The organism is Syntrophus buswellii (assembly GCF_046097065.1).
Taxonomy (GTDB): Bacteria; Desulfobacterota; Syntrophia; order Syntrophales; family Syntrophaceae; genus Syntrophus; species Syntrophus buswellii.
The window spans coordinates 2567260-2682602 of sequence record NZ_CP175563.1 but is presented as its reverse complement, the minus strand read 5'-3'; the positions used below and the strand labels follow the sequence as shown (position 1 = coordinate 2682602).

88 protein-coding genes (2 of these 88 only partly in view) are annotated in these 115343 nt (G+C 56.2%); 35 read left to right on the top strand and 53 right to left on the bottom strand.

The annotated features are described in order from the left end of the window. From ACJ77P_RS12190 to ACJ77P_RS12115, 16 genes are all read right to left on the bottom strand, one after another. Nucleotides 1-1643, bottom strand: partial view of a hypothetical protein gene (locus ACJ77P_RS12190; RefSeq protein ID WP_408998382.1) — the start only. The gene continues 1645 nt to the left of window position 1, outside the view; 1643 of the gene's 3288 nt are visible here — the first part of the coding sequence; it begins with the start codon at nt 1641-1643; its stop codon lies off the left edge, out of view. Beyond that, complete coding sequence (locus ACJ77P_RS12185; RefSeq protein ID WP_408998381.1) at nt 1640-3214, bottom strand: hypothetical protein; 1575 nt, start codon at nt 3212-3214, stop codon at nt 1640-1642. The genes ACJ77P_RS12190 and ACJ77P_RS12185 overlap by 4 nt, the downstream gene beginning before the upstream one ends. After that, nucleotides 3214-4122: a hypothetical protein gene (locus tag ACJ77P_RS12180; RefSeq protein ID WP_367359912.1), complete on the bottom strand. Its 909-nt coding sequence runs from the start codon at nt 4120-4122 to the stop codon at nt 3214-3216. The genes ACJ77P_RS12185 and ACJ77P_RS12180 overlap by 1 nt, the downstream gene beginning before the upstream one ends. A gap of 6 nt (nt 4123-4128) precedes the next feature. Next, a complete protein-coding gene (locus ACJ77P_RS12175; RefSeq protein ID WP_408998380.1) occupies nt 4129-5418 on the bottom strand; it encodes a hypothetical protein in 1290 nt (429 codons plus the stop codon). Beyond that, nucleotides 5418-6386 carry a hypothetical protein gene (locus ACJ77P_RS12170; RefSeq protein WP_367359910.1) on the bottom strand — a complete coding sequence of 323 codons (969 nt, stop codon included), beginning with the start codon at nt 6384-6386 and terminating at the stop codon, nt 5418-5420. Before ACJ77P_RS12170 ends, ACJ77P_RS12175 begins: the two co-directional genes overlap by 1 nt. A gap of 56 nt (nt 6387-6442) precedes the next feature. Beyond that, on the bottom strand, nt 6443-6943 hold the full coding sequence (locus ACJ77P_RS12165; protein ID WP_367359909.1) for a hypothetical protein: 501 nt from the start codon (nt 6941-6943) through the stop codon (nt 6443-6445). Between the two features lie 9 nt (nt 6944-6952). Then, on the bottom strand, nt 6953-8227 hold the full coding sequence (locus ACJ77P_RS12160; RefSeq protein WP_408998379.1) for a hypothetical protein: 1275 nt from the start codon (nt 8225-8227) through the stop codon (nt 6953-6955). Between the two features lie 2 nt (nt 8228-8229). Next, nucleotides 8230-9951, bottom strand: a complete 1722-nt coding sequence (locus ACJ77P_RS12155) for a baseplate J/gp47 family protein (RefSeq protein WP_408998378.1) — start codon at nt 9949-9951, stop codon at nt 8230-8232. Next, on the bottom strand, nt 9948-10412 hold the full coding sequence (locus tag ACJ77P_RS12150; protein ID WP_367359906.1) for a hypothetical protein: 465 nt from the start codon (nt 10410-10412) through the stop codon (nt 9948-9950). The genes ACJ77P_RS12155 and ACJ77P_RS12150 overlap by 4 nt, the downstream gene beginning before the upstream one ends. Nucleotides 10413-10449: 37 nt before the next feature. Next, nucleotides 10450-10848 (bottom strand): PAAR domain-containing protein, encoded by a 399-nt coding sequence (locus tag ACJ77P_RS12145; RefSeq protein WP_408998377.1) that lies wholly within the window; start codon nt 10846-10848, stop codon nt 10450-10452. Further along, nucleotides 10848-11507 (bottom strand): phage baseplate assembly protein V, encoded by a 660-nt coding sequence (locus tag ACJ77P_RS12140; RefSeq protein WP_408998376.1) that lies wholly within the window; start codon nt 11505-11507, stop codon nt 10848-10850. Before ACJ77P_RS12140 ends, ACJ77P_RS12145 begins: the two co-directional genes overlap by 1 nt. Continuing rightward, nucleotides 11504-12511 carry a hypothetical protein gene (locus ACJ77P_RS12135; RefSeq protein WP_408998375.1) on the bottom strand — a complete coding sequence of 336 codons (1008 nt, stop codon included), beginning with the start codon at nt 12509-12511 and terminating at the stop codon, nt 11504-11506. The genes ACJ77P_RS12140 and ACJ77P_RS12135 overlap by 4 nt, the downstream gene beginning before the upstream one ends. 120 nt (nt 12512-12631) lie before the next feature. After that, nucleotides 12632-13303, bottom strand: coding sequence for a hypothetical protein (locus ACJ77P_RS12130; RefSeq protein ID WP_408998374.1), 672 nt, complete (start codon nt 13301-13303; stop codon nt 12632-12634). Next, the gene (locus ACJ77P_RS12125; RefSeq protein ID WP_408998373.1) at nt 13303-14856 is read right to left on the bottom strand and encodes a hypothetical protein; all 1554 of its coding nucleotides are present in this window, start codon (nt 14854-14856) and stop codon (nt 13303-13305) included. The genes ACJ77P_RS12130 and ACJ77P_RS12125 overlap by 1 nt, the downstream gene beginning before the upstream one ends. A gap of 32 nt (nt 14857-14888) precedes the next feature. After that, nucleotides 14889-15278 (bottom strand): hypothetical protein, encoded by a 390-nt coding sequence (locus ACJ77P_RS12120; protein ID WP_367359900.1) that lies wholly within the window; start codon nt 15276-15278, stop codon nt 14889-14891. A gap of 18 nt (nt 15279-15296) precedes the next feature. Next, complete coding sequence (locus tag ACJ77P_RS12115; protein WP_408998372.1) at nt 15297-17000, bottom strand: hypothetical protein; 1704 nt, start codon at nt 16998-17000, stop codon at nt 15297-15299. A gap of 922 nt (nt 17001-17922) precedes the next feature. Here ACJ77P_RS12115 and ACJ77P_RS12110 point away from each other — a divergent pair. Then, on the top strand, nt 17923-18687 hold the full coding sequence (locus tag ACJ77P_RS12110) for a VPLPA-CTERM sorting domain-containing protein (protein ID WP_408998371.1): 765 nt from the start codon (nt 17923-17925) through the stop codon (nt 18685-18687). A gap of 483 nt (nt 18688-19170) precedes the next feature. Continuing rightward, a complete protein-coding gene (locus tag ACJ77P_RS12105) occupies nt 19171-20733 on the top strand; it encodes a benzoate-CoA ligase family protein (RefSeq protein WP_408998370.1) in 1563 nt (520 codons plus the stop codon). Nucleotides 20734-21024: 291 nt separating this feature from the next. On the opposite strand, the gene ACJ77P_RS12100 is transcribed toward ACJ77P_RS12105, so the two are convergent. Together ACJ77P_RS12100 and ACJ77P_RS12095 are read right to left on the bottom strand one after the other, a co-directional pair. Beyond that, a complete protein-coding gene (locus ACJ77P_RS12100) occupies nt 21025-22599 on the bottom strand; it encodes a benzoate-CoA ligase family protein (protein WP_408998369.1) in 1575 nt (524 codons plus the stop codon). A 450-nt stretch (nt 22600-23049) separates the two neighbouring features. Next, nucleotides 23050-24834 (bottom strand): sigma 54-interacting transcriptional regulator, encoded by a 1785-nt coding sequence (locus ACJ77P_RS12095; protein WP_408998368.1) that lies wholly within the window; start codon nt 24832-24834, stop codon nt 23050-23052. A gap of 659 nt (nt 24835-25493) precedes the next feature. Here ACJ77P_RS12095 and ACJ77P_RS12090 point away from each other — a divergent pair. Then, nucleotides 25494-27572, top strand: coding sequence for an acetate--CoA ligase family protein (locus ACJ77P_RS12090; protein WP_408998367.1), 2079 nt, complete (start codon nt 25494-25496; stop codon nt 27570-27572). Nucleotides 27573-27788: 216 nt separating this feature from the next. Then, on the top strand, nt 27789-28337 hold the full coding sequence (locus ACJ77P_RS12085) for an LEA type 2 family protein (RefSeq protein WP_408998366.1): 549 nt from the start codon (nt 27789-27791) through the stop codon (nt 28335-28337). Nucleotides 28338-28435: 98 nt separating this feature from the next. Here ACJ77P_RS12085 and ACJ77P_RS12080 read toward each other — a convergent pair whose 3' ends face one another. The 10 genes from ACJ77P_RS12080 to ACJ77P_RS12035 all read right to left on the bottom strand — a co-directional run bounded on the left by ACJ77P_RS12080 (nt 28436) and on the right by ACJ77P_RS12035 (nt 39573). After that, complete coding sequence (locus ACJ77P_RS12080; protein WP_408998365.1) at nt 28436-29179, bottom strand: flavodoxin family protein; 744 nt, start codon at nt 29177-29179, stop codon at nt 28436-28438. 20 nt (nt 29180-29199) lie between these two features. Then, entirely contained in the window at nt 29200-29946 is a 747-nt protein-coding gene (locus ACJ77P_RS12075; protein WP_408998364.1) for a hypothetical protein, read from the bottom strand. Between the two features lie 14 nt (nt 29947-29960). Then, nucleotides 29961-30857 (bottom strand): epoxyqueuosine reductase, encoded by an 897-nt coding sequence (locus ACJ77P_RS12070; RefSeq protein WP_367359890.1) that lies wholly within the window; start codon nt 30855-30857, stop codon nt 29961-29963. 142 nt (nt 30858-30999) lie between these two features. Further along, on the bottom strand, nt 31000-32061 hold the full coding sequence (locus ACJ77P_RS12065) for an aminoglycoside phosphotransferase family protein (protein ID WP_408998363.1): 1062 nt from the start codon (nt 32059-32061) through the stop codon (nt 31000-31002). A 99-nt stretch (nt 32062-32160) separates the two neighbouring features. Next, complete coding sequence (locus tag ACJ77P_RS12060; protein WP_408998362.1) at nt 32161-32889, bottom strand: nucleotidyltransferase family protein; 729 nt, start codon at nt 32887-32889, stop codon at nt 32161-32163. Nucleotides 32890-32946: 57 nt separating this feature from the next. Beyond that, complete coding sequence (locus ACJ77P_RS12055) at nt 32947-34239, bottom strand: AmpG family muropeptide MFS transporter (RefSeq protein WP_367359887.1); 1293 nt, start codon at nt 34237-34239, stop codon at nt 32947-32949. 22 nt (nt 34240-34261) lie between these two features. Beyond that, on the bottom strand, nt 34262-35590 hold the full coding sequence (locus ACJ77P_RS12050; RefSeq protein WP_408998361.1) for a SpoIID/LytB domain-containing protein: 1329 nt from the start codon (nt 35588-35590) through the stop codon (nt 34262-34264). Nucleotides 35591-36457: 867 nt separating this feature from the next. After that, nucleotides 36458-37129 carry a potassium channel family protein gene (locus tag ACJ77P_RS12045; protein WP_408998360.1) on the bottom strand — a complete coding sequence of 224 codons (672 nt, stop codon included), beginning with the start codon at nt 37127-37129 and terminating at the stop codon, nt 36458-36460. Further along, nucleotides 37126-38586: a TrkH family potassium uptake protein gene (locus ACJ77P_RS12040; RefSeq protein WP_367359884.1), complete on the bottom strand. Its 1461-nt coding sequence runs from the start codon at nt 38584-38586 to the stop codon at nt 37126-37128. The genes ACJ77P_RS12045 and ACJ77P_RS12040 overlap by 4 nt, the downstream gene beginning before the upstream one ends. An 864-nt stretch (nt 38587-39450) precedes the next feature. After that, complete coding sequence (locus tag ACJ77P_RS12035) at nt 39451-39573, bottom strand: hypothetical protein (RefSeq protein WP_367359883.1); 123 nt, start codon at nt 39571-39573, stop codon at nt 39451-39453. Nucleotides 39574-39758: 185 nt separating this feature from the next. On the opposite strand from ACJ77P_RS12035, the gene ACJ77P_RS12030 reads away from it, so the two are divergent. Continuing rightward, a complete protein-coding gene (locus tag ACJ77P_RS12030) occupies nt 39759-40961 on the top strand; it encodes a methionine adenosyltransferase (RefSeq protein WP_408998359.1) in 1203 nt (400 codons plus the stop codon). 26 nt (nt 40962-40987) lie between these two features. Here ACJ77P_RS12030 and ACJ77P_RS12025 read toward each other — a convergent pair whose 3' ends face one another. The 5 genes from ACJ77P_RS12025 to fdhF form a co-directional block, all read right to left on the bottom strand. Then, nucleotides 40988-41131 (bottom strand): hypothetical protein, encoded by a 144-nt coding sequence (locus ACJ77P_RS12025; RefSeq protein WP_367359881.1) that lies wholly within the window; start codon nt 41129-41131, stop codon nt 40988-40990. A 40-nt stretch (nt 41132-41171) separates the two neighbouring features. Beyond that, nucleotides 41172-41702, bottom strand: a complete 531-nt coding sequence (locus ACJ77P_RS12020; RefSeq protein ID WP_367359880.1) for an HPF/RaiA family ribosome-associated protein — start codon at nt 41700-41702, stop codon at nt 41172-41174. 57 nt (nt 41703-41759) lie between these two features. Then, nucleotides 41760-42770: an AmmeMemoRadiSam system radical SAM enzyme gene (gene amrS, locus ACJ77P_RS12015; RefSeq protein WP_367359970.1), complete on the bottom strand. Its 1011-nt coding sequence runs from the start codon at nt 42768-42770 to the stop codon at nt 41760-41762. A gap of 63 nt (nt 42771-42833) precedes the next feature. Then, on the bottom strand, nt 42834-44189 hold the full coding sequence (locus ACJ77P_RS12010; RefSeq protein WP_367359879.1) for an NAD(P)/FAD-dependent oxidoreductase: 1356 nt from the start codon (nt 44187-44189) through the stop codon (nt 42834-42836). A 351-nt stretch (nt 44190-44540) separates the two neighbouring features. Further along, nucleotides 44541-47237: a formate dehydrogenase subunit alpha gene (gene fdhF / locus ACJ77P_RS12005; RefSeq protein WP_408998358.1), complete on the bottom strand. Its 2697-nt coding sequence runs from the start codon at nt 47235-47237 to the stop codon at nt 44541-44543. A 296-nt stretch (nt 47238-47533) separates the two neighbouring features. On the opposite strand from fdhF, the gene ACJ77P_RS12000 reads away from it, so the two are divergent. From ACJ77P_RS12000 to ACJ77P_RS11960, 9 genes are all read left to right on the top strand, one after another. Then, nucleotides 47534-49261, top strand: a complete 1728-nt coding sequence (locus tag ACJ77P_RS12000; protein WP_408998357.1) for a PAS domain S-box protein — start codon at nt 47534-47536, stop codon at nt 49259-49261. A 410-nt stretch (nt 49262-49671) separates the two neighbouring features. After that, on the top strand, nt 49672-50502 hold the full coding sequence (locus ACJ77P_RS11995) for a nitroreductase family protein (RefSeq protein WP_408998356.1): 831 nt from the start codon (nt 49672-49674) through the stop codon (nt 50500-50502). Between the two features lie 252 nt (nt 50503-50754). Next, nucleotides 50755-51345, top strand: a complete 591-nt coding sequence (locus tag ACJ77P_RS11990) for a methylated-DNA--[protein]-cysteine S-methyltransferase (protein ID WP_408998355.1) — start codon at nt 50755-50757, stop codon at nt 51343-51345. After that, nucleotides 51342-52031, top strand: a complete 690-nt coding sequence (locus ACJ77P_RS11985) for a class I SAM-dependent methyltransferase (protein ID WP_367359873.1) — start codon at nt 51342-51344, stop codon at nt 52029-52031. Before ACJ77P_RS11990 ends, ACJ77P_RS11985 begins: the two co-directional genes overlap by 4 nt. Nucleotides 52032-52293: 262 nt before the next feature. Further along, on the top strand, nt 52294-53772 hold the full coding sequence (locus ACJ77P_RS11980) for a phospholipase D family protein (protein ID WP_408998354.1): 1479 nt from the start codon (nt 52294-52296) through the stop codon (nt 53770-53772). 327 nt (nt 53773-54099) lie between these two features. Beyond that, on the top strand, nt 54100-55680 hold the full coding sequence (locus ACJ77P_RS11975; RefSeq protein ID WP_367359871.1) for a class I adenylate-forming enzyme family protein: 1581 nt from the start codon (nt 54100-54102) through the stop codon (nt 55678-55680). Nucleotides 55681-55734: 54 nt separating this feature from the next. Continuing rightward, on the top strand, nt 55735-56337 hold the full coding sequence (locus ACJ77P_RS11970) for an acetate uptake transporter family protein (RefSeq protein WP_367359870.1): 603 nt from the start codon (nt 55735-55737) through the stop codon (nt 56335-56337). Nucleotides 56338-56603: 266 nt separating this feature from the next. Next, on the top strand, nt 56604-57857 hold the full coding sequence (locus ACJ77P_RS11965) for a M24 family metallopeptidase (protein WP_408998353.1): 1254 nt from the start codon (nt 56604-56606) through the stop codon (nt 57855-57857). Between the two features lie 293 nt (nt 57858-58150). After that, nucleotides 58151-59293, top strand: a complete 1143-nt coding sequence (locus ACJ77P_RS11960) for an acyl-CoA dehydrogenase family protein (protein WP_367359868.1) — start codon at nt 58151-58153, stop codon at nt 59291-59293. A 406-nt stretch (nt 59294-59699) separates the two neighbouring features. Here ACJ77P_RS11960 and ACJ77P_RS11955 read toward each other — a convergent pair whose 3' ends face one another. Further along, the gene (locus ACJ77P_RS11955) at nt 59700-59858 is read right to left on the bottom strand and encodes a hypothetical protein (RefSeq protein ID WP_408998352.1); all 159 of its coding nucleotides are present in this window, start codon (nt 59856-59858) and stop codon (nt 59700-59702) included. Between the two features lie 59 nt (nt 59859-59917). Here ACJ77P_RS11955 and ACJ77P_RS11950 point away from each other — a divergent pair, with 59 nt between their 5' ends. The 6 genes from ACJ77P_RS11950 to ACJ77P_RS11925 all read left to right on the top strand — a co-directional run bounded on the left by ACJ77P_RS11950 (nt 59918) and on the right by ACJ77P_RS11925 (nt 67021). Further along, nucleotides 59918-61486, top strand: a complete 1569-nt coding sequence (locus ACJ77P_RS11950; RefSeq protein ID WP_367359867.1) for a sigma-54-dependent Fis family transcriptional regulator — start codon at nt 59918-59920, stop codon at nt 61484-61486. A 593-nt stretch (nt 61487-62079) separates the two neighbouring features. Beyond that, nucleotides 62080-62850, top strand: a complete 771-nt coding sequence (locus ACJ77P_RS11945) for an enoyl-CoA hydratase/isomerase family protein (RefSeq protein ID WP_367359866.1) — start codon at nt 62080-62082, stop codon at nt 62848-62850. Nucleotides 62851-62960: 110 nt separating this feature from the next. Then, the gene (locus tag ACJ77P_RS11940; RefSeq protein ID WP_408998351.1) at nt 62961-64139 is read left to right on the top strand and encodes a thiolase family protein; all 1179 of its coding nucleotides are present in this window, start codon (nt 62961-62963) and stop codon (nt 64137-64139) included. Then, on the top strand, nt 64139-64612 hold the full coding sequence (locus ACJ77P_RS11935) for a Zn-ribbon domain-containing OB-fold protein (protein WP_408998350.1): 474 nt from the start codon (nt 64139-64141) through the stop codon (nt 64610-64612). The genes ACJ77P_RS11940 and ACJ77P_RS11935 overlap by 1 nt, the downstream gene beginning before the upstream one ends. A 102-nt stretch (nt 64613-64714) precedes the next feature. Next, nucleotides 64715-65863 carry an acyl-CoA dehydrogenase family protein gene (locus tag ACJ77P_RS11930; protein ID WP_408998349.1) on the top strand — a complete coding sequence of 383 codons (1149 nt, stop codon included), beginning with the start codon at nt 64715-64717 and terminating at the stop codon, nt 65861-65863. 66 nt (nt 65864-65929) lie between these two features. Continuing rightward, complete coding sequence (locus ACJ77P_RS11925; RefSeq protein WP_408998348.1) at nt 65930-67021, top strand: 3-hydroxyacyl-CoA dehydrogenase family protein; 1092 nt, start codon at nt 65930-65932, stop codon at nt 67019-67021. A 95-nt stretch (nt 67022-67116) separates the two neighbouring features. Here the strand turns inward: ACJ77P_RS11925 and ACJ77P_RS11920 are convergent, their stop codons facing one another. Continuing rightward, the gene (locus ACJ77P_RS11920) at nt 67117-69318 is read right to left on the bottom strand and encodes a gluconeogenesis factor YvcK family protein (RefSeq protein WP_367359861.1); all 2202 of its coding nucleotides are present in this window, start codon (nt 69316-69318) and stop codon (nt 67117-67119) included. 348 nt (nt 69319-69666) lie between these two features. Between ACJ77P_RS11920 and ACJ77P_RS11915 the strand changes: the two genes are divergently transcribed. The 3 genes from ACJ77P_RS11915 to ACJ77P_RS11905 are packed head-to-tail and all read left to right on the top strand — an operon-like array spanning nt 69667 to nt 73311. Further along, entirely contained in the window at nt 69667-70920 is a 1254-nt protein-coding gene (locus ACJ77P_RS11915; protein WP_367359860.1) for a UDP-N-acetylglucosamine pyrophosphorylase, read from the top strand. 31 nt (nt 70921-70951) lie between these two features. Continuing rightward, the gene (gene glmM, locus ACJ77P_RS11910) at nt 70952-72301 is read left to right on the top strand and encodes a phosphoglucosamine mutase (RefSeq protein WP_367359859.1); all 1350 of its coding nucleotides are present in this window, start codon (nt 70952-70954) and stop codon (nt 72299-72301) included. Nucleotides 72302-72351: 50 nt separating this feature from the next. Next, nucleotides 72352-73311, top strand: coding sequence for a glucosamine-6-phosphate deaminase (locus ACJ77P_RS11905; protein ID WP_367359858.1), 960 nt, complete (start codon nt 72352-72354; stop codon nt 73309-73311). A gap of 45 nt (nt 73312-73356) precedes the next feature. Here the strand turns inward: ACJ77P_RS11905 and ACJ77P_RS11900 are convergent, their stop codons facing one another. The 5 genes from ACJ77P_RS11900 to moaC form a co-directional block, all read right to left on the bottom strand. Then, nucleotides 73357-74967 carry a CTP synthase gene (locus tag ACJ77P_RS11900; protein WP_367359857.1) on the bottom strand — a complete coding sequence of 537 codons (1611 nt, stop codon included), beginning with the start codon at nt 74965-74967 and terminating at the stop codon, nt 73357-73359. After that, the gene (locus ACJ77P_RS11895) at nt 74964-78755 is read right to left on the bottom strand and encodes an SIS domain-containing protein (RefSeq protein ID WP_408998347.1); all 3792 of its coding nucleotides are present in this window, start codon (nt 78753-78755) and stop codon (nt 74964-74966) included. Before ACJ77P_RS11895 ends, ACJ77P_RS11900 begins: the two co-directional genes overlap by 4 nt. Nucleotides 78756-78974: 219 nt before the next feature. Beyond that, nucleotides 78975-79283, bottom strand: coding sequence for a helix-turn-helix domain-containing protein (locus ACJ77P_RS11890; RefSeq protein WP_367359855.1), 309 nt, complete (start codon nt 79281-79283; stop codon nt 78975-78977). Nucleotides 79284-79326: 43 nt separating this feature from the next. Beyond that, complete coding sequence (locus ACJ77P_RS11885) at nt 79327-79842, bottom strand: hypothetical protein (RefSeq protein WP_408998346.1); 516 nt, start codon at nt 79840-79842, stop codon at nt 79327-79329. 76 nt (nt 79843-79918) lie between these two features. Next, nucleotides 79919-80443, bottom strand: coding sequence for a cyclic pyranopterin monophosphate synthase MoaC (gene moaC / locus ACJ77P_RS11880; protein ID WP_367359853.1), 525 nt, complete (start codon nt 80441-80443; stop codon nt 79919-79921). Between the two features lie 301 nt (nt 80444-80744). Here moaC and ACJ77P_RS11875 point away from each other — a divergent pair, with 301 nt between their 5' ends. From ACJ77P_RS11875 to glgP, 6 genes are all read left to right on the top strand, one after another. Continuing rightward, on the top strand, nt 80745-82274 hold the full coding sequence (locus ACJ77P_RS11875) for a YifB family Mg chelatase-like AAA ATPase (RefSeq protein ID WP_408998345.1): 1530 nt from the start codon (nt 80745-80747) through the stop codon (nt 82272-82274). Nucleotides 82275-82383: 109 nt separating this feature from the next. After that, the gene (locus ACJ77P_RS11870; RefSeq protein ID WP_367359851.1) at nt 82384-83460 is read left to right on the top strand and encodes a branched-chain amino acid aminotransferase; all 1077 of its coding nucleotides are present in this window, start codon (nt 82384-82386) and stop codon (nt 83458-83460) included. 227 nt (nt 83461-83687) lie between these two features. After that, the gene (locus ACJ77P_RS11865) at nt 83688-84401 is read left to right on the top strand and encodes a LolA family protein (RefSeq protein WP_408998344.1); all 714 of its coding nucleotides are present in this window, start codon (nt 83688-83690) and stop codon (nt 84399-84401) included. Nucleotides 84402-84444: 43 nt separating this feature from the next. After that, a complete protein-coding gene (locus tag ACJ77P_RS11860) occupies nt 84445-86436 on the top strand; it encodes an amylo-alpha-1,6-glucosidase (protein WP_408998343.1) in 1992 nt (663 codons plus the stop codon). 264 nt (nt 86437-86700) lie between these two features. Beyond that, the gene (locus tag ACJ77P_RS11855; RefSeq protein WP_408998342.1) at nt 86701-88614 is read left to right on the top strand and encodes a PAS domain S-box protein; all 1914 of its coding nucleotides are present in this window, start codon (nt 86701-86703) and stop codon (nt 88612-88614) included. 358 nt (nt 88615-88972) lie between these two features. Next, nucleotides 88973-93229 (top strand): alpha-glucan family phosphorylase, encoded by a 4257-nt coding sequence (gene glgP / locus ACJ77P_RS11850; RefSeq protein WP_408998341.1) that lies wholly within the window; start codon nt 88973-88975, stop codon nt 93227-93229. Between the two features lie 174 nt (nt 93230-93403). On the opposite strand, the gene ACJ77P_RS11845 is transcribed toward glgP, so the two are convergent. The 4 genes from ACJ77P_RS11845 to ACJ77P_RS11830 all read right to left on the bottom strand — a co-directional run bounded on the left by ACJ77P_RS11845 (nt 93404) and on the right by ACJ77P_RS11830 (nt 96639). After that, nucleotides 93404-93598 carry a DUF2905 domain-containing protein gene (locus ACJ77P_RS11845; protein WP_367359846.1) on the bottom strand — a complete coding sequence of 65 codons (195 nt, stop codon included), beginning with the start codon at nt 93596-93598 and terminating at the stop codon, nt 93404-93406. A 95-nt stretch (nt 93599-93693) separates the two neighbouring features. Continuing rightward, nucleotides 93694-93990: a hypothetical protein gene (locus ACJ77P_RS11840; RefSeq protein WP_408998340.1), complete on the bottom strand. Its 297-nt coding sequence runs from the start codon at nt 93988-93990 to the stop codon at nt 93694-93696. A gap of 158 nt (nt 93991-94148) precedes the next feature. Beyond that, a complete protein-coding gene (locus tag ACJ77P_RS11835) occupies nt 94149-95330 on the bottom strand; it encodes a response regulator (RefSeq protein WP_408998339.1) in 1182 nt (393 codons plus the stop codon). A 106-nt stretch (nt 95331-95436) separates the two neighbouring features. Continuing rightward, the gene (locus tag ACJ77P_RS11830; RefSeq protein ID WP_367359843.1) at nt 95437-96639 is read right to left on the bottom strand and encodes a Xaa-Pro peptidase family protein; all 1203 of its coding nucleotides are present in this window, start codon (nt 96637-96639) and stop codon (nt 95437-95439) included. 271 nt (nt 96640-96910) lie between these two features. On the opposite strand from ACJ77P_RS11830, the gene ACJ77P_RS11825 reads away from it, so the two are divergent. Together ACJ77P_RS11825 and ACJ77P_RS11820 are read left to right on the top strand one after the other, a co-directional pair. After that, the gene (locus ACJ77P_RS11825) at nt 96911-97504 is read left to right on the top strand and encodes an aspartyl protease family protein (protein WP_408998338.1); all 594 of its coding nucleotides are present in this window, start codon (nt 96911-96913) and stop codon (nt 97502-97504) included. Between the two features lie 130 nt (nt 97505-97634). Then, nucleotides 97635-98303, top strand: coding sequence for a response regulator (locus ACJ77P_RS11820; protein WP_367359969.1), 669 nt, complete (start codon nt 97635-97637; stop codon nt 98301-98303). A gap of 41 nt (nt 98304-98344) precedes the next feature. On the opposite strand, the gene ACJ77P_RS11815 is transcribed toward ACJ77P_RS11820, so the two are convergent. Together ACJ77P_RS11815 and ACJ77P_RS11810 are read right to left on the bottom strand one after the other, a co-directional pair. Further along, entirely contained in the window at nt 98345-102685 is a 4341-nt protein-coding gene (locus ACJ77P_RS11815) for an acyl-CoA dehydratase activase (RefSeq protein WP_408998337.1), read from the bottom strand. A 223-nt stretch (nt 102686-102908) separates the two neighbouring features. Further along, complete coding sequence (locus ACJ77P_RS11810) at nt 102909-103457, bottom strand: pyruvoyl-dependent arginine decarboxylase (RefSeq protein WP_367359968.1); 549 nt, start codon at nt 103455-103457, stop codon at nt 102909-102911. Between the two features lie 269 nt (nt 103458-103726). Here ACJ77P_RS11810 and ACJ77P_RS11805 point away from each other — a divergent pair, with 269 nt between their 5' ends. From ACJ77P_RS11805 to ACJ77P_RS11795, 3 genes are read left to right on the top strand one after another with little or no spacing between them, the layout of a single operon-like run. Then, nucleotides 103727-105106 (top strand): NlpC/P60 family N-terminal domain-containing protein, encoded by a 1380-nt coding sequence (locus ACJ77P_RS11805; RefSeq protein ID WP_367359840.1) that lies wholly within the window; start codon nt 103727-103729, stop codon nt 105104-105106. A gap of 40 nt (nt 105107-105146) precedes the next feature. Further along, nucleotides 105147-106670 carry a PAS domain S-box protein gene (locus ACJ77P_RS11800; RefSeq protein WP_408998336.1) on the top strand — a complete coding sequence of 508 codons (1524 nt, stop codon included), beginning with the start codon at nt 105147-105149 and terminating at the stop codon, nt 106668-106670. Then, nucleotides 106667-107299 (top strand): response regulator transcription factor, encoded by a 633-nt coding sequence (locus tag ACJ77P_RS11795; RefSeq protein ID WP_367359838.1) that lies wholly within the window; start codon nt 106667-106669, stop codon nt 107297-107299. The genes ACJ77P_RS11800 and ACJ77P_RS11795 overlap by 4 nt, the downstream gene beginning before the upstream one ends. A gap of 39 nt (nt 107300-107338) precedes the next feature. Here ACJ77P_RS11795 and nfi read toward each other — a convergent pair whose 3' ends face one another. The 7 genes from nfi to ACJ77P_RS11760 form a co-directional block, all read right to left on the bottom strand. After that, on the bottom strand, nt 107339-108034 hold the full coding sequence (gene nfi / locus ACJ77P_RS11790) for a deoxyribonuclease V (RefSeq protein WP_408998335.1): 696 nt from the start codon (nt 108032-108034) through the stop codon (nt 107339-107341). 190 nt (nt 108035-108224) lie between these two features. After that, the gene (locus ACJ77P_RS11785; RefSeq protein WP_408998334.1) at nt 108225-109379 is read right to left on the bottom strand and encodes a hypothetical protein; all 1155 of its coding nucleotides are present in this window, start codon (nt 109377-109379) and stop codon (nt 108225-108227) included. A gap of 254 nt (nt 109380-109633) precedes the next feature. Beyond that, nucleotides 109634-110491, bottom strand: coding sequence for a phosphatase PAP2 family protein (locus ACJ77P_RS11780; RefSeq protein WP_367359835.1), 858 nt, complete (start codon nt 110489-110491; stop codon nt 109634-109636). A gap of 557 nt (nt 110492-111048) precedes the next feature. After that, nucleotides 111049-112311: a DUF2254 domain-containing protein gene (locus tag ACJ77P_RS11775; protein WP_408998333.1), complete on the bottom strand. Its 1263-nt coding sequence runs from the start codon at nt 112309-112311 to the stop codon at nt 111049-111051. Between the two features lie 99 nt (nt 112312-112410). Beyond that, a complete protein-coding gene (locus ACJ77P_RS11770; RefSeq protein WP_408998332.1) occupies nt 112411-113715 on the bottom strand; it encodes a mechanosensitive ion channel domain-containing protein in 1305 nt (434 codons plus the stop codon). Nucleotides 113716-113840: 125 nt separating this feature from the next. Beyond that, nucleotides 113841-114056 carry a hypothetical protein gene (locus tag ACJ77P_RS11765; RefSeq protein WP_408998331.1) on the bottom strand — a complete coding sequence of 72 codons (216 nt, stop codon included), beginning with the start codon at nt 114054-114056 and terminating at the stop codon, nt 113841-113843. 12 nt (nt 114057-114068) lie between these two features. After that, entirely contained in the window at nt 114069-114419 is a 351-nt protein-coding gene (locus ACJ77P_RS11760) for a type II toxin-antitoxin system RelE family toxin (protein ID WP_408998330.1), read from the bottom strand. A gap of 740 nt (nt 114420-115159) precedes the next feature. Between ACJ77P_RS11760 and ACJ77P_RS11755 the strand changes: the two genes are divergently transcribed. Continuing rightward, on the top strand, nt 115160-115343 hold the start of the coding sequence (locus ACJ77P_RS11755; RefSeq protein ID WP_408998329.1) for a YecA family protein. 1181 nt of this gene lie beyond the right edge of the window; only the first 184 of its 1365 coding nucleotides appear in the window; the start codon lies at nt 115160-115162; its stop codon lies off the right edge, out of view.

Genomic DNA, 115343 nt, shown 5'->3' with positions numbered 1-115343 from the left:
AGTTCCGCGGCGCGGGCCAGTCCCTGGATCACTGTATCGCCGACGGAGGCGGGGATCTGGAACTGCTGAGCCGCCGACATGACGGGAGAGAGGACTTCATCGAGGTCGATGCCCTCAATGGCGCTGATCAACTGTTCGATGGCGGGTCGCAGGGACTCGGGCAGCGGCAGCGCCGACAGAAGCTGTTCCGCCGTCTGCCGCAATTCGGTCAAGGTCCCGATGACGGAATCGGCGGCTTCCTTGATCCCCAGACTGTCCACGGCCGTCTTGATTTCATCCATGACCTGCCGGAAGGATCTCAGGGCCTCCAGTACCTTTTCGAGGACGGTCTTGGCCCCCGCCGCAACCGTGTCGATGCCGCCTTTCACCGTTTCGAGCGAATTGAGAATCGTGTCCAGGACGCCCTTGTAGACCTCCTCGATTCCGCCCAGGACGCCTTCGATTTCGGCCTTGAGGGCATCCGGGTCGATGGCCGATTCAATCGTATTGAGGAGTTCGCGCACCTTCCGGGCGGGCTTGTCCAGATCGGCGTCATTGATCGCCTTGGCGATGGAGAGGAGAAAATCCGTGATCATGGCTCGGTAGGAGGCCAGGGGGATATGGTTGAGCAGCCCCCGCATCCAATCTTCCGCGCGCTTAATCTGGGCTTCGATGGGGTCGCGGATGTAGCGCTTCAGGGAGTCCTCGACCAGCGCGTTGAGCCACAGGAGCATCTCCCGGATCATGTCCGCATCCATCTCGTTGACGGAAGCCTTGGCGTAATCCAGGTAATCGCCGATCATCTTGAAAAACTCCATGATGCCCTTTTCCGCCCGCTGCAGGGCCGCTCCCGCCTCTTCGAGGGGGGCCGCCAGCTGATCCAGGGGAAGGCGGTCGATGAGCCCCACGATGCGCTCCAGGTCGGCGCCGACCGAGGCGACGGTGTTTGCCCGCGCCACCTGCAGGGCCGCCAGGGCCGCATTGAGCCTGACTGCATCTCCTGCGTTGGCTGCCGCCGTGACGTTGTTCAGCGCCAGCAGGAGCCCGGCGTTGCGTCCCTGGGGGAAGCTGATGCTCCCGGCATTGGCCAGGACCGCATCGACGGAGAGGCGGATGCTCTGCAGGGACGTCCGGGGAATGGGGACCAGGATGTCCATCGCCAGTTCGGCGAAAAGGGCGGGATCCGAGGGAACGCCCCGCTCGACCGTATCCAGCAGGCTGCGGAAACGGCCCAGGCTGGAGAGATCCATGCTGGTATAGCCCTCGAAAAGGGAGGTCGCCTTCGAGAGGGCATCGCCGGAAAAGATGCCCAGCACCTTGCCCAGCTTGAGGGGATCGCTGTCCAGACCTTCCAGCAGGGAGACGATCAGGGCCGCGCCGTCGCCGACCGCCCGGACGTAGTCGGCCAGGGGGAGGGAGTCGACGGAAAAGCCGTCGGTAAAAGAAACCACCGACTCGACCAGAGGTTGAAGGAGTGAAGCCGGTTCGGAGATGTCGGCCTGCAGTGCGCCGATGCCGCCGCCCAGGCTGCCCAGGGCTGTGGAGATGGCCCCGTTGCCGATCAGGTTTGTCACCGCATCGGAATTCAGGGTCAGGGAAAGGGACCCCCGGGCGTTGGTGATGCTTGAAATATCGAGGCTGGTCAGCTCGTCCAGAAGGCTCATCGGTCATACCTCAGTTCGAGATCCGAAAGGTCGACGGTTAAAAAGAGGAGGCTCTCCAGAAGGGGAGATGTCCCGGCAAAGGGGGCGGTGGGAAAGGAAAATCCAGGAAGATGGATCTCTTCCGCACCGGCCTGCACCAGCGTCTCCCCGTTGAGCAAAACCGGTTGGAGAGAAGGGTTGTCGTCGTAAAGGGCGATCTTCACCGAAGGATCTTCGTTTCCCTTCACCCAGAAGAACTGTCCGGAGACGGCGCGGACCGCAAGGCCGACGGTGCCGCTGCCGATTTCGACCCGCTTGGGCGTGCACCACTCGAGACTGAAAGAGGGGGACGGCTCCACGGTCATCACCGTCTCCGTGCCGATCGTCTCGGCGGGAATGCCGTTGGTCATCCGGACCAGGCGGACCGCCAGCTCGCATTTCTGCGGCGCTCGACCGATCAGGCCGATCCGGGCGAGAGGCAGACCTTCCAGGTGGGCCGACGGCAGCGGCCGGACCACATCCCCCGCTCCGACAATCGTCCCCGACGCCGCACGGACAGGTACGGGGTCGTTCAACCCGGCGGAGAGCCGGATGCCCGAATAGCGGAGGGTCAGATCCCCGATTGCCGAAGTGGGCGCTTCCGCCGGCAGGGTGACGAAGCAGGGAAGGGGCGAGGTTTCCCCGGCGAGTTCCACGGTTGTAATGCCGGGAACGGGATGCGCCAGATGGCCGTGAAAGGCCCCCTTCCAGAGTTGGACTTTCCCGTCCGTGCCGCCTTGAATCCGGAACGAGGCGGCGGGAACTTCCCCCTTCGCCATCGTGTCATTCAGGGCCGTCTCCAGGGGGATCTTCAGATCGATCTCCGCCGGCGGGAGGGTGGCCGGCAGCTCTCCGGGGAAAGACCAGAGCGCCTTGTCCGCTCCATCGACCACCCGGCAGTCCGACGGGCCGAAGTCGGCGTAGGCGGTGATTGATCCGACCTCGAAGGCCTTCGGCTCATAGTCCTCGGGAAACCCTCCCGAGACCAGGCTGAGTCTTATCTTGTCCGTCTTGATGCCTGAAAAGCTCAGTGTCGAAGAGGCGAACTGCGCCGTGCCGACAGGTGGCGGGAGCATTTCGCGCTGGGGGGAGGCCGGAGCCGTCGCCATGGGGTAGTAGTTCCCCGCGGCATCCGCCGCAGAGACGACGAGGCGCCGATCCGCCGGCAGATCCGAGGTCTGCCGCAGGTGTATTTCTCCCGATTCGCCTTCCGCGGGAATTTTCAGATCCGCAAAGACGAGTTGAGTGACGGTCACGGAGGCGCCGAATTTCAGGACGCGGTGAGCGCCTTCCTGGGAGACGGTGGCGTTGACCGGCCGCTTCATCAGAGCCGCCGCCAGCGTGAGGGAGGCGGAGGTGACAGCCGCCTTCGTGGCTCCTTCCGCCGGTTTCCAGGAGACCGCAATCTCGTGGCCTTCATCGGACAGGGAGATTACTTCGGGCGGGACGACGAAGAACGCAACAGGGGGAACTTCCACCTTGCCGTAATAGACCGGCGTGGTCTCGATCCCCACGATTTTTTTCGCTTCATCTTTGATGGAAACGAAGGCCATCACATTTCCTCGACGGTTTCAACGGGCACCCGGCCCAGTTCGATTCCTTCACCCGATTCCCCGTTGTCCAGGGCGATCACGAGATCCTCCACCGTGGCTTGAGCCCCCGGCGTATAGGTGAGAAGGGCTTCCTCCCCGGTAAGTTCGATCAGCCGGCCGCCGTCAAGGGCGGCGACGCCGCCGGAAAGGGTCCCCAGCGGATTGGAGCCGTCCCGGGTGCGGAGGGCGCAGTAAAGCCTTCCGAAGGGCCCTGCCGAGGCGGCGCCGGATTCCGTAACGGCCAGCGGTCCCATCGCCGGCAGGGAAAGGGAAAATTCCTGAGGGGGGCCGCCCGCTCGGAGCACCGCCGGAGAAGGGGCAATCGAAAGGGTCAGCCCGACGCCGCGAACGCGGACACGGGCGATGGCGATGCCGGTCTTCCCCGGTTTGCCTTTCGGCCAGAACCAGCCCCGAACCTCCAGGGTCAATCCTGTCGCTGCCGTGCCTCCGGAGATCAGGGGGGCCGATCCTCCCGTCACCTGGAGGGAGTGGATGATAAATCCCTGGTCCCCCGGTTTCTCGAAGGCCTTGCCGTTCCGGAGTTCCGGGGCGTCAAGAAGATAGGCGATCTGTTCCATGCCGGAGATCTCCTGGCCGCGTTTGCCCGAGGAGGAGGGGTAAACCCCGATCTCGGCAGTGCAGATCAGGCGCAGGACGCGACGCAGATCGGTCGAGCCGGGGACGATTTCGCCGTGTTTGGGTCCCATCTCAGCGGGCTGCCAGGCCGTCCGGGTCACGCCGACGAGGATCGCGGGCTGAGCCCCGCCGCCCTTGGCGTCGCCGTCGGAAACGGACACGCGGCCCGCAAAAGGGGCGTCCAGGTGCGTATTCAGATATGCGGCCAGTTCCTGTTCGAAATCCGTAATCATAAAGGCTTACCGGGTTTTTGCGGCCAGTTCTTTCGCCTGTTCCACAATCTGAAGTTTAATGACCTGCGTCGGTGTCAGGCCGAGAATCCGGCCCACCGTTTCGGGGCTTCTGGCGGACAGGTCGGTATAGGTGAAGATGCCGGCCTGGTTGAGCTTTTCGTTGTAGGCCTCGCCGATGCCCTTGATGACCAGGAAGTTGTCGTCGAAGACGGGCTTCTGGTATTCCATCCGCAGCTGCTCCACGACCTGCCCCCGCACTTCCCGGCCGATTTCGGTCTTCGTTTCCGCGAGGACCTCTTGGATCCTCCGGGTTACCAGCTCTTCCCATTTGCCGGAGAGCCCTTTTTCGATGAGTTCCGGGATCTGGTTCTGAAGGCGCGCCATTTCCTCTTTCATCAGGACTGCGGCCTTCTCCTTGATGCCCCGTTCCACGGCGGCGTCGACATCGGGGATCGCCGCCAGGAGTTCCCCTTTGAGGCGCTCTTCCCTCTTGCCCTGCTCCTCACGGACGGCGGTCACCACGGAGTCGTAAAGCTCCTCCTTGATCCGGGACAGGTCGGGGATGGCCTTCTCCGGCAGCTTCCCTCCGAGGACCTCGGAGAGCTCCTCTTTCGTCACGTAGGTGTTGTTCAATTCCGTCAGACGTTTCTCCAGCGCTAACGCGTCCAGGAGGTCGCCCTGGGGCATCGTCAGTCGCTCCTTGAGAACTTCCAGGGCCCTCAGGCGCGAATGGATCTTTTCGAAATCAGCGATCTCCCCGCCGGTTTTGAATTTCTCCGCCACCTCGACGGCCGTCTGCACATCCGTCCGGATCGTATCGAGACTTCTCCGCAGGGCCAGGACATCGTCCCGGCCGTCGCCCAGGGTCTGCACCTTGAGGCCCACCTTGGTCAGGGTCGCTTCCCGCACGAGATCCCGGGTCGCCACTTCGGACAGGCGTGTCCGGACTTCGCCGAGATTGCGGTGGGCTTCATCGGCGCGCCCGCCGACCTCGTCCACCTTGCGCTCCAGCAGCAGCATCCGCCGCACCGCCGACGGATCGGCCAGGGGGCCGCTCTCCACGAGGGAGCGGAGGCGGGCATTGAGCCAGCTCAGGGCCACCTGCTCTTCGTGGGTGTGGGACGGCACCGTTTCGTCCTGTTCGTGGGTCAGGATATTCCGGGTCAGTTCCATCAGGACCGACACCAGGGTGTTCCAGGCCTCAGCCGTCACGGGTTGTCCCGGCTTGACCTGAGAAAGGGGTCCCAGCAGCTCAAGGAGCGCCTTGAGGCGATCCAGGTCGGAAGCCGTCGCCATTATTTACCTCCCCCGCCTTTTGCCGCACCGACGAGCGTTCCCAGCTTGCTTCCGCCCGTAGCGGTGGTCTTGCGATAAGTGGAAATCTCCTGCTCCGTCGTGGTCACCGCGCCGGTATCGGAATACTGGGTCGCCACGGCGATGGTGTTCTTGACGGACTCGGTATTGAGGAACTCCCCGGCCTTGTCGCCCTTGGCGACGGCCATTTCGTTGATTTCCGTCAGCAGGAAGCTTCCCGCATTGGCCAGCTTGTTCGTGAAGATCGTCGTGTCGGTTTGAACCATATCCTTGAGTTCGTTGATCCGCCCCTTGACCCGGTCCCGGATGGCCTGCGAGGCCTCCGCCGCATCGAGGACATTGTCGACCTTCCGGTCCAGGTTCTCCGTCTCGATCTCCCGCTGCAGCTCCACGAGGGACTTGCCGAAGGCCTCGGCAAAGCGCCGGATATTGCCCTGGACCTCGGCGATCTTCTCTCCGATTTCCGGATGATCGTGGCCCCTGGGCGAAACGAGCTGCGTGAGCTGCGCCACGGCATTGGCGAGATCGGCCACGCCGTTGACCAGCAGGTTCCAGTCGGCGCTCTTGATGGCCTCCCCCGGCGTCTTGCTGCCGATGGGTCCCAGCTGCCCCTTGACCGTGGCCGCCGCCTGCTGTACCGGCGTCAGATCCGCATCGGGGACATCACGGATCGGCGCGTCCTTGAAAAGGGTTTCGGGAATCGGGATGGGAACCACCGTGGGGGGGATCTGCGGGAAAAGCCGAATCCGCTTCTGGACGATGGGATTCACCAGGTTCGGATGGACCACCTTCATCTGGTAGTAGCCGTCATCGAGGTCCGCGACCGTCAGGGTCCCGTCGAGAAAGGGCTTGCGCTCCACCGTTTTCCCCGTCGATTCGTTGACCAGCTGAATCACCGCGTCGCGGTTGGCAGCCGGAAACCCCGTCATTTTGAATTGAAACGATGCCATAGGGACACTCCTTTTTTAAACTGTTCCTTATCGGAGAAAGCCTTCCTGTTTTATGTCTAGAACCACTGGAGATCGCCGTAGGGGAAAGAGACGTCCCAGAACAGCGTCAGTTCATGGTCGTTGCCCTTGGTCAGCGGCGCAAAGGTCACCCGGTTGTAGAGGACCGTGCCGCCTTCGCCCTTGGAGAGCAGACCCGCCTCGCGGATCGTGCCCACGGCGGAGGCATTGGGCATCGTCCCCCGGATCTTCACCGTGACGAGGCGTTTTTCGGCATTGACCGCGATGGAAAAGGCCGTCGCGGCCAGCTCCACATCGGTTTCCCCCGTCAGGGCCGGGATCTCGCCGACGGCCTCGTTTTTCAACCCGGCCAGGGAAAAATCGTCCGGCGTCGCCGCATCGCTGGTCCCCACGGCCATGTGGGTAATGGGCGATCCCTGCCCGGCGAAGAGGCGGGCGATCAGTTCTCCGCCCCCGCGCATCACCGAGTTTTTTGAACTGCGTTCCGCAAGGGGTTTCCCCTGCGCGTCCAGAAGGAGCATTCGAACTTTTCCCTGCATGGTCTTCCCTCAATGGAAAATAGAGTAGTTTAATCCCGTTTTTTCAAACATGGCCCCGATGGCCGGTTCCTGGTCCGTCCCCGTCGGTCCTGCAGACTTGAAGCGCTTGGGTGTGGAGTCCTTGAGATAATCCCGCTGGAACTGGACTTCCTGCAGTTCCAGAAGCGTCACCTTGCCCTGGACGCCCGCCGCTTTCAGCTTGTCCACCCCTTCCTGAAGGGAGGAGGCGAGGGTTTCCCGTTTTTCCAGGGCTTCTTTGATCTGCCCTGCTTCGGAGAGCATCAGGCCGGCGGGCAGCTCGATGGAAAAGCTGGCCGGTTGTGCCTCCTCGTAGGCCACGAAAATCTGTACGAGGGCATCCTGGCTGAAGAGGCTCGAATCGAAGGCGCTCGAATCAAAGACTCCCTGGGAAATGTTCAGGGCCGCCAGGGCCGAGAGGTACCGGTCCAGCCCCTGTTCGTCGAAAAGGGCGCAGGGGAAGAACCAGAGTGTATTTTCCCCCCGGTTCAGGGTCATCGCCCGGGCGGGGGAGGCGATGGCGTTGCTCTCAAAAGGGGTCCCCGGCGAAAAATCGGCGATGGACACGAGGCGGTCGCTCACCTCGCGGTCCTCGAAGGTGCCCGTTGCGGTGCCGTCCTTTGCGATATCGATCCACAGCCGTTCCCCCTGACCGATCGTCCCCTTGTAGATCAGGGCCTGGCCTGTCGTCACGTTGGCGATCAGCGGCACGTATTCCGGGGCGCCGGAAAGATTCTGCAGCAGGAACCGGATTGGGACGGGATCGAGGCCGCGATTGACGACGGGAAAGAGCGCCAGGGGCTGAAGAGCCGAAGGCCCCGCAGGCAGGATTCTCCTGCGGCCCGGATTCTCGACAAAGGCGGCCGCGGACGGATCGGGGAAATCGGTCCACAGGGTGAGGGGCGGGACGGCCGAGATGGCGACGGCCCGGGAATAACGCTCCACGTATTCTTTCACAAAGGACTGAAGGCCGGCGACGGTCACGCTTCCTGAATGGCGGAGCCAGGCGTTTCGGAGGGAATGGACCCAGGCGCGGAATTCATCGGTATCCTGCCAGGGCTGGGCTTCAATATCGAGGAGGCGGGCCAGCCGGACCACATCCTCCCGCTCCCAGGCCGCATCAAACCAGTGGCTCTGGGCAATAAGGCGCCCCAACTCGTCGAGAATCTCCAGCTGTATGGCAGGCTGCGTCAGGACGCCGCGAAGGATCTCTCCGTCACGGTAGAGCTGCGGCATCCGGCCGGTCATGTCGTCGAGATGGGCCATGATCAGACGCCTCCCTCCCGGATATCCAGGTTAACGGCCTGTTTCTCCATCGTCTCCCCGGCAGCGGGGACATACTGGCCCTGAGCGTCGGCGAGCTGCATAAAGATGTCGCCCTTTTCGATGGTGATCGTGGCCTCGTCCCGCACGAGGGCGTACCGGGAGTCGTCCCGGATGGAAGCGGCCATCGTATCGACGGAAACAGGGGTCGAGGGGCTCCGGCTGGTAAGATAGGCCGCCAGTGCGGACTCGATGGCACTGTGCGCCTGGGCCTCGGTGACGCCTGCGACCAGGTGGAGCGGCAGGTAGAAGGTCGCCTTGCTGCTGACCGCCTGCGCCGCGGCCTGCTCTTCGGCGGCGACCTGGGCAAAGGTAAAGGGCTTTTTGACCTCGAAGACTTCATTGCTTTCCAGGGAAAGATTCTCCTGGGCCTCCTTGCCGGGAACGGTCAGCCGGACCTTGGCGTCGGCGATCCGCGCGTCGGCGAGGAGAAGGGCCGACATGCGGGCCTGGCGCGCCGAACCGCCGGGGGGGAGATCCGCCAGGTATTTTGCGATGGCCGTCTCCACGGAGGTCTTGAGGGGGCCCAGTTCAGACTGCGAAACGCCCTTGCCCGTCAGGGTCAGGTCGATCTGCACCTCCAGGGGCCTTTTCGCCGCTTCGCCCGAAATCACCCGGATGCCCGCGGGACGGAGTTCCCGGATTCGGTCGGCCACCAGGGTGCGCACCTCCGGCGTATCTTCACTGTAGGAGACCTCCACCCGCACTTCGCCGGCAATGCCGTTGGGAAATTCAACGATATTGACGCTTTTGACTCCCGGGATGCTGAGGAGACCGTACTGCAGGGCGTTGACCGTGCCTCGCATCACGCCGTGGAGCGCGCCGGCGGCGCGTCGTCGCAGGTCGTCGTCGCTTTCGGCGGCGCTGCTCTTGGAGGATTCCTTGAGATTGGTCACCTCCGCGATGCCCGCAATCAGGGTTTCGAGGCGGTTGAGTTCTCCGGGGGCGACTTCCCCCGTCCCCGGCTTCTCCCCGGCGGCCAGGACCTCGCGGCTGCTCTCGTAGGGTTCGAGAACGAGGGCCTCCAGGGTCAGGTACCGGTTGTTTTTGGCATCGACGATGGCCGTGTCGGCGGGGATCGAAATTTGTCCGGGGCTGGCCGCGTTGCGGGAGAAACGGACCTTGACGGTGGGATGCCCCGCCGGCAGCCTCTGGACGCCCACCAGGGCGACCACTTTATCGAGGGACGGACCCGTGGCCGTTTCGAGATAGGCCGACTTGTAGATGAAGTCGAGGGAGAGATCGCTCAGGGCCAGCTCCCGGGCGAAGGTTTCCATCAGGGTGCGGACGACGGATCCCACATTGAGGTCCGTCAGCGGCGTCGGATCGGCCGAGACGGGGTAGTAGTTGACCGAGAGGATCGAAGCCGTTTCGGGGTGCTGTTTTCCTTTCCGGAAGCGGATCGTGTCGAGATTGTTTTCCGAGCCGTCGGAGGCGAAGAGCTCGTAGTCGGCCGCCGTATAACGGATCTTCGTCCTTTTACCCTGCTCGTCGGTCCGGATTTCTTCCACAAAGGAGACGCGCCGCACGGGCCGGGAGGAAAGTTTTTCCGTAACGTGCTGTCCGCCTGCCTCCAGGACCTTGACCTGCTCCCGGACAGTTCCCGAGGTCAGGGTGGTCAAAAGGTCACGGACAATCTCCTCATATGTACGGGGCGAAAAACTCATAGGGATACCTCAAGAGAAATGGCGAGGGGGTCCTGGCTGTTCAGGGGTTTCACCTGGCAGCTGAAGACCAGGTTGTCGTTGGATTCCGCCGTCTCGTCAAACTGGAAGGAGACGGCCTTCGGCTCGATCCGGGGCTCCTGGGCCAGCGCTTCCAGGACGAAAAGCCGGCACAGGTTGCGGATGGCCCTTGTTTTAGGCCGCCCGATGAGCTCGCTCAGCCGGGAACCGTACGCGGCGTGTCCCAGGGACGCCAGGGAGCCCCTGGGTGTCAGGAGCCGCAGGATGATCGCCTGGGCCAGATTGTGCCGATTCTCCACGACGGCGATGTCTTCCAGCGAAGATCCGGCTTGGGCCTTCCTGGAGGTGTCTGGTCTGCTGAAGACGGAAAAATCGACCTCCGCCGCGTCATGGGCCGTCAAATAAGGGAGGACACAGATGTCCCTGCCGAGGATGTCGTTCATGTTTTCCGGTTCGCCCTTTCTCTCTTCTTCCTTGAGTTCAACCGATGAATACCGTTCCTGCCGCGACAATCTGCCCGACAGGCAGATCGGACGGATCGTTGCAGGTTTTCACGCTGTCGCTGCTCCGTGCCGCCGCCTTTCCCCCGATGAAGACGGTGGCGCTCCCCAGAAAAACTTCACCGGAATTGGACGGGGGCTTCTGGAACCCTGTCCCCGGGGGTGTGGGAACATGGGCCGGCGAATTGGCGGCCGTCGATCCTTTTACGGCCGCCGGCTGCCCGCCGATGGAGACCGTCGCGACGGTCCCGCCGTTCAGCGCGCCGCTGAAGGCGTGGGGCAGAGGCGTCGGCACCGGCCCACCCGGAGACGGGACCATCACAAGGTGTGTATCCACGGCCACAGCCATGCTCTGTGCGTTTGCTGCCGGCAGTCCCATCAGTTGATATCCACCTTTGCCCCTTTGATCTTCAGGTTTCCCTGGGCCGAGATCTCGATGTTGACTCCGCTGAGTTTCAGATCGCCCTGGGACGAGACGGTGATTTCCCCGTCTTTCTTCATCGTCAGAGTCGACCCCCCCGCGGCGATTTCCGCCCGTCCTCCGCCGGCTGAGGTCAGCGTTGCTTTCAGATCGCCGACTTTTATCTCAACCTTGTCCTTGACGCATTCAATGGCCACATCGCTGTCCACCTTGAGGGAGATGGTGGGCGTCTCCCATTTCAGCTCCAGATTGATTTTCGGCTCGCCGCCCCCCGGCGGCAGGCGCAGGACAATCTGGCCGTCGGCATTTTCGGGTGGTTCCAGGTCCGGGGAATAAAGCCGTCCGACGACGACTCCCGCGGAAATGTCTCCGTTGGCGAACACAACAACCACCAGATCGTTGACCGCCGGAAGGGCGGCAAATCCCGCAGCGTAAACGGCTACGGGGACGCGGGGCAGGAGAATGCCCGTATCGCGCATCTTGACGGTCACGGCATAGTCTTTCGCGCTGCTGTCGGCGCCGTAGGCCTCGGTGACGATGCCGATGCCGGCTGTTGCCCGGGCATTGACTTCATGGCGGGCAATCCGTGCGATGCTGTCGTAAAGAATCGCGCTCATGATGATAACAGTCCTCCGGCAAGGCCGGCCAATCCGCCGCCTCCTGCGGATTGCCCTCGGAAAATCGTCCGGCTTCGGCCGGAGGGCCGCACCTCGTGAACGATTCCGGTCACGATCCAGGGGCCCGGACTCAGGCCGTCCGGAGCATCGGAAATCTCCAGGACGGAGCCAAGGCGGAGCTCCGGATTGAGAAGGCAGTGCCCTTCAGCCCGGAACAGCCCCCTTCCAGCCTCGCCGTTGAGGGCGTCACCGGCATCGGAAGCCGCCGAGGGCGTCCGCAGAAAGGCATAGGGCAGCCAGCGCATCTTCGCGCCGGGAGGCTGGGTATTGGAAGGCAGAGAAGCCACCGTCTGGCGCAGGGCGTCGGGGGCGCTTCCCGAACCTGCCGGGCCGTTTCCGATCGCCGCGAGATCGGGCCGGTCCTTCTTCCGCTCCTGAACCTGGTAGACCAGGATATCCCGTCCGTAGCGCAGGGCGCAATCGGCGGAATCGCTGATCTTCGGCGCGGACAGTTCGTTGCCGCTGCTCACGAAGGCCAGGCAACCCGACAGCCGGGCCAGGAGGGCCGCATGCTCACCTGCGGTCCGGTTCTGTTCCACAACATAGGCAGCCAGATCCAGGTTGGCGTCGATCCGGCCCGTCGGCAGGCCGGCGTCGCCTGCCAGGGCCTGAAGGATCTGTCCGCTGTTCTGGCCTTCATAGGTCGCAGCCGGCCGGCAGGCATGCAGATCGGCGGATCCGTCGCTCACGGTCACGGCGATGGCCGTTAACGTCCGCTCGACGGCCTTGATTGTTCCCGTCAGAACCGTTTCCGTTGAATCTCCCGCCGTCAGCCCGATCTGTGCACTCTCGCCGGGAGAGGCGGAAAACGGGACGGTTGACGGCATCACGGCGACGGCACTGTTGACGCCGGGCAGAAGGGACAAGCTGACCCGCAGACGCCGCACATGCGAATCATAGCGGCTGTTGCCCAGCACCAGGGAGATGCCTACGGGAAATGCCATGTTGCCTCCGTCTTGAACCGAAGTCTGCCCTTATCACCAGTTCGAATGTCAATGCGCCCTTCGCCGGCTCGAACGCCCATTTCAACGCGCAGGGACTCTTCGCTCCCCCCGCGTCCGTTCCTATCCGCCGAACAGGCTGCTCAGCGAGGACAGGGAATCCTTGAAGGCCGATGCCAGCGGCGAGACGCTGTTGCTTACGTCCTGGATGGGCTGCAGGATGCCGCCGACGCTCAGCCCGTCGAGCCCGGCCAGCCCCTCAAGGGCATCCAGAACGCCCAGGGCGTCGTTTAGGGCGCCGGAGAGGTCTCCAGCCAGGTCCGTCAGATCCCCCATGATGTCCGTGTCAAATCCCAAATCGCCAAGGCCGAAGTCGTCCAGTCCTCCGAACCCGGAAATCTGCGCCGGAGGGGGCAGCGGAGGGCTTTCCGCCAGCCGGATCTCGTAGGAGTACCGACCCTGCGTGGCCACTTCCTGGGAGCAGGAAAACCCCTCGATGACCACGTTCTGGATGTCAAGAGCGGAGGTGATGTCCGCCGAAAAGGTCAGTTCCTCCCCGTTCTGAGCCGCCTCCTGGAGCGATGAGAGCGAATCGGAAGCCGTTTCCCCGTAAAGAAGGCCCCGGATGGTGATGCGATGGGACGGGCGGGCGGCCCGCTGCTGAAGCTCCCCATCCAGGCCGGGAATGACGCTGGAAAGATAGCCGCCATCGATGCGGTGCTCAACGTGCTGAACATAATCGAGAGAGATCTCTCCCAGCAGCGGAACGGGTCTGGCGGGCGCAGTATCCGGCATCAGTCAATCCCCCTCAGGTCCGCTTCCGCCGAGAGCAGCCGGCCGATCCCGTCGGCCAGTTCCGCCAGATCCAGATCGTCCAGGGAGGAGAGAATATCCCTTTCCACATCTGCATACGCCCTGGCTGAAGAAGAATGGGCGGAAAGCCCTGGAAATTCTCCAGCAGGCACGGGGGAGAGTCGCTGGTGGTCGCAAGACGGGTAGAAGCCTTGAATCCTTCCTTCTGGAGATGAAAAACCGGCAGGAGTCCGGCCGGTGTGGTGACCGGCGGGAAGGGATCCCCTCATCGGAGCAAGCCGGGCCTCCTGTTCCGACCGGGCTTCCTGGTAGGAAGGTCCAGGCCCCGTTAGCTCCGGCGCACGGCTGTCCATAAGCCCGGATGCCGACGTCCATCCGGGTTGGAGATCCTCTTTGAACGGCTTGTTCTCGGTCCGCTGAACCGAAAGCCCTGAAGGCCGCCTGAAAGGAGGATCCTGCGAAGGGCTCCTGCCCGGAGACCTTTCTCCGGCCTCAATCGGAGCAACAGCACGGCTCCGCCTTTCCCTTCCGTTTCGTTCCGAATTCTCCTCCGAAGCGGGAAGCCCGCGGGGCCGGATGCGGTCCGGGTGGGCATCCCACCGGCCACTCCGGCCGGCCGACGGCGGGGCCGCCGAGGGATCGCAGGAGAGGGGTTGCTCGCGAAGCTGAACCGGGGTTCCGTTCCTGGAGGCGGCGGGGTCGCTTCCGGCGGAAAGAGGCATGCCCGGGCTCGAAACGGCGGCGGGGTCGCTTTCCGGAAAGCGAGGAACAGAAGGGTCGTTCATGGTGTTCGTGGAGCCGGGCAGGCGCCTTCCGGACAGCGCGGCTGGATCCTTTGAAAATGCCGGAGTTCGGCCGGGGAAAGATCCGGCCGATCCCTGCGGAATCCATGGAGGTTCAGCCGGAACCAATCCTGCCGGAACGACCGGGGCCTTTCTTGCCGGATTCAAGAGGCCCCATGCCTCACCTTCTGCTTCCGTCGGCCGGGAAAGAACGTCCTCTCTGAGCCGCATCATCGCGTCATCGGTGCGGTTGAGGAGGAGCGACGCCAGTTCGAGGATGATCGTCTCCACATCATCCGCCCCCTGGCGGGGAAAGACGATCCGCTTCCATCCCGCATCCCGGGAGCTCAGATCATAGGCCATCCGGTCAATCTCGATGGCCCTTTTTTCATTGATGGCTTCCTCCGGCCATCCCGTGGCAGCGCTGACGGCGGCAACGGTCCGGGAGAGGGTCGGGGCGTCGATATCGCCTCCGGCAAGCACCAGAGCCAGCGCCCGCTCATCGGGCGAAAGCGCTTCGGCGGGAGAATCCGTTGCCGCGTGGACCAGAAGATCGGCACAGAAACCGGGAGGATCGTCGGCCAGAAGGGCATCGATCAACAGGCGGGTGCGCTCTCCGAAGCGAAGGGGGCGGATCACGGAACCGGAACGGCCGACAACACGAATCGATCCGTCATCGCCCGCGGGAACAAAGTGCACCCGTTGTGATCCAATCATCGCTTCGCCGGATTCCGGCGCGAAGATCAACGGCATTTCTCTCCTCCTGCCAGAAAGCCCGAAAGAAACTACGAGGAGGCGATTTCCTCGCGGATACGCGTTGCGCTGAAGGTGTACACGGAGCTTCCCACGCTGCCCACGCCCATTTCGAACGTCTTTTCCATCAGGTAGCAATCATCGAAGGACAAGGTCATACTGGTCGCGCCGTGCCTGAGCTGAGCGGTCACCTGGAAAACGGTATCGCCTGTAATGGCGTTGATCGAGGGCGCTGTTGAATTGACCTTGATCCGGCCTTCGACCCACATCGGGCCGGCAATCTGGCCGATGCGTTCGGCGTTTCCCACGGCGAAAACATTTTCCCGCTGCTGAACATGGCGATACTCAATCGCCTGAACGCCTTCGATCGCCTCGCCGTTGATGAGGACCACGCTTTCATTGGCTGCAAACAGTGTCGGCATAAAAATCTCCTTTGGTTCCTAGTTTTTCACGCGGATGGTCGCATAGATGTAGTCGATGGCACGGACAGGGCGGACCGCGATGTCGATGCGGACGATTCCCTGGGCAAAGTCCTGCTGGGTCGAGTAGACATCGACGATAAATGCCGGGTCCTTGCCGTCCGTGGAGGGGACAAGCGCACCATCGCGCTCCATGCGCAGGAAGGTTGCGATCAACTGCTGCTTCAGGGCGATTCGGGCTTCCTCCGTGTTGAGAATGCCGATGAAATTTTCCGCGATGGCCTTGGTTTCCCGGATGGCCTTGTCGGCGACGCGCGTTACGGAAACCTGATCGCCGATGGTATTGATCGCCTTGAGGACGACAATGCCCCGTCCAGCCCGTTCCTGAATCACGCAGAGGTTGATCGTCGGCCCCAACAGGCGGTTCAGCTCGCTTTCCCGGTAGGAAGCGGCCGACATCCCGTGCAGGGGGATCGTCTTGAAGGTTGGCGATTCCTGAACGTCCATCCGTCCGATCATGCCTGCGAGCAGCCCTTCGGCCTGAGGCGGGGCGGCGAGGACAAACCGGCGGTTGCGCACCGCGGAGGCGTGGTCCTTGATCTTGTCCAGACTGGTGGCCTCGCCGGCGGTGACCGATCCAAAGGCAATGCGGGGAGCGCCGCTGTCCGACATGGAGACGGCATGGGAAAGGAGCGCCTGATGAATCGTCGCCACATCGGCATCCGTCCGCGATGGCTCAATGGCTGCGCAGACCAGGTCGATGCGGGTATCGTCACTCAGCAGATCAATGGCGGAACTGACTGCGGCGAGGGAGGGGGAAGTGCCGTCGGTGAAGGGAACAGGGCCGCTGGTGGCGACGGGCAGGGCCTTCCCCGCTGCAAAAGAGCTTTCCGGGGTGACGCGGATCAGCTTGCTGCGTGTCAGCAGAACATAGGGGAGATAATGGTCGCTGTCGGGATTCATGACCAGTTCGGAGAACTGCTCCTGCAGGGCGGTGCCTTTGAAAACCTTGATCGTGACCGTGTTGGCCGGTATGGCGGGAAGGGTGAGGACGCAGTTCAGTCCGTTGGGGTCTGCGTCTTCCGCCACCAGAAGCTTCAGCAGCGTTTTGACACCGTCCTTGACGGGAACGGGAATCGGAGCGCCCGCAGCGCTGAAGGAATAGGTCCCGGCCGTGGGCAGGTCATCCTCGAATCCCGCATCCAGAGCCACCAGGAGCCTGGATGAATTGTTGACGACATTGAAGAGGTCATCCGCCTCACCGGGGGCAATCCGGAGATCCGTGAAGGTTTCCTCGCTCCTGCCGTTGACGATGACGTCGAGATTGACCCGGACGACCGCCCCGTTTGCATCGAGGATCGTCCGCACTTCCGCCGCCAGGGCCGTACCCCAGGACCGGTTGAAACGGCATTTGAGAAGGACGCAGGGCTCGGAATCGACATTCAGCAGGGAGAGGCTAGCCGGGCTGCCGCCCGACACGGCGGAAACAACCAGTTCCGAAGCGCCGTTCGAAAGGGCGTCAACGCCCTGCTTCAGGCTGTAAAGTGAACCGGGCCCTAAAAGATCACGCAGTTCGGAGATTTTTGTGACGCCGACCAGTTTCCCGTTTGCCGGAGGCCGGTCCACAACGCCGGCGATGCCGACAATCCCCGATGGCGCCGGTTGTGGGGGAAGAACATCGAAATATGCCTTAACATTGACTCCTGGAACAATGAGAGTTGCCATACTTCCTCCTACTGGTTGATGTGGATTACAAACGCTTAACTTGCCGATTTCAGGTACGATATTTATCTGAACAACGATACTGCCTGAACGGATTCCCCCGTGGAGGATCGTCCCGTGGATGGGATGGAAAACCTGTCTTGCCTGCTTGGGTGCAACTAAAAGTCGATGTAGAGTAGAGCAAGGTTTCTGAAGAGGTCAATACCTGAAAAATGGTATTTTGTCTAGGAGTTTGGAGTAGGGTTTTCTCCCGATCACGAAAAAGGGCGGTTTACCAAAATCATTTCCGGAATACTTTCGGGTCGGTAGATGAATTCTTCCGGATAGGTCTGTTACCGTTCTGTGCCATGGCGATGCACAAATTTTCTTTGGTGATTCTTCCCTTCAACGGGAAAGCGATTTCAGCCCCTCAATATATGAGGAAAAAATTAGATGATACTCTTTATATAAGGACATAAAAGAGTGGTTAATGCAGCCATTAGGCACATGGATGATGTGATCTGCGCCAAATTATGGCGATAAAATAAGGTTTTTCAGGTATTGACCCGCGTTGAAACTCTGCTACCGTTGAAAAAAATGTTTGCCCGGCTTGGGGTTCGAAAGGCAAGGGTACCGTAGCTAAGGAATGTCCGGCTGCCAGGAGAAGGTGTCGCATATTCCACCCTGGCGGTTTTTATGGGGCCGTGTCGGCGAGAAACGTTCATTTCTTTAAGGATATGATGTTGAGAGGAAAAATATGGGGAGGAGGTGTTGTGGGCGGAGGAAAAAGGCGGAAATGGAGGCCTATGAAATGCCTGTTCAGGGCGTTCATATGTGAACGAACACAACCTTAAACAAAGCGAGGATGCTTCTCTTATCCTGTTTCGGCCGCAAGCGGGAGGGCGGAAACGGCTGTAAGAGCCTCAAAAAAAAGAAGGAGGTAACCATGAAAAAGTTTGTCTTGATTCTATGCGCCGTGCTGAGCTTTTTGGTCATCAGCAGCGCCAACGCCGCGACGTCTTATGTCGGGGTCTGGGGCGAACGCTTCGACCTTAATGTCATCAACAATTTTTACAACACCCTGCCTGATGTAAGCTCCTCAAAACTGAGCGGCACCCTGGACACGGTAGATCTGTCGGGCATCAGCCTGCTGTGGGCCGTGCAGCCGGCGGATTCCTATACGGCGTCCGAAATCAGCACGATGCAGTCCTTTCTGACGGGTGGAGGGCGGATCGCCTTCATGGGTGAACACGGCAATTATGCCCCAGATGAAAACGCCCGGATTACGGCAGCCATCGCAGCCCTGGGCGGACACATTTCCATCAACACCGACTATCCGGATGCGGGATACCGCGATGCAACCCGGGCCAACGGACAGATCCTGGACCATCCCTTAACGGCGGGCGTCAATACATACAATTACGCCTGCTTTGCATCGCTCAATCTTTCGGGTCCCGCCCAGAAGCTGATGCTCGGATCCAACCTGTCGGATGTCATGATGGCCTACGAAAACATCGGCGACGGCAGCATCTTTGTCATTACGGACCAGAATGTCTGGGATTATGTCTATGCGACGACCAATGACAACAAGGTGATGTTTGCGAACCTGATTTCAGCGGAGACGCACCCAATTCCGATTCCTGCCGCGGCTTGGCTCCTGGGATCGGGTCTGGTGGGAATTCTCGGCTTAAGGCGCAAGCTGGTGAAATAGGCCAATCCTCATCGGGTTGAATCTGCTTGAAAAAGCGGTGGAATCTTCAGGGAATCCGCCGCTTTTTTTATCTTCGATCAGGAGTGTGCCCGAGGCAACCTCTCCCGTACTCCCGTATGATTTCTGTCCTCCTGTGGCGTTCTTTCAATGGTTCAGGTCGTTTACATCGCTTCCCACCCTGCCGTCAAATCCGCATCAGCCCTGCATAGAGGCCGTTGTGGGGATCCGCAGCCCTCGCAAGGATAAAATGGAGAAGCGACAGCAAAAAAAACTCCATCGGCAGCCCCATCAGCATGGGATCGAAATATTGATAATGATTTCAAACTATTGAATGTCCAGGTCCTGGCGGTTCCCGTGTCACGGCAACGATAGGCGGTGCTTTTTCAATGCCAGAGCGCTTTCTCTGTGAAAAGATTGCTTGCATAAAATGTCGCGATGTTATAATCACATTGTAACTTTTTATTTAAAGGAGGAGGAAGAAGTATGGCAAAGTTATATCCAGAGGAATTTTACAACTCAGCAGATTGGTTCGTAGACAGGCACGTCAGGGAAGGCCGTGGCGACAATGTTTGCGCGTACACGGACAAGGGCAACTACACCTATCGCGATATTCAGAAAATGACCAACAAAATGGCCAACATGTTCAAAAATCTGGACATCCGGATGGGCGACCGGATCATCATGATCGTTCTGGACACTCCGTGGTTTTACTCCACGTTCTGGGGCGCCGTGAAGATGGGGGCCGTTCCTGTTCCCTCCAGCACCATGCTCACGGCCAACGACTATGAATACTACCTCAACGACAGCCAGGCAAGGACCCTGGTCGTATCGTCGAGACTTCTCCCCGTCGTGAACGAGATTGAAGAACTCCGCTTCCTTAAAGATGTGATTGTAGTGGATGATGACGGCGTCTTCTCCACCCCGTACAAGCAGATGTATAGCGCGGCAAAAGAGGAATTTGAAACCGTGTTCACCTCGGCGGACGATGTCGCCTTCTGGCTCTACACCTCCGGCACCACCGGCGGTCCGAAGGGGGCGGTCCATTCCCAGTCCGATATGCAGTACAGCGCCGAGCATTATGGACAAGATATTCTCAAAATTACGGAAAAGGACATCTGCTACTCCGCCGCCCGGCTCTTTTTCGCCTACGGCCTCGGCAACGCCATGTTCTTCCCCATGTCCGTCGGCGCCGCAGCCGTCCTGAATCCCGATCCGCCCGCACCGGCCCATGTGTTCCGGCTGGTCAGCCAGTACAAGGCGACCCTGTTCTTCGGCGTTCCGACCCTCTTCGGGCAGATGCTCATCGCCCAGGAAAAACTGGACAAGGAAAATCCGGGGGCTCCCCACGCCCTGCAGACGCTTCGGGCCTGCCCGTCCGCCGGCGAGGCGCTTCCCCCCGACCTGTACCACAAGTTCGTGGAACGTTATGGCGTGGAAATCCTTGACGGACCGGGTTCTACGGAAATGCTCCACATCTATCTGTCCAACCGGATCGGCGCCATCAAACCGGGCTCCAGCGGACAGCCTGTCGCCGGTTATGAAGAGAAGATCATGGACGACGAAGGGTTGAACGAACTGCCTGTCGGCGAAGTCGGCAACCTCTGGATCAGGGGGAGAAGCTCCCTGCGGTATTACTGGAGAAAGAGAGACAAAACGGCCAGCACCGTCATCGGCGAGTGGATCAACTCCGGCGACAAGTACTACAAGGATGCGGACGGCTTCTTCTTCCCCTCCGGCCGGGCCGACGACATGCTGAAGGTCGGTGGGATCTGGGTGTCTCCGCTGGAAGTTGAAAACTGCATGAGGGAGCATGCCTCCGTCATGGAGTGCGCCGTGGTCGGCGCCATGGACGACGAAAATCTTGTAAAGCCGAAGGCCTTCGTCGTTCTGAATCAGGGATTTGCACCTTCACCTGAACTTGAAAAGGAACTGAAGACATGGGTTCTCGACCGCCTTGCCAAGTTCAAGTATCCCCGCTGGGTTGTCTTCATCGATTCGCTGCCCAAGACGGCAACCGGGAAGATCCAGCGCTTCAAGCTCCGCTAGAATTGGGATGAGCGTTTCAATCTCGTAAAATGCACAGGGGCCGCCTTTTTAAAAAGGCGGCCCCTTCTTTTGGTGCGCCCAGCATGGCCGCGGTTCGGTCCCCGTGGGAATCTGCCAGTCCCGCCGGGAACTGCCGGTGATAAGGCGCTGGATACAACGGGAGGCAGAGGCGCTCTCTGCCCGGATTCCCGGTGAAACCTTTAAGCGCCTGAAAATAACCGTCTTACAAACAGAAAAGGGCCGCCTTTGGCAGGGCGGCCCTTCATTATTGTTGCGATTTTCCGTTATGGATTAACGGAGTTTGAACCTCTGAATCTTGCCCGTGGCCGTCTTGGGAAGCTCATCCATGAAGACGATCCAGCGGGGATACTTGAACTTGGCAAGGCGGTCGAGAACCCATGTCTTCAGCTCTTTCTCGAGTTCCTCCGATGGGGCGAAGCCTTGTTTGAGAACCACGAAGGCCTTCGGTTTGACCAGGTTCTTGTCGTCCTCCGCTCCGATGACGGCGCACTCCATGACGGAGGCATGTTCCCTCAGGCAGTTTTCCACTTCCAGCGGAGACACCCAGATCCCACCGACCTTCAGCATGTCGTCGGCCCGGCCTGACGGCCAGAAGTATCCGTCCGCATCCTTGTAGTACTTGTCGCCGGTGTTGATCCATTCGCCTCTCACCGTGCCGGCTGTCTTTTCTCTCTTCCTCCAGTAATAGCGGAGAGAACTGGCTCCCTTCGCCCAGAGGGTTCCGATCTCGCCCACGGGCAGTTCGTTGCCGTCGTCATCCACAACCTTCACGTCATAGCCGGGAACGGGCTTTCCGCTGGAACCCGGTCTGACATCACCGATCCGGTTGGACACGTAGATGTGAAGCATCTCCGTCGATCCGGGACCGTCGAGAATCTCGACGCCGAAGCGATCCTTGAACTTGTAGTACAGGTCGGGCGGAAGGGCCTCGCCGGCGGACGGGCAGGCGCGGAGTGTTGAAAGCTCATGAGGCGCCTTGGGATCAGCCGTTGCCCCGCCTTCCTTGTCCTGCTTCAGTTTGTACTCCAGCATCTGCCCGAAGAGGGTCGGAACGCCGAAGAACAGGGTCGCCTTGTAGGAGCTGATCAGCCGGAATGCATGGGCCGGCGTGGGGGGATCGGGGTTGAGGACCGTTGCGGCGCCGACGGACATGGGGAAGAACATGGCGTTGCCGATGCCGTAGGCGAAGAAGAGCCGCGCGGCGGAGTAGCAGATGTCCTTTCCCGTAATCTGGATAATTTCCTTCCCATAGTGATCGGCGCTGTACTGCATGTCGGACTGGGAATGGACCGCCCCTTTCGGACCGCCGGTGGTGCCGGAGGTGTAAAGCCAGAAGGCCACATCGTCCTTTGTCGTGAACACGGTCTGGAATTCATCCGATGCCGACGCATAGATCTGTTTGTACGGAGGCTGAAAGGCGCCTTCGTCATCCACAACAATGACGTCCCTGAGGAAGCGAAGTTCTTCGATGCCCTCAATGACCGGCAGAAGTCGCGACGAAACCACCAGGGTCCGGGCCTGGCTGTCGTTGAGGTAATATTCATAGTCGTCGGATGTCAGCATGGTGTTGGACGGTACAGGGACGGCCCCCATCTTCACGGCGCCCCAGAACGTGGAGTAAAACCACGGAGTGTCCAGAACGATCATGATGATCCGGTCACCCATCCGGATGTCCAGCTTCTGGAACATGTTGGCCATCTTATTGGTCATTTTCTGAATGTCGCGATAGGTGTAGTTGCCCCTATCGGTGTAGGCGCAGATGTTGTCGCCGCGTCCTTCCCGGACGTGCCTGTCTACGAACCAATCTGCCGAGTTGTAAAATTCCTCTGGATATAGCTTTGCCATGAACTCCTCCTTCTTCGAATGGTTGATCACATTGTGATCACATTTTCAACAGCCTCAAGCTAAGGCAATAAACCTGCCAGAGAGAAAGAAATGGCTCTTTATTGACGTTCGGAAAAGAAAGGTCCTCCGACGGGCATGAACCTGAAAGTGAAGATGCAAATAGCCATATAAATCAAGAGATTAATGCGTTGACTCCATCGAGGTGAAGCGCTTCGGAAATCCCCGCCGACTGCCATGCGTTCCAGGAGGCCGCCGGAGTGTTGAATGGGAAGGAATTTGCTGCGGAAAAAGGGAGATCTATCCGCAATCTATTGATTATAAAGGATTAAAAAATATTGACCCTTCGATTTGGCGCCAGAGATGGAACGATAGGTTTCCAGGAAGGGGAGAAAACCGGAAACAAAAATTTCCAGTGGAACGTTTTGCTTCCGCCTCTTTCTTTGCAGGGGGTCAGCCCAGGGAATATTTCTTTAGTTTCTTTAAGACCGCCGTGTGGGATATGCCCAGCATACGGCCGATTTTTCGTGAATTCTTGTATTTCTTCAGGGCCTTGGACAGCATGTCCTTTTCAACGCTTTCCAGAACTTCTTTCAGGGTTGAAAAGGCCTCGTCTTTCCCTTCCTCCCGGGTTTCGGCCGGATCAATGGGCTGTGCGAACGATGAAATATTCTGTTCCGTTTCCGGAAAGTCCATATTGATCAGATTTCCCGAGCAGGTGATCACCAACCGTTCGATATAGTTTTTCAGCTCACGGATATTCCCGGGCCAGTCATACATCTCGAACTTTTTAAGCAAAGCGGGAGCCAGAAATTTTTCGCCGCCGTACTTGCTGTTATATTGATTGAGGAAATAATCCACCAGCAGAGGGATATCCTCGACCCGTTCCCGCAGGGGGGGGATGGTAACCGGCACGACGTTCAGCCGATAAAACAAGTCCTCCCGGAATGTCCGCTCCGCAACCAGCCTGCTCAAATCCCGATTGCTGGCGGCTATGAAACGGAGGTTTACGGAGATGACCTTGGTTCCTCCCAGGCGCAGAAAGGATCGATCCTGGATGACCTGGAGGAATTTCACCTGGAGATTCAAAGGCAGGTCCTCGATTTCATCGAGGAAGAGCGTACCGTCGGCTGCCAGCTCAAAAATTCCGGGCTTGCCCTCCTTGTTCGCCCCGGTGAAAGCGCCCCTGTTGTATCCGAAGAGCTCGGACTCCAGGAGATGTTTCGGAATCGCCCCGCAATTGACCTTGATGAACGCCCCCGGCCGCTTGCTCCAGACGTGGATGAGCTTGGCAAGTACTTCCTTGCCGACTCCCGATTCCCCCTGGATTAAAACGGTGGCCTCGCTGTTGGCAACCCTGCGGGACAATTCGAGAATTTTGTACATGGCGGGAGATGCGGTAATCATTCCCTGGGAGCGCAACTCGTCTTCGAGCATCCTGTTGACTTCCGTCTGAAGATGGCTGCTCAGTTCGCGGGATGAGGCCAGCTGCTCCTGCAGGGACAGAATCTCGGACATGTCCCTGGCGTTGGTCACCATTCTCAGGATATGCCCGTCGTCGTCGAACACGGGCGTCGAGGTGACCATGACTTCCTTCCCAGTTCGAATTTTCTGGATGCCCGTTGTGATCCTTTTCCCCTTTCGGGCGAGGCTTTCAATGGATTGCCCGAAAAAGTGGCCCTCCTCGTAGAGGGACTCCATTTTATGGCCGATAAAATTCTCAGGGGGTAGTTCGGTGATCCGGAGCAGGGCGTCGTTGATTTTCAGCACGTTTCCTTCCCCGTCGGTGATGAGGATTCCATCGTAGGAGGAGGCGATAATATCTTCCAGTTCCTCGTTCAACTTTTCCCGGGATTTCAGCTCCGCCCTGATATGATCCAGTTCCGTGACGTCCTGCAGCAGGATCAGCGTTTTCTCCTCGAAACCGGATCCCAGTCCGGAGAAGGCCTTTGCGGCAAGCAATCTGTCACGGCGTGAAAATCTTTCGGACGGATTGTTCTTTCTTGAATCCAGGAATACCCGCAGATCGGCAAGCGACGGAATGGACTGCAGGGGGGTTCCGATGATCCGGGCGTCGATTTCCAGCATCATCTGCGCAGAGGCATTGCATGAAACGACAATCCCCTTTCCATCGACGACCAGGACCCCGTCGTTCATGTGGTCAAGAACCGCTGGAAGAATGGGATCCGTTTTTAAGGCTTCATCATGCCAACAGGAAATATCGGGCAGGTAATTCATGAATAATCTCTAGATCCTTCCGTAGCTTGCGAATCCATGAACCCGGGACTTTCCTTGAAGGCCTGTGCTCTTCTCACGGCCCGGTTTCGCTGGATCCGCTGCACTGATCTTCCGTATTCCCCTTTTCCCGAAGGCAACCGGCAGGGCAGGCATGATTTGTATAGTATCGACCACATCTTCTGTCAAGAATTCAGACCATCTTTTCCCGTTTCGCTGCAATGCGCTTCCCCCCTTTGAAAAAAAACTCAGCGATGTCTCTCGAATTTGTCTCCGTCGCCATGAGGTTTTTCTTGACATGGAAGGGCGACGTGATAAAAGGAAGCCCGTTCATCCAATCGAGGTCATTCGTGAACTACACAGAGTCCATATCCAGCTTTTTATTCTTCATCTGTTTTTTTACCTTCAGCTTCAGCTTTAGCGGCGGGCATATTTTGTCCCCGAGCTGATTGGTTAAGAGACCGACTAAGAAGCCGCGGGCAGAAAAACCCGCGGTTTTTTTTTGGGGAAAAATCGGGGTTGAGGGTTGCCGCCTGCAGGTAAGGGCTGATGGAAGCGAGCCCCTGCGGCATGTCGCTGCCTGTGGAGCGGAGACGGGGGCCCGCTGGAGAAGAAGCAAAAAAAAAGAACGGGAATCGCAGGAGGTTAAAGGGAGGAAAGAGATGTTCGATGCATTGTTCAATCCAAAATCGGTTGCTGTACTGGGCGCTTCAGAAAGAGAATTCAACATCGGAAATCGCGTCGTAAAAAACCTTGTGGAATACGGCTACACGGGGGCCATCTATCCCATCAATGCGAAGGTGGACGCCCTTTACGGTCAGAAGACCTACGCCTCCATCCTGGATGTTCCCACCGATGTCGATGTGGTTCATGTGGCCATCGCCGCTCGCCATGTACCCCAGGCAATCGATGATTGCGGAAGGAAGAACGTTAAATACCTGATTATGAATGGCGGCGGGTTTTCAGAGATCGGCCCCGTCGGTGCAGCCATCGAGGCGGACTGCATCGCCCGGGCGAAAAAATACGGGATCCGGATCTTCGGGCCCAACTGTCAGGGGGTTATCAATACGGATCCGGCCATGAAGGCCTACTGCAATTTCACCTTCACCTTTCCGAAGCCGGGGCATGTTTCGATTCTCAGCCTGAGCGGCGGGATCGCCTCACTGCTTCACCAGGCCATTTTCGACATGGGGATCGGCACCCGGCTGTATGCAACCAATGGAAACGCCTGCGACATTTCCATTCCAGAACTTCTTGAGTACTATGGCAATGACGACAAAACCCGGGTCATTCTCCTCTATGTGGAAGGAATCCGGGACCCGAAAGAGTTTCTGAGGGTGGCGCAGGAAGTGGCCGCCAAGAAGCCGATCCTGGTCATGAAGGCAGGCCGGACGATGGAGGGGGCCAAGGCGGCCGCTTCGCACACGGGTGGTCTTGCCAAGGAGGACCTCAGCGCCGATCTCATTTTTGAAAAGGCGGGCATGATTGTTTTTGACGACGAGGAGAAGCTCTGCCAGGCCGCCGCCGTCTTTGCGTCCCAGCCGGTGCCGCGGGGCGGCCGGGTGGGCATGATCTGCAATACCGGCGGCCCTGCTGTGATCGCCACTGATGTGCTGGTTCAGAACGGCCTGACCATCCCGCCCCTGTCGGAGAAGACACAGGCGATTCTCAAGGAATCCCTCTTTCCCGAGGCTGCGATCAACAATCCTGTGGACGTTCTCGCCACGGGCACGGGGAAGCATTTCCGGATCACCCTGGACGCCATGATGGAGGACGACGGAATCGACAGCATCCTCATCCACTTCGTAACGCCACCCTTTGTCAACACCAATGAAATCGCCTTGGAGATCGCGGAAGTCAACCGGCAGAAACGGAAGCCCATCATCTGCAACTTCATGACCGACAAGGGGCAGTGGCAGGAGACGCTCCGCATTCTGTCCGAGGGTGAGGTCGTCTGCTACGATTTTCCAAGCACCTGTGGAAAAGCGTTGGCCGCGCTGACGAAATACGGGCAGATCCGCCGCCGGGAAGAAAGCGCGGTGAAGACCTTTGCCGATGTGGACCGACGGAAGGCGGAAGCGATCCTTGCCGGCGTCGCCACCTCGGGGCGGAAGCTGCTTTGCGCCGATGAGGTTTACGGTGTTCTTTCCGCCTACGGCATCCCCGTTGCCCCATGGAGGACCGCGGCCAGCCCGGACGAAGCCGCCCGGCATGCCGCCCAAATCGGCTTTCCCGTAGCTCTGAAGGCGGACACCCCGACGATTACCCACAAAACCGACCTGGGCGGTGTTATCCTCAACCTGGCCGATGAACAGGCGGTCCGGGAAGAGGCAAGGAGGATGGCGGTAACTCTATCCGGCCAGGATCTCAAATTCCTCGTCCAGAAGTATCTACCCGGCGGCAGGGAAATCATTGTCGGCGCCAAGGCGGACGACGATGCGGGCCATCTGGTCATGGCCGGACTGGGTGGCGTCTATGTGGACATTTTCAAGGACATCAATTTCAAGCTGGCGCCGGTGACAGCGGCCGAGGCGGAGGTCATGCTCTCCTCTCTCAAGGCGGCTTCCCTGCTCGGAGAGGTGAGGGGGGAGAAGGCCGTCAACCGTGAGGCCGTCATCGAAATCATTCAGCGGGTATCCCAGCTGGTGACGGACCTGCCCGCCATTGCGGAGATGGATCTCAATCCCGTCCTGGCGACCGTGTCGGGCTGTGTGGTTGTGGACGCCGTGATCCATCTTTAACCCGTATGTCACCCGCCTCCCGATGCTCCGTCACAACGGTGCGGCCCCTCTCCCGTCGATGAAATGAAAAGGGCCGCACCGCGCGATTCTGTCCGGACAATGGATGTGTTTCCTGTTCTGCCGGGAAGATCGGGGAGGGAACGCCTGCCATCGTGACGCCCGGTGGCGGGACCGGTTAGGGAAGGGCAGTCAACCTGGAAATGGAATCAGGATAACATGAAACGAATGGGGCTGCTCCTTATGTCCGGACTCGTTTTCTGGGGGGTAATCGCCTGTTCTCCCGGACGGGTGATCCGGAAGCCGGAATTTGTCAAGATCTCGAATGTCGAACTCCTGGATATCAATCAAGACGATCTCACCATCCGGGTCCGGACCCTGTTCCACAATCCCAACCCCTTCGGCTGCTCGCTGGAAAACATCACCTTCAGCACCTACATCGACGGTCAGCCCCTGGGGGCTTCCCGTGTACAGGGGGCGGTGGACATCAGGGGCAATGAAAACTTTGAATTGCTCCTCGATTCCCGGCTGCTGCTTGAATCGATACCCGGGGTCATGTTTTCCATTTTTCGAAAGCCGGAGGTGGAGGTGGAAGTCAGGGGGCGGTCCACGATGGTCACCGCACTCAAGAACATGACGTTTTCCTTCAATCCCAAAAGCAGGGTCAAGGTCAAGAGCCGGATGAAGGACATCATCCGTACAAAGCTTCTGGCACCGCTGAGCGAAACGGGACGGATCTTTCCCCCCGCTCAGGCGGCCTGCGAGTAGCCCCTGGATGGGAAGAAAGAGCGAAGCCGCCATTCCGGGCGATCGGTTCTCCCTGAGATGCCGCATCCGTTCCGGTGATTCTCTTTCCCGACGGCTCATCAAATGGATGCGTCTTCTCGACTTCGCCTCGCTTTGTTCAGCTGCTCCCGGCACCAGTCCTCATATCTGGCCGCTACCTGGAGATAGCTGTCCACATCGACCGGGGGGGTGTTGAGTTCCTGTAAGAGGGTTCCGGGGATGCTCCCCGTTCCAGCCAGGATTTTTCCCGCCTCTTCCAGGAGGGACAGGTGGCGGTCCAGCAATACCGGTTCCACCTGAAGGACGATGGATCCGGGGATACAGATTGCTCCTGCCGCCTTTGAACCGAAATTGGCCGCCTGCGCGTGGAAGGTGGCAAGAAGGGCGGCGAAGACTTCCGGCTCCGGGAAGGCGGAAGTGGACAGCAGCAGAAATTTTGCCGGCATGCGCCAGGTGTAGGGATGGCGCACCCGCCCGGTGTCGTCCCTGATCAAAAATGGCTGAAGACAGGCCAGGCAGCGGTCCATCACCGTCTTCAACTGGGCGGACATCGTGTCCACGTACAGGGGCGTCGCCAGAACCAGCAGATCTGAAGCCTTGAGGGCCTGGTAGATCGGCTCCATGTCATCCCGAACAGCACAGATGCCCGGGTTCTTGTGCATGCACGACAGGCATCCGGTGCAGGGCGATATGGACATCCTGCGGATTTCGAAGGTCGTTGACTCTGCCTTTCCCTTTGCAAGCCCCCGGATGAGGGCATTCACCATCTTCCCCGTCACGCCTTTCCCGCCTCTGGCACTTCCGTTTAAGATGAGCGCTTTCATTTGCCCTCCTGAGTGTTGAGCTATTCTTGACCCGGTTCCTTTTTCTCCTTGCTTCGGGAGAGGGCCTGTTCACATTCCGCTTTCAGAAAATCCGGCACGCTTTCCCGGAGAGCGGCGGAAATCAGATTCTGCGACCACGGCCGACCGATTTCCGCCAGCAGGCGGATGGCCAGCGCCGCCTTGTATGTCGGGGGCGGGTAGGCCACGGACACCCGTTTTTCTTCTGGATAAAACGTGCGGATGTATCCCCGGCGCACCGGCTCGCCGTATACGTGGACTGAAACACTGTGCCCGCGGGCCGCGTTCCCGAGGCGGTGAATGCCCTGATCCAGCGGGAGGATGAAGGTCGTCTCTCCGGGATTCATTGTGAGTGGGGAATGGGGGGAAAGTTCGGCGAATCCCTCCCGGCTTCCGTCGTCAAGGCGCGAATATTTGATTTCATCGATGATTCCGACCAGGCAGGCCAGCACTCCCCAGGATCCGTGATCATGAACGACATCCACCATGTCCGGCTCCCAGATGTAGGCCAGTACGGAAAATTCCGGATCGGTGTCCCAGGCGAGACTGATCTCGTTGGGCCAGATGGTGTGTCGCTGGCCTGCCCGCCACGGTTGATCCAGGAGAAGGCGGGCCAGACTCTCCTGAAACCAGTCGGTGGAGGCTGTCAGGCTGGAAAGCAGGGTGCGCCCCTGGCGGATGATTTCAGCCTGCGGGGGCTTTTCCTTCAACAGCGCGGTCAGGGACTTCACAAATTCGTTCAGATCCATCGCTTGTACTCCTTTTAATCGTTTTCCTGGCGAACCCTGTTGGGGGGATTGCCCTTCTTTCCCTCCGCTTCTGGCGGGGTTTCCGGAAGGCCGCCCCACCTGCGGATGTGGGTCCAGGAGGCGTAGGTGGGATCGTGGGGATCAGCTGCCATCGCCTTGGCTTCCCTCAGGTATTTGCGCTGAATGCCCTTTTCTGAATAAAGGCGCCGATCCTCGCCGACGGGACATACCTTGGTGCAGATCCCGCAGGGGTAACACCGCCGCCGGACCAGCTCCTCGTGCATTTCCAGGCAGGCGATTTTATCGTAGTCCCCGATGACCTGATCCTGACGCATGACAAGGGCCTGCTTCGGGCAGCATGTGGCGCAGGCCCCGCACCGGATGCAGAGCTCTTGCTTCTGCACCGGATCTGCGGGCAGATCGGCCGCGGTCAGGACCGAGACGAAACGCACCCGCGGGCCATAGGGCCTGGTCAGCAGGCAGTGGCTGACGCCGATTGTACCCAGCCCCGCATATTTCGCCGCCATGACGTGGCTGAAGGCGGCAAACGGCGAATCCCGAAGGGCCTTCAAGTTGGCGTAGACATCACGGCCGAAAAATGACGAGGCGTATCCCCTGTCGTTGAGGAAGATGGCCAGCTCGTAGGCCAGGGTATCGAGCTTGCCGTTCACGACCGAATAGAGCTCCTTGTGAAGCACGGAAGGCGTTGTTTCCACGATCGGCAGCAGCATCGGCATCCCCACGACGATGACCGTGCGCGCAAAAGGCCAGAGCGCCGACGGACGGAATCCGGGGGGGACCTCGGCGTATTCCTCCCAGCGTTCGGTAGGAGCAAATCCCACAAGATCCGCACCCCGTTCCCTGCAGAAGCGGCTCACTTCCTCTTTGAGATAGCCCTCTTTCGGCTCCATAACGCTTCCTTCCTTAATCGTTGTGATCCGGAACGCCTCTTCTGGAAAAATATAGACATAAGCGCCTGGAAAGGCAAGCGGGCAAACCGGATTTATTTGCCGGCTTTCGCCGCTGGACAGGACAGGGGGATGCGAAGCCTCGTCACCGATCCAGGCTCAGGGCATCGAGACAGCGGGCGGCCAGGGCCCGCAGGCAAGGCAGGGACGAAACGCAGGAGGTGACAATGGCCAGATGGCGGAGGCCGGTGGGAATGTGAGCGCGGAAATCCGCCCGGCCATTCCGGTGGCCCAGAAAACCGTAGGCCCCCAGGGCCTGCATGAGGCGCTGAGCCGACCCTTCATGAAAGCGTGTTATGAACGTTGGCCAATCCAGTTTCCGGGGGGAAAGCCGATAGTAAAAGTCGAGGAGCTCCAGGCGTTCCTCCGCACGCAGGGAGACATAAGGGTCGTAGAGAAGGGAGCCCAGATCGTAGAAGGGGGATCCGGTCCTCATCCCCTGAAAATCGATCAGAACGGGCGCCCCGTCACGGATCATGATATTCTGCGACTGCAGATCGCGGTGAATAAGGCCCGTTTCCGATTCCAGAAGCCGCTCGGCGAGAGCCGTTCCCTCCTCTTCAAGGGCTTTTCCGTCGACGGGCAGGAGGGACACTCTGCAGACGCCCTCCACAAACTCCCGGCGGAAATAGTCCCGCTCCCACTTGTACAGCGCTGCGTCATACCCCTCCATCAGGGGGGGGAGGGGGATCTCCCCGCCGTCCTGAACATACCGGTGAAGGCGATGGGCATGCTCAAGAACGCCTTTGTACGAAGTTCGCCGGCGCTGCCAGTTTTCATGGCGATGGCTCCACAGGTCTTCATCTCCGAGATCTTCCGTCAGCACAAAGCATGCTTCCGGATCGTGGGCCAGCACGGCCGGTGCGGCCACTCCCAACTCCTTCAGGAAATCGGCAATGCCGGCATACAGGGTGTTCTCCCTGGGCTCCGGCTGGTAATGCATGGCGATGAACGAAGACTTCTCCAGCATGCCCCTGGCGCGGATCTTTACCCTGCCGGAAACGCGGTAAAAGGTTCGGGCTGAGCCGCCCTTGGTGAGCGGAACGAGGGTCAGGGGCGTTTCCGTCGGGAGAGCCAGGGTCCGGCGGACGAAGGCCATGAGCCTTGAGTTAAGGTCGGGGGGATTGTTCGTGTCCGAGATATTCATGGGTCTCCTTGCATGAAGGGCCTTTTTCCCGCCTGGTCCGGCTGGGTCCTTGCCGCCGTTGTCCCGCCGCGTTTGCACGGGATCCTTTCCTGGAGCATGTTAGCCCCTGCTTTCGGAACTGTTGACCGCTTCGTAGGCCTCCAGGGAGCCTATATCATGCCAGACGCCCTCGTCAAGGATTACGCTTCCCACTGAACCCGGCTGCCGGCGCAGCATGTCGACCAGAACCGGAACGAGGGAGACCTTTTCGCCGGGCGTCATCCTCCGGAGGAAGGCCGTTTCTACCAGGTAAATACCCGAAAAGAGGCAGCGCCGGATGCCGGGATTGCCCAGCAGAAAGCGCATATCGCAGATCTCACCCCTCTCGTTGAGGCAGACATTGGCGGGTTCTCCTGAGCTGCGCAGGGCCAGGGTAATTTCCTTTCCCTGGGTCCGGTGGGCTGCGATCAGCCGCTCCAGGGGAAGATCCGTCAGGATGTCGCCATTGTAGACCAGGACCCGCTCGTCGCTCGACAGGAGATCTTCGATGTTCTTCAGCCCCCCGCCGGTGTCCAGGAGAACGGGCTCATAGCGGAAGAAAAGAGGAAGCCCCCGCCACTGAACGTCGGGAAAAGCCTCGGCATAGCGGCAGGCGCAGTGGTGGGTGTTGATGATGAAGCGGCGGATACCGACGGAGCGGAGGTGATCCAGGGCATAAGTGATCAGGGGGCGGCCCCGGACGGGCAGCAGGGGCTTGGGGCAGTTTTCCGTCAGGGGGCGCAGGCGGAATCCCAGGCCTGCACCAAGGACAAAGGCCGTTTTCACGTAAGCTTCATTCGATGCGTTCATGGTGTCTCTTCTTTAAAGGTTTTTCCCGTTTACCTGCGGTCCGTCGCACACCCTGGATCAGGTCCGTCGTCCGTAGGCCGGATCTATTTTCACCATTGCCGTGACGATAAAGCCGGGGATCGTCGAAAGGGCGATCCACAGGAAAAAGGGGTAGTAGCCGAGCTGTTCCTGGAGCCAGCCGCTCGCCATCCCCGGAATCATCATTCCCAGGGCCATGATGCCCGTGCCGAGGGCGTAGTGCACCGTCTTGTAAGGTCCTTCGGCGGCCATGATCATGAAGAGCGAATAGGCTGTGAAGCCGAACCCGTAGCCGAACTGCTCCACGGCGACGCAGGCGTTGATGATCAGCAGATTTTCCGGCTGCGACCGGGAGAGATAGACGAAAACCAGGACGGGCAGATGCATGATGAGGGCCATGGGCCACAGCCAGAACTTCAGCCCCTGGCGGGAGATGACATATCCCCCCAGGAGACCGCCCAGCATCAGGGCTACCGCACCGATGGTTCCGTAGACGATTCCCACTTCGCCCGTCGTCAATCCAAGGCCGCCTTTCGTTCGGGGGTCCAGGAGGAAGGGGGCCACCATTTTAACCAGCTGTGCTTCGGCAAACCGGTAAAAAAGGAAAAAGGCAACGATGACAACGATTTCCTTCCTGCGGAAAAAGAGGGCGAAAATATTCATGATCTCCTGCGCCACGTGTGAAGAAGCCGAGGCTCTGGGCGCGGGCTGGTCCGTTGCCGGATAGGGGAGGACGAAGGCGGAATAGAGCCCGAAAGCCAGGAAAATGGCTGCGCCCAGAAAAAAGGTGACCGACCAGGCTGTCGTGACGCTTAAGCCGCCGGATTGCAGATGGCCGGCAAAGACGACGAGGATGCCCTTGGCGGCGATGACGGCGATGCGGTAGAAAATGGTGCGCACACCCACAAAGGCCGCCTGCTGGTACTGCTCCAGCCCGAGCATGTAGAAGCCGTCCGCGGCGATGTCGTGGGTGGCCGAGCTGAAGGCCATGATCCAGAAGAAGGCCAGTGAATAGCGGAAAAAGGCGGAGGCCGGGAGGGTCAGGGCGATGCAGGCCAGCGACGCCCCTACGAGGAGCTGCATGAGCACGATCCAGAACCTCTTGGTCCGGATCATATCCACCAGGGGGCTCCACAGGGGCTTGAGCACCCAGGGAAGGTAGAGCCAGCTCGTGTAGAGGGCGATGTCCGTATTGGAAATGTTGAGGTTTTTGTAGAGGATCACCGAAACCGTTGTGACGAGGATGTAGGGGATGCCTTCCGCCATGTAGAGGGGCGGCACCCAGGCCCAGGGGTTGCGGCGGGCGGGTCGGGCACGGTTGGAGATCCTCATGAACGGCGATTCCTCCCCGTCCTCAGTACAGCTTCTTCAGGGAAGCGCCCCGGAAATAGTGCTTCAGGATGGTTTCCGCTGAGCTGCCCCGTGATGCCATGACCGCGGCTCCGATCTGGCAGAGGCCGACGCCGTGTCCCCAGCCGCCGCCGTGGAGAACAAAGCGGCAGTCGGTGCCCGACGGATCCCGCTGGGCCTCCACCACGAAGGCGCTGCTGTAGAGATGGCTGCGGGAGAGCCACCTGCGGATTTCCAGCTCCTTACCCACCACGATGGAGGTCTTCGTGCCTGCGATTTTCAGGCGGGTGATCCGTCCCGACGGCCCACGTTCCAGGGGGATGAGTTCCAGAACCCGGCCGAAGTCGATCCCCGATTTTTCCCTGAGGATCTCTCCAAGTTCCTCCTGGTCGTAGGCGACCTCCCAGCGGAAGAAGTCCTTCGTTTCCTGATCGAACGAGGGCAGGATCTCCGCGAGGAGCTTTTCATCCCGGATATTGCAGTAGGCTTCGGGAGAAGAGAAGAGCCAGCGCTGTGCCGCCTCTTCGTCGAGAACCGGGCCGTAGTCAACGGCGCTGTCGGCAACGCTGGACAGGTAAGGATGCGGAATCTCTTCCCAGGTATTCTCGAAGGTTTCCGTCCGCCCGCCGCAGCATTTGGAATAGCGGGCGTCGCAGACGGCATCGCCGTAAACCAGAAATACCCCCCGCGTGGCGTTCACGGCGGCCTCCGTGCGGTCCGGGATGCTTCGGGTCAGCCCCTGATACCGCTGACAATGATCATCGGCGCAAACGTCGAAGAACTGGTGTTCCTCCCGCCCGTACCAGATTATGTGTTCGTCACCGGCTGAAGCCGGGGCGGATGCCCCGGTCGGGGGCTGCCCCCGTTTCAGCATGACGGCCAGCCAGCTCCGGGAGATGATCGCGTGGGCTTCCAGCAGGGCCATGGGTGCCGCGGCGCTCATTTCGGAGGAGATGACGCTGGAAAGATAATCCTCCAGGGCGATGTCATTGATGGCCGTGAGGGTATTGTCACCTGAGGCCAGGATCCGGAGATTTCCGGCAAAGGTTTGCTCTTCCTGCCTTTGCCAGTGAAAGGCATTGCCGATGGTGACGTTCTGGAGCGAAAAGGTGGCCTGATCTTCACAGAGAAGGCTCAGAGAAGAACGGGCGATCATCCCTCCACCCTTGCCGGCATTGAAAAGAATCTCGCCTCCAAGGCTGTGGATTGTGAAATTCCCGGAAAAATGCTGCCCGGGATATTGGGGACTGCGGAAATGCCCATGAAGACAGCCGGAAATTTCCGACTTTCCTTCCATAAGGCCGACGCGAAGACGGGGTTCCTTGGTGATCATGGGATTCTGTCCTGAGAGGTGGATTGAAAGACGTTACCGACGACACTTTTGTGGGATATCAGAAACCCGTCGGCAATGCAATGTATTGTCTTTGAAATATCAGTCTTTAACGTGGAATTTCCTGAAAAGGCATGTCTTTTTTATCTTTATTTGTGGGAGACGGCGGGATGTGCGAACAATCGTCTGAAATTTCAGGCATTGGCAGCCTTTAATGTTCTTCACCTGGCCAGAAGGAAATCCGGAGGGATGCTCCCGGTTACTTTCAATGGACTTCATCTGCAGCAGAGTATTCGGTGAGTAAGAAGTGGATAGACGCGAAAGGTCAGATCCGTTCCCGAAAGGGAAGGTGAGAAAGAAACTCCCTGCTTCGGCTCTAAGAAAATGGGATGCATGGTCTATGCGAGGCACATGAAGGACCAGGAGGTTTCACCGGAGGGAATGGTTTTCCTGGAGATGATCGGTTTTTCAGTGAAGAGAGAATCCAGCGGCATTCCTTACCCGTAACAGAAATTGTCATCAGGAGACGGATATGATCGACACGCTCAATTTTGAGCTGATGACCGAACTGGTCAAGGGGTTGTATCTTCCGCGTTTAGAACTTTGAACCTTCCGTGCCAGCGCCCGCCGGCACCCTGCAAAGGAGGTAAAGCGGGAGAGCCGCTGAGGTTTTCAGACCTAAGGCAGGATTGGCGGGGCTTTTATAATCCCTTTGCGGCCAGATTGTATTATGGAATATTGCTCCTAAGCTTCTACTTCAGCCCGCCATGGACGGCAGGATAGAAGATAAGCTCCTCAGCTTCAACGGCCTCAAAGGCGGGATCAATGGTCTTCAGCCTCTGTCTCAAGGCGGCATTTGCCTTATCAACCCTATCCCGTGGAATTTCCCGCCGGGGGCTTCTGACGCCAGTGCTCCTGTAATTGGGGCAGATTCTTGCTGTGTGTCAGGATGACAATCTCGTCGCCGGTCCTGAATATCGTTTCGTCATCGGCATGTAAAAATTTTCCGCTTCGATAATAACAGATCACTTTGGCTTCAGCAGGCAATTTCAGATCCGTGGCGGTAAAAAGATCATCCTCTTTGACCATAAAGGTGAAGAATCTGGCCTCGTCCTTGATGACCGTAGAAAGTTCAACGTTTTCACCGCCCTCCACTAAATTCTCCAGATAACGGCTGATGGTGATGGATGGAACGATCGTATCATTCAGCCCCAGCTCGTGGCAGATTCCTTCAAATTGCTGATCGCCGATACTCGTCACGACGCGTTTGAAACCGAGGGACCGACCGACGAGACTGGCAATGACGTTAACCTGGTCATTGTCGGTAAGGCAGAACAGGAAGTCAGTCTGTTCCGGATTGACTTCGTGCAGCACGTTCGGCTGGCTGCCGTCGCCGTGTAGAAAGCTGCAGTCCATCTCTTCGGACAAGTCCCTGATTCTGGCTTTATCGATATCGATGATGACGACTTCATGGCCCTTTTTAATCAGTTCCCTGGCCGTACCTATGGTTACTTTCCCTGCTCCTATAAAAACGATTCTCATGTTTCCTTCATCCTCCTTCCAAACCAAGTGCCTGGATAAAGCATCACCAGCCATGCAAGGATTTCGAGTCTTCCCATCAGCATGTCAAAACAGAGAATTCCCTTGAGCAGAGCAGGAAGCTCTGAAGTTGTCAAACCCACGGACAGACCTACCGTTCCTATTGCCGATACCACCTCGAACAAGGAGTCGAGCGGATTGAATCCCATGATCAAAAACGGCAGCCAGGACAGCGCAGTGACGGAGACAAAGAGTATGATTAACAGCAGGGCCGACTGGATTTCTTCCTCCTGAAGTCGGTGCCCTGCCATTCGATGCTCGATAACAGCGTGTTTCGGCAAACAGGTTTTCAGGATGATTAGGCGAAGTACGCCCACCGCGATCAGGAAACGCAGGAGCTTGAATCCGCCTGCCGTAGATCCCGTGCCACCCCCGACAATCATCGAGAGGATCAGGACCAGTTTCGAGCCTCCGTCGAGTTGCTCACACGGTATTGAAGAAAAACCCGTGGTCGACTGGGCAGAGAAGGCGATCAGGGGCGCGTGATGGATTACTTGTTGCCAGGCCATGCCGGAACTCAGCCACAAGGCGGCCATCGCCAGCGAGATGACTAAAGCGGCGACAACAATGGCCCCGAGTTGCAGCAAGTCCGCGGCGGCGAACCGCTTTTCCCATAAGATCCGGTGGTAAAACATCAGAGGGACCGCACCGGCGAGGCAGGTCAGCATAATCCATACCTGTACCGGCCAATCCAACGTCGCGAGGCTGTCATCATAGGGGGCAAAACCACCCGTCGAGACAGCGGAAAAAGTGTACATCATTGCGTCGAAAAAATCGATTCCCACCAGCAGGGAACCCATGATGCCGAGCACAGTCAAAAGGACATAGACTTTCAGGACACGCCTTGCGTGCGCCCTTGTGCCGCCAACCAGATCATCAATTTTGGAGTCCTTGACCGCCAGCCATTTCGCATGCAAACCCGGTTGCATGACCAGTGCAAGGGATAGCACGACGATGCCCATCCCTCCATACCACTGCATCCATGCGCGTGCAAAAAGAAACGTCGGCGGCTTATGCGAAAGCGCGGACGACATGCTCAGCCCCGTGGTTGTCACACCGGAGATGGCTTCAAAGAGGGCGTCAATGAAACCCAGTCCGGAACCCATTAACGGGTAGGACATCACCAGTGGGGTGAATACAAGGATGAGGGCAGCCAGCACGATGCCCTCATTGTCCTGTATTTTGGAAGGAGTCCGCAACCTGGACAGGGAGAATCCAAGAATTGTGATCCCAGCGATGACCATCCCGTAACGCCGGCTGACGGGGACGTCGCCCAGGATTACCGAGATCAAGAATGGTACCAGTGTCAGTGCGGCAAGGACGAGGCATAGTTGACCGAAATACTTTAAGATCACGAGTAAGCGTACCGCATACCTGAGTTCCATTGCCAGTTTAGCCACGAACAGCTCCTTTTCCTTCTGGACGGCAGGCGATCCTTTTTCCCTTTCTTCGAGCCCCAATCGTTGAATGAACAAATCGAAGGTTTTTCAGCTCTAACGTTTGAATCTTCATTGCTGCCCATTGAAGCAACAAAGCCAATTTGGGATTACCATAAACGAGCCTGCAGGAACCGGCGATTCTCTCTGTAAGTTAAAATAGGGATCTCGGGCCATGAGATCCATTTTCCATGCTTCCAGCAGCATGGACTTGGATAGAAAGAGGATAATGGATTTGACCAGGATTACTTTTCAATGTCTGCTACCGAAACATTCGGGCAAAACATCTTCCAAAAAATCGTCATGGGAAAGTCCTGACATTGAGGATTAAAAAAGCATGCGTCTTAAGCGCGATCGGTGGAAATGAATCTGCCGGAGGAACGGTTCATCAACGGGACATCACCTTGGAAAAGACACTTGGGACAATTACGCCTGCCATTATGAGTAGCGGGCCGATCATGGCGGGAATATCCAGAATATCCAGCGGCTGTCCCAGAAAAGCCATACAACCAGAGCAATGAGCATAATGCCTGCTCCGGACCAGATCGCATGGACCGTCCAAATTTGAATGACCTTTAACCGGCTGACTGATATCGGTCTTTTCAAATACCCTTTATGGATTGATACGAACTTGTTTTTCCAAGAGAGAATTATAGGAAGAACGATGTCATGGTGTCAATGCGGAAGTCTCAATAAATGGAGCTGATCGTGGGGAGCGTTGCCGCCACCCGCCTCTTTTCTCTTCTCCCGCAAGATGTTGCGGTAATGGCCGCATCGGCATTCGGAGAGATATGGTTTCCGCAGAACACGTTAAACCAGAGACTTCCATCAGTAAAGCAACCGGCCCCTCTCCTCGGGAATCTTGCCCTTGGAAAGAAGCAAACTGAGCGTCTTGTGCCGGAAGATGGCTTTCAGCTTTTTCAGGTAAAGGGGTGGGACGACTCGGAACATGTCCTTTGTTCCCAGGAGCAACCGTCCGTTGCTTGGCAACGGGGATTGAAGCCGAGGTAATTGCCGAAGGTCTGAACGGAAATTGCAGCGTCGGATATGCCCGACGATTCAGCGATGCCATTTTTAAATTGAATATACTGCTTGATTTATTTAGAATTTGACATCAGAAAAAGGAGGGTGCCGCCATGATACTGGTAGAGCCGTTCAAGGGGAAATCTGCAACGGAGCATATGGTTGAAATCGTGGAGCGCAAGGGCAAGGGTCATCCCGACTATATGTGCGATTCCATCATGGAGTCGATCTCAGTCGCCCTGTCCCGGGAGTATATCAAAGCCTTCGGAACGGTGCTCCATCACAACATAGACAAGGGGCTGCTGTCTGCGGGGAGGGTTGAAAAAAACTTCGGCGGCGGAAGAGTGATCAAGCCGATGGAGCTTACCATCGGGGACCGGGCGACGCTCAGCGCCGCCGGCCGGGAAATCCCCGTTGTCGATATTGCCATTGACAGCGCCAAACAGTGGATCCGGAGCCATATGAGGTTCGTGGATCCTGACGCCCACCTGGAATACCGGGTTGTCCTTCTGCCCGGTTCCGAGGAGCTCACGGATATCTTTTCCCGCCCCGGCAGGGTCATGGCGGCCAACGACACCTCTGCCGCGGTCGGATATTATCCGTTAAGCCCTACGGAGAAGGTCGTCCTCACCCTCGAGGGTCGGCTGAATTCGGCTGAGTTCAAGAACATGCACCCTGAAACAGGCGAAGACATCAAGGTGATGGGCTTGAGAAGCAGGGATTCCCTGGACTTGACCGTGGCAATGCCGCTGCTTGCCCCTTACATCCGGTCGGAGGAGGAATATTTTGAGAGGAAGGAGATTATTCATCGGAGCATCAAGGAAATGCTCGGCGAGACGGGCGGATTTAAAAGAATCGATGTCCATTTCAACAATCTTGATGAGCGGAGCCGGGGACTCGGGGGAATTTATCTGAGCCTTCTCGGGACCTCCGCTGAAGATGCGGATTCGGGGCAGGTCGGCCGGGGGAACAGGGTGAACGGGCTCATCTCCGTGAGCAGGCCCCTGGGCACCGAGGCTGCCGCGGGGAAAAATCCCGTCAGCCATGTGGGAAAGATCTATAACGTTCTGTCCCACAAGATCGCAAGGGAAATATACGAGAACATCGATGGGATTAAGGAAGTCTACGTTCTGCTGTTAAGCCGGATCGGAGCGCCCGTGGACCGTCCGCAGATGGCAACCGCCCAGATTCTCCTTGAACGGGGGCGGACAATCGGGGACGTCGCCAGCAGGACCAAAGACATTTTTGAAACGGAATTTTCGGAAATCAACCGGTTCTGCGAGGAATTGAGCGCCGGGAAGTATCCTGTCTGTTAAGGTGCCCCTCAGATTTCCCAAGGGAATCAATCCTCCCGGAGAAAGGGGTATGTGTGCAGGTCTTCCTGTTTCCAGAGCGAAAGACCTGCCCATGAGCCGACGGTTTCAACAACGACAACGGCATCCGGACCGTCAAAGGCGATGCGCCCCGGTTTTCCAGCCGTTTTCATAGACGGTGACGACGGCGTTCCATTCCTGCATAACGTTCACCTACAGAACGATTACGGAGCTTGCCTGGGGGCCCTTGTCCCCCATCTCCTCGGCAAACGTGACTTCCATCCCCAGGGACAACTTTTCAAAATCCCTGTTCACCACGCTGTTTTTGTGAAAATAGACATCATAGCCCTCCGGAGAGACGAGGAATCCATATCCCTGATCGGGAAAAAGGATGCCGATACGCCCCCGCTGCTGCTTTTCATGGATCTTGACGTCACCGCGCTGTTCGCGGGAAAAATCCTCGAGCTTCCGCTGCGCCGCGGCAAATGAATCCCGCATGGCCACAAGGAGATCCTCATTCTGCTCCCGCCTGGTCACGATTTCCCCGCCGGGGACGGTCATGATGATGTGTACGCTGTACAGCCTCCCCGAATGGGGATGCTTTTTCGGCTCATCAACGACGACCTTGCAGCGCATGATCCGGTCATAGAACTTGTCAAGCTTGTTCGCCCGATCGGTGATTTCATTCCTCACCTCTTCACTGAGATCAACGCCGTGCCCTGTAATCTGTAGTGGAATAATCATCGTCTCCCTCCTTGCTTCTCGTTGAGAACCTAAAGGTTTTTTCCCATGGCCGCGCCATTATGGCATCCCAACGCCGTCGATCGCCGCCGCGCAATTTGTGCAGCTGGCGTTTTTCATCCTGATGGGACCTAGAGAAAAGCCGACCCTTTCGATCAGCAGCTCCCCGCAGGAAGGGCAATAGGTGTTTTCACCCCCTTCACCGGGGATGTTCCCTTCGTAAACATATTTCAACCCGGCCGCCAGCCCGATTTCCCGCGCCCTTCTCAAGGTTTTAACCGGGGTGCGGGGCTGATCCAGAAGCTTATATGTCGGGTAGAACTGGGTCACATGCCACGGAATGGCCTCATCGACGGATCGGATGAACTCGGCGGTCTTAGTCAAGAAATCCTCGGAGTCATTATGCGTCGGGATGAGAAGCGTTGTTATTTCCACCCAGACGCCCAGTTCCCTCATGAGCTTGATCGTGTCCAGAACGGGCTGCTGCCTGGCGCCACAGACCTTTTTATAGAAGGCATCATCCCCCTTCAGGTCGATGTTGATGCCGTCGAGACAGGGGGCGATCAGCCGGGTCGCTTCCGGTGTCATGTACCCATTGCTCACGAAGACGTTTTTCATTCCCCTTTCCCTTGCCAGCCTCGCGCAATCGTAGGCAAACTCGAAAAAGATTGTGGGCTCGGTATAGGTATAGGAAATGCTGGCGCACCCCGTTCTTTCCGCTTCGCTCACGATCGTTTCGGGAGAGGCGGCTTCTCCGGGGATGCCCGGATATTCCTTGGGATATTGTGAAATTTCACTGTTCTGACAGTGCAGGCAGCGGAAATTGCAGCCGACCGTGGCGATGGAGTAGGATCGGGACCCCGGCTGAAAATGAAAAAGGGGTTTTTTCTCAATGGGATCGACGTTCCTGGCGATGATCCTGCCGTAGACGAGGCTGTAGAGCGTGCCGTTGCGGTTTTCCCTGACGGCGCAGATCCCTCTTTTTTCGGGGGCAATTTGGCAGCGGTGGCTGCAGAGGCCGCACTGCACCCTGCCGTCGCCAATCTTTTCATACAGCAGCGCTTCTTTCATGTCCTTCGAAATACGTTCCATCTCATTCCTCCATGAAAGTCGATATCGGCGTTCAAGCCCCAGTTATGAGGAAATTTCCCGAATCCTTCCGCCGATGGCGCGCGCGGCAAGGATCCCGCTGGCGGAAGCCTGAAGCAGTCCCCGGGAGACGCCGGCTCCGTCACCGACGACAAACAGATTCGGAATCCCCGTTTCCATTTCCGGTGAAACGTCAATCCGGTTGGAATAGAATTTTACTTCGACGCCGTAGAGAAGGGTATGGCGTGAGTAGACCCCCGGCGCGAGCTTGTCGAGTGCCTGAAGCATTTCCAGGATGTTGACCAGGAGCCGGTAGGGAAGAACAAAACTCAGATCCCCCGGCGTGGCATTGGAAAGGGTCGGGCGGGTGAGGCAGCGCGCAATGCGCCCCGGAGTGCTGCGCCGGCCGGAAAGGAGATCACCGAGCCTCTGGACAATCACGCCGTTGCCCAGGAGATTGGCCAGCCTGGCGATATAGCGGCCGTAACCGATGGGATCGTTGAAAGGCTCTGTGAACATGCTGCTGACGAGAATGGCGAAATTCGTGTTCCCGCTTTTTGCCTTCGTATGGCTGTGGCCGTTGACCGTGGCGACGGAATCGAATTCTTCGCACACAACCTCTCCATAGGGGTTCATGCAGAACGTGCGGATCTTGTCATCGAAGGTCTTTGAGTAGTGGATAAGCTTCGACTCATAGATGGCATCGGTGATCTCCTTCAGGACAATGGCGGGCAATTCGACCCGGACCCCGAGATCCACCGGACTTGCCATGCTCTTCAGCCCCAGGAGCTCCGCCTGCCCCTTCATCCACCGCGACCCCGTACGGCCCGGAGCGGCAAGAACGAAGCGGCTGTGGACCTTTTGACCCCCGGCGATTTCCACGCCCGCGATCCGTCCGTTTTCCGTCAGGATGTTTTCCACGGGGCTGTCTGTGCGAATCTCCACACGCCCGACAAGGTACTGCTGAAGATTTTTCAGAACGACGGAGCAGTTTTCCGTCCCGATATGGCGCACTCGCATGGGCACCAGTTCAAGATCAGCAATCCGCGCCCGGTCGGAAAGCTCTTCGAACGCGGCCGATGTTTCCCCGTACAGTTGATCCGGGGCTCCGTGGGCCACATAGAGCTTATCCGTATGGGAAAGAAGCTCCAACAGGGCATTCCGGCCAACATAATCGCTCAGAAATCCGCCGACTTCGGTTGAGAGGGTTAATTTTCCGTCGCTGTAAGCCCCCGCTCCTCCCCAGCCGCAGAGCATGTCCGAGGCATTTCCGCGGGTGCGCTTGCCGAGGTCCCTGCCCTGCTCGATCAGGAGGACCGGAGAAATGCCGAGGTCTGCAAGCGTGAGCGCTGCAAAGATGCCGCCTGGTCCGGCTCCGATGATGATCACTTCATATTCCATGGCAATCCTTCCGCGACAAACCCCATTCTATGACATAAATATCGGCCATCACGGAAATATTGTCAATCAGTAAAAAAGTGACCCGGGTCCTGTGTTCCGGTTTGGCGGAATTCGGAAGGCATTCCCTTCTGAAGTGACAGGAACAAGACGAAACGGGGGAGACTGGAGACGCGAGGGGCGGATCCCCAAAAAAAACGCCCCGGCATGAAAATGCCGGGGCGCGGGGTTCCGTAAAAGTTGTGATGCCTGCAGCAATGTGGCGGCTCTTTTTTGAAACGAGCCGCTGTTCAAAGAAATGCGTTGATATGCACACGGCCCCGTTTTTGCCTCGGGGCCTTGTGAAACGCTCAATCAGCCCAGTTTGTCTATCCGCACGGCGCAGGCTTTGTATTCCGCCGTCTGCGTGATGGGATCATAGACAGGATTCGTAAGCCAGTTGGCGCAGCCTTCGCGGAAGTGGAACGCCATCCAGACCAGGCCTTTCGGGACCTGGTTGGTGATCCGGGCCTTGACCACAACCTCTCCCCGGCGGGATTTGACGGAAATTCTTTCGCCGTCGGAGATGCCCTTTTCCCGTGCGTCAGCCGCGGAGAGATCCGCCGTCTCTTCACCCAGCAGCTCATTGATGCCCTGGGAACGCCCCGTCTGTGTCCTGGTATGATAGTGGTACAGGCGCCGGCCGGTGGAGAGCGTCAATGGAAATTCCTGGTCGGGAACTTCCGCCGGTGGTGTCCAGTCCAGGGCTTTCAGCACGCCCAGACCGCCGGTGAAGCGGCCATTCTTGTGCAGCGTGGGTGTCCCCGGATGGTCCAGGCTCGGTGCAGGCCACTGGATGCCGTCCTCTTCGAGGCGGGAGTACTTGATTCCCGCCATGGAGGGCGCCAGTACGGACAGCTCGTTGTCCCAGATTTCCTGGGCACTGTTGGATGCCCATTCATGGCCCATCCTCTTCGCAAGCTCCTTGAATATCCACCAGTTGGGTTTCGCATCGCCCGGAGGAAGGCTTGCCGTGCGCACCCGGTTGACACGGCGTTCGGAACTGGTAAAGGTTCCGTCGTTCTCGCTCCAGGCGGCGGCAGGCAGGATCACATGGGCAAAACGCGTCGTTTCCGTCGGGAAGATATCCTGGCAAACGAGGAATTCAGCCGATTCCAGGCAGTGTTCGACGTGGTGAATGTCCGGTTCCGTATTGGCCAGATTCTCACCAAAGACATAAAAGGCCTTGATCTTTCCTGTGGTCAACCCTTCCATCATGGTGGGCATCATCAGCCCCGGTTTGTCGGGCAGCGAGGGAACGTTCCAGGCCTTCATGAATTTTTCTCTCGCCTCGGCGTTATCGACACGCTGATATCCGGGAAAGACATTGGGAAGTGCGCCCATATCGCAGGCTCCCTGGACGTTGTTCTGGCCGCGCAGGGGATTGACCCCACCGCATTCAAATCCCACATTGCCCAGGAGCATCTGAAGGTTGGCGCAGGACATGACGTTGTTCACGCCGCAGGTGTGTTCGGTAATGCCCAGGGTGTACATGAGCATTGCCGGTTTGACCGAAGCCAGCCGGCGAGCCAGCTCGCGAATGGCATCGGGGGAAACACCGCTGATTTCAGCCGCCCGTTCCGGGGGATATTCCATGACTTTCTGCTTGAGCTCATCAAAGCCTGTCGTGCAGGATTCAACATACGCTTTGTCGTAGAGGTTTTCGTTGATCAGCACATTCATCACGCCGTTGATGAAAGCTACGTCGGAACCGACGTTGATCGGCACATGAAGCGACGCAAAATCAACAAGGTCCGTGCGTCTTGGATCAACGACAATCAGCTGGGCCCCGCTGAGAACCGCATCCTTGACGAACGTTGCCGCAACGGGATGCGCCTCGGTCATATTGGAGCCGATGACAAGGATCATCTTCGCATTCTTGAAATCAGCGAACGAGTTTGTCATGGCGCCGGAGCCGAAGGAAGTCGCCAGACCGGCGACTGTGGGGGCGTGTCAGGTGCGCGCGCAGTGATCGATGTTGTTCGTTCCGATCACCGAGCGGAAGAGTTTCTGCATCTGATAGGAGTCTTCATTGATGCTGCGGGCGCAACTGACCCCCGCAAGGGCATCGGGACCGTATTGTTCGATAATGCCCTTGAATTTATCCGCCACCAGGTCAAGCGCTTCATCCCAGGATGCCTCGCGAAAATCGCCGTTTTCCTGGCGAATGAGCGGTGTCTTGAGCCTGTCTTTCGAATAAATGAAGTCGTAGGCAAATCGGCCTTTAACACACAGGCGGCCTTCATTTGGCTGGGCGTTCTCGACGGCCGTGACCTTGACGATCCTGCCATCCTTGACATGCAGGAGCTGCTGGCAGCCGACACCACAGTAAGGGCAGGTTGTGCGGATTTTCTGCGTTTCCCAGGGGCGCCCGAGGCTGACGGCCTTTTTTTCCGTCAACGCTCCGACGGGGCAGACTTCCACGCATTGCCCGCAGAAAACACAGCTGCTGTCCATGTAAGGCTGATCGCCACCCGTACAGACCTTGCTTTTCGCACCGCGATAACCCAGCGAGATCGCCCTGTTGACGACCACCTCGTTGCAGGCCTGCACGCAGCGTCCGCAAAGAATGCAGCGGCTGAAGTCGCGCACGATAAATGGATTTTCCGTTTCGGCCGGATAGATCTCTTCGTTTTTTTCAAACCTCAGATCGGTTATTTTATAGAAATAAGCCAGATCCTGCAGCCGGCAGTTCCCGCTCGCTTCACAGACCATGCAATCGTGCTTTCCGCTGGAAAGCAGCAGCTCGACGTTGAGTTTCCTTGCCTGATGAACCCGGCCCGTCTCGGTAAACACTTCCATTCCGGCTGCTACAGGAGTGGAACAGGCCGCCATGAGCGATCGAGCCCCCGTGACCTCCACCAGACAAATTCGACACGCACCCGTAGGGCTGGCTCCCTTCAGATAACAGAGAGTAGGAATTTCAATTCCTCCATTGCGCGCCGCCTCCAGAATCACCTGACCCTTTTCGAAAGGTGTTTCTTTCCCATTTAATATAAAAGTATCACTCATTTTTTCCCCATCCCTGACCAAGAATATGCGTCATTGTTGATATATGTCACAATTGTATTTTGATGACCGATGTAGGTCTAAAATGCAATGCGAAATAAATACTAGACTTACGGCAATGGTTACTAGTATATGAGCGCGCAGGAGGAAGGTACACCCTGTTGCGGGCCGATTGGACATCTGCTTCCCTGCTGTCGGTAGGGGGCAAGCTGAAGTGAAGGGGGGCCATCATCGTCGTTATGCGGAATCCGTTGCAAAAAGCGCCGCTGCGAAAAAGAGCGGAAGAACGATTAGAGGGGTTGCAGGAAGCCGTTTCTCGGACCGGTGTGGATATCGAGTGGCTTGTTCATGAACTTCGCGTGCATCAAATCGAAATAGAGATGCAGAAAGAGGAAATGGACGAAATCAGGACAAGGCTCGAAACGGGGTTGGAACGCTTCCCTGAATCCTACGATTCCGTTCCCATTGGATTGGTTAGCATCAAGCGCGAAGGAGTGATCCGCGCGGCAAACCGGGCTGCCGCCGACCTGATCGGGATTGAGCGTTTACGGTTGATCAACCGGCCATTGGGCCGTTTCGTTTCCGAGCCGGAACGTCCTGCCCTTAAAACGTTTCTGGAACGGATCTTTGACGGCGGGGCCGATGAAGCCTGCGAACTGAGGCTGGCGGGCAATGGAGGCGCTCGAACCGCCGTCACGGTCAGCGCGACGGTGTCCGAAGACGGGAAGGAATGCCTCGCCATCCTGGCCGATATCACCGAGCTGAAAAAAAAGGAGGAGGCCCTCCGCGAAGAGTTGCAACATCACCGGGCTCTTTTTGAAAATGCCCGCGTGGCCATTTCCCAGGTGGATGAAGGGGGAACCTTTCTCCGCGCCAATAAACGTTTTGAAGCATTGACCGGTTACACTCAGGAAGAGCTCAAGGGCATGAATATCCGCGAAATCATGCATCCGGACGGCGCCGGCCAGGTGAAAGAGATGATTGCAGGACAGGTCCGCGGCGAGATCGCCCCGATTTTTCTGGAAGAGTACTATGTTTGCAAGAATGGGTCGCGTAAGTGGGGAGAGATCCGCTCCAGGGCGATACGGGATGGGGGGGGCGGGTTTCTTTCGGCTGTGGTGGCCATCGTTGACAGAACCAGGGGCAAGCAAATGGAGAAGGCACTCGCCGATAACGAATCCCTTGGCCGGAGCTTTTTCGAGAACGCTTCGATCGCCATGTTCCATTCTACCCTCGAACCAAACAGGCTCCTCCGTGTCAATTCCGCCTATTCAAGGTTGCTTGGATACGAATCGCCGGAGGATCTGATGTCTGCCTCTGCCGGCATGGACCCCTTTCCTGAAGAAGCCTGGGACCGCAAAGCTTTTTTTGCTGCCATGGAGCAGCGGAACTGGTATGATGGCGACTATCCCCTGATCCGCAGGGACGGCGGCATTCTGATCGGAAAAGCGGCAATCCGGAGCGTGTTCAAACCGGATGGCTCGATAGACCACCTGGAAGGCATTGTGGAGAATATCACCGAACGGAAGCGGGCGGAAGAGGTCCTGCAGAAGAGGGATAGAGAATTGCAGGAAAAAACGAAGTCTCTTGAGGAAGTTGATGCAGCCTTGAAGGTGCTGCTGAAAAATCTCGAAAAGAATCAGGAGGAATTGACGGAAAGATTTTTGATCAACATCAGGGAACAGGTTCTTCCCTGTCTGGTAAAACTGAAGAAAACGCCTCTGAACCAGGCCCAGAGAGCGTTGATAAACAGTGCGGAGGCCTATCTGGATGAGATCGCCTCACCCTTCGTGCAGAAGCTGACGTCCAGTTATTTGAACCTTACGAAAAAAGAGGTTCAGATCGCCGTGCTGGTCAGGGACGGCAAGACATCGAAGGAAATAGCCGAGATCGTAAACGTTTCAAAAAGCGATGTCGATTTCCACCGGGGGAAACTCAGGGAAAAGCTCGGGCTGAAAAATCAGAAGGGAAGCCTTACCGTTTTGCTGCGCACCCTCTCTCATGAGGGGCCCCGGGAGAGGCCATGAGAAAAACGCCGTTCATGGGCACATCGCACATCGGTGAATCACCCGGATCGGGCTCGGACGGACAGGTCACATCGCTTTACGACAAGCATTTCACCGTTGGCCTCGCCGGCCTGTGCGTGCGGCCATGGAGAATTCTGTCGCTTTTTCCCTTTTTCTGTAATAATAAAAACGTGTTGCATATTCCCTGTTGAAAGGCCGCGATCCTTCAATGCTCTTGCGGGGGAGTATGCCTCAGGGACGATTGCCTGCCAGGTGGCCTGAAGCGTGTCATGACGGCTGCGTCGGATGGCGTATGCCATCCCTCGGAATTGAGGAAAAAGGTCCCTGGGGAAATCCTCTATGGAATGTATTTTTCCAAAGCGTTTCAGCATACCCGTATGACGAGCAATGGATAGGTTCAGGAGATTAGAATGATGAATACCCTTTTTGAAATTGATGTCGAAAAATGTAAGCGCGACGGCACCTGTGCCGCCGTCTGTCCACTGAAGCTGATCACCCTGCGTGACGAAGACAGCATTCCCGTCCCGATCGAGCGGGCGGAAAAGCAATGCATCCGCTGCGGTCATTGTGCCGCCGTTTGCCCTTTTGGCGCCTTGTCGCTGAAATTCATGAAGCCGGAGCAATGCCTTCCCGTCGACCCGAAGCTGCTTCCCTCGGCGGATCAGGCCAGACACTTCCTGACGGTCCGGAGATCGATCCGCACCTATAGAAAGCAGCCGGTGGGTCGTGAAGCCATTGCCGCCATGATCGATACGGCCCGCTACGCCCCTTCGGCGGTGAACGCGCAGCCGGTCAAATGGCTGGTCATCGAAGATGCCGGAGAGGTCAGGCGTCTGGCCGGCCTTGTCATCGACTGGATGCGGCAGGTCGTTAAAGAGGATCCTGAACTGGCCAAAGGCCTCAACATGAAACGGTTTGTGGCAGCCTGGGATAACGGTGAGGATCGAATCTGCCGGGGGGCTCCGCATGTCATTGTGGCTCATGCCGACGGGGCTCTGGCCGTCTCACAGTCATCCTGCACCATCGCCCTGACCTACCTGGAACTTGCCGCCTTTGCTGCAGGATTCGGGGCCTGCTGGGCGGGATTTTTCACGAGAGCCGCCAACCTGTATCCCCCCATGATTGAAGCGCTTGGGCTTCCTGATGGGCACCAGGCGTTCGGGGCCATGCTCGTCGGTTATCCAAAGCATCGTTACCGCTGTATTCCGTTGAGAAAAAAGGCGTCAGTCACCTGGAGGTAAGCTTTTGCCGGTCTGTGGTCAGATCCTTTTCAAGGGAAAAAGGGGGACCTTATTTGAGGGATGACCGTCGTCGGGTTACCAGGGGATGAATCCCTGAGCGTTTTTCCGCAACGGGGCCGCGGAAAGGCCGCTTCGCCGGGAAGGCCGGCGTGAAGAGGGTGACAAAGGGGTTGTGATCGGGATGGTATGATGGATCTGGCGAGATGGGCAGAGGGGGCCATGGATGTTTTTCAACCAGATGAAAGGGCATGGATGAGACACAACAGCGAAATTTCCCTGGAGCTCTGCCCCAGGGGGACACCCTTTGGCCCCGTGGCGGTCCTCTGGTCGATTCGCGAAAGAGAGCCGAAAGTCTACCAAATCCTTTTGTCTTCTCCGGGGGGGATTTCGGCCGATGAGGCTGTAGAGAAACTCTTTCCAGGTATGGATACTTCTTCCTGCCGGGAAATTGACCGATTTCTTGATCAAATCGAGGCGTTCCTGTCCGGGGAGGAGATTCGTTTTTCTCTCGACAGGCTGTACCTCGATCTCTGTTCCCCCTTTTCACGGAGAGTTCTCCTTGCCGACTTCGCGATCCCTCGTGGCCGGGTCAGCACCTACCGGCGGATCGCCGAACACCTGGACAAACCGGGGGCTGCCCGCGCCGTGGGAACCGCTCTGGCGAGAAATCCCTTTCCCCTGATCATCCCCTGCCATCGGGTCATACGATCCGACGGGAGCCTGGGGGGCTTCCGGTATGGCCTCCACATGAAAAGGCGACTGCTGGAGATGGAGGGGGTTACCTTTCAGGATGAACGTTACGTTGCCGTGCCGGATTTCTTTTACGGGGGCTGGTCGGAGTGAAAAGGCGGAACATGGGGCAGGGTGCAGGGCGGATCGACCGGGAGATATTGAACGCCCAGCTGCGGCATTGGGAAAATGTTTTTTCAGAGGCAGAGGACATGTTCGGCCTGGAACCCAGCGAACCGGCCAGGATGGCAGCGGGGCTGTTTCGGGCAGAGGGAACAAAAAAGATCCTTGAACTAGGTGCAGGGCAAGGGCGGGATAGCCTCTTTTTCGCGTGCAGCGGGTTTTCAGTCCATGCCCTGGACTATGCGGAGAAATCTGCCGCAACCCTTTCGGAAAAGGCCCGGCAGTTCGGCTTGTCCGGGCGGATCACCGTCATCCGTCATGATGTCCGGGAGCCGCTTCCCTTTGAGAACGAAACCTTCGATGCCTGCTATTCGCACATGCTGTACTGCATGGCCATGACGACGAAGGAACTAGAAACCCTCTCGAACGAAGTCCGCCGGGTCCTCCGTCCCCGCGGGCTGAACGTCTATACCGTGCGCCATACGGGAGATGCCCATTTCGGAGTCGGTGTTTACCGAGGCGAAGGTCTCTACGAAACGGGAGGATTTGTCGTCCATTTCTTCAGCGGGGAAATGGTCAAGCGGCTGGCGAAGGGATATGATCTGGTCGGCATCGACGAATTTGAAGAGGGCGACCTGCCCCGGAAGCTGTTTCGCGTGACCATGCGAAAGAGATGAGCGGTTCATCCGGAACATGGAAAGGACTGAAGCGAAGCGTAGAGAACGGCATCATTCGCCCGTGTCTCCCATGGGAAGGGGGCGCACGGTCTCATCGTGGATGCCTGGACTTCAAGACAGCAACGCGTTTGCTGCCGGGAGGGCACCGTTCAATCACAGAGGACCGACGGTCGCTTTGCCGGTCAGGATCATCAAACCGTTGTCACGGTGAGGCGCACAGACAATCAGCCATCTCCTTACAGAACTCGTAGGTCGTTACCGCATGTTGCCATCCCGTGAAACCCGTACCCGGTCGAACTTCGCCGCCGATAATGGCGGGACAAGGCTTGGACGGGCGATTGCTCCATCGGTTACCGCCCATCCGGGAAAGTCCGGTATCTATCCCCTTGCGGATTCCCGTGATGCGTTTGCCGCGCGAATACTCCTGGCAAGGGATGCGGAGCGGTCTCTCGACCTTCAGTATTACATCTGGCGCAAGGACCTTTCGGGAACGCTTCTTTTTCAAGCCCTTCACGATGCGGCCGACCGCGGTGTACGTGTGCGGCTTTTGCTCGACGATCACGGCAGCTTTGGGATCGATGACACGCTGGCGGCTCTGGATGCTCATCCGAACATTGAAGTCCGGCTGTTCAATCCGGTTTCTATTCGCACCCCGCGCTGGATCGGTTACCTGACCGACTTTCTGCGCCTGAATAGACGCATGCACAACAAGTCTTTTACGGCGGACAATCAGGCTGCCATCGTGGGTGGCCGCAATGTCGGTGACGAATACTTCGGTGCCGCCGAGGGAGTGCTCTTTGTCGATCTTGACGTCCTGGCTGTCGGGCCGGTCGTTGAGGAAATTTCGGTTGATTTTGACCGGTACTGGCACAGCGTTTCCTCCTTCCCGCTGGGCCGATTACTACCGCCTGCCGACTCTGCGCGATTGGCCGAGCTTGCCTCGGCTGCGCAGGGCATTGAGTCCGATCCCGCGGCGGAAAAATACATGAGTGCCTTACGCAATGCCCCTTTCGTCCGTGAGCTGATTGAAGGATGCCTGACGCTGGAATGGGCCGCCACACACGCGGTCAGCGATGATCCGGCAAAAGTCCTGGGGCTCGCCGCCGCTGAGGTAAACCTGCCTGAGAAACTCAAGCAGATCATCGGAGAGCCGGTATCGGAGGTGCTGCTTGTGTCCGCCTACTTCGTTCCCACCGCTGCCGGTGTGGATGCCTTTGTCGCCATGGCGGACCGCGGGGTAGCCGTCAGGGTGCTGACCAATTCCCTGGAAGCCACCGATGTGGCCCCGGTCCACGCCGGTTATGCAAAGTGGCGTAAGCGGCTGCTTCAGGCGGGGATTGCCATCAGTGAATTGCGTCGCCTGTCACCGGACCGCGGCAAGAGAAAGCGAAGGGGTTCGCTCGGCCGCTCCGGACTGAGCCTGCACGCAAAAACATTCTCCGTGGATCGTTCACGCCTGTTCATCGGCTCCTTCAATTTTGATCCCCGGTCGGCGAATCTGAACACCGAGATGGGGGTTGTCATCGACAGCCCGGCACTGGCGAAGAGGATCGCAAAATTTTGTGAAAACCGCATTTCCGCTAACGCCTATCATGTGCGTCTGTCGGAGACAGGGGGGCTTTACTGGATCGAGAATCGGCCCGGAGAGGTGATCCGCCATGACACGGAGCCGGGTACGAGCCTTTGGCGGCGCGCCGGGGTCCGGCTTCTCTCCCTTCTTCCGATTGAATGGCTGCTGTGAAAGCTGGTGTCTCTCCGGAAAAGAATCCCATCCGTATTTTGTCCGTTCCCCTCTATTGATAACGGTTGCTCTCAGGGCTGCGGCAAGCGGCAGAGATATCCGCCTGAATGACCCGAAGACGCCCTGGAGATCCTAAAAAAATCCGCCACGATTTCGAAAACCATACTACTAGAAAAATACTATAATTACTATCATTCATAGAAAGAATCTTTTTCTAAGTATCTGACATAATAGTAAAATATGATTAAAAATTTTTGGTTCCAAAATTGCTTGGCTTAAGATACACCTCAGTTAAGGGGAGCACTATTCTAAAAAGGGAGGGTTATCATGGGAACAGAAATGACGTTTAACACGATTCCGACTTTGATCAACCGCAATGTAATGCTGTATCCAGATCGTGTGGCGATCAAGGAGGTGGAGGGCAACCGGGAATATTCCTTCACCGATGTTAAAGACAGGGCAAACAGGATGGGGAATGCCCTGTATGGGCTCGGGCTGAAAAAGGGGGACCGGGTGGCCATACTGAGCCAAAACAGCGTAGAATACACAGAGGCGTCCTTCTACGTCCCCAATGCCGGCTTCATCTTCGTGGTCTGCAATTTTCGACTGGCGGCGCCGGAAATGCTTGCCGTTCTGACCGATTCCGAACCGACGGCGCTGATCGTCCAGGATCAGTTTGTCGGAATGGCCCAGCAGCTCAAAGACTCCGTTCCTTCGGCCAAGCACTTCATCTATTTCGGGGCGCCCGACAAGAAACCCGAAGGATGGCTTGATTTCGAGGAAATGATCCAGAAGGCCTCGCCGGCGGAACTGGCCGTGGATATCTTTGAAGATGAAATCGCCATGCTCATGTACACAAGCGGCACAACGGGACTTCCCAAGGGGGTCATGCAGACCCACGCCAATTTTGTACATGCCGGCCGCGTCTGTTCCAGACTCAACTTCCTGGATCTGGACAGCCATGTCTTCATCATCTGCCCCCTCTATCACATTACGGCGCACTACACCCTGTTCGGGGCTTTTTATGTATCGGCGCCGTCCTATGTCTTTACGAAGTGGGACGTGGATCTCTTCCTGTCGTCCACGGAAAAGTTCAAACTGACGGGCGGCATGCTTGCCACGCCGATGGTCATGATGATCCTCGATTCGCCGAATCACAAGAAATACGACGTCTCAAGCTGGAAGCACATCTGGTTTGCCGGCGCAGGGATCATCCCCGCTGTTTACAAGAAATTTATTGATACCTATGGAAATATTCTCGGTGAACACCACGGGACGACCGAAACAACAGGCGTCACCACCAATCTGGGCCCTCGGGACATCCAGGACGCCTTTGACCGAGGCGACAACAACATCCTGGAATCCTGCGGAAGGGCGTCCTTCGACATGGAAGCCCTGATCGTGGATGAAAACGGCAAGCCGGTTCCCAAGGGCGGAGTGGGCGAACTGATTGTCCGGGGTCCCGGTGTCACGCTGGGCTACTGGCGAAAGGAACCGGAGACCAAGAAGGCATTCCGGGGCGAGTGGTTCCATACGGAAGATGTCTGCTCCATCGATTCCTTCGGCTATATCCGCATTATCGACCGCCTGAAGGACATGATCATCACCGGCGGCGAGAATGTGTATCCCGCAGAGATCGAGAAGGTGCTGCATTCGAATCCGGCAATCAAGGAGTCCTGTGTCATCGGTACTCCGCACCCGACCTGGGGCGAAGCCGTCACGGCGGTCTGTGTTCTCAATGAAGGGGCCACCATCACTCCGGCTGAGGTGACGGAATTCTGTAAGGGAAAAATCGCAGGGTACAAGGTGCCGAGGGTCGTCCATATCGTGCCGTCGCTGCCTCGCAACGCTGCAGGAAAGATCCTGAAGAGAGAATTGCGTGAGCAGTTCGGGGGCGGCGCAAAATAGAAGAAATGCTAAGTAGAAAGAACTGATACATAACATAATTAAGGAGGGAATATTATGTCAGATCAGCACGGTGCAGGATGGGCTAATCCAATGCCCGCCGGATTCACAGCCTTGGCGATTGCAGTTATGATTTTCTACGCGGTGTTAACCGGGAAAGTAGCAAGAGAAGCCATGCCCATTGCGGGTATCTGGTTGATCGGTGGCTTCTTCGTGCAGGTGATTGTAGGGGTCATCGAGCTGAAGCTGGGCAATTCCTCCGGTGGCAACACCTTCACCTGGTTCAGTGCTTACTTCATGCTGGTAACCGGCTCCCTGTGGATTTTTCAGTATTTTGCCGGCGTCTACGGGTGGAAGTTTGATCCCCGGATAACGGGATGGGCCTGGTTAACCATTACGCTTATCCTGTGGCTGGAGATTCCGATGTTCGCCAAATCCATGCCGCTAGCCCCATTTGCAGCGATCGTTCCCATGTGTCTGGCTTTGCCTTTCATTACCGGCATATACATGGGGTTCCTGGATCACCATACCTATGCCCCGATTGCCGGCAATCTCGCTGGATTGTGTGGGGTACTTGCCATTTACGCAACTGCAGCGATGCAGACAAACATGGTATTCGGCAGGCAGGTTTTGCCCTTTCCAGGCCCGATCATCAAGTAAGGTTTGTTTGAAACCGCAAGAGATGCCATGATAACCCCCGGATTCTCCTTCCTGTCCGCGCCCCCTGTCAGACAGGAAGGAAATCCGGGATTATCACACACCCAAAAACTGCACATCATCTTCATGCAGCATCAGGAACATCGGAAATTCTCAGAATATCCCCGGGGAATTCACGAAAGATCAACGGGAGATTAATCCGTCCGCGAAAAAGTCTGTCAGGAAAAGTTCGAGGACCAGGCTGAAGTATTGAAACAAGGTCAGGGAAGATGGTCAAGAGCTTAAATGTCTGTGATTTCACGCCCAGGGAGGAGATTGAGAGAAGGCTGGATGCCTTGAGAGGGTTAATGGCAGATCAGGGCATCCATTTTGCGGTCATTCTCCAGAACGTGGACCTCTTTTACTTTACCGGCACGGTTCAGAAAGGCGTTCTCGTTGTTCCCGTGGATGAGCCCCCTGTTTTTTTCGTGGAAAAAAGTCTGTTTCGGGCTCTCTATGAATCGCCCCTTGAGATCACGCCCATCAAGAAGATCAAAGAAACCAGGGAGATCCTCAGGGAGAAAAATGTGCTCAGAGGAAACGGTGCCATGGAGCTCGATGTGGTTCCCTTTCTTATCGCTGAAAAATGGAAATCCATCCTGGGTTATGACCACGTGGCAGACGTGTCGCCTTTGATCAGGCAGGTGAGGCTGGCGAAAAGCGAGTTTGAAATTCGACAGATTCTCAAATCGGGAGAGATTGTGTCCCATGTGTTTCGAAAAGCCAGGGATATTGTGAGGGAGGGAAGGCAGGAGGTTGCGATTGAGGCGGACCTTGTCGCCGAAGGCAGGCGCAGGGGCCATCAGGGGCTGCTGCGCATGAGAGGATTCAACCGGGAGATGACCTGTGCCCTGGTGACCCAGGGCTATTCGTCCACGGTTGCATCGGGCGGCGATGTGCCCATCGCGGGGTTCGGACTGACACCGGCCGTCGGCCAGGGTTCTTCCGCCAACATCGTGAAAAAGGGCATCCCTCTCATCGTGGATTATGGTGGGGGGTACAACGGCTATGTCACCGATGAAACGCGGGTCTATGTGGTGGGGGAGATGAAGGAATGCTTCCGGAAGCCATACGAGGTGTCACGGGAGATCATCGAGGACATGATGGATTATGTGAAGGAGGGCGTAGATACCGTGGAGGTCTTCACGAGGGCCCTCGATCATGTGAAACGGGCAAGGCTGGAGGAATTTTTTATGGGCCACGGCGAAGGGCAGGTGGCCTTTATCGGGCACGGATTTGGCCTCGAACTTAACGAAATGCCTGTCATTACGGCGCGCCACAGAATGGTGCTCCGGGAGGGTATGGTCATGGCCGTTGAGCCGAAATTCATCATCCCCAACGAAGGCGCTGTAGGCATCGAGGTCGATTTCATCGTGCGAAAAGATGGACTGCAAAGGATTGTGGAGACGCCTCTCGACATTGTGTCCATCCCCGATTCCCCGTCGGGATCAAGAGACCGCGCTGCCGGCCGTCCGGATGCGTGAGGCCCCAGGCTCCGGGAGATTTCTTGGGGGATCCAGGCTGTTTCTCGAAATGGGGAAAGAAAGAGGCATGATTACGGCGACGGAACAGCAATGGCTGGCCTCTGCCGTCAATTGATCCGGGCATCATTTTCCGGCAGGGGAAGAAACCTTCAAGGTCAGGGGACCGGCTGTTTGCTTTTTTGATGAGGCATATATTTTGCGTTTCTTAGGGCATTCGTGGGGGCAGCGGTTGCAGTTGACTGAAGATCAAGATTCCAACATTAATTGGATAGCGAGGAAAGAAGGTGGAGGTTATGGAAAATCTGTTGACTGATGAAACAAAAATGTTCCAGCAAATGATTCACAGGTTTTGTGAAAAGGAAATAAGACCGGTCGCCGGAGACATTGATGAAAAGGAAGAATATCCTTCTGAGATATTGGCAAAACTGGCAGAGATGGGCGTCGGAGGCATCATTACTCCCGAGCAGTACGGAGGCAGCGGATTAGGCTGGGTCGGGGCTTGCATTGCCATGGAAGAACTGGCCCGTGTGTCGGCAGCGGTCGCGTTGGCCGCCGGAGCCACCAGTTTTTATTTCGCCTATCCGATTCTGGAGGCTGGGACTGAAGAACAGAAAGAAAAATACGTCACCGCCGCTGCCTACGGAGAAAAAACGGGAACCATGGCCTTCATGGAGGCCAATTCCGGTCCAGATATAGCAAAAATAGAGACAACGGTTGAGGATAAAGGGGATGCCCTGGTTTTGAAGGGCAGCAAGATGTCTGTCGTCAATGCGGACAATGCCGACGATCTCCTTGTCTTTGCCAGGATGACAACGGGCGGACAGCCGGGCGATTTTGTCCTGGTCGCTGTGGACTCAAAGTCACCGGGAATTGTGGTTCGGAAAATTCCCAAGATGGGGATGAATGCCGTATCAACCTGCGAGGTGGACTTCAATGAGGTGCAAGTGCCGAAAGAAGCGCTGATCTCTTCCGGAGAGGCATGCCTTGGCTTGCTCACCAATGCCCTGGACCGCTTCCGCCTGGTCTTCGGGGCGGTCGGATTGGGAATCCTTCAGGGCGCCTTTGAAGAGGCCCTGGCATATTCGCAAGCCCGGCTAGCCTTTGGTAAACCGATCTGTGCCTTCCAGGCGGTCGGATTTTACCTGGCCGATATGTTCAAAATGAGCCGGATTGCCAGGAATATGATTTACCAGGCCGCTTTCAAGGCGGATCATGGCCAGGACATTTCCCTCGATGCGCAGGTTGCAAAGCTTTTTGCGTCGGAATCCTGCATGTGGGTTGCAGACAGGGCTTTGCAGGTGCACGGCGGATACGGGTTTTCCGTTGAATACCCGATTTCACGATATTTCCGGGAAGCACGGCTGATGGAAGTCGGTGAAGGGACATCGGAGACCTTGAAAGAAACGATCCTTCAAAGACTAGGGTTGCCGACATGAGTCAAAGGTTGGAACCCTTTATTCTTTAAAAGACAAAACCTTTGTAGCATCCGCAAGACGACCACCTTTCTTAAGCCGTAATCCGTTGATCGGGGCACGGCTCAAGGAAGGTGGTTTCCGCATGTAAGGCAGGTTCTTTCTGGCTATATTATCTCATGATCCTGAATGGTTAGAGACAATGATTTCATGAAATTCAAAATTGGGTCACGTGAGTTGAATGAGACTTGGCCTGATAGCTTTTATAATTTCAAGAAATACAACATGTTGCAAATACATCATTTAAATTAATTTAAAAATGAATTATAATGTCCGGCAAAACCGGTTCAGTAACCTGTTCTGTTGTTCCATTCTTTCTCCCGGTAAGACGATTTCAAGGAATCAATGGCGTAGATTTGGCTGATTTGACTCATGGAAACCCGGTACCGTATTTTTTATTTTGACTCTTTCCGGCAGGCGGCTTTAAAATAATCTGTCCAAGATAGACTTGGGGCAATGCACCTTTCATAAAAGGATATCGGGAGCATCCATGAGCCGCAATATTTTCCCGGCGCCGGTCCAGATCCATTTCTTGATCTCCCCGAAGGGCCTGCATTCCGAAATAGTCTTTAAAAAAGTGAGGGTATTATGGGCAGCGATATGATTTACGAAATGGTTACGGAAGACATCATCAGCACCATAACCGATGAGATCAACATCGGCAGCCTGGCCGTTGAAAGGGTTTGCCAGATTTTAAGCGATAGCGAAATAGCGGGAGAGGTTTTAACCCGCGTCATAACTCGAGAAAAATTCCACGGCTTGAATTTGCTGGACGTGATCAATAATGAATTTAAGGAGTTGAATTCAATCTTCCAAGATTCCTATGACGGGATCAGCGTCGTAAACAAAAACGGGATGGTCACGCGGGTCAACAAGGCCTTTGAGAGATTGACAGGCATAAAGATCAAGAACGTCCTCGGGGTCAACCTCCACAAGATAAAAAAAGAAGGGAATTATTTTGATCCCACGGTGGCGCTGAAGGTGTTGGAAACGGGAAAACCGGTCACCATCCTGCAGAAGTTTGCCAAGGGAAAGGAAATCATGGCCATCGGAAACCCTGTTTTCGATGAAACCGGCAAAGTCATCTGGGTGGTGGTCAACCTCAGGGATGTGACGGAATTGAAGCAGCTCGAGGAAAAGCTGAGAAAAACACAGGAACTGAATGCCCAGTATCTCTTTGAAATGGAAAACATGAGGAAAAAATATACCAGCGAACATTGCCTGGTATCCAAAAGCAAAGAGATGGAAAAAATTATAGAATTGGCCACAAGGGTGTCCATGGTGGAAAGCCCGGTGCTCATTCAGGGAGAGTCGGGGGTGGGCAAGGAAATTATTGCCAATGTCCTGCACAACATGAATACCAAAAGAAAGAAAGGCCCCCTGATCAAGGTGAACTGTGGCGCCATTCCAAAAGAGTTGATAGAGAGTGAGTTTTTCGGCTATGAGCCCGGTGCGTTTACGGGGGCGAGTCGATGCGGAAAGCCCGGTTTTTTTGAGCTGGCTCACAAGGGAACCATTTTTCTTGATGAAATAGGAGATCTTCCTCTGGGCTTGCAGGTCAAACTCTTGCGCGTCCTGCAGGAGCATGAGATTACCAGGCTTGGCGGCGTGAAAACGATCAAGATTGATGTACGGGTGGTGGCGGCGACGAACAGAGACCTGGAAACAATGATAAAGGAAAAATCTTTTCGCGAGGACCTTTATTATCGAATCAACGTAATCCCCCTTAGAATCCCATCGCTGCGTGAACGAAAGGATGATATCGCTCCCCTCCTTTTCCATTTCCTCGACACCTATAACAGGAAATACGACTTGAAAAAAAGCCTGTCGGATGAAGTGGTGGAGTGTCTGCTGAAATACGAATGGCCGGGGAATGTCCGGGAGTTGATCAATTTGATCGAAAGGCTTGTGGTCACGACCGATGTTCAGCAGATTGGCCTGGAGCATCTGCCCCATCGATACCGGACCCAGATGGACAACAATTTTTATCGAATGCACCAGATGAATTTGACTGAGGCCGTTGAGGAACTGGAGCGTTATATGGTAAGCAAGGCCATACAGTCTCAAAAGAGCACTTACAAGGCGGCTAAAGTACTGGGAGTAAGTCAAAGCACCGTAGTGCGTCTGGCTAAAAAACATAAGGTGAATCATTGCTGATGCGGCTCTGTCTAAACTGATTCTTTTATGGTGCGATGCTTCATTTTTTCCGTATAGGAACCGCAGCGGCAGGCGCTTTTTGAATCATGAAGCGTAAGATTATACATTTCAGATATTTGCGGGTAGGCGTATGGTGGATCTTCCTCTGCCTGCCCTTATTGAAATCTGTTTTCCCCCCTTCTTTTTCAGCCGAAGTATATTGACTTGAATAATTATTCCCCAAAATATTCCGTGATTTGAAAACTCAGAAGGCCGGATGAATCATAGCCGGTTTGTCTGAGTTAAATATGACTTATTTTGTATAATATGATAAACACTTGAAATGATACAATTTTTAGAATGTTCATTCTTTCGAGTCAACAATGAATTAAAAATGGTTGAAATCCTTTGAGGAAAGAGGAGGCTCTTAGCGCTGCCTGTAAGGGTTTTACGGAAAATACCAAGGGCATATTTTTTGCGATATCCCCTATTAACTGAAACATAATCATTAATTGGGAAGGAGGCTTCGTCGCAGGTATTTCTGGCAGCTTGTAAAAGCTTTCTCACCGTTAATGGATTAAAAACTAAAGAGGGGGGGGTAAAACTTAAAAGCCATGTATGAAACGATCAATCTTATAGTTGAGGAAGGGATCGCGACGGTTACCTTGAACCGGCCGCCGGTAAACCCGCTAAACAGCAAAATGTTTGCTGAGCTCGGTCAGGTCGCGGCTGAACTGGAAGCGGACCCGGCTGTCCGGGTGGTCATCATTACCGGTTCCGGCGACAAGGCTTTTGTGGCAGGCGCAGATATCAATGAGATGAAGGATCTTACTCCGGTAGCAATGTATAAATTTTGCCAGGTATCCGGATCCGCATTTCGCGCCCTTGAAAATATAGGCAAACCGACGATTGCCGCGATCAACGGGCTGGCCTTCGGCGGCGGCTGTGAGCTGACCTTGACCTGCGATTTCCGAATTGCGGCGGATACAGCCAAGTTTGCGCTTCCGGAAATCAACCTGGGCATTATCCCCGGCGGCGGTGGCACACAACGTCTTCCGCGCCTTCTGGGTGCTGCCAAGGCGAAAGAGATGCTCATGCTGGGCGATATCATCGATGCCAATGCCGCCTGTCAATGCGGTCTGGTCAACAAGGTCGTTCCCCTGTCCGAACTGATGAATGAGGCAAAAGCCCTGGCGAAAAAGCTGGCAGGCAAATCATCTCTTGCACTGTCCATCATTAAAAATTCGGTGAATCAGGGCTTGAACATGAACCTGGGAGAAGCCCTGGATTTCGAGACGAAAAATTTTATTCTGGTATTTACCGGCGATGATCGCCGGGAAGGGTTCAGCGCCTTTGTGGAAAAGCGCAAACCGAAATTTACATAGACAGGGGTGCCGGGATCGAGGTGCCGTCATCCGAAGGGCGTCCTTTCGGGGGCGTGGTGAATTCTGAGTTGAGGTGAATCTAAGTTCAACGAGATTGGAGGGGTTTTTATATGAGAAATGTTTGCGTGATTGCTGGTGGCCAGAATTTGTGGGGAGTGCGTCAGGCCACTCAAAGGGACATGATCCAGGAGGCCGGCAAGGCTTGTTTCGAAGATAATCCTATCATTAAAAATAAGGATATCGATGGGTTTATCGTGGGCGCATGCCATACGGAGCGCTGCTCCTTTCAGACCCACCTGGCGCCGCAGGCAGCAGAATGTCTGGGCATCAAACCCGTCAACCTCTGTTGCCGGGTCGAACTTCTGTGCGCAACGGGAAGCACCGGCATTATCGTAGCCGATGCGATGATTCGGAGCGGCAAGGCGGACGTGGTCATGGTGGTGGGTGTGGAAAAACTTTACATGCCCCAGCGCTGGGAAATTCCGTTCAGTGAGTTGGGAACCTGCGACCATGAATTTGACTGTACGAATGGGATGGGGCTTCCGCCACCGGCTTTTGCAACAGTCGCCCAGCAGCATATGAAACTCTACGGCACGACGGAAGAGCAGCTGGCCATGGTTGCGGTCAAGAATCGCCGCAACGGGTTGAACAACAAAAAGGGCCAGATGCAGAAAGCGATTACCCTGGAAGAGGCGATGAGCTCGAGAACGATCGTCCGGCCGCTGAAACTGACGGACTGCTGTCCGGTGACGGACGGCGGTGCAGCAATCATCCTGGCCTGTGAGGAAAAGGCCAAGGATCTGACCGACAAGCCCCTTGTTTACATCCGTGGGAGCGCTCAGGGCACCCAGCACCAGATGTCGGCCAATTTCAACAACGGCGTCTGGTCAACGTGGGATACCTTGAGGATTGTAGGCGAGCAGGCTTACAAGCACGCCAGGGTGACCCCCAAGGATATCAATGTCGCCCAGACCCATGACTGCTTTACGATCTCGGAGATCGTCGAAGTGGAAGAGCTCGGTTTCTGTAAGAAGGGCGAGGGCGGACCCTTTGTTCAGGAAGGAAAATCCGACTTCGGTGGCCTGGTGCCCGTCAATACGGATGGAGGCCTGTTGTCCTGCGGACATCCCTTCGGGGGAACCGGCATCCGCCAGGGCATTGAAATCATGCACCAGTTAAGGGGTGATGCTGTGAAGCAGGTGGAAGGGGCCAGGATCGGTCTAACCCATAATCTGAGCGGCTTGATCTCTGCACACACAGTCTTAATTTACGGGAGGGATATGGAATAATGAGTATCACAGAAGGTAAATATGCAGCTTCAATGGATATGTGGCCTCTGCAGGGCAAGCAGTTCACCCGGATTTACCCCTTTTTCGACAATCTGAAGGAAGGGAGGCTGACAACCACCAAGTGCAAAGATTGCGGCACCATGTCGTTTCCCCCCCGCGGGGTGATCTGCCCTGAGTGTTTATCGGAAAACCTGGAATGGGTCGATCTCCCCACCAAGGGTACGGCTCTGAGTGTAACCTATGAAGAGGTGGGCGTGCCGATCGGCTTTGAAACCCCGCTGGTTCACGCAATGGTTGATCTGGGCGGTGTTCTGACCCTTTTCAGCCGGATCAAGGACTGCCCGATGGGAGCCTTGAAGGTGGGGGACGAGGTGAAGCTTGTGGTCTTCCCGGTGGATCCGCAGCCCTTCGACGGCAAAAAGGGTGAAGACAATGTAATTCAGAGAGTCTTTTTCTGCTTCGAAAAGGCCTGAAATCAATAGACCCCGTTTATCCCCGGGGCATCCTCCGGGGGTAAACGGCTTATCCTCTGCTTTAATTATTTTGAGCAGTCAACCGTCAAGGGGGGTGAGCACTTGGACTTCGAGCTTGATCAAGATCTATTAGCACTTAAGGAATCCGTGCAAAAGCTGGTGCAGGAAAAGGTGGCGCCAAGGGCTGGGGAACTCGATGAAATCGGTGGTTATCCCTGGGATATAAAAGAAGCTTTCGCGGAAAACAGGATCCTGGCGATTCCTTTTCCCTCGGAATACGGAGGCACTGGTGGCAAGGCCCTTCCAATGGCGATCGCTGTGGAGGAAATATCGAAATTCAGCTGCAGTGTGGCCATGATGCTGAGCGGACAGTGCCTCGGGTCGGCGGCAATTACCATTGCCGGAACGGAAGAACAGAAACAGCGGTTCCTCCCGGACCTGGCTCATGGGAAGACGCTGGCGGCCTATGGGCTTACCGAGCCCGATGCCGGCTCGGACGTAGCCAGCCTTCAGACCACAGCCGTGCGCGATGGGGATGACTACGTGGTAACCGGATCCAAGAGGTTTATAACGTATGGAGATGTCGCGGACGTCATGACCCTGTTCGTAAAGACCATCGATCCCGATACCAAGGAAAAGAAAGTGTCCTGTCTGGTGGCGGAGAAAGGGCCGGGCTGGATTGTCAGCAAGCTGGAGCATAAAATAGGGATTAAGGGGTCGACAACGACAGAGTTGTTTCTTGAGGACTTGCGGGTTCCTGTGAAAAACCTGCTGGGCAAGGAGGGGGACGGCTTTAAAATCGCGATGCAGGTGCTGGACAAAACGAGAACCAGCATTGCAGCACAGGCTGTCGGCATGGCGCAGGGAGCTCTGGACTGTGCGGTTCAGTTCGCCCGTGAGCATCTGCAGAGCGGCAAGCCGATCGGACGAAAGCAGGGCATCCAGATGAAGCTGGCCGACATGGAAATGAAAACAGAGGCCGCGCGCTACCTGACCTATATGGCTGCGGATAAATATGACCGTCACGATCCGGACCGGGGCAGGTACTCGGCATGCGCCAAGGCCTATGCCTCCGATCTGGCCATGGAGGTGATCGGCGGCGCGATCCAGGTGCTTGGGGAATATGGTTACACCAAGAAGTATCCGGTGGAAAGGATGTTCCGGGATGCCAAAGTTCAGCAGATTTACGAGGGGACAAATGAGATCCAGCGGATCGTCATTGCCCGGAGTCTGTTGGGTAAAGGTTTTTAAAAAATATTCAGCTGAATTTCTGCACGGCCCTGTGCCGGCCGTTTGAAATCGAAAGGGAGGCGGAGAATGAAGGAAGTCAAGACAGTGGGAGTTGTGGGTTTCGGCGTGATGGGTGCTGCCATCGGACTCAATGCCGCAATGAGCGGGTATCGGGTTGTCTTCAAGGAACTCAATGACGACCTGGTCAAGTCCATGTATGACAAGTTCGTGGCTAAGGCCATGGCCAAGAGGGTGCAGTCGGGAAAGATGTCTCAGGAGGAGGCGGACAAAATTTGCGGGACGATCACGGGAACTTCCAATTTTGCAGATTTGGCCGTGTGCGATCTGATCATCGAGGCCGTTGTGGAAAACATCGATCTGAAGATTCAGGTCTTTGAAGAGATTTCCAAGGTGGTCCCGAAGGATACCATCATTGTGAGCAACACCTCGACCTTTCCGATCGCAACGCTCATGCAGAAGGTCGACAACCCGGCAAGGACCGCCGGTCTTCACTATTTCTTCCCGGCGAACGTCAACCGTCTGGTGGAGGTGATCCGTCAGAAGGCAACCAGTGACGAAACCTACGAAGCGCTCATGGCCTTTGCGAAGGGGAACAAGAAGGTGGCGATCACGGTCACGGACTTCCCAGGATTTGCCGTCAATCCTGTTTTTATTGCCGCATACATGGTCCTCGATAATTTTGCCGGAGATAAATACAACATCGCGACGCTGGAAAGCATCTCGCAGGAGTTCCTGGGCCTGAAATTCGGGATCATGTGGGTGCAGAAGGGTGCCGGTCTGGGCACATGCTATCATGCCGCGGTTTCGATGGTCGAGTATCTCGGCAATACGGACATCGGATATCCGCCGGTTCCGGCTTTCCTGAAGAAAAGTTTTGAAGAAAAACTGGATTGGAACCTTGAGGAAGGTCCCGTTCTGGAGGATAAGGCGGCCCGCAGCGAGGTGGGTGAACTTCTGCTTGGCTCGGTTTTCTGCATCTCCAAGCATCTGATCGCCAAGAAGGTCGTATCCGTTGAGGATCTGGACCTTGGGATCCGGACCTCCCTCGCGTGGCCGAAAGGACCCTTCCAGATGATGAATGAAATGGGAGAGGAAAAAGCCCGCAAACTGATGCAGCTGGCAGTGGACAAAGGCTTTTTCAAGATGCCGCCTATGTAAGATTCCTCGGAGTGCTTTACTCCTCTTTTTCGGCTTCCAGGCAGTCCCTGCTGTCTGGAAGTCGTTTTTTTTTCTTATCGTTCATCAAAACCGGGTTACTCGTCCCGATGCTGGAACACGACATTACGGAAAAACCGGACAAGGGCCTGTTTGCGGGTGCGCTCTTCCAGCTGATAGGGGATGAGTTTCTGGGGGGGCCAGCGGAGCAGCGACATTTCATATTCCATGATTTCGCCGTACGCGTTGTTCAGATACCACGCATACAGGAGCCCGAAAAGCAGGCCTGGAGGAAGAAATCCCTCCCGGTCATTGAGCGTGATCCCGAATGTGTTCGGATCATGGGGCTTCGGCATCATGCGGGCCAGCCTGAGATAGGTTCGCAACGCTCCATCATCGAGAAAGCATCGGCGTTCCTCCACGGGACGCAGCCGGATCTCATAACGCCGCGCGCCCCATTGGTTTCCGTTTTCCGGATTGACCCAGCATCTGCCTTCCACGTACTGCCCCAGCAGCGATTCACCCAGGGCGATGAGAAGATTATCCCGGATACGCTCCGGATCATCGCTGACCTGCTCGTGGATCTTCAACAGGCCGTCTTCGGGATCATAGTATCCCAGGACGTTGTCCCATTCCTTGCTCCGTGTCCATCGGGATGCGGGGATAATCTGCGCCGCACGGAAAAATTTCAGGTGCGTGATTCGGATATCCCGGTTTTCCCAGATGATTTCGCGCATGATTTCTCGGAGGCTCCGGGGATGAAACCGCTTTTCCGCCAGCACGGCGTCTGCTTCCCGATAGTAGCAACAAAGAGGCGGGGCCCCTGTAACGGTGTTGTTTGACGACCGTGCCGGAATCGTCCGCGAAGAGGCGTGCTTGCGGTTAAGCCCCAACCGCTGATGTGCGACAAGAAGCGTCCGCACGGCAAGGGCAAATTTCTGGGGATCGTGGTGGATGACACCGGCCCTCTTGAGCCGCTCCGGGGAATAGACCGTTGCCTCCAGGGGGAGAACCCCCAAGCTTTCGACGCGGCTGCGGTCAAGATAAATGGGGCTTTTCCCTTCCAGGGCATAGTTGCGGAGCACATCACCCGAGATGTGCTCCAGGTTGGCGCTTAATACGACGTCGAAGAGGCCCTCGGCGCCGCCTTCAACATTATGTCCGTACGCTTCCACAAGCTCAGACACATAAAGACCGCGATTCCAACGGCGCCTGGATATATCCGTCTCTCCCGCCTGCACCAGGAAGTTGGCGCCGAGGATCTTCAATGCCTTGCGGTTCTCCCGAATCGCCTGAACAATGGCTGGGACCTGGAGGATCGGCATGATGCTTGTGTAGAGGCTGCCCGGCGCGAAAAGGATGATGTCAGCCTCTCGAATCGCATTGCAGACCGCCGGGCTGACGAGAGGAGCATCACAGCATTCGATGGATACGCGGTCGATCGGCAGGTGGCGGCGTGTGATCGCCGATTTATCCTGCCCCCTGACGGCAACTCCGTTGCTGTACCTCAACACCAGCTGCCCGGGGGTTGCCGTTGCAGGATGAAGCGTTCCGGGAGGCACTCCGATGGCGCGGGAAAGAAGCTCAATTCCTTCCGTAATGGCAGCCAGTCCGGGCGGGTGATCGATCGTCCGTCCGGCTGATTTGAAGATGGCGGAGGTGAGCATCAGATTGCCCAGGCAATGACCTCCCGGCGAAATGGTCGGCCCGTCTCCGCCTTGGGAAATGTAGGTTCCCAGGGAGATTAACAGGTTCGATAATGGCCTGGGTACGGTTTTGCGCAGATCCTGAGGCAGCAGAAGCAACGGGTTGGCCACACATCGGAACTTTCTGAATCCTTCCGGAAACCGGTAATTAAACACGGCATGAATGGCGCGGACGAGCTGTCCGGTTGCGACATCATCAAGGCCGTAAGTCTCCTGGAGGTTTTCGCTCAGGATCAGGGAAAGGAGAACCTTGCGAAAATCGCCGATTCCAATCATCGGCAACTCCTTCAGGAGCAGCCCTGTAGAGCCCCCGTCATCCGTCGTGCAAACCACCACATCCATGGTGGAGAATTCCTGCTTCAATCCCACGAAGGGATTTTCCGGCCACTCGGCCAGCCGGGAGTTCCCGCCGACGACCGTGGAGAGGCCGGTTCCGCCCCCGAAAACCACGACCCGTTTATCACAGCCTTCACGGGAATAAACCGAGTCGACCAGACCGAAGATGGAGCCTCTGTGGGGTCCCTTGGGGATCGTTTCGTTGATGACCATCTCCAGAAGCTGGTCAACGTATTGGCCGATTTCTGATGTCTTCATTGGAGATAGAACTCACCTCATGAAGAAGAGCCCTGTGAAGAACGGTGAGCTCAAGAATTGATAAGATGTAAGGGATATAAACCTGATTTTATAAGTAGAGGATATAGGGAAATCACTTCTGCCTGTCAATAAAAAAAAGAGAAAAATTTACGGACCGATCAACTTTGCTGCGCATCCTCTTCGGCTGAATGATCCGAGCTTCCCGCACCGAATGCCCATCACCTGGTCCGGAGGCCTGTTTCCTGTTTACAGGCAGAATTGTTCCAGGGTTTCCGCACGCTAGATTTTTTAAAAAAAACCTTGATATCTCATTAAATTCATATATTATTCCGCAACTTGGAGGAGATTATGAACAGTTTGCCAAAATGCTACGACAAGGTTGTTGCGTTGATCAAAAAGGGCGTCGATATTCCCAATCCCCTGACCATCGATCTGGGCGATGAGGTGGCCGCAGATCAGATTTCTGGAAAGGGTGTCCGGATCTATCCAGGTTGCAGAATTTACGGCAAGGAGACGGTCATATCGGCCGGGTGCCGGATCGGGTATGAAGCTCCGGTTACGATCGATAGTTGCCAGCTGGGACCTGACGTCGAACTGAAGGGGGGATTTTTTACCAAGTCCGTCTTTCTGGAAAAGGCCAACATGGGATCCGGGGCGCAGGTGCGTGAAGGCTGCATCCTTGAAGAGGAGGCCAACGGCGCCCACTGTGTCGGAATAAAACAGACGATCCTTTTCCCGTTCGTGACGCTTGGTAGCCTGATCAACTTCTGTGATTGCCTGATGGCCGGCGGAACAAGCCGGAAGGATCACAGCGAGGTGGGCAGTTCCTATATTCATTTCAACTTTACTCCGGATGGGGATAAGACCACGGCTTCCCTATTCGGTGACGTTCCGCGGGGCGTCATGCTCAATCAGCCCGCCATTTTCCTCGGCGGCCAGGGCGGCACGGTGGGACCGTCACGACTGGGATACGGCAATGTCGTTGCCGCCAATTCGGTGTTGAGAAATGATTTTATCGAGGACAATCAGCTGATTGTCGAAAAATTGCAAGCGGGAAAGAGAACGGATTTTCGGCCCAGGGCCTATCCCGGCATCCGCCGGGTCGTAGAGAACAACATCATCTATATCGCAAATCTCATGGCCCTTGAGCAGTGGTATCTTTATGTCAGGAGGCCGTTTCTTGATCGGCAGGAATTCGGTGGGCTCATGTTTTCCGGACTGGTCGACAAGCTGGCGCTGGGGAAGAAAGAGCGGATCAAGCGTCTCCAGGTGCTTGCTGAAAAGGCAAAAATGTCCTCTCAACAGGATGAGGGAACGAACCCGGAAACCGCTGGACGAAACGAATTTTCTGATCGGTTTGATGAGATAGAAGCGCTGTTTGCCGCGGGTGCAGGGGAGCATGGGAACGAACAGACCCGCGATGAGTTCCTTTCCGCCTTTGATAGAGCAAGGGGCGGGGCGCAGGCCGATTATATTGTCGCCATACAGGGGCTTCCCGCGGAAATCTCCGGGCAGGGAACGCGTTGGCTTCAAGGGATTGTCGATGCCCTCTGTTCCAAGGCAGGGGAAATTGTTCCCTCGCTCAGATTATTCGACAACTGATTTTAATCCATTATTTCAAGGGAGGAATGTTATGGGGAAACTGTTTGGCACTGATGGAGTCCGGGGAGAAGCAAATCGGTATCCCATGAATGCGGAAATCGCCTTTGCCATAGGGCAGGCGATTGTCTATATCCTGAAAAAGGAGCATGCGCGTCCAAGAATCGTGATCGGGAAAGACACCCGAATTTCAGGATACATGCTTGAGAGTTCCCTCGAGTCGGGGATCACCTCAATGGGTGGCAATCCCTACCTGCTCGGCGTTCTGCCCACTCCGGGGATCGCTTTCATTGCCCAGAGCATGCGCGCCCACGCGGGGATCGTCATTTCCGCTTCGCACAATCCATATCAGGACAACGGCATCAAGATTTTCTCCGGCAGTGGGTTCAAACTTTCCGATGAGCAGGAAGAAGCCATTGAGAACCTGATGCTGAGCAATGCTCTCCATACCCTGGTGCCGCCCGTCAAGGACATGGGGCAGGCCTTCCGCGTGTGGGACGTACACGGCCGTTATATCGTGTTCCTGAAGAGCACGTTCCCCCGCGACTTGTCCATAGAGGGGATGAAGATCGTCCTCGATACCGCCAACGGCGCAACCTACAAAGTTGCCAAGGAGACTTTCTGGGAGCTGGGGGTGGATTTGCAGGTCATCCACGACGAGCCGAACGGGATCAACATCAATGAAAATTGCGGATCACAGCATACGCAGGATCTGAGAAAAAAGGTCGTTGAAAGCGGCGCCGCCATAGGCCTTGCATTCGATGGCGACGGAGACCGCCTGATCGCCGTCGATGAAAAGGGGCAGGAGATAACAGGCGACCAGATCCTTCTCATATGCGCCAAGGTGCTCAAGGAGCAAGGCAAGTTGAAAAACGATCTCCTGGTAAGCACGGTCATGAGCAATCTCGGGTTGCGGGTGGCATGCAAGAAATATGGTTTCAAGCACCACGCCTCACAGGTGGGGGACCGTTATGTCCTGGAGGACATGCTGAAGTTGGGCGGCATCATCGGCGGGGAGGAATCGGGTCACATGATATTCCTCGAGCACCACACAACAGGGGACGGTATCCTTACAGCTCTGCAGCTGATTGCCGCCATGGTCCGGACCGGGAAACCCCTGTCTGAGCTTGCCGGGCTGATGGACATTTATCCCCAGAAACTGATCAATGTGGATGTGAAGAGCAAGCCTGACATCAGTACCGTGCCGCAGGTCATGGAGGTCATAGGCCGGATAGAGAAGGAACTTGGCGAGGAGGGCCGCATTCTGGTCCGCTATTCCGGAACGCAGAATATGTGTCGGGTCATGGTTGAGGGGCCTTCCGTGGCGGTGACGGAGACGTATTGCCAGGAGATTGCGGACATTGTCAAGAAGTCCATCGGCTGAGACGGGAAAAGGGGCGGCTCCGCCAACAATTCAATTCGAGGAGAAAAGGTATGCCTATTGAGGTTTTCATAACGAACGACTTCGAACACATGAGCCAGGTTGCGGCGGATCTGGTAAAGAAGAAAATCCTCGATGTGTCGGAGAAAAAAGAGGAGATTGTTCTGGGGCTAGCCACCGGGAACTCGCCGACCGGAATGTATAAACATCTGGCCCGGGCGGCCAATGCCGGCGAGTTTGACAGCCGCCGAATCAGAACCTTCAATCTTGACGAGTATGTCGGTCTGCCCGGTGAAAACATCCAGCAGCGGGTAATCCACCCGGAAAGCTACTGCTACTTTATGATTCAGGAGTTTTTCGGCCTGCTGGAAAAAAAATTCAGGGAAACAAGTGTGCCCTTCGGTTCCCTGATTGATCAGAAAATGCTGATCCGGGAGCTTGAGAACCATCCCGGGGATTGGGAATACAAAGGTACGAGCGCAGGGAAGTCCATCGCCATAAAGCAGAAAACCCGGTCGGAGTATCTTGCGTGGATCAGGAAGGACATCCTGGACGGATATCGGCGCAAAATCAGAAAGGCCGGAGGAATCGACCTCCAGGTCATCGGTGTCGGAGGGCGCGGGCATGTCGCCTTCCACGAATCGGGCATCCCTTTCAAGGGGAGTTCGGTCATGCTGGTCAAGCTTGACGAAAACACCATTCATAACTCAGTGACAGACGGGCATTTCCCCTCGGTAAAAGACTGTCCGAATTACGCCGTATCCATGGGGGCAGAGCTTGTCTACCAGGCTGAACATGTCGTTCTTCTGGCGAACGGAGAGCGGAAGGTCGAGTCGGTGACCCGGTCCCTTCTCGGGGAAGTGACCCCCGATGTGCCGATTTCCTATGGGCAGAAATACGCCGACAACGGCGGTAACCTCATCTACGTCCTGGACAGGGTCGCAGGCGGAGAGCTTCTGAAAAATCACGATGCGCTGAAAGCCCGAAAGATTGTCCTTCAGGACCTTACCTGAAAGCCGGATCATCTATCTGCCCATGGGTATAAATCTGCCCATGGGTCAGGTCCTTCGGGAACCCCGGTAGCTGAGGGCGGCTTCAATGAACCGCTGGAACAGAGGGTGGGGCTCCGTCGGCCGGGACTTGAATTCCGGGTGGAACTGGCAGCCGAGGAACCAGGGATGGTCCTTGATTTCCACAATCTCCACGAGTCTGCCGTCCGGTGACCGGCCTGTAATCTGCAGGCCGCACGCCTCGAGCCGTTCCTGGTAATGCCCGTTGAATTCGTAGCGGTGGCGGTGGCGTTCCCCGATGTTCCGCTCGCCGTAGGCTTCATAGGCCAGGGAACCGGTGGAAAGTTCACAGGGGTAGGATCCCAACCGCATGGAAGCCCCCATATCCTGGACGGTTTTCTGCTCCGGAAGCAGATCGATGACGGGATGGGGGGTATCCTCATCAAATTCCGAACTGTTGGCCTTGTCCAGCGAACAGACATGCCGGGCATATTCCACGACGGCCATCTGCATCCCAAGGCAGATGCCGAAAAAAGGCACCTTGTTTTCGCGGGCATAACGGATGACCTGAATCATTCCTTCAATGCCCCGGTTGCCGAAGCCGCCGGGCACCAGGATGCCGTCCACGTTTTCCAGCTGATGGTTGAGGCCGTTCATCTCAATCTTTTCAGAATCGACGAAGCGCAGATTGACCTGGCAGTCATTGCCGATCCCCCCGTGCACCAGGGCTTCGTTGAGGCTCTTATAGGAGTCGGTGAGATTCACGTATTTGCCTACAATGGCGATGTTGACTTCGTAGGAGGGCGACGTGATCTTCTTCACCACATTTTCCCAGGCTTCCAGATGGGGCTGGCCCGTCCAGATGTTGAGCAGGTCGACGATTTTCTGATCAAGGCCTTCCCGGTGGTAGATCAAGGGAACTTCGTAGATGCAGCTCACATCCTTTGCCGTGAAGACGGCGGCCTCTTCCACGTTGCAGAACAGGGCAATCTTGGCCTTGATTTCATCCGACAGGAATTCCTCCGTCCGACACAGGAGGATATCCGGCTGGATGCCGATTTCCCTGAGGGCCTTGACGCTGTGCTGAGTGGGTTTCGTTTTTACCTCCCCTGCGGTTTTGATGAAGGGCACCCACGTGAGGTGAATGAAGATGGCGTTCTGCCTCCCCACTTCGTTGCGGAACTGGCGGATGGCTTCCAGGAAGGGGAGGCTTTCGATGTCGCCGACCGTTCCTCCGATCTCCACCAGGGCCACATCAAAGCCCTGCGATGACTGGCGGATGTAATCCTTGATCTCGTTGGTGATGTGGGGAATGACCTGAACGGTCTTGCCGAGATAGTCCCCGCGCCTCTCCTTTGATATGACGGAGAAATAGACCTGCCCGGTCGTCAGGTTGTTGCTTTTTCCCATTCGTGTGGAGGTAAAGCGCTCATAATGGCCCAGATCCAGGTCGGTTTCGGCACCGTCATCGGTGACGAAAACCTCGCCGTGCTGGAAGGGGCTCATCGTTCCGGGATCAACGTTAATGTAAGGGTCCAGCTTCTGGTTCGTCACGCGCAGCCCCCGGCATTCCAGGACAGCGCCGATGGATGCCGCCGCCAGACCTTTCCCCAGGGATGAAAGGACTCCGCCTGTGATGAAGATAAATTTGGTTCTCATGCTCGTTCCTTCTCCTTTTGCCGGTTCGCAAGGTTCTTCCGGATCGTTTCCACAATGGTTTCCGCCGGTTCTCCAAGCAGGATTTCCAGGGGAATCCGTTCCAGATAGGAATCCTCCCAGGGCAGGTTGTATTCATTGATAAGGTTGCGGATGTCGTTGTATTTGACGTCCAGAATGTCGATCGTCTTTTTCAGCGGCAGGGCCTCGTTGAAGGCGACATGCACCAGCAGCAGATTTCGGACGGCGTTTTCCTCCCCCAGCACGGGCAGAATCAAAATGGCCATTCCGTCGAGTTTTCCCTGACCGATATAGAGCCTCCTGGTTCGGGCGATGATTTTTTTCGTGCCCATGAGCCGGTTGGAAGATTCCGTCCGGGAGGTCATTCCCTGCGAAATGCCTCCCCGCTTGAGAATGGCAATCGTCGCTTCATCCCCCGGATTGCCGTCCGCATCAAGGCTATTGATGCCATAGAGGGTATATCCCCGGATATCGGCAATGGCGGCCTGAACCCGGTTGAGGTCCATAATCGTCTTGCCGACCAGCGCCTTGGTGGAGAATCCGAGATCCTTGAGAAGATTGAAGAGGATTCCGGAAAGGGGCTCCTCCTTCCGACTTGTGCCCACCGTAACCGTCTTGGCTTGGTGGCGGATGGCATCGATGGGGCGGGACAGCTCATCAATGGCCTTCCCCAGGGAAATGTCCAGGAGGTCTATTGGAGACAGGAGGTCTCCGCCGTTCTTGAAGTCATTCCAGTAGTCCTCCAGGGGAAGCTTGCCCACCACATATTTCAGGAGGAGGGCGATATCCGAGACGGTTTTGACGCTGGTAAAGGAAAAGTCGCCCGAGTTCCGCCTCTGATGGAACTGCGCTGAGAAATCACGGATCAGCCGGCGGAATTCCCGGTCGGCAATCCGGTCATAAACGGAGGCCCCGCGCTTGTCCTGCTCCACCATGATCCGGTTGAGCCGGCTTCTGTATTCCTTGAGGAACTGGGCGTCCTCATCGATGCTGAGGGCGGCGTAGTAGCCCAGAAGATGACCGGCCACGGTGTTGAGGATGACGGGAAGGGGCAGTCGGGCCCACGGGATCGGAATGACGGCATCCGCCAGGCCGTCAAAGCGGCCCTCGCCGGAATCGGCGAAAACCACCACCGCCGCCTTGTGCGCCTTGAAGATGGCCACATCCTTTGCGATGTCTCCCATGACCGCCTCCGGATTGCCGGCAGCGCAAACGACAATCAAAGGCTCCGCTGACAGGTCGATGTGCTTTTTGTTTTCCACGACGTCGGTGGAGATGGTTTTATAGCAGAGCTCGCTGAGCTTGATGCGGATTTCATCGGCGGCGGCTTTGTTGGGGCCGCTGCCCACCACAGCCCAGTAGGGCTTGCGCTTGGCGAACTGCTCGGCGGCCTGGCGGATCTTCTCCTTTTGAAGCAGGACCTGCCCCATCAGCTCGGGCGCCTGCTCGAGAACGGCCAACTCATCGGCAATGAAGGAATCCCGGCGCGAAAGGAGCAGTTGGGCGAAGCACAGGGCCAAAAGATGACCGGCGACAATCTGGGAGTAAAACGCCTTGGTGGAGGCCACGGACATCTCGATGTCCCGGCCGTCGCTGGTGTAGAAGACCCCGTGGCATTTCGAGGTGATGTCCGATTGACGGCGGTTGACAATGGCGAGAACCATGGCTCCGCGCTCTGCCGCCATGGCTACCGCCCGGTTGGTGTCGGTGGTTGTTCCGGACTGGGTAATGGGGATCACAAGGGTGTCGTTGAGATCATCCTGGAGACAGAAGCCGCTGAGTTCCGAGGCGATCCTGGCCTCCACGGTCAGAGGCGCGCCCTGCAGATACCGCTGCATGGCATCGGCAACGGCGGAACCGGCAACGGCCGCCGTGCCGTGACCGATCACAAGGATGCGTCGGATGGTGCCATTCCGTAACGCCTCTTTCAACCGTGCCGGAAGGACATCGGGACCGAGGTTGAAGACGACCTGCTTGTCTCCGTTCTTCCCCCCGGATATCCGGTACCTGCCCCGCAGTGTTTTCTTGACGGAAAGAGCGGATTCGGTAATTTCCTTCAGAAAATAGTGGGGATAGATTCCCCTGTCGATGTCACGGGTGGTGATTTCCGCCGTCTGCACGTTTTGATCGGTCAGGGGAAAGGGGGTGCCGTCGTAAAAGAAGGCAGAAATTCCCGAAAGGGCCCCCTGGCCCCTCTGGTCGAGGACAAAAATCTGTCCGGAACCCTGTCCGCCTGAATTTCCCGAGGTCCTTTCTCCATCCATTTTTACGAACCGGGATGCACCCTCCACGATTCCGTACAATTCCGATGCAAAGATATACGAATCCGGCGCGAGGCCGACGTAGATGGTCTGGCCGCTGCCTTTCAGGGCCAGAAACACCTTTTCAGGGGCGAGATTGCTGACCATGGCGATGGCGTGAGAGCCTTCGAAATCACAGACGGCCCGGCGGAAGGCCTCCTGGAGATCGTGGCCTTCCAGGAGGTGTTTCTCGATCTGCAGGGGAATAATCTTGGTGTCGGTGGTGACTTCACGGGGGATGACCTCCCGTCCGGCCTCCAGGGCGGCGCGGAGAGCCGCGTAATTGTCTATGTCGCCGTTGAGGACCACCGAGATAAACCAGTTCCCTGTTCCGTAGGAGGGGTAGGTTTTCTCCTGGATTGGCCATTCCGTGCCGCCGCGAGTCTTATTGGTCGTCAGGGTGTAATTGTTTACGGGATGACAGTTGTCATCGGTGATGGAGCCCACGGAAGCCCAGCGGGTGTGGGCAAAGGCCGTTTCAAAACCGGCGGGAAGACGGGCAAAGACGGCAAACAGGGGATCTCCGGCGATGGCTTCCCTCAGCTCCCGGACGTTGCGGCCCAGTTCCCCGATAATGGACGAAGTTTTGTAGGTAAACGCAACGGTGGCTTTTTTCCGGCCGCTCTTTTCCTGCTCAAGAGAAATCCCGATCGATCCGTTGAGCAGATCGCCCGGCTGGCTGCGGCGGAGAAAATCGTTGTACAGGGAGTTTTCCCGGAGATCGGTCATGGCCCTGTCAAAGGCCTCTTCGTCGCCCAGGGTGAAGGAGATCTGGATGCCTGCGGAGTCACGTCCTCGGACTTCCAGGCGGTCGAGGCAATTCAGGAGGCCGTTGAGCTTCCGGTATTTATGAAAGGCTTCCCGCGACACCCCGTCGCCCGAAAGAGCGGCGATCCGTCCGAGGTTCCCCAGGATGTCCTTTTCCAGTATCCAGATGAAGTCTTTCAGAACTCCCAGGCGGCCGTTGATGATTTCCAGATCGTGTGTCCTGAAGGAGCCTGCGGAATGTTCCAACTGGTGTTCCTCTGCGGAAAGAAAATTTCGGAGGGAAGAGACCTGTTCATACAACCCGGCCGCTTTTTGCCGGGAAAAGAAAAGATGCTCCACGGCCGCTTCACGCTTGAGCTCCTGCAGGGAATTGGACAGCCCTTCCAGAAGGGATACTCCGCTGAGGTATGAATCCACCGGGGTCGCTCCGGAAAGAATCCCCACGATGTTCTTTTGTTTCAAGAAGGGAATCCCCTCTTCAATGTGCCGAAGTGCCGTTTCAACAGTCTCGGACGGTTCGGAGGCCCCCTTGATCATGAGGATTCCGGCCAGGCCGCAGCAAAGCACAGCGGGGTCGAAGGGAAAGAAAATAAGGGCCGGTCCGGAGACCCTTTCGGGTGAACATCCGATGCCTATCCGTGTGCTCCGGGAAAACGAACGAAATCTGCCGATCCAGTGGTTCAATGTCCTGAAAATGATCATGGGGCCTCTTATTCTTTGTTCATGTCTGCAGGTGGGAAGATGCTTCAGGGCTGCCTGCCTGGATAGCAACGATTTTCCGGAGGCCAGGCCGATCTCTCTGTGGTTGTTTGCGGTTCCAGAGCCGGAATGCCCCCGGGATAGCTGCTGTTCGTTCAGCAGGGACGCTCCTGACTTTTTCCGACAGGCTCTCCGTCTTGTTGCCGGCCGGATATCCCGATTTCAGGGCTTTGAAGAGTCCAGGCCCAGCTTGATCATTTTCTTTTGAAAGGTGTTCCGGTTAATGCCCAGATATGCCGATGCGGCGCTTTTAACATGATGATTGCGTTGCAGGGCAATCCGGAACAGGCTGCGTTCAACCATGGCCATGATGTCCTCGTAAAGTGTGCTTCGACCGGAGTCCCTGGACTCAAGGACCGTTGCCATATCTTCAAACTGTTTCTGCAGGATTTTCTCAAAGACGCAGGTAGGCGAGGAAGGAACTTCTTGATCCGCTTCTGCAGCAAGATGATGGTGATCAGCACAATTCATGGGAAAAATTCACTCCTTTCTGAAGCTGACAGGAACAAAAGGATCAATGAAACAATCTGAAAAGGATGAGAATCAGTAGAACCAATGCGGCAATCCAGATCTTGAGATTTTCGAAGCGGTGAACCTGTGGATCGCTCATCTGCCTGCGAACCTCCTCTTCCACCTTATCCGGATCGACATGGCCGGAAATATCCTGAAGAAGATCCGTAAAATTCTCATAGGTATTGGAAATGCTCACAAAGCCCTTCACCGTGGTCAACAGGAGATACGTCCGCGAGTGGAGGGCCAGAATCCCGACATTGGTGATGTCAGACCACTTCAGTTCCTTGCTGCGCAGAAATTTTTCCAGCCGGATGCCCTGGCTATGCAGAATGATCTTCCGTGAGTAAAGTTCGCAGAAGACATAGAGGGAGGGTATTAAAAAGACGGCCAGAATCATTCTTTCCAGGGATGATCCCCCGACAAGGAAAGAAAGAGCGAAAAGCACGCATAACAACAGAACATCCACGCCGAAAGAAACAGCCAGAAGCTTCCTTATTGCGTAAACCTTGTTTTCCATGAAAGGATCACCTTGAGAGACTGTCCATTTCCTGAAGGCAGGGGTGGGCCGCTGAAAAGGTCGAAATGACAATCCCTCATGATCCGGATGCGGAAGGCGGCAAGACGCCGGACCGAATGAAGGTTCCACTCCTGCCGCCCTGCTTGGACTGCAGGAAGATTTCCGAAATCACCATTTCCCGGTCAACGGCTTTGCACATGTCGTAGATGGTCAGGGCTGCGACACTGACGGCGGTCAGGGCTTCCATTTCCACTCCCGTCTTGCCGACGGTTTTAACGCGTGCCTCGAGGGCGATTTCTCCGCGCTCCGGGGTGCTGCTGAAGGAAACGTCAATGCCGGTCAGCATCAGCGGGTGGCATAGTGGAATCAATTCCCAGGTCTTCTTGGCGGCCATGATCCCTGCTACTCTGGCCACACTGAACACATCCCCCTTCGGGAATCCACCCTCCAGAATAAGCCTCACGGTTGAGGGCTGCATCCTGACGAGGCCACAGGCCACCGCCTCACGGGTTGTTTCAACCTTGGCGGTTACATCCACCATTTTGGCCTGACCCTGATCGTCAAGGTGGGAAAGCCCGGCCTTTTCTTTGCTGTTCATCATCCGGTTTGAATCTTTCGTTTATAAAATACTTAATTATATCAATGTTGTACGTATTGAATCCGTCAAGCTGGGATGGACTCTAACACAGGCTATTTTATTCGTCAAGACGGCAAATTTCTGGCATGAAGTTAGAATTAACTTGCCAGAACTCTTCTTGTTCGGTAAGTTTTAGGCGCTTATTACCAGCAGGATTAGAGGAAAATCTTTAAGGAAAAACCATTATGAAGCATGATGCGCTCGCAGACGGGGCTGTCGTCCGAACTCATGGGTGCGACGGTATCATCTGCGGAGAAGAAAAACCATGATGGTCAAGGTAAGCAGCGCCACACTGGTAGGAATCGATTCCTACCCGGTGGTGGTTGAGGTGGACGTTGCCCGCGGTCTGCCCCAGTTCTCCACGGTTGGATTGCCCGATGCCGCTGTGAAAGAAAGCAAGGATCGCATCCGGGCGGCCATCCGGAATTCCGGCTACAGCTTTCCCCGAAACCATGTGACGGTCAATCTTGCCCCCGCGGATATTCGAAAGGAAGGGACCGGGTTCGACCTTCCCATCGCCCTGGCTGTCCTGTCTGCGGAAGGGGTCATCCCCGGAGACGGCGCCAGGGACTACATGCTGATGGGCGAGCTGTCCCTGGATGGAACGGTCAAAGGGGTCAACGGGGTTCTGTCTGCGGCGCAACTGGCCAGGAATCTGAATTTCCGCGGTCTGGTCGTTCCGGAGGAGAATGCCTCCGAAGCGGCCATGGTCCAGGGAATTGAGGTCATCGCCATTAAAACCCTCCCTGAGATTGTCGATTACTTCAATGGGGTCGGCGATATACATCCCGTCTCATCCGGCAGCGAACGTCTCTGGGAAAGGTCGCCCCGGGCCGGAGGGGATTTTCGTGAAATCCGAGGGCAGGATCAGGCGAAGCGGGCGATGGAAATAGCCGCAGCAGGCGGTCACAATCTCCTGATGATCGGTTCGCCGGGGTCCGGAAAAACGATGCTGGCCGAGCGCCTTCCATCCATCCTTCCCCCACTGACCTTCGAAGAGGCGGTGGAAATAACGAAGATTTATTCTGTCGCGGGACTTCTCGACAGGGACGAAGTGCTGATCGGCTCCCGCCCTTTCCGGGCACCTCATCATACGATTTCCGATGCCGGGCTGGTCGGAGGAGGGCAGAATCCGCGGCCGGGGGAAATCAGCCTTGCTCACCACGGGGTGTTGTTTCTTGACGAGCTTCCGGAGTTCCGCAAAAACGCCCTGGAGGCCCTGAGGCAACCCTTGGAAAACGGTTCCGTGACCGTCACCCGGGCATCGATGACCGCTTCCTTTCCCGCAAGGTTTATGCTGGTTGCGGCGATGAATCCTTGCCCCTGCGGATATCACGGCGACCCCGGCCGCACATGCCGTTGTTCTCCGAGGCAGATACGCCAGTATCAGGCCCGGTTGTCGGGTCCTCTACTGGATCGGATCGATATTCACGTCCTGGTGTCTTCGGTGAAATACCGGGAGCTCACAGGACCATACAACGGCGAGTCGTCGAAAGTCATAGCGGAGCGGGTTCTGCGGGCGAGGAAAAGGCAGCAGGAGCGGATGGCCGGGAGTAGAACGCCTTGCAACGCCCGGTTGCCCGATCGGAAGATCCACGATTTCTGCGCCCTTGACGAGGACTCCCACCGGCTTCTGGAAATGGCCATGGAGCGTCTTGGCCTCAGCGCCAGGGCCTTTACCCGGATTCTGAAGGTTTCCCGCACGATTGCCGATCTTGAAGAGTGCGACGCGATCGCGACCCGCCATGTTGCAGAGGCGATTCAGTACCGGAGCCTTGATTCCTACCGGATATAGCCGATATGGAACGAAAGGAAATACCGTTTGATAAAAAAAAATGAACATTCTATTATTCCGAATCGCTTGACTTGGAAAGAAAACGGAATTCATTAAGGAGACAATGGGTATGGAGATTAGAGTGAATCCGGCCCCGCCGGAAACCAGAAAAGAGAAACCGGCTGATGAAGCGAGATTGGGATTCGGTAAATTTTTTACGGATCATATGTTCACGATGACATATACTTCAAAGGGGGGTTGGGAAAATGCGGAGATCGGTCCCTACCGGCCTCTCTGCCTGGATCCGACGGCCATGTGTCTTCATTACGGCCAGGAAATCTTTGAAGGGATGAAGGCCTATCGCGGCCGGGACGGAGAAATCTACCTGTTCCGCCCGCAGGAGAACATCCGGCGCATGAACAGGTCGGCAGAACGGCTGTGCATGCCCGGAGTGGACCCGGATCTGTTCCAGGAGGCTGTTGTGAAGCTGGTTCTTCTTGAAAAGGACTGGATCCCCAACGGACGTGGAACGTCCCTGTATATCCGGCCGACCATGATCGCCACGGAGGCGGCCCTTGGGGTTCATCCATCGGACCGGTACCTCTTTTTCATCATTGTCGGACCGGTGGGGGCCTATTATCAGGAAGGCTTCAATCCGACGAAAATCTATGTCAGCGAGGAATATGTCCGTTCGGTGCGTGGAGGGACGGGAAACTGCAAGAATGCGGGCAATTATGCCGCCAGTCTTTATGCAAGCCAGATCGCCATCAAAATCGGCTATACTCAGGTCTTATGGCTGGATGCCATCGAGAAGAAATATGTCGAAGAGGTGGGAACCAGCAATATCTTTTTCCTCATAGGCGATGAACTGGTCACGCCCCCTCTGGAGGGGACCATCCTGGCCGGAGTGACCCGGGATTCCGTCATCCAGATTGCCCGGCGCATGGGCCGGACGGTCTCGGAAAGGAGGATTTCTATGGATGAAATCCTCCGGGCCGTCGAGACCGGAATGCTCAGGGAAATCTTTGCATCCGGCACGGCTGCCGTCGTGTCTCCCGTCGGCCAGTTTTTTTATCAGGGAAAGGAATACCTTGTTAATGACGGGAAAACGGGGGCACTGACCCGGCAGCTTTATGAAGAAATTATAGGGATTCAGTGTGGAGAAAAAGAGGATCCATTCGGTTGGAGGATTAAAATCGCCGGTTAGAAGATGCCCGGGGATCTCATCCACAATCCTGTGGAAAAGCCTGTGGATAAAACTGTTGATACGTTGGGTAAGTCTATAATTGTTACGAATATAGACCGACTTGCATAAGAATTAGGCAATAATATAATGAGCAATATTAAGTAGATAGCTCTTTTATGCCGAAATTCTTGAAAAATTGCGACAGCCCCTCCTATCAACATTAAATCAAAAATAAAGTTGGATTTTCTATGAAAATGAATCTTTTGGGAAGAACGAAAAACCTGTTGCCGTACTGGGTTCTGGCCATCGCGTTCCTGCTTTTCCCGGCTATCCTGCCTGGGCAGGGAAGCTGTCTGCAGGCAGCGGATGCCCCATCGCTTCCGGCCGTCATCAGCCGGATGCAGGCGGCTTACGAGCGGACCCGTGATCTGAAGGCTTCCTTTGTCCAGGAAGTGAGCCTGAAATCCGTAGGAAAAACGGATCGTGAGGAAGGAATTCTTTATCTGAAGAATCCTCGGCGGATGTACTGGGATTATCAGAAACCCGGGATCAAGAAACTGATTGTCAATCCTCAGAAGGCCTGGCTCTATATGCCCGGGGACTCCGTTGTTTATGTTCAGAATGCCGATGCGATCTACAAATCGAAAATGGCCGTTCGTTTTCTTTCCGGCATGGGGAAGCTCCGTGAAGATTTTCGCGTCAGCTTTGCCGAGTCGGGCGCCGTCGATCAGGAGGGGAACTATCGATTGAAACTGGTTCCGAAAGCCCCGGGCCTGGGGACGGATCAGCTCAACCTGGTTGTGGACAGAAAGAGTTATCAGATTCTGGAGGGCAGTTTTACCGATCCGTACGGCAACGCCACCCGGATTCGATTCGGAAATATCCGGACGAACACGGGACTTTCAGACCGCTTGTTCAACTTCAGTGTGCCCGCGGGGGTGGAGGTCTTTAACATGCCGTAAGGCGGAGTGACGGTTTGATCAAACGCAGAGGGGAGGTGCAGCGATGATGCAGATGAAATGGGATCAAGAGGTTCCGGGCAGCCGGGAAGCGGCCCTGGAACTGGAATGGCTCGAAACCAACGGGCTGGGCGGTTACGCTTCCAGCACGCTTCTGAATTGCCATACCCGGAAATATCACGGTCTTTTGGTTGCGAACCTGAATTCTCCTCCAGGGCGTCACGTTCTTCTTTCAAAAGTGGAGGACTCCCTTTCGGCCGGGACCGAGGAAATCTTCCTGTCCTGCCATCAGTATCCGGGAGTGTTTTTCCCTCCGGAATTTCCCATGAAGGCTTATATCTGGGATGATTATCCCAGATTTATCTATGCCACTGAACACCTTCAGATCCGGAAAAGCATTCTGATGGTTTCCGGGGAAAACCGTGTCCTGATCCGGTATGATGTGGATGCATGCCCGCCGAAGGCCGTCCTGAGATTGAAGCCCTTTGTCGCCTTCCGAAACCATCACGCCCTCACGAAGGAGAATTCCGAATTGTCCATGGAGGCCCGGGAAGCAAAAAACGGTTTCATCATGAAGCCGTACCGGGATCTTCCATCGCTTTATTTCCAGAGCAACGCTAAAAGCTCCTTTTCTCCTAGCCCGGTTTGGTACCGGAATTTCGAGTATCCCGTTGAAGAGCGGCGCGGTTATGACTGGCGGGAGGATCTTTTCTGCCCGGGCATCATGGAAGTTCCGGTGAAAACGGGCAGCGTGGTCATCGTGACGGCAGCGACAGCACCGCTGAAAGGGCAGCTGAAAAAAATCTGGACGGTTGAAGAGGAAAGGCGCCTCCACCTTGTCGAATCCTGTGACGCTTTCGGGGGGCAACTTGACAGCGAGGAAGACAAAAACCATTTGAGCCGCCTGCTCTTTGCCGGGCAGCAGTTTCTGATCCGCACGCCCTCGGGCCGTCCCGGCGTTATCGCCGGTTACCACTGGTTCCAGGACTGGGGGCGGGACACGCTGATCTCCCTTCCGGGGCTGACCTTCTGCTCCGGACGATCCCGGGAGGGGATCGAGATCCTCAATGCGATCGCTTCCAGTGAAAAGGACGGCCTGCTGCCCAACTACTTTGCCGAAGGTGGAGGTGAACACGCCTACAATACGGTGGACACGGCCCTGTGGTACTTCTGGGCGGTTCAGCAGATGCTGAAATACACGGGAGACATGGAAGCCGTCGAAGAAAACATGTGGCCGGCCATGAAAAGGATCATTTCAACGTACATGGCAGGGACATCCTTCAACATCGGGATGGACAACCGGGGCCTTCTTTACGCAGGCGATGGCTGGCATGCCCTGACCTGGATGGATGCCATTGTCCATGGGCGTCCTGTGACGCCCAGGCATGGAATTCCTGTGGAAATCAATGCCCTCTGGTACAACGCCTTGTCCTTTTACGCCGAACTGGCGCAGCGGTTCGAGGAACCGCCGCTGTTTCCGGAGGATCTGCTGGCGAGATTGCGCAAGGCCTTCAAAGAAACCTTCTGGATTGAGGAGGAGGGCTATCTGGGCGATGTTTATTGTGACGGGGTTCTGGACCGGACGATACGCCCCAATCAGATATTGGCTGTTTCCCTGCCCTTTTCACCCCTGGAACCCTATCAATGGAAGGGAATTGTTTCCTGTACTCGAAATCACCTCCTGACCCCCGTCGGGCTCAGAACGCTCAGCGCTGAGGATTGGAACTATCAGGGGATTTATGAGGGGGATCAGCCGACCCGTGATCGAGCCTATCACCAGGGAACGGTATGGCCCTGGCTTCTGGCCCATTACGGGGAGGCCTGCCTTCGCATCGCCGAAAATCCGGCCGAAACAAAGCAATATTTATTGAGCCTCATCCGCAACTTTATGGAACGGCATATCGGTGAAGCCGGACTCGGATGCGTCTCCGAGGTTTTCGACGGCAATCCGCCCCACAGGCCAGGGGGTTGCATTGCCCAGGCCTGGAGTACGGCAGGATTGATTCAGCTGTACCTTCGCCTTCATAATGCGGCCTGACCGGAATGGTCCCTGCAAAAAAGCACTGCAAGCGGATGCCGCCGCTCTGGCAAAGACCGGTATGCCGTGGTACGTAAACAAGCCGCTCAGGCCGTCAGGGAACCATGACGCTGCCGTGTACATAACGATCTCTTTGGACCAGGCGGGGAGAGACGTTGTCCTGACGGGGGAATCATGCCGCCGGGCGAAGAAACGATTTCCGTACCTCCGGGCCTTTTGCCCCGTGGAGCTTCAGGGAGACTCGAAATAGTGGCGAGAAAATCCATGACAAGAGAACAGTTCTTGGCCGAACTGGAATTTATGAAGAAGCAGGCATCACAACCTGTAAGTTCCGCCGGGGAAGACGTTCGTGCGGATATTCTTCAAGGGCCGGAAAGGTACCGCCTCCTTCTCGAAAACCTCAATGATGCGATTCTTCTGCTCAGAATTCCCGGGGGCGTCTACGAATACGTCAGCCCCAACATTACCGATGTGTTCGGCTATCCGGCAGAACATTTTTACCGGAAGCCCCTTTTTCTCAGGGATATCATTCACCCCGACTATTTCGACTACTGCAAGGAAAATTGGGAGGCTTTGCTCGAGGGGAACGTCGCCCGCAGTTACGAATACAAGATCATTGATCAGAAGGGAAGGGAACGATTCATCGAGCAGTCCAACAAGGGCCTTTTTGATGCGAACGGCCAATTGATCGCCCTGGTCGGGCTCTGCCGGAATCATACCGCCTCACGGCAGATGCTGACCTTGAAGGAGAATGAACAGCGCTATCGGCGGACCTTCGAATACGCAGCCAATCCCATCTTGCTTTTTGAGAGAAAAACGGGATCCATTCTCGACGCCAATGCGGCCGCTCTTGACCTTTATGGATACAGCTCCGGGGAGATGACGGGACTCGGCATCCTGGATATTTCCGTCGAGGCAGACAAAGCGGCTCTTCTGCTGAAATCGTCGGAAATGAATATCCGGAAATGGCTCCATAAAAAGAAGAATGGAACCGTCTTTCCCGTTGAAGCGGCCGCCAGTTCTTTTAGCCAGAAGCATCGAAAGCTCATCGAGGTGATTGTCCGGGGTATTGAAGATCGCATGCGGGATGAGGAGGAACTCCTGGAGCGTGAGGCCCGTTACCGCTGTCTTTTTGAAGACAATGCCGGGTCCATGCTGCTCATCAATCCCAATACAGGGCGGATTGTGGATGCCAATTCGGCGGCCTGCCAGTTCTACGGCTACAGCAAAGATGTTCTGAAATCGAAAACGATCGATGACGTCTGCATCCTGTCTCGAGAGCATCTTTTACGGGATATGGAAAGGGCGAGAAAGCGGGAATGCGGGCATTTCTATTTTCTGAACCGCCTTTCAAACGGTGAGGTCAGGGATGTCGAAGCCTATATCGGCCCGGTTGAGATTTTGGGGGAGCAGCTCCTGTACTTTCTGATCCATGATATAACGGATCGTAAGCACATGGAGGAAGAGATGGTCAAGGCGAGGCAGCTTGAGTCCGTGGGCATTCTAACTGGTGGAATAGCCCATGATTTCAATAATTTGCTCGCTGCCATCCTGGGCAACGTGTCCCTTGCGAAGCTCCATCTTGCCTCTGATGACCCGGCTTACGAAAAAATGATTCAAGCGGAAAAAATATGCCTCCAGGGCAAGGAACTGACGAATCGATTGACCACTTTTGCCCAGGCCGGGGGGCCCCTGCGGAAAAAAGTCATGGCAGCCCCCTTTCTTCGGGATACGGTGGCCCTCTTCCTCAGCGGTTCAAACGTCCGCTGCGAATTCGAATTTCCCGATTCCCTGTGGCCTCTCGAGATTGATGTGGGACAAGTGCAGAAAGTCATTCGCCAGCTGATCATGAATGCCCAGGAGGCCATGCCGGAAGGGGGCTTTATCCTCATCCGTGCCGAAAATGCGACTGTTGCGGCCGAGGAAGTGCCTTCCCTGAAAGAGGGGCCCTATATCCGGATCTCCTTCCATGACCATGGGGTGGGCATTCCCCAGGAATACCAGCGCAAAGTTTTTGACCCTTACTTTACGACAAAACCTGCGGAAAACGTCAAGGGGACGGGGCTTGGATTGGCCATTTGCTATTCCATCATCAAGAAGCATGACGGATATATGTCCCTGTCATCCAAAGTGGGAGTGGGAACGACCTTTACGATCTATCTGCCGGCGCATTTCTAGGCTCCCGCATCCGCCAATTTCTGGACCGAAAGGTTGTCCATTCTTCGATTTTCAAACTCCAGCGAATGAAGATGGAATCCCTGGAACGTTTCAGCTCCCTGATATGGAACCGTCCCTTTCTTCAGGGTCTGTCCGCTGAAAGCCCCGGTATGGATTCTGCTAAGGCAGAATTTCGGAAATGGCGGGAGGAAACGGGTTTTGGGTGCTTCGAGACGGTCATGGAATGGATGTGATCCTGTCCTTGAAAGTGGATCGAAGGTGAAAAAAAATGCCCCCTTCCGTGTTTTCCGGAAGATCAGCCTGGAACAGCGCTTTGGAGATATGTCCCGGATGCCTTACAGATCAAAGGAGTTAAAAAATGGATGAACATCAAAACAGATATCTCTTTGAGTGCAGCTGGGAGATATGCAACAAGGTCGGTGGAATCTATACGGTGATCAGCAGCAAAATCCGGGAAGCCCTGAAGGTTTTCGGCGAAAATTATTATCTTCTCGGGCCGGACCTGAAAACCAACCTTGATTTTGAGGAGACCGATGAAGAATGCTGGAACAGGATACGGGAAGGGGCGGCCATCAAGGACCTTCCCTGTCGTTTCGGGCGCTGGAGAATTCCCGGGGAGCCCAAGGTCATCCTGGTCAATTTCGGACTGAAATACAATAAGGATCAACTGCTTTACCGGATGTGGGAAGATTACGGGGTGGATTCCATTGCCGGCGGCTGGGACTATACGGAACCTGTCATGTTCAGCCATGCCTGCGGAGAGGTCATCGAAACGATCTACAATCTCGTGGTCCGACCCCAGGGCGGGACAGCGATCGCGCAGTTTCATGAGTGGATGACCGGGGCGGGGCTCCTCTTCCTGAAAAAAGCCATTCCAGAAATCGGAACCGTCTTTACAACCCATGCAACGATCCTGGGAAGGACGCTGGCGGGTTCGGGGATGGACATCTATGCCTCCATGGACCATATCTCTCCCCTGAGAGAAGCAAATACCCATAATATTACCGCTAAATACTCCATGGAGGTGGCCACGGCGCGGGAAGCCGGATGCCTGACGACCGTCAGTGAAATTACCGCCCTGGAGGCAAAAAATTTTCTCGGCCGATATCCGGACATCATTACACCCAATGGACTGGATATGGAGCAGATACCGAACCTGGTCCAGGACCGCAGACCGGCCCTGCGGTCCCGCATGAGGCTTCTCAAAGCCGCTTCCCGGTTTCTGAAGAAGGATCTGCCCGGTGATACGAAGATCATGGCGATCTCGGGGAGGTATGAATTTCACAACAAGGGGATCGACATCTTCCTCGAAGCCCTCGGCCGCCTGGAAAAGGAAATGGAGGGTGAACAGTCGCTGCTGGTGTTTTTTTTCATCCTTGGCGGCCATACCGATTTGATTCCGGCACTGCAGAGCGACTACGCGAAAGTGGAGACGGGCACCCCTCCCATCTGCACCCATCGATTGCATTACGAAGCCTCAGACCCGATCCTGGAAACGAGCAACCGCCTGGGCCTGAAGAACCTTCCCCAGAACAGGATCAACATGATCTTTATTCCCGCCTATCTCAACGGGCACGATGGCCTGATCAATCTGACCTACTACGAAGCCCTTGCCGGATGCGATCTTGGTGTCTTTCCCTCTTATTATGAACCGTGGGGATATACGCCGCAGGAAAGCGCCGCTCACGCCGTTCCCACGATTTCCACGGATCAGGCGGGTTTCGGCCTCTGGGTGCAATCGTCCTTTACCGAGCATGGCGGCGTCATGATCCTGAAGCGGAAAGGTCGGGAGCCTCACGCCATCACCGATGATCTGTCCAACATCTTGAAGGAGTTCCTTTCCTGGACTGAAATTGAAATGCAGCAGCGGCGGGAGAGTGCCTGGACGATCGCGTCAAGGGCCAATTGGGTTGAATTCTTCAAGTATTATACGGCGGCCTATGATAAGGCGGAGGCCGTTGCCCGGGAACACACGGAAAAACTTGCCCTGGTCGACTACCGGACCGCCTTTCGCCACAGCTTCGCCGGTACGGTTTCGACTCAGCCTCATTTCCGCCGTTTCACGGCCGTGGCGAACCTGCCCCGAGAAATTTCCCGTTTGAGGGAGTTGGCCTATAATTTGTGGTGGGCCTGGAATCCAAGCGCCCTCGATCTCTTTGCCGCCCTGGACCCCCAGCTTTGGACGGAAATGGGGAACAATCCCGTCCGCATGCTGGAAACCGTCTCGGCAGAGAGGCTGATTGAAGCCAGAAACAACACGGTTTATATGGGCCTCTACGAATCCGTCATGAAGCAGTTCGACCGTTACATGACGGACAAGATTCTCTGCCCGCGTCTTTCAAAATCGCCGGAAATCAAGTGGTCTGCGCCCGTTGCCTATTTTTCCACGGAATACGGACTTCATGAAAGCCTGCCCATTTATTCGGGGGGATTGGGGGTCCTTTCGGGGGATCACATCAAAACGGCCAGCGACCTCAACATCCCGCTGGTGGGTGTTGGATTGCTTTACCGCAGCGGGTATTTCAAACAGTTTATCGATAAGGACGGGGTGCAGATCGCGGAATATCCGGAAAGCGACTTCTCCAATATGCCCCTCCAGATTGTTCAGGATGAGAAGGGAGAGGAAGTGCAGATTTCCCTGGAGCTGCCGGGGCGGACCCTCTACGCGAATATCTGGGAGGTGCAGGTCGGCCGGCTGTCTCTTTATCTGCTGAACTCCGATGTCCCCGGCAACACCCCCCAGGACAGGAACATAACGGGGCGCCTCTATCCTGCAGACCAGAGAACGCGCATTGAGCAGGAGCTTCTCCTGGGGGCGGGAGGCATTCGGCTGCTCAGAAAGCTGGGCATCAAGCCCAGCCTCTATCACCTCAATGAAGGCCATTCCGCGTTTCTTGTCTTCAGTTTGATTCAGCTCCTGATGACAGAGGAAGGCCTAAATTTTGATGAGGCCAGCGAGGTGGTTCGGAGCAATACCGTCTTTACCACGCATACACCTGTGGAAGCGGGAAATGAGCGATTCAACAAGGATCTCATCGAGCATTATTTTTCCAGTTTCGTCAAGTGGGCGGGAATATCCTGGTCGCAGTTCTATGACATGGGATTGAAGGAAGCCGGTGATGACAAGCCGTTCTTCATGACGGTTCTCGGCCTGAAAATGAGCCATATGTGTAACGGGGTCAGCCAGATTCACGGCCGGGTGGCACGCCGCATGTGGCGCGATGTCTGGAAGGGCTTTCACGAACTGGACATCCCCATCAGAACGGTGACCAACGGGGTGCACATGGCTTCCTACATTGCACCGAAGGTGTGGGAGCTTTTCGACCTTTATTTCGGGAGGGGTTGGCAAAATTCCATTACCAACCCGGAAACCTGGAAAAAAGTCTGGGATATTCCCGATGCCATGCTGTGGCGCACCCGTTACGAACTCAAGCAGAGAATGATCGATTACATCCGGAATCACATCTCCCGGCACTGGTCGCGGTATGGATACTCCAAAACCTGGCGGGAGGAGCTCTATTCCAAGATCAACCCCACGGCCCTGATGATCGGTTTCGCGCGCCGTTTTGCCCCGTATAAAAGGGCGGACCTGATCCTGTCTGATCTGGAGCGACTGGATAAAATCCTGAACCATCCCACTCGGCCTGTCCATCTGGTATTTGCCGGGAAAGCGCACCCCAATGACGAAATGGGGAAAAGCCTGATCAAAAAGGTCATTGCAATATGCAACAGGGAGGCTTTCCGGGGAAAGATCATTTTTCTCGATGATTACGATATCAATGTGGCCCGCCATCTGGTCCGGGGCGTGGATGTCTGGCTGAACACACCTCGGAGACCCCATGAGGCCAGTGGAACCAGTGGAGAAAAAGTGATCTATAATGGCGTTTTGAATCTGAGCATTTCCGATGGCTGGTGGGCGGAGGGTTACGATGGAGAAAACGGCTGGACTATTGGTCCGGTTGTTCGCGATCATTTGGAAGATGATGCCGGGGCGGATGAAGAAGACGCCCTTTCCCTCTATTCCATGCTGGAGAATTCCGTGATTCCCCTGTTCTATGACCGGGATACGGCGGGAATCCCTGATAAATGGATTGCCATGATCAAACGATCCATTCATACCCTGGCCCCCCGCTTCAATACCGAGAGAATGCTTCAGGAGTATTATGACGAGATGTACCTGCCTACGGTGCAGCGCAGTGCAGAGCTCAGCGAGTCCGGGCACAGGCTGGCCAGGGAAATCGCCCAGTGGAAAAGCACCATTCCCATGCGATTTTCCTCGCTCCACCTGCTGGACATCAGTGTGGAGGGGATTCAAGGCGATACCATCGTGGTGGATCAGCCCCTGGTGGTTACGGCCCGCATTGATCCGGGGAAGCTGAGTCCCGAGGAAATTTATGTGGAGCTTTTCATTGGGCGTGATGACGGGTATGGCTTCCTTGGAACTCCGGACCGGGTTCCCCTGAAGAGGGTGAGCAACCTGCTGAACGGTTCTCTCATCTTTACCACGGAATACCGGATTCGGCGCAATGGGCCGCACTCATACGGAATCCGCGTCCTGCCGTATAACGACAGACTGGCGTCCAGGCATGAAACGGGATTGATCCTCTGGGGTTAGGCTGACAGCCCCCGCCTTGCTTTTCGCAGGTCCGCTCCGTCTGCTCACCGGTTCGAATCAACGATGAACATTCCTGCGGCGAGGCGGCCGTTCCGCAGGAGGAATTCCCCGCCCTGCCAAGCGGCCGGGCGATGGGGTCGCTTCTGCCGATGGCGCCGGGATATGCAATCGGTATTATCTCCTGCTGATCAGCCACAGGATCAGGGTCAGGATGAGGCTGACAAGAAGGCTGGTTGTCAGAGGAAAATAAAAGGAAACCTGCTTGCCGCGGAAATAAAAATCTCCCGGGAGTCTTCCAAGCCAGGGAGTTTTTCCTGCCAGCAGGAGCAGAAATCCGACGGCCGTCAGAATCAGGCCGAAAAGTATCACGATGCGACCCATGGAAGAAACGTCGATGATCCTCTTTCAATCCTTTCGTCAAGTCAAAAAAGCGACCCTCTTGAGTTTCCTTCGAGAGCAACCGGTTACGGAATAAAAAATCCCTGCTGAAAAAGTTTTACAAAGAGGGAGAAGAGCGTCAACCCCGAGAACAGCCCCCCGAGAACCGGAAGAGGAAACGATCTTCCCGTAACACATGCAGCTTCGGAAGTCAAAGAAGGGGGATGCCCCTGAAGAGGTCCGCCCCCCAATACCTCTTCAGGATCAACGGCAACGACAACACCGCAGCGTGGGCAGCGGAACAGAAGCATCCCGGTATAGGGGTCATGTCCCCGGGAAGAAAAGAGATCCTTTTCGAATTGTTCGCGCAGGGCCCCGGGCATATCTCTTGGGCCCTCATGTCCACAGCCGGAGCAGGAAATGGCCTTTAGCAACACTTGATGAAGCCTCCTTTTTTTAAGGGCCGATGATGCCACAATCGGGAGGCAAGGCGCAATACGGCTTGACTACGGAAGCTCTACCAGTAAAATGCTGCTGTTTGTCAGGAAAAAGACAGGAGATAGGACCGAAGGTTGATTTTTTCGTTGTTGATTCCCAGTTTGGTCCTGATGTTGTCCCGGTGGGATTCAACAGAGCGTATGGAAAGATTCAGAAGTTCGGATATTTCTTTGGTTGTTTTTCCTTCTTTGACCAGGTTGGCAACCTGAACCTCTTTGGGAGTCAGATTGGCCAGTTCGGAGCTGAGGCTCTGAAGAAAGGGTGAGATGATATTCTGCAGATTCGCTTCGATGATTTCGACGCAGGTCAGTTGATGGGGGGGCAGTTTCTGCTTCTTCAGTTGTTCGACGTAGGGAAGAATGAGCTCCTTGCAATTGGAAAGGATCTTCTGCCCCTGATCGATCCGGTCCATTTCCCTGTTCTTGATCAGGACATGAAGCGCCGTGTTGACTTCCTCCAGGACCTTGGACTTGTTCCGTAAATCCTGCTCCTGCTTGCGAAGGTCCTCTTCGACCTGGCGGCGCCTGTTTATTTCCTCGATCAGCTTCCGCGTCCGCTCCTGGACTCGATTTTCCAGGTGCTCATTGAGCATCCGCAATTCCTGCTGGGTCCGGAGCAGATCCCGGTTCTTCCTGACAACGGTTTCATACGTGGAAATGAGGATGTTCAGGATCCGCTTCCGGCTTGCCGTGATGGAATATTTCTGCCCGCCGATCAGAATCTCGATTTCCGGGTCGGAGCTGCCGTCTTCCGGTTCATCCTGCTCCCTCTGGGTCAGCAGATACTGGATGCGCGACAGGAGGTTTTCTTCATCATAAGGCTTCGTAATAAAATTGTCGGCGCCGCATTCCAGGCTCCGGATGACATCCCTCGGGTCCGAAAGGACCGTGAGCAGGATGACCGGCGTGGCCTTCGTCGCCGGTTCCGACTTGATGTGTTTACAGAGTTCAAATCCGTCCATCTCCGGCATGATGATATCGCTGATTACGATGGCGGGTTTGTCTGTGGATATCAGGTGAAGCGCTTCCTGCCCATTTCGGGCATGCAGCACATGAAACCCCTGTTCCTCAAGAGTGTAACTCAACTTTTCAGCCTGTGTCAGACTGTCTTCCACAATGACGATGTTCGTTTTCATTTCCTTTGCAAACTGCCGGAGACTGTAATGAGGCCGATGGATGATCCCTTCCCGCTGTAACCGTTCATCCTGCCGGAATTTCTTAAGCATAATGCAGGAATTTTATCAACAAAATTTGTCCAGGGGAAAAAAGCCGCTCCAACCTCTCCGGAACAGCAAATCCGGCAAAGTACGTTGCAAATGAAGTGCCCCGGTATTAAAGGCGGAAAAGGTCAAGGGGATGGCTGGTGATACGCTCCAGCCTTTCTTTGCGGACAATGAAATCGGCCTCAACGCCGATGCTTCCCTCTCCGGGAAAAACGAACTTCGGTTCAAGGGCAAAGACCATTCCTTCCTTCAGGATCTGGGGGTGGCGGGGAGTAATGACGGGCATTTCGTTGAGTTCCAGTCCAAGGCCATGACCTACAAAACTGACTTTTCCTTTCCCATACCCCATGAAATGCTCCTCAAGCCCCGCATCCCTGGCCCTGCTGAGGGCATGTTCAAAAATCCGGGTGCTTTCGGTACCTTCCCTGGCGAAGACTGCCGTTTCTTCGATAATTTCTCTGGCGACTTCATGGGACCGTTCAAATTTTTCGCTGATCGTGCCGATCACGAAGGCCCTTGTCTCGTCGGTGATATAGCCGTTGTAGCCTGCGCCATAATCGAGGATGATCGCCTGATCGCGCTGAATGACCTTGAAGGATGACCCCTGAGGAAGGGCAGGGGTGACGCCCAATCCGGCGATGGTCACGTCGACGGCGGTGGGAATGGTGCCCGCCTGTCCGGAAATCACGTAGAGGCACATCATTTCCGCATTGAACCCGCGCATGCGAAGCAGGCCCTGGTGGCCGTGCCGTCGGCCTTCCGCGGTCAGCTCGGCTTCAACGTCAATTTCACGCATCCCCTCCTTGATGACCTCCCCGGCCCGGAAAAAGACGGCATCCATGATTTCACCAGACCGTTTCATCTGGGTGATTTCAAATTCGCTCTTGATCATCCGCACTGCCCGGACCAGCGGCGAAAGATCGGTGCAGGAGTCAACGCCGAGAATCCCTAAAAGGCGATTGTATGTAGAGACGGGCAGGATATCCAGCTCCATGGCGCCACGGCCGCGCAGGATCCCCCTTTCGGCGAGGATGCTGCCCACATCACGCTGGCTCGAAATCGGGGTGACCGGCAAGGGGGATTCCCTCCGGGCACGGTCCTGGTCCCTTTCCACGAGCAGAAGGGGGTCGCCCTCCAGGGGAACAACCAGGAGTCCGCGTTGCGCCGTCCCGGAAAAATAGAAAAGGTCAACATTTCCCATGATTATGGAAAAATGTATGTCAGCTTCAGCCATTTCCTTTTTTAATGCATGGATTCTATTCTGAATTTCCGAATTTGGCGTCAGTTCGCAGATTCCGTTTTCAGCCCACATATTTCCCCCTCCTTAAACGATATTAATTGAGATTTCCATTCATTTCCGGTGCATATTTTGTATAATAAATACTTTATAATAAGGATTTCGATTTTGCCATGATAGAATCCCCCAAAAAGAGATCCTTTTTTCAGATGAATGCAGCTGTGCCTGATCCGATGGGAGCGTGTTGAATTTTATTGGCGGCATGAACGGTAAAAACAGGAAAACGGGCGGGAGAATGATGAAGGGTCCCTCTAAAAGAAAAACGAAATCCGGACGGCGATTATCCATGGCAATAGGCATGGTCCTGTTGTTCTATGCCTGGCTGTGCCCGGGAATGCTCAGGGCCGGTGAGTTCTATCGTTGGGTTGACGAAAACGGGGTCGTCCATGTTTCTGATGCTTTTCCCCCGGAGGAAAAGAAGGGCTGGAAAGAGAGTGTGAAGCGCGTCCGCGTTCCGGTCAGAGCCCCGGAGCCGGTGCCTTGGCAGGCCGATGAATACCGGATTCCCTTTTACAAGGCGCCCGGTGGTGGTATTATTGTTCAAGGGATTCTTGATGATACCGTTTCCGTTAATCTGCTGTTCGATACGGGAGCCAGCCATATGGTGATTTCCGAGACGCTGGCAAGTCAGCTGAAACCTTCTTCCCACGACATCAGGAAGAAAAAAGTCCATACGGCAGGAGGTTCCATCGAGGCCAGGACATCGATGATCGCAAAGGTGGCTCTTGGAGATGTCTTCAAGGAAAATGTGCCCGCCCTGGTGACGGAGCGGGATACACGTGCCCAGGGTTTTGACGCGATCCTGGGACTGAGTTTTCTCCGGGATTTCAAGGCAACCGTTGACTATCAGAACAGCGAAATCATCCTGAAGCGTCCTTGAAGAAAGCGCTTGAACAGGCTGAAAGAGAATCTCCCGCACCTGTTCAGAAGCTTGATGCGGAAGATCCCGGAATGCCGGGAGGTGAGCGGTTCAGCCTGGAACCGAACAAGTTGTACGGGAGCGTGGAGGCATTCCGCCGGGCTTCGATGAGGCCGGCAGGAATGTTTGTATTACGGGAACCGATACAGGTGGGGATATGGATGAACATACAAGGCAGCGGATCTTCAAACCTTTTTTTACGACCGGGAAGATGGAAAGAGGAACCGGCCTCGAAGCGGCTTCCGCCTATGGCATGATCGGGAACCAGGGGGGAGACATCGAGATGGATCGTGAAAGGGATTATGGGGCCGCTTTTCGAATGTATCTTCCCCCATCCGGTAGGGAAATTCCCGGAGAGACAGGATCTACGGCGGATGTCTTCACGGACCGTAAAACAATCCTCCTGGTGGACGACGAGGACATCAACATCGAGGTGGTCCGGGAGATCCTGGAGCTGCTGGGCTATTCGGTTCTGGCTGTGCAGAGCGGCCGGGATGCCGTGGGTCTTTATCGGCAAAAGAAAGCCCTCATTGACCTGGTCATCCTCGACATGATCATGCCGGGGATGGGCGGGGGTGATACCTTTGACGCCCTCATCGAGATCAATCCCCATGTGAAGGTTGTTCTATCAAGCGGTTACAGCCTACATGGCGAAGCCCTCCGCATTATGGAGCGGGGGTGCAGCGCGTTCATCCAGAAGCCCTTCAGAATTGAAGAGCTTGCAGGCAAATTGGCAGAAGTGCTGGGCGGGAAGTCGTAACCCGGAAAAGTCCGATGAACTCTGAGCGATTCCAGCCAGCTTCAAGGGCTGGTCTTTGCCGATTGCACAAGGGTGTGAATTCTGGCGGCCTGCAGAAGAAAGACCTCCAGCTTTGCCTGGATGATCTGGGGGAAGGGGGTCCCGTCGCTCTCAACGGCCAGAAAGGGGAGGGGGCGGCGCAATGAGGCCTCCGCCGGAAAGGCCGGTTCTATTTCCGGGCGTTTTTGAGGGATTCGTTTCCCGCGGCTCATTTCCGGGGTCAGGATGGCTTCGGACACCCGGTTGGGCATGCAGCCGAAAGGGCCCAGGGCGATGACGCCGCAATAGGGAGCCGGCACGTCCGCAAGAGCCGCTCCAACGGTCAGAACGGCTTCTCCCAGGAGCCTGGGGTTGAGGATCGGGCCGGCCTGGGCCACCAGATGCGGCACCGCCTCGAGCCGGTTTGGAATCAGACCCGATTCCGCAAGAAGGTTCGAAATCGCCCGCTCATACCGCTTCATCCACATTGTGCGAAGCACAAGAGATGCCTTTTCTTTGACAGAAAGTCTTCTGTCCCCCCATCCCTTCCGGGTGCAGAGATCTGTATAGTAAATCCATTCCATGACACTGGCCACTTTCGTTGCGAATCCCGCATCGGCAAGCCGTTCAACCAGGTATTGCCGGGACAGGGCATCATGGCGAACAAAGATCTCTCCTGTCAGAAGGATTATGGGAATCTCTCCGGGCCGCCTTCTCATGGGAATGGATTTCAGGCGAGCAGCCGACTGCTTCAGGCAGGGCCGCAGATGTTTGAGCTCTGAAGAAGATTCCAGGACTGTAACGATGTTTCCGCATTCTTCGAGAAAAATCGCCCTTGCGGCATTCCGGTCCCGGGCTGCACAGAGCAGAACTCCGTGGATGTCCTCCATCAGATCCGCGATGACCATCCCTGTCCAGATGTTCCGTGTGAGATGGCTGGCGTCGAGATCCGCATAGCTGTTTGCCGCGCTGAGGGAATAGAGGGTCACATCCGCGATCCCGAGCCGCTCGATCATCGCCTCCATGAATCGGGAATACTGGCCGAACCGGCAGGGACCCCCGGCCGTGGGCATGAAGTAGACGAGTCGTTCGTCCCTGTCCGTCCTGTTCCGGAGATACTTCAGCAGGCTTCCCGCTGTCAGCTGGAGAGGAAGGCATTCCTTGCACGACGTGTTGCCGCGGCCGAGCTTGAGCACCTCCTCGTCTGAATCGGGGAGAGCCGTCGCCCGGACTCCCGCGGAACGGAAAACGGCGGCGATGACGTCCGAATGGAAACGCCCCATGGAAGGAAAAACCAGATGGACGCGGGGATGCGTCAAGGGGTACGTTTCCCCTCGGGAACCGATCATCCGGAACGTCCCGGAATCGACCCGCATGGATGGTGTTTTCCGGGAGGGCGCAACAGAAGGGATCTTCCGCTTTCCGTGCAGATCCCGGTAGTTTCGGATAATATCCAGAAAGGCCTCAATGCGGGTTTCAAGTCCGGCATCCGCGACATGGCTGTCCAGTTCGAGCGTCAGGAAGGGTTTGCTTCCCATCATCCGGCGAAAATAACCCAGGAGAAAGGAGTCCGGCCCGCAGGAGAAGTTGGATATATAGCAGCCGAAGAGCTGAGGATGGCGGGCGACGAAGGCGGCGCCTTTGAGGATCAGCTGCCCGGACGCCCAGTACATGTCTTCGCCGGCGGGTTCATCGGCCAGGGGCAGAAAGGTGAGGGGAACAACGCCCACGCCCCGTGAGGCGAATTTCCGGGGAATGCCCATGTTGGCCTCCGGAACGAAGGCGTTGTAAGTCCTTCCAAAGACCACGATTCCATAGCGGTCCGAATGTTCTTCCAGCGTGTGGAGAAAGTTCCGGCCGAGGCTCTTGGCCTTCGCCGCCGCCTGCTCCTGGTCGGCGACGGCGGCTGAAAAAGCCCGCTTCACATCCTTCTTCCCGCAGCCGAGGGAATGTGCCAGATCCGCCAGGGCCTCCCGTGCGGCATCATAACCCTGAGAAAAGTCGAGGACCGGCTGCAGTACAGATCCCCCTTCCTTGAGCCGGCGGAATGCCTCGACATCCCTGAAGGCGCTGGCAAGATAATAGGGTTCAGCCTGGGAGATGGGGCAGATTGTGCCGGTCGAATTCCCTCCTTCCACGTACATGCCCCGGATGTGGGGGAGAAAGAGAAAATCCGGCTTTTTGAGCAGCAGATCATAGAAAAAGCCATGGGCGAGTTCCGCCGGGAAACAGAAGGCCGCCCCTTTCGACATCATGCCCTCGATCCGGGGAGAATCCGGGAGCATCACGGAAAAGCCCAGCCGGCTGAAAAAAGATGTATACAGGGGATAATAGGTGTTGGTGAGAAACGACCGGTTGATTCCCATCGTCCGGGAGGCCCCACCCAATGGGGAATCCCCGCGGCCCGCGACGGGGCCTTGGAACGTCAGAGCCGCATGGCTCCTGACAAGATCCAGCGACTCCCCATCCACGGACAGGGCGTATCGGAGATTGTACCAGCGGTTGCAGGCTCCTCCAAAAGGATGGACTTTTTCTCCCATACGGATTCGGGCGATTTCGCATTTCCGGTCGCAACGCTCCTTCCCCCCATGGCAGACAAAGGGGGATTCGTAAGCGATGTCCCTGTCCCTCAGGGACTGAAGGGAAAAGGAGCCTTCCCTGAGCAGCCCGCTTTCCAGCCGCTTCCGGATTTCCAGGGCCACGCCGAAGGCGCCCATCAGTCCGGGTTCCGGGGGGACGACGATTCGTTTTCCCGTCAGGGCGGCCATGGCCACCGGGATGGCCCGGTTGTAACAGACGCCGCCCTGCATGAAGATGTTGTCCCCCATGACGCGGTTTCCCTTGACCCGGTTGCTGTAGTTCATGCAGATGGAGTAAACGAGGCCCGCTACAATGTCCTCCCTGCTCATGCCTTCGTGGGCGGCGTTTTTGATGTCGCTGCTGATGAAGGCGGCGCACTGGTCGTTGAAATTGGCGGGGGCATGGCCCTTCAGGGCGATTTCAGCGATGTCCTCCATGGCAACCCCCATGGACTCCTTTGCCGCCTCCTCGAGAAAAGAACCCGTGCCGGCGCTGCAGGCGTCATTCATGGCATAGTCGGAGGGGATGCCGTCCTTCACGTAGGTGTACTTGGCATCCTGTCCCCCGATTTCAAAGATGGTATCCACCGTCGGATCAAAGAACAGGGCGCCTGTTGCGTGGGCGACGATTTCGTTGATGACGCCTTCCGTCATGGCATGAAGGCCGGCGATCTGGCGCCCCGAACCTGTGACCCCAACTCCCCGGACGAGGATCTCTCCCGCCAGGGGCCCCAACTGCCTGTAGAGATCGGCGTAACAGGCCCGGGAAGCCCCGACGGGATCGCCGTTGGTGCGCAGGTAGACGGAGGCCAGTACGCGGCTGTCCTCCTCCCGTAAAAGAACCGCTTTCGTCGTGGTTGAGCCGACATCCAGCCCCAGGATGCAGGTATCTCCCCTGCGGGCGACGCCCTGCTCCATGGTCCGGAAATCCACGTGATCCACAAAATCCGCCAGAGGCAAAAGTCGGTGAAAAGCCGAATGGTTCTGTTGAATGACGGCCTCCGGATGGGAAACGGGCAGGGTTTCGTGCTCCAGGGCCCAGAGAGCGCAACCCAGGGCTTCAAAATACGGCGCTTCTTCCGGAACCGTCAGGCTGGAGATCTCACTTCTCAGGTAATCCAGCATGACGGTGTTCCGGGCGGTTCCGCCGATGAGCATCATATTTCTGCGGGGTAGATCGCGAAGAATCTCCAGGATCTTTCCCGCCATCATCTCGCAGAGGCCCGAAGCGATTTTCCCCTTGGGGATGCCCTTGTTGGTGGCGTGCGTGCAGTCGCTTTTGCAGAAAACGCTGCAGCGACCCGATACCCGGTAGGGCTGCTCCTGCCGGGCGAAGGCGATGGCTTCTTCGAGGTCGAGGTTCAGGCGGCGGATCTGCTGAAGAAAAAATTCACCTGTCCCCGAAGCGCATTTGTTGCCTGTCTGGACGGAGCAGATCTTACCGTCTTTCCCGATGACATAGACCAGGAAGCTTTCCCCCCCGGCGCTGATGACGGCATTCAGGGGTTCTCGGCCGGCGGATAAGAACGAAAGGGCCGTTTCCACGGCCAGAGGCTCTGGAAGGGATGTGAGATTGACAAAAGAGCGGAACTTTCTGCCGGTCACGGCGATGCGCTGGAACTGGTCCAGGGGAAGCGAAGAAAGGAGTTCCAGGAACGCCCGGCGCGGATTGCCATCGTGGGGCTTCAGATGGAGCAGGGACCGATGGATTTCCCCCTGCGGATTCCTGCCTGCGGCAACGGCCGTCAGTGTGGTTGCACCGATGCATATGCCGAGACTTTTCATTCCCTGCGCCCTCTGTGCTGCTCATGTCTTGACGGATTTAAAAACGGCGTGTTGAGGAGTAACGGATAGCGGATGCTGGCGTCAGCGGGGAAGATACCCGGCCGCCTTTGCCGGGGTGGCCAGGGACCGTTCTTCAAGGGCGTTTCTTCGAGCTGCCGCCGCATCGATACGACTTCCCTGACGGCTCGTCAGCCTTGAGGAACAGCCCTGCGGCTCAAAGGCATCAAAAAACGAAAACAGCTGCAGCGACCACCGTTGTATAACGGTCGTCCTTCACAATGGTCGACTGGGTCACATTGCGGGTTCGGACGATTTTGCCGCTGATCTTGAAAATTTCCTTCTTTTCGTCCCAGCTTTCATCCACGTTGAAGTCGATTCCCAGGGTTGAAGCCAGCATGGCGGCGGCCATGTCCTCGGCATAATCCCCCGCCTGCTTCTCGGTGAGGCCGAAGGCGTGGTGCTCGCTGATGTATCCATAGGAGGTCTTGTCCGCAGGGATGGCGCAGCCTACGGAAGCGGCGAGGAGCCGTTTGGGCTCGTTGCTGCAGCAACGGCTCATGACGCAGTAGGTGATGGCGCCCGGTATCAATTCCTTCAATCCCTGAATTTTCGAAATACTCTTGCAGCCCGGCGGGAAAATGCTGGATACCTGGACCAGGTTGCATTTTTCGATACCGGCGTCGCGCAGGGCGCGTTCAAAAGAGTGCAGCTCATCACGATGGGTGCCGACACCCTTGGTGAAAAATATTTTTTTGGGAACGAAATCGTACATCGATCGTCGCTTGGCCTCCTGTTTCGATTGTTTTCCCTCCAAGGGAATATCATCCTCGCAAATCCGCGACGTTATACCAATCTTTCTTTTGAAAATCTACAAAATATTCCAGGTATTTCTTGCCGACAGGCATTTTTTTAAGCTCTGTTTAAAATCCCGGCACACCTTCGGAAAGAAGGCTTGTGCATAAAAGGGTTGCACTGTGCAGGAAAATCCTTAGACTATGGCAAAATGGCCGGTTGAGGAAGATGCGGATCAAAAGATCACCTATGAAAATCCATATATGTATATTCCTGGGGATGCTGGGAATTCTCCTCCTTTCCCCCCTGGCTCGCGCCCAGGACGAGATTCGGGACATCAGCCGGTTGAAGCAGGATCACTTCTTTTATCTGCCCGGGAAATCGGACGATTCGGCCATCGTGGACCGTGAGATTCAGCAGACTCTCAATGAGTCGTACTCCCGACGCTATTTTTCCATCTGGCAGCAGGAAAAACCACGGTGCACCCGCGACGACATCCTCTGGGATTTCAACAAGTATGGAGAGAATCCGGGGTACGGCGAGAACCATCGCCGGCGTGAGCCGGCCTGGGTGGAAGGCCTGAGGCACAGCGCAGGTCTGGACCAGTACCCGAACCGGGGAATCCGGGGTATCACCGTCGCCAATACGGATCTGCGGGCGCTGCCGACTTCAGGGCCGCTTTTTGATGGATTGGACAACGATTCGGGTTACCCCTTTGATCGATTGCAGATATCGACCATTACGGTCAACTCGCCGGTTTACATCTCTCATGTCAGTGAGGATAAGGCCTGGGTGCATGTTGAAACCGGCACCTATTTCGGATGGGTGAGCGCCCGGGATGTCGCCCTGGTGGATGATGACCTGGCGAATTCCTGGCAGAGCGGGAGATACGCCGTCGTCATCCGGGATCGGATCCCCATTTATGATGAAAAGGGGCGGTTCTGTTTCAAGGCGCCCCTGGGGGCACAGTTCCCCCTGCTCCGGGAAGAGGGGGATGTCTGGGAGATCCGGATCGTCGTTTCCGATCAGGACGGTCGGGCGATCTCCAAGGTTGCCCGTCTCGCCCGGGAACATGCGGCCCTGAGACCCTTGAAGATGACCCGGGCAAACCTGGCGCGGGTGGCCAACGAACTGATCAATCAGCCCTACGGCTGGGGCGGGCTTTACGGAAACCGGGATTGTTCTTCCATGCTGATGGATTTTTTCGCCCCTTTCGGGATCTGGCTGCCGAGAAACTCCAAACAGCAGGCCCATGAGACCGGCCGTTTCATCGAACTGGGACATCTGTCTCCCGAAGAAAAGGAGGCGGCCATTCTCTCTTCCGGAATCCCCTATGCCACATTGATCTGGCGTAAAGGGCACATCATGCTCTATATGGGGTCATTCGAGGGGAAAGCTCTGATTTTCCACAGCATGTGGGGGGTGACCACCCAGGATGTCCGGGGGCGCAGGGGAAGAAGGATTGTGGGGCGTTCGGTCATTACGACGCTGCGGCCCGGCATTGAGTGCTGCAGCGGCCTTGCGCCCGGCTGCGACCCCCTCCAGAGCATCCTGGGGATGACCCTTCTGCTGCCGGATGCACCGAAGCCGCCGGAACCGGAGCCGTCGCCGCAGCTTACGAACCCTTAGGGACCGCTTGAAAAAAAGGAGAGGAGAAGGGCGATCCGACATGAAATGTTCGGAAAGGGACACGGAGCCATTACGGATCCAGGATTCTCCTGCCCGTGACGATTTGAGGAAAACGATGGAAAGGGCTGAAAAAAAGCAGAACGAATACCACCTGGAACAGGACCTTTACCGCACATTGGCCAACAGTTCCCAGGTGGGCGTCTACATCCTCCAGGACCGGACATTTCAGTTCGTCAACCCTCATATTGCCGAATATGCCGGGTATCGGGAAGAAGAGATGGTGGGGATGGAATCTCTGAGCCTCATCCATCCCGATGACCGCCGACTGGCCCGGAAAAATGCCATCCGCATGCTCAAGGGGCAGCGCTTTTCACCCTACGAATTCCGCATCATCACCCGGGACGGGCGGATCAAGTGGATCATGGAGACATCGACCCCCATCTACTACAAGGGGAAGCGTGCTGTCCTGGGAAACTCCATGAACATCACCGGCCAGAAGGAAGCCCGCAACCGGCTGGAGGAGTTGGAGGCGCTCGAATCATCGATCCTGGATGCCATTCCCCACGCCGTGGTGGGTCTCCATAACCGCCGGTTCATCTTTGCCAATAACGCCGTGCAGACGGTCTTTGGCTGGTTTCCTGAAGAGCTCATCGGCCGGAGCGTTCGGCTGATCTACTGCAGCGACGAGGACTGCGACAAAATTGCCCGGCTTTTTTACGATAACCTGGAAAAGCATCGGACGTACAGCACGGAATTTCTCTGCAGGCACAAGGACGGCCACGACCTGATCTGCATGATGAGGGCTTCCCGCATCGGCGAGCGACTGACCGAGGGGCGGATCGTCGTCACTTATGAAGACATTACGGAGCGCAAGCAGGCGGAAAAGGAGCTTGAGGCATCAAGGGAGCAGATGCGCAACCTTTCCATACACCTGCAGTCGGTCCGCGAGGAGGAGCGGGCGCGCATCGCCCGGGAAATCCACGATGAGCTGGGCCAGTCGCTTACGGCTTTCAAAATGGACCTTTCCTGGCTGGCAAAGCGAATGGCTCAAGACGAGCAGCTGCACGGAAAGATCAAGGCCATGTCCGGACTGGTGGACCAGACCATCGAATCGGTTCACCGCATTTCCACCGATTTAAGGCCCGGCCTTCTTGATGATCTCGGCCTGGTGGCGGCCATGGAGTGGCAGGCCAAGGACTTTTCCAGCCGGTCGGGCATTGCCTGCGAGGCGGATCTCTACGCAGAGGAGGTGCCCCTGGAAAAGGACCTGGCCACGGCGATTTTCCGCATCTTTCAGGAAACCCTGACCAACGTGGCCCGTCATGCCGGCGCCACCAAGATCTTTGTCCGTCTGGAGGCGAAAGACGGCCAGGTGATCCTGGAGGTGACGGACAACGGCCGAGGCATTTCACGAAAGCAGATCAATGATCCGAAATCATTTGGAATCATGGGGATGCGGGAGCGGGCCCTGCTCTGGGGGGGAAATGTCCAGGTGACCGGCAGCCGCTATAAGGGAACGACGGTGACGGTCAGCATCCCCATGAAGTCGAGAGGCGAGGAATGATCAGAATCCTGGTGGCGGATGACCATACGATTGTCCGGGAGGGGTTGAAGCAGATTGTCGGCGAAGTCGACGATATGACCGTGGCTGACGAGGCCGGCAACGGGCAGGAGGCGCTTTCAAAAATCCGGGAGGGGGACTATGACGTGGTTCTCCTCGATATCTCCATGCCCGGCCAGAGCGGATTGGAAGTCCTGAAAGACATCCGGGCTGAAAAGCCGAAACTGCCCGTATTGATTCTCAGCATGCATTCCGAGGAGCAGTATGCGGTCCGGGCGCTCCGGGCCGGCGCCTCGGGCTATCTGACGAAGGCCAGTGCGCCCGATGAGCTGATCGGCGCGATTCGCAAGGTTTCCCGGGGGCGGAAATACGTGACGGCGTCCCTGGCGGAAAAACTGGCCCTGGAGCTGGGCGCCGACACCAGCAAGCCTCCCCATGAGATGCTCTCCGATCGGGAATATCAGGTGATGCTGATGCTGGCCGCCGGAAAATCCGTGACGGAGATCGCCGACGAACTGTGCCTCAGCGTCAAGACCATCAGCACCTATCGTTCGAGGGTCCTCGAAAAAATGAACATGAAAAAAAACGCGGAACTGACGCTCTACGCCGTTCAAAATCACCTTGTGGGCTGACATTTCCTGCGTCTTTTCAGCCTGTCCGGAAAGCCGTTTCTAATCCCGGGCGGGTGCTTCCGCCCTGAACCTGTTTACGGCCAGATGGGCCTGGCGGACAGGTTCCGGAAGGCGGTATCCCTTGCCGCATGCCAGAACAACCTCGATGGCCCGCTTCAGGCCGATCCGGTGCCCCTGGGACACGAAAACAGGCTTAACCCTGCTTTTGGTCCTCACGACGGCGCCGATGACGGAATCCCCGTGGTACAGATCCGTGAAGCTGCCCCTCTCCGCTCCCACTTCGCCGTAACTTCCGACCAGCTTCGTTTTTGCGCAGCCGATCGTCGGGAGATCCAGGAACAGCCCCATGTGGGAAGCCAGGCCGATGCCTCGCGGGTGAGCAATGCCCTGACCGTCGAACAAGGCGATATCGGGACGCTGTTTCAGCTTTTCAAAGGCCTTCAGCAGTATCGGCCCCTCACGGAAACTCAGCAAACCGGGGACATAGGGAAAAGAGACGCGAGCGGAGAAGGACGACATTTCAGTCATCTCCATCGCGGGGTAAGAAAGCATCACGACCACCCCGAAAAAACGGTCATCGCCCCTGGAATACGAAATGTCCGCCCCGGCAATCCAACAGACGGGTGCAGGGATTTCATCGTCGCAAAGGATCAGCTTTTCCCGAAGCACCTGCTGGATGGCCACGGCTTCCCGGCAGGTTACATCCCAGGAATGCAGAGGTTTCGTCGTCAACATCCATGCTCCTCCGGTAAACGCCATCTAACGGCGGCCACAAATCGCCGCAATATCTTATACATCACCTCCGAGTACAGATTGGTCCTCTTGTCCAATCTCTTGAGCCACCCGGTCATGATCCTTGATGTTGCTATCGGTAGTGATCCGAATCTGATTAAGCTCGTTCTTCTGCCCTTGAAGTAATTGCGATTCAGTAACGGTAGATCGCAGCTATTCCAGTCTTCGTGGGCATCCGTTCGGTGGGGACTACAATGACTTGGCCGCTCATTTTCAACGCTAACGTTCCCAGGTCGTCGAGCAAGTCATCCACCTCCGGGTGTGTCAAGTTGTCCAACTCGATGTCGCCGTTTGCAGTATTCAAGCGGCCGGGAATTTCGCGGTCGGCTTCGATCAGCAGTTTGGAGACCCGCCCATCCACTACTGCCTTGGCTACATGTGCAATCTCTCCGTCACCGAGCCCCTTGGATCTCGCATTGCCGAACTCATCAACCAGTGCCGCCAGGCGCGCCAGATAGCGAGGCTCCATAATCTGCCAGGCGCGTAACCGGAGTTCGTCGATCGACGACAGAGCATCCGGGTGGATATCGATGCTTTCATCTATCAGAAAAGGATTTTGGCTGGCATCGTGAAATATATGATGATGCTGCGGCAGTGCCGCTAGGATCAGCGGCAGCCCCGATGGTTGAGAGTGGTGTTTCATGATTGCGCGGTCAACGGCGCGGAAGAAGCGTTTCGCATCGATGTCCAGCTCAGACTCTTTGCCGCCGTGACCGTGACGCATGGGCGAGCATCCGGCACCCACACCTCCGTATGAAGCGACGGTCTGGTGTGGTTCGGTCAACTCTTCTCCCAACGCCTCGTTGATCGTCCGTGGGACATCCTGGGCTGGTTCGATCTCGTCTAAAACATCACGGTTACCCTCGAATAATTTGATCTCCTTTCGGTTCAGGCCGAGAACGTGGTAGCGGTCGGCTGACTGACGGATGCGCATCAGGGGCTTGGTGTGGAAGCTATCCGCCACGACGGCCAATTCGGCGATCGGCCTCTGTAGCTTGTAAACCCGGAACATGCCCCTTGCACTCAGCACTGCCAAGCCGTCGAGGGAGTGATTCCAGAAGTCGAAATTATTGGTCAGTGCCAGAAGTGGTTTCAGCAATGGCCATATCTCATCCTTCCGGAACTGTTTCAGGAGCGATTCCTCAAGCGCCTTCACAAGATTCCTGAACCGTATCGGATCTTGCTGATTGTCCGGGTAGTGTCGATGCGTCGGTTGGTAAAGCGAAAGGCAAGGGGGATCACAATTTTCCAAGAGTCCTGCTGCAAAGTCATTATCCAACGTATTCATTCTGTTCCCTCTCTGTGACTTAATGCGTCCCATTCGGCGGGTGCACTCCATAAAGACAGTCGGACTTCCGACAACAAATCCTCCTCACGATGCCTTTTAGCCCCGGGTCTTTGATAGAGCCGGATATTGTTAATGCTCTTGTTGCCGGTAAACAATTCAAATCGTTCTGTTTCGGGGAATTCCTTTCCCATGCTTTTCATGACCCGGGAATCACCAAAAGTCATCCCCGTCCGTATGGCGTTGAGGTCAGCCGTTTAGCGCTGGCGGTGCTTGTACTCTGCGAGGGCAGACCCAAACAGCAGCCAGAATCCACCGACAAGGAATCCCGCAGCAACATCACTGGCATAGTGCAGGCCCAGCAACATTCGGCTGAAGCCGATCAGGCCAATGAGAACAGCTGTCCAATAGATCAGTTCGAAGCGCTGCCGCGTCGTCATAAGATCCCTGGCAACAATATAGGCGATGAAACCATATACCGCCATTGCGCTCGTAGCATGGCCGCTGGGAAACGAAGGTGTAATGGCGGCAACCTCCGTCACGAACTCCGGCCGTTGTCGTGCCAGCACGAACTTCCCTGCATACGTGGTGATCTGCGATCCGAGAATGGTCAGCCATAGCGGAGCAATCATGTGTCTACGGTAGTGCGCCCACAACAGACCGGTGGTCACAAGCGCCACGGCTACCAGGGTGGCTGATCCGCCAATATCAGTGATCCAGATGAAAACGGTGATCATGCCATCTGTGCGAATTGGGCCAATTCGTTGATTAATATATTCATCGAGGCGGACGAGTTTGTCCGCTTCCAGCAGCTCCTCGACCAGCCCCCCAAGCAAGGCGGCGATGTAAAGCGCGGCGATGACAATGAGCGTCAAGGGAAGCCCGGTATACCGGCTCGGCGTCAGCCGCGCAAGTAACAACCTTGTCGTCCCAGGAAAAGACACTCTGATCCTCGAACCAATTCCAGAAATGTCTTTGATAACCCGGACTTGCTTGAGAGCCGTCTTCCACTTACCGAAAAGGCGGATAACCAGGCGCAACCCCCACCAAGCAGTGAGCCGGAGCACGATGATCATCGCGGCCATTGCCAGTATGGTTATCAGTGTCCAGGTCATGCGTATCTCCCCGCTGAGGTATACGATGGCGACGGCGTAGCCGCGCTACTATTCGATTTCCTGGCTGACGCTCAGCATAACCGGCTGGCAAAGAAGCGCAACGGTTTTGGCCACCCGTGTTAATGCGGTTGTGTAAGTCCGGCATGGGCGTGAACTTATGGGATGAAAGTCCCCTGTATGTGAGTCCTGTCAATGATTTATATATTGACACAGACCCTGGCCGAAGGCAAGGGCGGAACAGTGAGGCCCCTTCGAAGGAAGCCGGAGCGCAAAGCTATGCGCCGATGAATAGAAACGGCACAAAAGTCCGAGTCTCCGGGTAAGTCAGCACAACATGCAAAGGATCAAAGAGCTGACCTGGATGTTCCCCGTACCGGGTGGGGTATATTTGTCCTTGGAAACCGTCTGAACAAAGAAAAAAAGAATTACATTTAGGGCGTTTCTGTTTATGTAATCTATTCTGGGTAAGCATCCCCAAAAAAACAAGAAAGCTGGAAGAATAATCGGGGACCAAGTTTGGGACCGCTCAGGTTCACCGCTTGGATCGGTCTTTCCCGTCACACCGCAAACCTGGCTGCCTTTCTTACGGCTGCGAGATCCTCGGGAACCTTCAGTACCTTCTCGGCGCGAACCTGCGCGAGACGGGCATGCCGCAACGCGTTGTCGCGCATTGCAGGGTCCTCGGTCGCGGCAAGCGCTTCGAGGGCCTTGAGCAGCCGTATGACCACTTCTACAGCACCCGCACCGTCTCGGGCGATTCCGGTAAAAGCGTCGTCGAACATATCTGCCACGGACAATTCCGGCACTGCAACGCGGTCGAACTGTACCGTGGAAACGTCATCCTCCTTGCCACACTCGTCCCACATGACGAACAGGCGGACAAGTGTGCCCGTGACGTCGATAGCGGTCCCCGGATCATTGACCGCGGGCGAAAGCGCGCGGCTGGCGATCTCCGAAAGGGCCACCAGTCCAAACCGCGGATCCTGATCAAAAACCCTCGAGCCACCAATCACGAACGTGGCAGCGATTGCTTCGGCGTCCTCGTCGGACACACTGCCTGATGTTTCCCGGATGACCCACGCAACAGGGCGGTTTGGCGTGCAAAAGGTGCCGGGCAACGCCGCCACAACAATTCTCAGTTGCGACTCCACCGCCCGCGCCTGCAGCGCGGCGGTGTCAACACGCTGTACGTAACCGATGGCTTTTCCGAAGACCGCCCGGCCCCCATCTGGGAGACTGAACGACGCGACCCCCCCAAGGCGCGGTGCCGACTGCCGCTTCCGAATCGCCTCCACGGCTGCCGCTTCCACCTTGTCAATCGTATGTCCCAGCCGGCCGAGCCGGGCGATGTTGTCGACCCACCAGATGAAGGTGATAATGATGACTGCGAGCACAACTATGGTCAGGGAAAACAGGATAAACTGACTGGTCCTTCCACCATAAAGCCCGTTCATTAGCGCAACGAGCGCGATCACGCTGTAGATAAACGCGCCGATAAACACCGAGAGCGCATTCTGCGAAACGTCATCGGAGATGATCAGCGGAAAGGATCGGGGCGTCGCGGTACTACTTGCCGATGCATAAGCGGCTACCATCGAGGCCACGGCGAACGTGGCCATCATCAACATGCTTGACGCCATGATCTTGAGTAAAGTTTCGGCCGATTCCTTCGTGATCTCTGGCAGCAAATGGCCGAGTTCGGCCATGTCCATGAGATTGGCAAGAAAAACTGCGCCAATGGAAAGCACACATACGATGAGCGGCTTGATCCATAATCGCTCACGGAGACGCTTGATGACGAAGCTCAGGTTATCCCACATCTTCGGTCCTCCTGGCACATTAGCCGCTGCGTCGCTGAAAGCGGACGTCATCGATTCCCATACGCATTCAGCACCCTCTTTGATCGACCCCACGCTCCTTCAACTGTCATCCGTAGACGACGATAGAGTTAAGAGATTCTCACCAGGGGTCCAAGATCTGCGCGCCTGTTCTTTGATTTCCTCTGCTTCGCTTTGCAGGCTAGCTTCCGCCTTGGTCGCGACTGTTTCGGGCTCGGCGGTCGGCTTCGCCGTGGCTGATTCCACAGCCCCTTCGTCTTCTATCATGCGCACAGGCACCCCGTGGGGGAAGGTGACTTCGCGAGCCTCATCCGGCAGCGAGATTCCCGAATCCTGGAAGGCCCGTTTTACGAGCCGAATGACGGACGATTTCACCTTCAACCAGCTGTGTTGACCTCCATCGAGCCAGAAATAAACACGTAGGTTTACCGTGGACGGTCCAAGGCTTTCCACAAGTACCAAAGGTTCGGGTTCACTCAAAACGGCCGGATGTTCAGCGAGCACCTTCAAGGCGACTTCCTGGGCAAAAGGGATGGAATCGTCGTAGCCGATACCCACGATGAAATCATCGCGGCGATTGGGATTGCTTGTGAAATTCCGGATCGTGCTTTTGAAGACGGTCGAATTGGGGACTTGCACTTGATTGCCGTCGAGTGTCATCAGAACAGTCGTGCGAGAGGTCAGCCGCTGAACGTAACCCGTCACGCCAGCCACTTCTACGAGATCGCCTTCACGAAACGGTTGCTGCAAGCTTAGAAAGAGACTGGCGAGAAAATTCTCAGTGATTTCACGGAATGCGATGCCCAACACCAAGCCAATCAGACCTGTGCCGCCCACCACCGTAAGCGCGAGTTGCGTGAGCCCCGCGATACGGAGCACAAGGTACAGGCCGGCGAGCATTACAAGCATGCCGCCAGTCCGGGCCATTACTTCGCGCAAAAGGTGGCTGAGGGATCGAGCCAGAAGCCCGCGACGCAGTAAGTAAACCGTTAACCTGGCGAGGATCCATGAAATAGTGATCACGATCAGCGCCACCACGATCATGGGCAGCAATCGAACAAATCCGCGTGCAAGATCATTCAGTTCCTGAAAGGTTGGATCGAAATCCCAAATCGTGGCAGGGGCCACTTCGATTTGATTGACGACTGCAACCACGCCTTCCGTATTTTTCGCTAAATCACCGGCCCATTGCTTGAATTCATCGTTTTCCGTCGTTCCTTTCAGGAAAACGATTCCTTCCTGGACCGCGACCCTGGGCTCGCCGAACCAGCTTGTCGTTATAAGAATATCAGCGATTCGCTTCCTGATCTCGTTATCCTTGGCGACGGGTTGGACTTCGACTTTGCCTGGGGACTCGGGTTTGCCGTCAGGCGCTATCGATGGCATCGGCTTATCCTCTCTACCGTCTAACGGTTGGGCAGCAACTGAGGTGAACGTGAAGATAGTGCAGCAAAGGAATGTGGCGTAGATGAGTCGAGCCGGACGAGACCAGGCAAGGCCCCAAATTCGAATCACGAAGGGCCTCCGATGTCGAGGAGTCCCTCCGTGATCGATTGTTGACGCTGCCGGTGGTCTCCGGTGGCAAGTCCGGCCGGATGATTCTGGATGTTCATGTCCGTGGCCTGCATGTAGGCGAGGCGGCTGCCAAACGGAGCGTCGCGGCTTCCTTTCTTTACTGGCGGGCCGTGAGCGATTCTCTTGGGCTTCGCTGTTCGACTTATCCTCACTGCTGTCTCGGATTACTCGACCAGATGTGTTGTCCGCTTGCGCTTGCCCATCTCTTCGAGGATTTGATGACGAAACGGTGGAGATCCCACATCTTTGGCTCTGCTCGCACAAGAACTTGCCCGGTAAGAAATAGACCATTCAGATACCCCCCTTCCGCGAGGCCCAGCTCTGACTACCCCCAGCGTAAGCTCCTGTTCTTGAATGAAATATATAATTCTGTATGTGTCTTGGCGAATACGATACTTCTCTTGTCCCGTAAGTTTTTCATGGCCCGGCGGTCTCGGATCTTTCGTTCTGTCTTCAAATGCCGCGATGTCTTCCGCGTCTTCTGCAAGAGACTCCCTAATAGCATCATTAACCAACTTCGATAAAGACAGAGCTGTTTCAGTAGCTTTTTCAATCGAAGGGCTTTGTGTAATTCCGGGTCTAAATATACCGTCGCTCTCTCATAAGATTACCTTCTTAACATTATGTCACTATATCGCCGTAGCGTTTATTGTGGCAACTGTTTTATAGCGGACGAAAAGTTCACGGCAGTCCAAAGCTTTTTTTATACGCCCCCTTGACAGGACGGGACCAAGGTTCATCTCGTTTCGGCCTTTATCCACCAGCAGGGAATCACGATTGCCCAGCCTGTATCGAACGCCATACGTAATCCTCAAAACCGGCAAAAAACGAAGCGAAACCGTTAAGCTGATCACCAGACTGAAATCTGAGAAGACCTCGCCGAAACAACTCCTGGAATTCAACAGAGGACAAAGGGGTATCGAAAACAAACTCCATACGGACCATCCTATTCCTGTAAATCTCATTCGTTCTGGAGAGCAGTCATTTCCCTCTGCCTGTTCCTGAACCTCACTCCTCATTTTTACAGGAACTTGGCCATTTCCAATGCCAAATCTTTTTTTAACAAATTCGGCTTATAATCCGTTACAATCCAAATCCTTCCAAGATGAACGTTGGCGGGACCTTGTTGGGTTCATGATCCCTCTTGGAAAAAAAGCCGCTTGATGCTAGACAAGGCGGTGAATTCCTTCCGCAGCGTTAAAAAATAGACAAGGGCCTCATTTTAAATACATTTACCATGCAAGGTTGAAATCATATGAATAAAATCGGCCGTAACGACCTCTGCCCCTGCGGCAGCGGAAAAAAATACAAGAAGTGCTGCCTGGCAAAGGATGACCAGTTTGCGTCGCGTCGTCGTGACGAAGAACGGGCCATACAAACAGCCCTTTCATGGTTGGAAGAGCATTATCCTGAAGAAGCCAGCGAAGCCGTGCGTATTG

Bases quoted from the DNA above. Each gene is read 5' to 3' on its own strand.
- ACJ77P_RS12185 (WP_408998381.1), bottom strand. From the start codon at position 3,214: ATGGCCTTCGTTTCCATCAAAGATGAAGCGAAAAAAATCGTGGGGATC.
- ACJ77P_RS12180 (WP_367359912.1), bottom strand. From the start codon at position 4,122: ATGATTACGGATTTCGAACAGGAACTGGCCGCATATCTGAATACGCAC.
- ACJ77P_RS12175 (WP_408998380.1), bottom strand. From the start codon at position 5,418: ATGGCGACGGCTTCCGACCTGGATCGCCTCAAGGCGCTCCTTGAGCTG.
- ACJ77P_RS12170 (WP_367359910.1), bottom strand. From the start codon at position 6,386: ATGGCATCGTTTCAATTCAAAATGACGGGGTTTCCGGCTGCCAACCGC.
- ACJ77P_RS12165 (WP_367359909.1), bottom strand. From the start codon at position 6,943: ATGCAGGGAAAAGTTCGAATGCTCCTTCTGGACGCGCAGGGGAAACCC.
- ACJ77P_RS12160 (WP_408998379.1), bottom strand. From the start codon at position 8,227: ATGGCCCATCTCGACGACATGACCGGCCGGATGCCGCAGCTCTACCGT.
- ACJ77P_RS12155 (WP_408998378.1), bottom strand. From the start codon at position 9,951: ATGAGTTTTTCGCCCCGTACATATGAGGAGATTGTCCGTGACCTTTTG.
- ACJ77P_RS12150 (WP_367359906.1), bottom strand. From the start codon at position 10,412: ATGAACGACATCCTCGGCAGGGACATCTGTGTCCTCCCTTATTTGACG.
- ACJ77P_RS12145 (WP_408998377.1), bottom strand. From the start codon at position 10,848: ATGGGACTGCCGGCAGCAAACGCACAGAGCATGGCTGTGGCCGTGGAT.
- ACJ77P_RS12140 (WP_408998376.1), bottom strand. From the start codon at position 11,507: ATGAGCGCGATTCTTTACGACAGCATCGCACGGATTGCCCGCCATGAA.
- ACJ77P_RS12135 (WP_408998375.1), bottom strand. From the start codon at position 12,511: ATGGCATTTCCCGTAGGCATCTCCCTGGTGCTGGGCAACAGCCGCTAT.
- ACJ77P_RS12130 (WP_408998374.1), bottom strand. From the start codon at position 13,303: ATGCCGGATACTGCGCCCGCCAGACCCGTTCCGCTGCTGGGAGAGATC.
- ACJ77P_RS12125 (WP_408998373.1), bottom strand. From the start codon at position 14,856: ATGCCGTTGATCTTCGCGCCGGAATCCGGCGAAGCGATGATTGGATCA.
- ACJ77P_RS12120 (WP_367359900.1), bottom strand. From the start codon at position 15,278: ATGCCGACACTGTTTGCAGCCAATGAAAGCGTGGTCCTCATCAACGGC.
- ACJ77P_RS12115 (WP_408998372.1), bottom strand. From the start codon at position 17,000: ATGGCAACTCTCATTGTTCCAGGAGTCAATGTTAAGGCATATTTCGAT.
- ACJ77P_RS12110 (WP_408998371.1), top strand. From the start codon at position 17,923: ATGAAAAAGTTTGTCTTGATTCTATGCGCCGTGCTGAGCTTTTTGGTC.
- ACJ77P_RS12105 (WP_408998370.1), top strand. From the start codon at position 19,171: ATGGCAAAGTTATATCCAGAGGAATTTTACAACTCAGCAGATTGGTTC.
- ACJ77P_RS12100 (WP_408998369.1), bottom strand. From the start codon at position 22,599: ATGGCAAAGCTATATCCAGAGGAATTTTACAACTCGGCAGATTGGTTC.
- ACJ77P_RS12095 (WP_408998368.1), bottom strand. From the start codon at position 24,834: ATGAATTACCTGCCCGATATTTCCTGTTGGCATGATGAAGCCTTAAAA.
- ACJ77P_RS12090 (WP_408998367.1), top strand. From the start codon at position 25,494: ATGTTCGATGCATTGTTCAATCCAAAATCGGTTGCTGTACTGGGCGCT.
- ACJ77P_RS12085 (WP_408998366.1), top strand. From the start codon at position 27,789: ATGAAACGAATGGGGCTGCTCCTTATGTCCGGACTCGTTTTCTGGGGG.
- ACJ77P_RS12080 (WP_408998365.1), bottom strand. From the start codon at position 29,179: ATGAAAGCGCTCATCTTAAACGGAAGTGCCAGAGGCGGGAAAGGCGTG.
- ACJ77P_RS12075 (WP_408998364.1), bottom strand. From the start codon at position 29,946: ATGGATCTGAACGAATTTGTGAAGTCCCTGACCGCGCTGTTGAAGGAA.
- ACJ77P_RS12070 (WP_367359890.1), bottom strand. From the start codon at position 30,857: ATGGAGCCGAAAGAGGGCTATCTCAAAGAGGAAGTGAGCCGCTTCTGC.
- ACJ77P_RS12065 (WP_408998363.1), bottom strand. From the start codon at position 32,061: ATGAATATCTCGGACACGAACAATCCCCCCGACCTTAACTCAAGGCTC.
- ACJ77P_RS12060 (WP_408998362.1), bottom strand. From the start codon at position 32,889: ATGAACGCATCGAATGAAGCTTACGTGAAAACGGCCTTTGTCCTTGGT.
- ACJ77P_RS12055 (WP_367359887.1), bottom strand. From the start codon at position 34,239: ATGAGGATCTCCAACCGTGCCCGACCCGCCCGCCGCAACCCCTGGGCC.
- ACJ77P_RS12050 (WP_408998361.1), bottom strand. From the start codon at position 35,590: ATGATCACCAAGGAACCCCGTCTTCGCGTCGGCCTTATGGAAGGAAAG.
- ACJ77P_RS12045 (WP_408998360.1), bottom strand. From the start codon at position 37,129: ATGAGAATCGTTTTTATAGGAGCAGGGAAAGTAACCATAGGTACGGCC.
- ACJ77P_RS12035 (WP_367359883.1), bottom strand. From the start codon at position 39,573: ATGTTCCGAGTCGTCCCACCCCTTTACCTGAAAAAGCTGAAAGCCATC.
- ACJ77P_RS12030 (WP_408998359.1), top strand. From the start codon at position 39,759: ATGATACTGGTAGAGCCGTTCAAGGGGAAATCTGCAACGGAGCATATG.
- ACJ77P_RS12025 (WP_367359881.1), bottom strand. From the start codon at position 41,131: ATGAAAACGGCTGGAAAACCGGGGCGCATCGCCTTTGACGGTCCGGAT.
- ACJ77P_RS12020 (WP_367359880.1), bottom strand. From the start codon at position 41,702: ATGATTATTCCACTACAGATTACAGGGCACGGCGTTGATCTCAGTGAA.
- amrS (WP_367359970.1), bottom strand. From the start codon at position 42,770: ATGAAAGAAGCGCTGCTGTATGAAAAGATTGGCGACGGCAGGGTGCAG.
- ACJ77P_RS12010 (WP_367359879.1), bottom strand. From the start codon at position 44,189: ATGGAATATGAAGTGATCATCATCGGAGCCGGACCAGGCGGCATCTTT.
- ACJ77P_RS11995 (WP_408998356.1), top strand. From the start codon at position 49,672: ATGATGAATACCCTTTTTGAAATTGATGTCGAAAAATGTAAGCGCGAC.
- ACJ77P_RS11990 (WP_408998355.1), top strand. From the start codon at position 50,755: ATGAGACACAACAGCGAAATTTCCCTGGAGCTCTGCCCCAGGGGGACA.
- ACJ77P_RS11980 (WP_408998354.1), top strand. From the start codon at position 52,294: ATGTTGCCATCCCGTGAAACCCGTACCCGGTCGAACTTCGCCGCCGAT.
- ACJ77P_RS11975 (WP_367359871.1), top strand. From the start codon at position 54,100: ATGGGAACAGAAATGACGTTTAACACGATTCCGACTTTGATCAACCGC.
- ACJ77P_RS11970 (WP_367359870.1), top strand. From the start codon at position 55,735: ATGTCAGATCAGCACGGTGCAGGATGGGCTAATCCAATGCCCGCCGGA.
- ACJ77P_RS11965 (WP_408998353.1), top strand. From the start codon at position 56,604: ATGGTCAAGAGCTTAAATGTCTGTGATTTCACGCCCAGGGAGGAGATT.
- ACJ77P_RS11960 (WP_367359868.1), top strand. From the start codon at position 58,151: ATGGAAAATCTGTTGACTGATGAAACAAAAATGTTCCAGCAAATGATT.
- ACJ77P_RS11955 (WP_408998352.1), bottom strand. From the start codon at position 59,858: ATGGATCTGGACCGGCGCCGGGAAAATATTGCGGCTCATGGATGCTCC.
- ACJ77P_RS11950 (WP_367359867.1), top strand. From the start codon at position 59,918: ATGGGCAGCGATATGATTTACGAAATGGTTACGGAAGACATCATCAGC.
- ACJ77P_RS11945 (WP_367359866.1), top strand. From the start codon at position 62,080: ATGTATGAAACGATCAATCTTATAGTTGAGGAAGGGATCGCGACGGTT.
- ACJ77P_RS11940 (WP_408998351.1), top strand. From the start codon at position 62,961: ATGAGAAATGTTTGCGTGATTGCTGGTGGCCAGAATTTGTGGGGAGTG.
- ACJ77P_RS11935 (WP_408998350.1), top strand. From the start codon at position 64,139: ATGAGTATCACAGAAGGTAAATATGCAGCTTCAATGGATATGTGGCCT.
- ACJ77P_RS11925 (WP_408998348.1), top strand. From the start codon at position 65,930: ATGAAGGAAGTCAAGACAGTGGGAGTTGTGGGTTTCGGCGTGATGGGT.
- ACJ77P_RS11920 (WP_367359861.1), bottom strand. From the start codon at position 69,318: ATGAAGACATCAGAAATCGGCCAATACGTTGACCAGCTTCTGGAGATG.
- ACJ77P_RS11915 (WP_367359860.1), top strand. From the start codon at position 69,667: ATGAACAGTTTGCCAAAATGCTACGACAAGGTTGTTGCGTTGATCAAA.
- glmM (WP_367359859.1), top strand. From the start codon at position 70,952: ATGGGGAAACTGTTTGGCACTGATGGAGTCCGGGGAGAAGCAAATCGG.
- ACJ77P_RS11905 (WP_367359858.1), top strand. From the start codon at position 72,352: ATGCCTATTGAGGTTTTCATAACGAACGACTTCGAACACATGAGCCAG.
- ACJ77P_RS11900 (WP_367359857.1), bottom strand. From the start codon at position 74,967: ATGAGAACCAAATTTATCTTCATCACAGGCGGAGTCCTTTCATCCCTG.
- ACJ77P_RS11895 (WP_408998347.1), bottom strand. From the start codon at position 78,755: ATGATCATTTTCAGGACATTGAACCACTGGATCGGCAGATTTCGTTCG.
- ACJ77P_RS11890 (WP_367359855.1), bottom strand. From the start codon at position 79,283: ATGAATTGTGCTGATCACCATCATCTTGCTGCAGAAGCGGATCAAGAA.
- ACJ77P_RS11885 (WP_408998346.1), bottom strand. From the start codon at position 79,842: ATGGAAAACAAGGTTTACGCAATAAGGAAGCTTCTGGCTGTTTCTTTC.
- moaC (WP_367359853.1), bottom strand. From the start codon at position 80,443: ATGATGAACAGCAAAGAAAAGGCCGGGCTTTCCCACCTTGACGATCAG.
- ACJ77P_RS11875 (WP_408998345.1), top strand. From the start codon at position 80,745: ATGATGGTCAAGGTAAGCAGCGCCACACTGGTAGGAATCGATTCCTAC.
- ACJ77P_RS11870 (WP_367359851.1), top strand. From the start codon at position 82,384: ATGGAGATTAGAGTGAATCCGGCCCCGCCGGAAACCAGAAAAGAGAAA.
- ACJ77P_RS11865 (WP_408998344.1), top strand. From the start codon at position 83,688: ATGAAAATGAATCTTTTGGGAAGAACGAAAAACCTGTTGCCGTACTGG.
- ACJ77P_RS11860 (WP_408998343.1), top strand. From the start codon at position 84,445: ATGATGCAGATGAAATGGGATCAAGAGGTTCCGGGCAGCCGGGAAGCG.
- ACJ77P_RS11855 (WP_408998342.1), top strand. From the start codon at position 86,701: ATGACAAGAGAACAGTTCTTGGCCGAACTGGAATTTATGAAGAAGCAG.
- glgP (WP_408998341.1), top strand. From the start codon at position 88,973: ATGGATGAACATCAAAACAGATATCTCTTTGAGTGCAGCTGGGAGATA.
- ACJ77P_RS11840 (WP_408998340.1), bottom strand. From the start codon at position 93,990: ATGCCCGGGGCCCTGCGCGAACAATTCGAAAAGGATCTCTTTTCTTCC.
- ACJ77P_RS11835 (WP_408998339.1), bottom strand. From the start codon at position 95,330: ATGCTTAAGAAATTCCGGCAGGATGAACGGTTACAGCGGGAAGGGATC.
- ACJ77P_RS11830 (WP_367359843.1), bottom strand. From the start codon at position 96,639: ATGTGGGCTGAAAACGGAATCTGCGAACTGACGCCAAATTCGGAAATT.
- ACJ77P_RS11825 (WP_408998338.1), top strand. From the start codon at position 96,911: ATGGCAATAGGCATGGTCCTGTTGTTCTATGCCTGGCTGTGCCCGGGA.
- ACJ77P_RS11815 (WP_408998337.1), bottom strand. From the start codon at position 102,685: ATGAAAAGTCTCGGCATATGCATCGGTGCAACCACACTGACGGCCGTT.
- ACJ77P_RS11810 (WP_367359968.1), bottom strand. From the start codon at position 103,457: ATGTACGATTTCGTTCCCAAAAAAATATTTTTCACCAAGGGTGTCGGC.
- ACJ77P_RS11805 (WP_367359840.1), top strand. From the start codon at position 103,727: ATGAAAATCCATATATGTATATTCCTGGGGATGCTGGGAATTCTCCTC.
- ACJ77P_RS11800 (WP_408998336.1), top strand. From the start codon at position 105,147: ATGAAATGTTCGGAAAGGGACACGGAGCCATTACGGATCCAGGATTCT.
- ACJ77P_RS11795 (WP_367359838.1), top strand. From the start codon at position 106,667: ATGATCAGAATCCTGGTGGCGGATGACCATACGATTGTCCGGGAGGGG.
- nfi (WP_408998335.1), bottom strand. From the start codon at position 108,034: ATGTTGACGACGAAACCTCTGCATTCCTGGGATGTAACCTGCCGGGAA.
- ACJ77P_RS11785 (WP_408998334.1), bottom strand. From the start codon at position 109,379: ATGAATACGTTGGATAATGACTTTGCAGCAGGACTCTTGGAAAATTGT.
- ACJ77P_RS11780 (WP_367359835.1), bottom strand. From the start codon at position 110,491: ATGACCTGGACACTGATAACCATACTGGCAATGGCCGCGATGATCATC.
- ACJ77P_RS11775 (WP_408998333.1), bottom strand. From the start codon at position 112,311: ATGTGGGATAACCTGAGCTTCGTCATCAAGCGTCTCCGTGAGCGATTA.
- ACJ77P_RS11770 (WP_408998332.1), bottom strand. From the start codon at position 113,715: ATGCCATCGATAGCGCCTGACGGCAAACCCGAGTCCCCAGGCAAAGTC.